Source organism: Exiguobacterium sp. s157 (assembly GCF_018618205.1).
GTDB classification, from domain to species: domain Bacteria; phylum Bacillota; class Bacilli; order Exiguobacteriales; family Exiguobacteriaceae; genus Exiguobacterium; species Exiguobacterium chiriqhucha.
In genome coordinates this window covers 540,142-642,266 of sequence record NZ_JACSLQ010000002.1, presented here as the reverse complement: position 1 = coordinate 642,266, position 102,125 = coordinate 540,142, and the positions used below count along the sequence as shown (strand labels likewise).

The 102,125-nt window shown below is 53.0% G+C and carries 114 protein-coding genes, 1 pseudogene and 1 riboswitch (1 of these 116 running past the window's edge); of the genes and pseudogenes, 27 read left to right on the top strand and 88 right to left on the bottom strand.

Annotated features, from left to right (window positions below):
* Positions 1-191 precede the first annotated feature (191 nt).
* A complete protein-coding gene (locus tag KNP67_RS07110; protein ID WP_029595024.1) occupies positions 192-377 on the bottom strand; it encodes a hypothetical protein in 186 nt (61 codons plus the stop codon).
* A 164-nt stretch (positions 378-541) separates the two neighbouring features.
* On the opposite strand from KNP67_RS07110, the gene KNP67_RS07105 reads away from it, so the two are divergent.
* Entirely contained in the window at positions 542-748 is a 207-nt protein-coding gene (locus tag KNP67_RS07105; protein WP_214756341.1) for a DUF3021 family protein, read from the top strand.
* The gene (locus KNP67_RS07100) at positions 715-909 is read left to right on the top strand and encodes a hypothetical protein (RefSeq protein WP_214756340.1); all 195 of its coding nucleotides are present in this window, start codon (positions 715-717) and stop codon (positions 907-909) included. The genes KNP67_RS07105 and KNP67_RS07100 overlap by 34 nt, the downstream gene beginning before the upstream one ends.
* 59 nt (positions 910-968) lie before the next feature.
* On the opposite strand, the gene KNP67_RS15380 is transcribed toward KNP67_RS07100, so the two are convergent.
* The 5 genes from KNP67_RS15380 to KNP67_RS07070 all read right to left on the bottom strand — a co-directional run bounded on the left by KNP67_RS15380 (position 969) and on the right by KNP67_RS07070 (position 5,479).
* Positions 969-2,558: a flagellin N-terminal helical domain-containing protein gene (locus tag KNP67_RS15380; RefSeq protein WP_251130802.1), complete on the bottom strand. Its 1,590-nt coding sequence runs from the start codon at positions 2,556-2,558 to the stop codon at positions 969-971.
* A gap of 139 nt (positions 2,559-2,697) precedes the next feature.
* Positions 2,698-3,051: a flagellar protein FliT gene (locus tag KNP67_RS07085; RefSeq protein ID WP_214756339.1), complete on the bottom strand. Its 354-nt coding sequence runs from the start codon at positions 3,049-3,051 to the stop codon at positions 2,698-2,700.
* Entirely contained in the window at positions 3,048-3,422 is a 375-nt protein-coding gene (gene fliS, locus KNP67_RS07080) for a flagellar export chaperone FliS (protein ID WP_214756338.1), read from the bottom strand. The genes KNP67_RS07085 and fliS overlap by 4 nt, the downstream gene beginning before the upstream one ends.
* 14 nt (positions 3,423-3,436) lie before the next feature.
* Entirely contained in the window at positions 3,437-5,110 is a 1,674-nt protein-coding gene (fliD, locus tag KNP67_RS07075) for a flagellar filament capping protein FliD (RefSeq protein ID WP_214756337.1), read from the bottom strand.
* A 12-nt stretch (positions 5,111-5,122) separates the two neighbouring features.
* Positions 5,123-5,479 carry a flagellar protein FlaG gene (locus KNP67_RS07070; RefSeq protein ID WP_070328657.1) on the bottom strand — a complete coding sequence of 119 codons (357 nt, stop codon included), beginning with the start codon at positions 5,477-5,479 and terminating at the stop codon, positions 5,123-5,125.
* 177 nt (positions 5,480-5,656) lie between these two features.
* Between KNP67_RS07070 and KNP67_RS07065 the strand changes: the two genes are divergently transcribed.
* A complete protein-coding gene (locus KNP67_RS07065; RefSeq protein WP_214756336.1) occupies positions 5,657-6,529 on the top strand; it encodes an endonuclease in 873 nt (290 codons plus the stop codon).
* Positions 6,530-6,586: 57 nt separating this feature from the next.
* On the opposite strand, the gene hag is transcribed toward KNP67_RS07065, so the two are convergent.
* The 5 genes from hag to KNP67_RS07040 all read right to left on the bottom strand — a co-directional run bounded on the left by hag (position 6,587) and on the right by KNP67_RS07040 (position 10,850).
* Positions 6,587-7,495, bottom strand: a complete 909-nt coding sequence (gene hag, locus KNP67_RS07060; RefSeq protein WP_214756334.1) for a flagellin Hag — start codon at positions 7,493-7,495, stop codon at positions 6,587-6,589.
* Positions 7,496-7,728: 233 nt separating this feature from the next.
* Entirely contained in the window at positions 7,729-9,021 is a 1,293-nt protein-coding gene (locus KNP67_RS07055; protein ID WP_214756333.1) for a methyl-accepting chemotaxis protein, read from the bottom strand.
* 123 nt (positions 9,022-9,144) lie between these two features.
* Entirely contained in the window at positions 9,145-9,468 is a 324-nt protein-coding gene (locus tag KNP67_RS07050; RefSeq protein WP_214756332.1) for a hypothetical protein, read from the bottom strand.
* A gap of 10 nt (positions 9,469-9,478) precedes the next feature.
* Positions 9,479-10,306 (bottom strand): GNAT family N-acetyltransferase, encoded by an 828-nt coding sequence (locus KNP67_RS07045; protein ID WP_214756331.1) that lies wholly within the window; start codon positions 10,304-10,306, stop codon positions 9,479-9,481.
* 58 nt (positions 10,307-10,364) lie between these two features.
* Positions 10,365-10,850 (bottom strand): hypothetical protein, encoded by a 486-nt coding sequence (locus KNP67_RS07040; protein ID WP_021066569.1) that lies wholly within the window; start codon positions 10,848-10,850, stop codon positions 10,365-10,367.
* Positions 10,851-11,006: 156 nt separating this feature from the next.
* On the opposite strand from KNP67_RS07040, the gene KNP67_RS07035 reads away from it, so the two are divergent.
* Positions 11,007-11,504 (top strand): hypothetical protein, encoded by a 498-nt coding sequence (locus KNP67_RS07035; protein ID WP_021066568.1) that lies wholly within the window; start codon positions 11,007-11,009, stop codon positions 11,502-11,504.
* A 32-nt stretch (positions 11,505-11,536) separates the two neighbouring features.
* Here the strand turns inward: KNP67_RS07035 and KNP67_RS07030 are convergent, their stop codons facing one another.
* From KNP67_RS07030 to KNP67_RS07020, 3 genes are all read right to left on the bottom strand, one after another.
* Positions 11,537-11,830: a putative quinol monooxygenase gene (locus tag KNP67_RS07030; RefSeq protein ID WP_131472889.1), complete on the bottom strand. Its 294-nt coding sequence runs from the start codon at positions 11,828-11,830 to the stop codon at positions 11,537-11,539.
* Positions 11,831-11,832: 2 nt separating this feature from the next.
* Positions 11,833-12,786 carry a DMT family transporter gene (locus KNP67_RS07025; protein ID WP_131472890.1) on the bottom strand — a complete coding sequence of 318 codons (954 nt, stop codon included), beginning with the start codon at positions 12,784-12,786 and terminating at the stop codon, positions 11,833-11,835.
* A 98-nt stretch (positions 12,787-12,884) separates the two neighbouring features.
* Positions 12,885-13,745 (bottom strand): YitT family protein, encoded by an 861-nt coding sequence (locus KNP67_RS07020; protein ID WP_214756330.1) that lies wholly within the window; start codon positions 13,743-13,745, stop codon positions 12,885-12,887.
* Between the two features lie 162 nt (positions 13,746-13,907).
* On the opposite strand from KNP67_RS07020, the gene KNP67_RS07015 reads away from it, so the two are divergent.
* Entirely contained in the window at positions 13,908-14,822 is a 915-nt protein-coding gene (locus KNP67_RS07015) for a YitT family protein (RefSeq protein WP_214756329.1), read from the top strand.
* Between the two features lie 31 nt (positions 14,823-14,853).
* On the opposite strand, the gene KNP67_RS07010 is transcribed toward KNP67_RS07015, so the two are convergent.
* From KNP67_RS07010 to KNP67_RS06960, 11 genes are all read right to left on the bottom strand, one after another.
* Complete coding sequence (locus KNP67_RS07010) at positions 14,854-15,909, bottom strand: GGDEF domain-containing protein (protein ID WP_251130800.1); 1,056 nt, start codon at positions 15,907-15,909, stop codon at positions 14,854-14,856.
* Positions 15,910-16,008: 99 nt separating this feature from the next.
* Positions 16,009-16,236 (bottom strand): carbon storage regulator CsrA, encoded by a 228-nt coding sequence (gene csrA / locus KNP67_RS07005; RefSeq protein WP_021066562.1) that lies wholly within the window; start codon positions 16,234-16,236, stop codon positions 16,009-16,011.
* Positions 16,236-16,673, bottom strand: a complete 438-nt coding sequence (fliW, locus tag KNP67_RS07000; RefSeq protein WP_214756328.1) for a flagellar assembly protein FliW — start codon at positions 16,671-16,673, stop codon at positions 16,236-16,238. Before fliW ends, csrA begins: the two co-directional genes overlap by 1 nt.
* A gap of 15 nt (positions 16,674-16,688) precedes the next feature.
* Positions 16,689-17,264 carry a DUF6470 family protein gene (locus KNP67_RS06995; RefSeq protein ID WP_214756327.1) on the bottom strand — a complete coding sequence of 192 codons (576 nt, stop codon included), beginning with the start codon at positions 17,262-17,264 and terminating at the stop codon, positions 16,689-16,691.
* Between the two features lie 3 nt (positions 17,265-17,267).
* Positions 17,268-18,197 (bottom strand): flagellar hook-associated protein FlgL, encoded by a 930-nt coding sequence (gene flgL, locus KNP67_RS06990; RefSeq protein ID WP_058764211.1) that lies wholly within the window; start codon positions 18,195-18,197, stop codon positions 17,268-17,270.
* Positions 18,198-18,203: 6 nt separating this feature from the next.
* On the bottom strand, positions 18,204-19,697 hold the full coding sequence (gene flgK / locus KNP67_RS06985) for a flagellar hook-associated protein FlgK (protein ID WP_214756325.1): 1,494 nt from the start codon (positions 19,695-19,697) through the stop codon (positions 18,204-18,206).
* 12 nt (positions 19,698-19,709) lie between these two features.
* Positions 19,710-20,066, bottom strand: coding sequence for a flagellar export chaperone FlgN (gene flgN, locus KNP67_RS06980; protein ID WP_029595003.1), 357 nt, complete (start codon positions 20,064-20,066; stop codon positions 19,710-19,712).
* A gap of 112 nt (positions 20,067-20,178) precedes the next feature.
* Positions 20,179-20,430, bottom strand: coding sequence for a flagellar biosynthesis anti-sigma factor FlgM (locus KNP67_RS06975; RefSeq protein ID WP_021066556.1), 252 nt, complete (start codon positions 20,428-20,430; stop codon positions 20,179-20,181).
* A gap of 24 nt (positions 20,431-20,454) precedes the next feature.
* Positions 20,455-20,799, bottom strand: coding sequence for a flagellar protein (locus KNP67_RS06970; protein ID WP_051627695.1), 345 nt, complete (start codon positions 20,797-20,799; stop codon positions 20,455-20,457).
* Between the two features lie 58 nt (positions 20,800-20,857).
* Positions 20,858-21,526, bottom strand: coding sequence for a ComFC family protein (locus KNP67_RS06965; protein WP_214756323.1), 669 nt, complete (start codon positions 21,524-21,526; stop codon positions 20,858-20,860).
* Entirely contained in the window at positions 21,523-22,680 is a 1,158-nt protein-coding gene (locus KNP67_RS06960; RefSeq protein WP_214756320.1) for a helicase-related protein, read from the bottom strand. Before KNP67_RS06960 ends, KNP67_RS06965 begins: the two co-directional genes overlap by 4 nt.
* 182 nt (positions 22,681-22,862) lie before the next feature.
* Here KNP67_RS06960 and KNP67_RS06955 point away from each other — a divergent pair, with 182 nt between their 5' ends.
* On the top strand, positions 22,863-23,216 hold the full coding sequence (locus KNP67_RS06955; RefSeq protein ID WP_131472897.1) for a hypothetical protein: 354 nt from the start codon (positions 22,863-22,865) through the stop codon (positions 23,214-23,216).
* Positions 23,217-23,270: 54 nt separating this feature from the next.
* Here the strand turns inward: KNP67_RS06955 and treC are convergent, their stop codons facing one another.
* The 6 genes from treC to KNP67_RS15560 form a co-directional block, all read right to left on the bottom strand.
* On the bottom strand, positions 23,271-24,908 hold the full coding sequence (gene treC, locus KNP67_RS06950; RefSeq protein WP_214756318.1) for an alpha,alpha-phosphotrehalase: 1,638 nt from the start codon (positions 24,906-24,908) through the stop codon (positions 23,271-23,273).
* An 83-nt stretch (positions 24,909-24,991) separates the two neighbouring features.
* Positions 24,992-26,440, bottom strand: coding sequence for a PTS system trehalose-specific EIIBC component (gene treP / locus KNP67_RS06945; RefSeq protein WP_214756316.1), 1,449 nt, complete (start codon positions 26,438-26,440; stop codon positions 24,992-24,994).
* A 202-nt stretch (positions 26,441-26,642) separates the two neighbouring features.
* Positions 26,643-27,308 (bottom strand): trehalose operon repressor, encoded by a 666-nt coding sequence (gene treR, locus KNP67_RS06940; RefSeq protein WP_251130829.1) that lies wholly within the window; start codon positions 27,306-27,308, stop codon positions 26,643-26,645.
* 91 nt (positions 27,309-27,399) lie between these two features.
* Positions 27,400-28,248, bottom strand: a complete 849-nt coding sequence (locus tag KNP67_RS06935) for a DegV family protein (RefSeq protein ID WP_058764224.1) — start codon at positions 28,246-28,248, stop codon at positions 27,400-27,402.
* Between the two features lie 94 nt (positions 28,249-28,342).
* Positions 28,343-29,035 (bottom strand): response regulator transcription factor, encoded by a 693-nt coding sequence (locus KNP67_RS06930; RefSeq protein ID WP_214756313.1) that lies wholly within the window; start codon positions 29,033-29,035, stop codon positions 28,343-28,345.
* A 25-nt stretch (positions 29,036-29,060) separates the two neighbouring features.
* Positions 29,061-30,185 carry a sensor histidine kinase gene (locus KNP67_RS15560; RefSeq protein WP_201455031.1) on the bottom strand — a complete coding sequence of 375 codons (1,125 nt, stop codon included), beginning with the start codon at positions 30,183-30,185 and terminating at the stop codon, positions 29,061-29,063.
* A gap of 174 nt (positions 30,186-30,359) precedes the next feature.
* Here KNP67_RS15560 and KNP67_RS06920 point away from each other — a divergent pair, with 174 nt between their 5' ends.
* Positions 30,360-31,001: a YigZ family protein gene (locus tag KNP67_RS06920; protein ID WP_214756312.1), complete on the top strand. Its 642-nt coding sequence runs from the start codon at positions 30,360-30,362 to the stop codon at positions 30,999-31,001.
* Between the two features lie 41 nt (positions 31,002-31,042).
* Positions 31,043-32,065: an LCP family protein gene (locus KNP67_RS06915; RefSeq protein WP_214756311.1), complete on the top strand. Its 1,023-nt coding sequence runs from the start codon at positions 31,043-31,045 to the stop codon at positions 32,063-32,065.
* 48 nt (positions 32,066-32,113) lie between these two features.
* Here KNP67_RS06915 and KNP67_RS06910 read toward each other — a convergent pair whose 3' ends face one another.
* The 5 genes from KNP67_RS06910 to KNP67_RS06890 form a co-directional block, all read right to left on the bottom strand.
* Entirely contained in the window at positions 32,114-33,166 is a 1,053-nt protein-coding gene (locus KNP67_RS06910) for a glycosyltransferase family 4 protein (RefSeq protein WP_214756310.1), read from the bottom strand.
* A 126-nt stretch (positions 33,167-33,292) separates the two neighbouring features.
* Positions 33,293-33,706, bottom strand: coding sequence for a Rok-like winged helix domain-containing protein (locus tag KNP67_RS06905; protein ID WP_029594989.1), 414 nt, complete (start codon positions 33,704-33,706; stop codon positions 33,293-33,295).
* Between the two features lie 218 nt (positions 33,707-33,924).
* Positions 33,925-34,590, bottom strand: a complete 666-nt coding sequence (gene pgmB, locus KNP67_RS06900) for a beta-phosphoglucomutase (RefSeq protein ID WP_021066537.1) — start codon at positions 34,588-34,590, stop codon at positions 33,925-33,927.
* Between the two features lie 200 nt (positions 34,591-34,790).
* Positions 34,791-35,126, bottom strand: coding sequence for an Asp23/Gls24 family envelope stress response protein (locus KNP67_RS06895; RefSeq protein WP_029594988.1), 336 nt, complete (start codon positions 35,124-35,126; stop codon positions 34,791-34,793).
* Positions 35,127-35,199: 73 nt separating this feature from the next.
* On the bottom strand, positions 35,200-36,255 hold the full coding sequence (locus KNP67_RS06890; protein ID WP_029594987.1) for an acyltransferase family protein: 1,056 nt from the start codon (positions 36,253-36,255) through the stop codon (positions 35,200-35,202).
* A gap of 277 nt (positions 36,256-36,532) precedes the next feature.
* On the opposite strand from KNP67_RS06890, the gene KNP67_RS06885 reads away from it, so the two are divergent.
* The gene (locus tag KNP67_RS06885; protein WP_029594986.1) at positions 36,533-37,021 is read left to right on the top strand and encodes a hypothetical protein; all 489 of its coding nucleotides are present in this window, start codon (positions 36,533-36,535) and stop codon (positions 37,019-37,021) included.
* Here the strand turns inward: KNP67_RS06885 and KNP67_RS06880 are convergent.
* Together KNP67_RS06880 and KNP67_RS06875 are read right to left on the bottom strand one after the other, a co-directional pair.
* Positions 37,018-37,617 (bottom strand): alpha/beta hydrolase, encoded by a 600-nt coding sequence (locus tag KNP67_RS06880; RefSeq protein ID WP_021066533.1) that lies wholly within the window; start codon positions 37,615-37,617, stop codon positions 37,018-37,020. The genes KNP67_RS06885 and KNP67_RS06880 overlap by 4 nt on opposite strands.
* The gene (locus KNP67_RS06875) at positions 37,614-38,558 is read right to left on the bottom strand and encodes a ring-cleaving dioxygenase (protein ID WP_214756309.1); all 945 of its coding nucleotides are present in this window, start codon (positions 38,556-38,558) and stop codon (positions 37,614-37,616) included. Before KNP67_RS06875 ends, KNP67_RS06880 begins: the two co-directional genes overlap by 4 nt.
* A gap of 117 nt (positions 38,559-38,675) precedes the next feature.
* On the opposite strand from KNP67_RS06875, the gene KNP67_RS06870 reads away from it, so the two are divergent.
* From KNP67_RS06870 to KNP67_RS06860, 3 genes are all read left to right on the top strand, one after another.
* The gene (locus KNP67_RS06870; protein WP_214714112.1) at positions 38,676-39,566 is read left to right on the top strand and encodes an ABC transporter ATP-binding protein; all 891 of its coding nucleotides are present in this window, start codon (positions 38,676-38,678) and stop codon (positions 39,564-39,566) included.
* Entirely contained in the window at positions 39,556-40,749 is a 1,194-nt protein-coding gene (locus KNP67_RS06865; RefSeq protein ID WP_214714114.1) for an ABC transporter permease, read from the top strand. The genes KNP67_RS06870 and KNP67_RS06865 overlap by 11 nt, the downstream gene beginning before the upstream one ends.
* Positions 40,750-40,812: 63 nt before the next feature.
* On the top strand, positions 40,813-41,238 hold the full coding sequence (locus tag KNP67_RS06860) for a hypothetical protein (RefSeq protein ID WP_029594984.1): 426 nt from the start codon (positions 40,813-40,815) through the stop codon (positions 41,236-41,238).
* A 64-nt stretch (positions 41,239-41,302) separates the two neighbouring features.
* Here the strand turns inward: KNP67_RS06860 and KNP67_RS06855 are convergent, their stop codons facing one another.
* Positions 41,303-41,902 (bottom strand): helix-turn-helix domain-containing protein, encoded by a 600-nt coding sequence (locus KNP67_RS06855; protein ID WP_029594983.1) that lies wholly within the window; start codon positions 41,900-41,902, stop codon positions 41,303-41,305.
* Between the two features lie 86 nt (positions 41,903-41,988).
* Positions 41,989-42,489: a PTS sugar transporter subunit IIA gene (locus KNP67_RS06850; protein WP_029594982.1), complete on the bottom strand. Its 501-nt coding sequence runs from the start codon at positions 42,487-42,489 to the stop codon at positions 41,989-41,991.
* 206 nt (positions 42,490-42,695) lie between these two features.
* On the opposite strand from KNP67_RS06850, the gene KNP67_RS06845 reads away from it, so the two are divergent.
* Complete coding sequence (locus tag KNP67_RS06845; RefSeq protein ID WP_214756307.1) at positions 42,696-44,390, top strand: M3 family oligoendopeptidase; 1,695 nt, start codon at positions 42,696-42,698, stop codon at positions 44,388-44,390.
* 106 nt (positions 44,391-44,496) lie between these two features.
* Here the strand turns inward: KNP67_RS06845 and KNP67_RS06840 are convergent, their stop codons facing one another.
* Together KNP67_RS06840 and KNP67_RS06835 are read right to left on the bottom strand one after the other, a co-directional pair.
* Positions 44,497-45,387, bottom strand: a complete 891-nt coding sequence (locus tag KNP67_RS06840) for an aldo/keto reductase (protein ID WP_214756306.1) — start codon at positions 45,385-45,387, stop codon at positions 44,497-44,499.
* The gene (locus tag KNP67_RS06835; protein WP_214756305.1) at positions 45,384-45,887 is read right to left on the bottom strand and encodes a cupin domain-containing protein; all 504 of its coding nucleotides are present in this window, start codon (positions 45,885-45,887) and stop codon (positions 45,384-45,386) included. Before KNP67_RS06835 ends, KNP67_RS06840 begins: the two co-directional genes overlap by 4 nt.
* A gap of 182 nt (positions 45,888-46,069) precedes the next feature.
* Between KNP67_RS06835 and xylA the strand changes: the two genes are divergently transcribed.
* From xylA to KNP67_RS06820, 3 genes are all read left to right on the top strand, one after another.
* Positions 46,070-47,413 carry a xylose isomerase gene (gene xylA, locus KNP67_RS06830; RefSeq protein ID WP_214756304.1) on the top strand — a complete coding sequence of 448 codons (1,344 nt, stop codon included), beginning with the start codon at positions 46,070-46,072 and terminating at the stop codon, positions 47,411-47,413.
* A 64-nt stretch (positions 47,414-47,477) separates the two neighbouring features.
* Positions 47,478-48,977, top strand: coding sequence for a xylulokinase (xylB, locus tag KNP67_RS06825; protein WP_214756303.1), 1,500 nt, complete (start codon positions 47,478-47,480; stop codon positions 48,975-48,977).
* Between the two features lie 7 nt (positions 48,978-48,984).
* Positions 48,985-49,971, top strand: a complete 987-nt coding sequence (locus KNP67_RS06820; protein ID WP_214756302.1) for an aldose epimerase family protein — start codon at positions 48,985-48,987, stop codon at positions 49,969-49,971.
* A 35-nt stretch (positions 49,972-50,006) separates the two neighbouring features.
* Here the strand turns inward: KNP67_RS06820 and KNP67_RS06815 are convergent, their stop codons facing one another.
* Entirely contained in the window at positions 50,007-51,119 is a 1,113-nt protein-coding gene (locus KNP67_RS06815) for an ROK family transcriptional regulator (protein WP_214756365.1), read from the bottom strand.
* A 269-nt stretch (positions 51,120-51,388) separates the two neighbouring features.
* On the opposite strand from KNP67_RS06815, the gene xylE reads away from it, so the two are divergent.
* Positions 51,389-52,804 (top strand): D-xylose transporter XylE, encoded by a 1,416-nt coding sequence (gene xylE / locus KNP67_RS06810; RefSeq protein WP_214718350.1) that lies wholly within the window; start codon positions 51,389-51,391, stop codon positions 52,802-52,804.
* A 53-nt stretch (positions 52,805-52,857) separates the two neighbouring features.
* On the opposite strand, the gene KNP67_RS06805 is transcribed toward xylE, so the two are convergent.
* Complete coding sequence (locus tag KNP67_RS06805) at positions 52,858-53,187, bottom strand: winged helix-turn-helix transcriptional regulator (protein WP_353048253.1); 330 nt, start codon at positions 53,185-53,187, stop codon at positions 52,858-52,860.
* A gap of 257 nt (positions 53,188-53,444) precedes the next feature.
* Here KNP67_RS06805 and KNP67_RS06800 point away from each other — a divergent pair, with 257 nt between their 5' ends.
* Positions 53,445-54,647 (top strand): MFS transporter, encoded by a 1,203-nt coding sequence (locus KNP67_RS06800; RefSeq protein ID WP_214756299.1) that lies wholly within the window; start codon positions 53,445-53,447, stop codon positions 54,645-54,647.
* A gap of 10 nt (positions 54,648-54,657) precedes the next feature.
* On the top strand, positions 54,658-55,605 hold the full coding sequence (locus KNP67_RS06795; RefSeq protein ID WP_214756298.1) for an LLM class oxidoreductase: 948 nt from the start codon (positions 54,658-54,660) through the stop codon (positions 55,603-55,605).
* Between the two features lie 52 nt (positions 55,606-55,657).
* Here the strand turns inward: KNP67_RS06795 and KNP67_RS06790 are convergent, their stop codons facing one another.
* The 14 genes from KNP67_RS06790 to KNP67_RS06725 form a co-directional block, all read right to left on the bottom strand.
* Complete coding sequence (locus tag KNP67_RS06790; protein ID WP_051627693.1) at positions 55,658-56,503, bottom strand: pentapeptide repeat-containing protein; 846 nt, start codon at positions 56,501-56,503, stop codon at positions 55,658-55,660.
* Between the two features lie 84 nt (positions 56,504-56,587).
* Positions 56,588-57,259, bottom strand: coding sequence for a hypothetical protein (locus tag KNP67_RS06785; RefSeq protein ID WP_214756297.1), 672 nt, complete (start codon positions 57,257-57,259; stop codon positions 56,588-56,590).
* A 204-nt stretch (positions 57,260-57,463) separates the two neighbouring features.
* Positions 57,464-57,841: a hypothetical protein gene (locus KNP67_RS06780; RefSeq protein WP_214756296.1), complete on the bottom strand. Its 378-nt coding sequence runs from the start codon at positions 57,839-57,841 to the stop codon at positions 57,464-57,466.
* 76 nt (positions 57,842-57,917) lie between these two features.
* Positions 57,918-58,346: a CBS domain-containing protein gene (locus KNP67_RS06775; protein WP_128123335.1), complete on the bottom strand. Its 429-nt coding sequence runs from the start codon at positions 58,344-58,346 to the stop codon at positions 57,918-57,920.
* 387 nt (positions 58,347-58,733) lie between these two features.
* Complete coding sequence (locus KNP67_RS06770) at positions 58,734-59,534, bottom strand: alpha/beta fold hydrolase (protein ID WP_214756295.1); 801 nt, start codon at positions 59,532-59,534, stop codon at positions 58,734-58,736.
* A gap of 86 nt (positions 59,535-59,620) precedes the next feature.
* Positions 59,621-60,733 (bottom strand): M14 family metallopeptidase, encoded by a 1,113-nt coding sequence (locus tag KNP67_RS06765; protein WP_214756294.1) that lies wholly within the window; start codon positions 60,731-60,733, stop codon positions 59,621-59,623.
* 88 nt (positions 60,734-60,821) lie between these two features.
* Positions 60,822-61,223, bottom strand: coding sequence for a hypothetical protein (locus KNP67_RS06760; RefSeq protein WP_214756292.1), 402 nt, complete (start codon positions 61,221-61,223; stop codon positions 60,822-60,824).
* A 110-nt stretch (positions 61,224-61,333) separates the two neighbouring features.
* Positions 61,334-61,804: a flavodoxin family protein gene (locus KNP67_RS06755; protein ID WP_058764267.1), complete on the bottom strand. Its 471-nt coding sequence runs from the start codon at positions 61,802-61,804 to the stop codon at positions 61,334-61,336.
* 83 nt (positions 61,805-61,887) lie between these two features.
* Positions 61,888-62,316 carry a hypothetical protein gene (locus KNP67_RS06750; protein ID WP_214756290.1) on the bottom strand — a complete coding sequence of 143 codons (429 nt, stop codon included), beginning with the start codon at positions 62,314-62,316 and terminating at the stop codon, positions 61,888-61,890.
* Positions 62,313-62,963 (bottom strand): SIMPL domain-containing protein, encoded by a 651-nt coding sequence (locus KNP67_RS06745; RefSeq protein ID WP_021066510.1) that lies wholly within the window; start codon positions 62,961-62,963, stop codon positions 62,313-62,315. The genes KNP67_RS06750 and KNP67_RS06745 overlap by 4 nt, the downstream gene beginning before the upstream one ends.
* 19 nt (positions 62,964-62,982) lie before the next feature.
* A complete protein-coding gene (locus tag KNP67_RS06740; protein ID WP_214756289.1) occupies positions 62,983-63,405 on the bottom strand; it encodes a hypothetical protein in 423 nt (140 codons plus the stop codon).
* A gap of 22 nt (positions 63,406-63,427) precedes the next feature.
* Positions 63,428-63,601, bottom strand: a complete 174-nt coding sequence (locus tag KNP67_RS06735) for a hypothetical protein (protein ID WP_021066508.1) — start codon at positions 63,599-63,601, stop codon at positions 63,428-63,430.
* A gap of 33 nt (positions 63,602-63,634) precedes the next feature.
* The gene (locus KNP67_RS06730) at positions 63,635-64,378 is read right to left on the bottom strand and encodes a hypothetical protein (RefSeq protein WP_214756288.1); all 744 of its coding nucleotides are present in this window, start codon (positions 64,376-64,378) and stop codon (positions 63,635-63,637) included.
* A complete protein-coding gene (locus KNP67_RS06725; protein WP_214756287.1) occupies positions 64,375-64,512 on the bottom strand; it encodes a hypothetical protein in 138 nt (45 codons plus the stop codon). Before KNP67_RS06725 ends, KNP67_RS06730 begins: the two co-directional genes overlap by 4 nt.
* 185 nt (positions 64,513-64,697) lie before the next feature.
* Between KNP67_RS06725 and KNP67_RS06720 the strand changes: the two genes are divergently transcribed.
* Entirely contained in the window at positions 64,698-65,831 is a 1,134-nt protein-coding gene (locus KNP67_RS06720; protein WP_214756286.1) for an RNA-guided endonuclease TnpB family protein, read from the top strand.
* Here the strand turns inward: KNP67_RS06720 and KNP67_RS06715 are convergent.
* The 12 genes and pseudogenes from KNP67_RS06715 to KNP67_RS06655 form a co-directional block, all read right to left on the bottom strand.
* The gene (locus KNP67_RS06715; RefSeq protein WP_214756285.1) at positions 65,764-66,342 is read right to left on the bottom strand and encodes an RNA polymerase sigma factor; all 579 of its coding nucleotides are present in this window, start codon (positions 66,340-66,342) and stop codon (positions 65,764-65,766) included. The genes KNP67_RS06720 and KNP67_RS06715 overlap by 68 nt on opposite strands.
* Positions 66,343-66,399: 57 nt before the next feature.
* Entirely contained in the window at positions 66,400-66,909 is a 510-nt protein-coding gene (locus KNP67_RS06710) for a HEAT repeat domain-containing protein (RefSeq protein ID WP_214756284.1), read from the bottom strand.
* 82 nt (positions 66,910-66,991) lie between these two features.
* Positions 66,992-68,077, bottom strand: a pseudogene (locus KNP67_RS15375) (glycoside hydrolase family 5 protein).
* Between the two features lie 148 nt (positions 68,078-68,225).
* The gene (locus tag KNP67_RS06695; RefSeq protein WP_214756282.1) at positions 68,226-70,796 is read right to left on the bottom strand and encodes an ABC transporter permease; all 2,571 of its coding nucleotides are present in this window, start codon (positions 70,794-70,796) and stop codon (positions 68,226-68,228) included.
* The gene (locus KNP67_RS06690; protein WP_131485136.1) at positions 70,793-71,476 is read right to left on the bottom strand and encodes an ABC transporter ATP-binding protein; all 684 of its coding nucleotides are present in this window, start codon (positions 71,474-71,476) and stop codon (positions 70,793-70,795) included. The genes KNP67_RS06695 and KNP67_RS06690 overlap by 4 nt, the downstream gene beginning before the upstream one ends.
* Before the next feature lie 85 nt (positions 71,477-71,561).
* Entirely contained in the window at positions 71,562-72,566 is a 1,005-nt protein-coding gene (locus KNP67_RS06685) for a sensor histidine kinase (RefSeq protein ID WP_214756281.1), read from the bottom strand.
* Between the two features lies 1 nt (position 72,567).
* Positions 72,568-73,248, bottom strand: a complete 681-nt coding sequence (locus KNP67_RS06680; protein WP_214756280.1) for a response regulator transcription factor — start codon at positions 73,246-73,248, stop codon at positions 72,568-72,570.
* A gap of 96 nt (positions 73,249-73,344) precedes the next feature.
* The gene (locus tag KNP67_RS06675) at positions 73,345-73,836 is read right to left on the bottom strand and encodes a hypothetical protein (protein WP_214756279.1); all 492 of its coding nucleotides are present in this window, start codon (positions 73,834-73,836) and stop codon (positions 73,345-73,347) included.
* A gap of 24 nt (positions 73,837-73,860) precedes the next feature.
* Positions 73,861-74,391 carry a DUF2812 domain-containing protein gene (locus tag KNP67_RS06670; RefSeq protein WP_214756277.1) on the bottom strand — a complete coding sequence of 177 codons (531 nt, stop codon included), beginning with the start codon at positions 74,389-74,391 and terminating at the stop codon, positions 73,861-73,863.
* Entirely contained in the window at positions 74,388-74,714 is a 327-nt protein-coding gene (locus KNP67_RS06665) for a PadR family transcriptional regulator (RefSeq protein WP_021066498.1), read from the bottom strand. The genes KNP67_RS06670 and KNP67_RS06665 overlap by 4 nt, the downstream gene beginning before the upstream one ends.
* A 122-nt stretch (positions 74,715-74,836) precedes the next feature.
* Entirely contained in the window at positions 74,837-75,844 is a 1,008-nt protein-coding gene (locus KNP67_RS06660) for a tRNA dihydrouridine synthase (protein ID WP_214717982.1), read from the bottom strand.
* A 95-nt stretch (positions 75,845-75,939) separates the two neighbouring features.
* Complete coding sequence (locus tag KNP67_RS06655; RefSeq protein WP_131471916.1) at positions 75,940-76,542, bottom strand: TetR/AcrR family transcriptional regulator; 603 nt, start codon at positions 76,540-76,542, stop codon at positions 75,940-75,942.
* Positions 76,543-76,759: 217 nt separating this feature from the next.
* On the opposite strand from KNP67_RS06655, the gene KNP67_RS06650 reads away from it, so the two are divergent.
* From KNP67_RS06650 to KNP67_RS06640, 3 genes are all read left to right on the top strand, one after another.
* Complete coding sequence (locus KNP67_RS06650) at positions 76,760-77,719, top strand: DUF5692 family protein (protein ID WP_131471914.1); 960 nt, start codon at positions 76,760-76,762, stop codon at positions 77,717-77,719.
* 147 nt (positions 77,720-77,866) lie between these two features.
* On the top strand, positions 77,867-78,055 hold the full coding sequence (locus tag KNP67_RS15480) for an antitoxin VbhA family protein (RefSeq protein WP_029594959.1): 189 nt from the start codon (positions 77,867-77,869) through the stop codon (positions 78,053-78,055).
* Complete coding sequence (locus tag KNP67_RS06640) at positions 78,055-78,774, top strand: Fic/DOC family protein (protein WP_029594958.1); 720 nt, start codon at positions 78,055-78,057, stop codon at positions 78,772-78,774. The genes KNP67_RS15480 and KNP67_RS06640 overlap by 1 nt, the downstream gene beginning before the upstream one ends.
* A 104-nt stretch (positions 78,775-78,878) precedes the next feature.
* Here KNP67_RS06640 and KNP67_RS06635 read toward each other — a convergent pair whose 3' ends face one another.
* The 7 genes from KNP67_RS06635 to gatC all read right to left on the bottom strand — a co-directional run bounded on the left by KNP67_RS06635 (position 78,879) and on the right by gatC (position 85,767).
* Entirely contained in the window at positions 78,879-79,409 is a 531-nt protein-coding gene (locus KNP67_RS06635; protein ID WP_029594957.1) for a DM13 domain-containing protein, read from the bottom strand.
* A 36-nt stretch (positions 79,410-79,445) separates the two neighbouring features.
* Positions 79,446-79,982 carry a GNAT family N-acetyltransferase gene (locus KNP67_RS06630; RefSeq protein WP_029594956.1) on the bottom strand — a complete coding sequence of 179 codons (537 nt, stop codon included), beginning with the start codon at positions 79,980-79,982 and terminating at the stop codon, positions 79,446-79,448.
* 76 nt (positions 79,983-80,058) lie between these two features.
* Positions 80,059-81,420: a 23S rRNA (uracil(1939)-C(5))-methyltransferase RlmD gene (rlmD, locus tag KNP67_RS06625; RefSeq protein ID WP_214756275.1), complete on the bottom strand. Its 1,362-nt coding sequence runs from the start codon at positions 81,418-81,420 to the stop codon at positions 80,059-80,061.
* Between the two features lie 96 nt (positions 81,421-81,516).
* The gene (locus KNP67_RS06620; RefSeq protein WP_214756274.1) at positions 81,517-82,518 is read right to left on the bottom strand and encodes a diacylglycerol kinase; all 1,002 of its coding nucleotides are present in this window, start codon (positions 82,516-82,518) and stop codon (positions 81,517-81,519) included.
* Between the two features lie 61 nt (positions 82,519-82,579).
* Positions 82,580-84,010, bottom strand: coding sequence for an Asp-tRNA(Asn)/Glu-tRNA(Gln) amidotransferase subunit GatB (gene gatB / locus KNP67_RS06615; RefSeq protein WP_021066489.1), 1,431 nt, complete (start codon positions 84,008-84,010; stop codon positions 82,580-82,582).
* Between the two features lie 12 nt (positions 84,011-84,022).
* The gene (gene gatA, locus KNP67_RS06610) at positions 84,023-85,465 is read right to left on the bottom strand and encodes an Asp-tRNA(Asn)/Glu-tRNA(Gln) amidotransferase subunit GatA (protein WP_029594953.1); all 1,443 of its coding nucleotides are present in this window, start codon (positions 85,463-85,465) and stop codon (positions 84,023-84,025) included.
* A gap of 11 nt (positions 85,466-85,476) precedes the next feature.
* On the bottom strand, positions 85,477-85,767 hold the full coding sequence (gatC, locus tag KNP67_RS06605; RefSeq protein WP_021066487.1) for an Asp-tRNA(Asn)/Glu-tRNA(Gln) amidotransferase subunit GatC: 291 nt from the start codon (positions 85,765-85,767) through the stop codon (positions 85,477-85,479).
* A gap of 217 nt (positions 85,768-85,984) precedes the next feature.
* Between gatC and KNP67_RS06600 the strand changes: the two genes are divergently transcribed.
* A complete protein-coding gene (locus tag KNP67_RS06600; RefSeq protein ID WP_214756273.1) occupies positions 85,985-87,688 on the top strand; it encodes a methyl-accepting chemotaxis protein in 1,704 nt (567 codons plus the stop codon).
* A 39-nt stretch (positions 87,689-87,727) separates the two neighbouring features.
* Here KNP67_RS06600 and KNP67_RS06595 read toward each other — a convergent pair whose 3' ends face one another.
* From KNP67_RS06595 to KNP67_RS06585, 3 genes are all read right to left on the bottom strand, one after another.
* Complete coding sequence (locus tag KNP67_RS06595) at positions 87,728-89,104, bottom strand: alanine/glycine:cation symporter family protein (RefSeq protein WP_029594951.1); 1,377 nt, start codon at positions 89,102-89,104, stop codon at positions 87,728-87,730.
* Positions 89,105-89,335: 231 nt separating this feature from the next.
* The gene (gene bcp / locus KNP67_RS06590) at positions 89,336-89,773 is read right to left on the bottom strand and encodes a thioredoxin-dependent thiol peroxidase (RefSeq protein WP_021066484.1); all 438 of its coding nucleotides are present in this window, start codon (positions 89,771-89,773) and stop codon (positions 89,336-89,338) included.
* Between the two features lie 12 nt (positions 89,774-89,785).
* Positions 89,786-90,601, bottom strand: a complete 816-nt coding sequence (locus KNP67_RS06585; protein WP_131471908.1) for a nuclear transport factor 2 family protein — start codon at positions 90,599-90,601, stop codon at positions 89,786-89,788.
* Positions 90,602-90,772: 171 nt separating this feature from the next.
* Between KNP67_RS06585 and pruA the strand changes: the two genes are divergently transcribed.
* Both pruA and KNP67_RS06575 read left to right on the top strand, forming a co-directional pair.
* Positions 90,773-92,317: an L-glutamate gamma-semialdehyde dehydrogenase gene (gene pruA, locus KNP67_RS06580; RefSeq protein ID WP_021066482.1), complete on the top strand. Its 1,545-nt coding sequence runs from the start codon at positions 90,773-90,775 to the stop codon at positions 92,315-92,317.
* 54 nt (positions 92,318-92,371) lie between these two features.
* Positions 92,372-92,740 (top strand): iron chaperone, encoded by a 369-nt coding sequence (locus KNP67_RS06575; RefSeq protein ID WP_131471906.1) that lies wholly within the window; start codon positions 92,372-92,374, stop codon positions 92,738-92,740.
* 49 nt (positions 92,741-92,789) lie between these two features.
* Here the strand turns inward: KNP67_RS06575 and KNP67_RS06570 are convergent, their stop codons facing one another.
* The 6 genes from KNP67_RS06570 to KNP67_RS06545 all read right to left on the bottom strand — a co-directional run bounded on the left by KNP67_RS06570 (position 92,790) and on the right by KNP67_RS06545 (position 98,247).
* Positions 92,790-93,605, bottom strand: a complete 816-nt coding sequence (locus tag KNP67_RS06570; RefSeq protein WP_131471904.1) for a ZIP family metal transporter — start codon at positions 93,603-93,605, stop codon at positions 92,790-92,792.
* Between the two features lie 93 nt (positions 93,606-93,698).
* Positions 93,699-94,163, bottom strand: a complete 465-nt coding sequence (gene ribH, locus KNP67_RS06565) for a 6,7-dimethyl-8-ribityllumazine synthase (protein WP_021066479.1) — start codon at positions 94,161-94,163, stop codon at positions 93,699-93,701.
* A complete protein-coding gene (locus KNP67_RS06560) occupies positions 94,160-95,344 on the bottom strand; it encodes a bifunctional 3,4-dihydroxy-2-butanone-4-phosphate synthase/GTP cyclohydrolase II (protein WP_029594946.1) in 1,185 nt (394 codons plus the stop codon). Before KNP67_RS06560 ends, ribH begins: the two co-directional genes overlap by 4 nt.
* Positions 95,344-95,985 (bottom strand): riboflavin synthase, encoded by a 642-nt coding sequence (gene ribE, locus KNP67_RS06555; RefSeq protein ID WP_131471900.1) that lies wholly within the window; start codon positions 95,983-95,985, stop codon positions 95,344-95,346. The genes KNP67_RS06560 and ribE overlap by 1 nt, the downstream gene beginning before the upstream one ends.
* Complete coding sequence (ribD, locus tag KNP67_RS06550) at positions 95,966-97,045, bottom strand: bifunctional diaminohydroxyphosphoribosylaminopyrimidine deaminase/5-amino-6-(5-phosphoribosylamino)uracil reductase RibD (RefSeq protein WP_131471898.1); 1,080 nt, start codon at positions 97,043-97,045, stop codon at positions 95,966-95,968. The genes ribE and ribD overlap by 20 nt, the downstream gene beginning before the upstream one ends.
* A gap of 152 nt (positions 97,046-97,197) precedes the next feature.
* Positions 97,198-97,340, bottom strand: a riboswitch (FMN riboswitch).
* Positions 97,341-97,434: 94 nt separating this feature from the next.
* Entirely contained in the window at positions 97,435-98,247 is an 813-nt protein-coding gene (locus KNP67_RS06545; RefSeq protein ID WP_029594943.1) for an undecaprenyl-diphosphate phosphatase, read from the bottom strand.
* A gap of 453 nt (positions 98,248-98,700) precedes the next feature.
* Here KNP67_RS06545 and KNP67_RS06540 point away from each other — a divergent pair, with 453 nt between their 5' ends.
* Positions 98,701-99,342 (top strand): homing endonuclease associated repeat-containing protein, encoded by a 642-nt coding sequence (locus KNP67_RS06540; RefSeq protein WP_235045171.1) that lies wholly within the window; start codon positions 98,701-98,703, stop codon positions 99,340-99,342.
* A 424-nt stretch (positions 99,343-99,766) separates the two neighbouring features.
* Here the strand turns inward: KNP67_RS06540 and KNP67_RS06535 are convergent, their stop codons facing one another.
* The gene (locus KNP67_RS06535; RefSeq protein WP_214756272.1) at positions 99,767-101,449 is read right to left on the bottom strand and encodes a GGDEF domain-containing protein; all 1,683 of its coding nucleotides are present in this window, start codon (positions 101,447-101,449) and stop codon (positions 99,767-99,769) included.
* Between the two features lie 128 nt (positions 101,450-101,577).
* On the bottom strand, positions 101,578-102,125 hold the 3' portion of the coding sequence (locus KNP67_RS06530; RefSeq protein ID WP_021066472.1) for a DegV family protein. Its footprint extends 283 nt past the window's final position; only the last 548 of its 831 coding nucleotides appear in the window; its start codon lies beyond the right edge, outside the window; the stop codon is at positions 101,578-101,580.

The window sequence follows — 102,125 nt, the reverse complement described above, 5'->3', positions numbered from 1 at the left end:
ACTACTCTATCGGAGTTCTGTTCTGATTTTTCGGCAATAGTGTAAAATCGTATCGAGCAAAAACTGTCAATTTTATTTTAGCGTTCACATTTCTATCCCGCATAAGGTTAATTAATGAATTTAGTACCATAAATCCCAAATTTAATGCAAAAAAATAAGGTCTGCATGCACAGACCTTAACTATAAAATATTTATCCTCGTGATTTGAGCTCTTCTTCTTCATACGGATCGGGCCCGTCCTCGATTGGCGCATCGTCTTCGATGTACGCTTCAAGTTTAGGGTCACGTTCCACATACTCATCGTACGCCCCTTCTGGACCGTAGACGAAGTAACGACGATCTTTCGATGACTTAGGCTTTACCTTTTTCTCACTCATCTCGTTTCCCTCCCCTTTCCAGAACAGAAGCAACGGTTACAGTGGTATTTACCCGATTTTATACGAAAACAGGCGTCTTTGCATCCTTACATCCATATTAAAACTTTTTCCAAATCGAATCGTATACTATACAAAGACAATACGTGAATGAGGAGACGAGATAGATGAGTTTATTGAAAACAGGATTCGTTCGTGGCGTGAAGTGGTTCGCGCTATTCGGATTACTTGCAACGTATCAGTGGTGGAGCGGAAATATGGAAGGTGTACATAATATGCTCGTCTATGGCGGGATGTCATTTTTCCTTGGTCTGACGAGTGTCATCTATGAAGTGAGACGGTGGTCGTTCCCAAAACAGATTTTGATCCATTAGGCTACGATGCATGTAACGATTCTGCCGCTCGTCATATTCAGTGGCTTTCTGCCGGTGATGTCGATGCAAGAAGCTTTACTTACGTATTTAAAGTTCAATATAAGTGGGCTGGTTTTATTCACGCTATCCAAAGTGCTTTTGAAAGTGCGGCAACAAATTAAAACTTCATAAATCAAAACAGCTCGAAGGCGCGCCTTTGAGCTGTTTGAAGTACCTATATTTAGCGAAGCAGTTGAAGGATAGCCTCTGGCTGTTTATTGGCTTGGGCAATCATTGCCTGAGAAGCTTGGCCTAAAATGTTTGATTTCGTAAATGCCATCATTTCTTTTGCCATATCGACATCTCGGATTCGGGATTCGGCAGCCTGCAAGTTCGCAGCCGATACCGAAACATTTGCCACTACATGATCTAAGCGATTTTGCCATGACCCCATCTTTGATCGTTCAGAGGACACGAGTTGGGTAGCTTGGTCAATTTTGCTAATTGCCTGACTGGCACCAGACTGGGTAGTAATGTCTAATGCATACTCAGCGTTTCGATTTCCTTCACGATTTTTAACGACACGTTCAGATGTGAAACCCTCTTCGCCCTTTACCGTAGAGGTCAACCCAATTCGTGCGGCCCTCATATCATTAAGGTCTAACTGCATAGATTGACCAGAATTCGCGCCAATTTGAAGGGTTATTTCTTTACCTCCTCGCGTCAATTTCAACTGATGATATGTACCTTCGTAAGTATAATTTTCTTCAAATTTTATAGGGTTTGACGACAAATTATGTGTCATATGTGGTGATGCAGCACCACTAACTTCACTCATTAGTTCTGCCAAACTTCTCACATTCCCACCTGATTGAACAGGTGCATCTGGAACAAACGTCAATTCTATTTCACGATTGTTGAACGGTGACTTCCCAATCCATTCTACCTTAATCGTCTCTCCTGGTTTCAATGGCACAATATCTTGTTCATAAACTTCGAACTCCCCTGGAATAGGTTGACTCCCCCCTCTTCCGGGTCTAACTGTATTTATTGGGGAGCTGATATATGGATCAGGTGATTTGGTAGTACCGATATTAGGTTGAGACCAAGACTCTTCCCCTGTTTTATGCTCGAACCGTAGTCCGTTCGGAGTAGGAGTACCTATCACCTGTACCGTGTATCGAGTGTTCAAATCAGGTACAGCACGTATCGCAGTGACTAATGTCGATAAATCGTTGAATTCACCCGATAACAATGGGTCATTTGAAGATTTTAAAAACGTATGTCCATCAACTTGAATCGTATCATTGATATTCAATGATGTCGTATTGATACCAACTGTATAGATTCCCCGAATCGCACCAGGGGTTCCAGGAATACTATGGGTGACTAATGCCTCTCCTTCTTTACCATTTAATCCGTTCAAAACAGTTTTAGTATTGAAAGAAGTTTGATTCCCGATTCGATTTAACTCTGTTGTCATCTCATTAAACTCTTTTTGAATCGCTCCGCGGTCAGCTAAGCTATTTGTGTCGTTAGCAGACTGAACAGCGAGTTCACGCATACGTTGTAGAATTGAATGAGATTCGTTCAATCCACCTTCTCCAGTTTGAATTAAACTGATTCCATCCACAGCATTTTGAGCGGCTTGATCTAGGCCACGAATCTGAGCTCTCATCTTCTCAGAGATGGCTAATCCTGCCGCATCATCAGCAGCTTGATTGATTCGTAATCCAGAAGACAGTTTCTGCATCGCTTTACCGGCTTGACCTGTATTTATTTGTGATTGACGTAACGCTTGATTTGCATTGCTGTTATTTTTGATAATCATAAGAAATTCCTCCACAACATCCCATTCAGAATAATTTATATCCAAATCATCCCATTGATATTATCGGCTGGAAGTTCCTTTTTTTAATGATACATCAATATTTTATTAAAATAAAAAACGCTGATATATTCAGCGCTTTTTATGTCTGTTGATCGAACAATCCTGAGAAGTTCGAATCGACGTCTTCGTATGGATCGACGTACGACTTGACCGTCTTCCGTTCTTGTCGCGCCGTGCCGAGCGTCATCCCAAGACGTTGATGTTCGGCCTCAATCAAACGCGCGATTTGTTGACTGTCATCGACGAGTTGACGAATCACTGTCTGGTCAGCGTCTTTCAAGTCAGGCCCGTGCGCCGAGAGCAATTGCTCACGGTCGTCAAGCAACTCATGGATTTGGTCCATCCATGTATCGTAAGTCGGCTCTTCGGGTACTTTAGCTAACAGGTCTTTTAATCGTTGTGTTTTGAAGATAATCTCATCGATAGGTCTCATGCTTGCTTCGCGAGTTTCATCGCTTCCTTCCACGTGTCGCGGAGCTCTGTCGTGAAGTTGAGCACTTCGTCGAGGATGGTCGTGTCGTTTTTGACGTTCGCATCGATGAGGCGACGCCACATGTATTCGTACAGCGAGTCTAAGTTCGCCGAGATGGCAACATCCTTGTTCAAAGTCAGGCGCATCTCTTGAAAGATCGCTTGTGTCTTTTGAATATTCGTATTCTTTAAATCTACATTCCCTTGCTCGATGGCGAGTTTGGCGAGGCGCATGAACTTGAGCGCCCCGTCGTACAGCATGAGCGTCAATTCCTGTGGGTTCGCGGTCGTGACCGCATTGTTTTGATATGCTGCATATGGGTTGGCTACCATTTAAATTCCTCCTCTTACATGCCTCCGCCTAAGAACTGTTGCAGTGAGGCGGCTTGCGAGTTCGCCTGGTTCATTGCCGTCTCCATCGCTGCGAAGCGACGGTAGTAGGCATTTTCTTTATCGATTAACAAATCATTTAACCGTCTAATTCGAGTATCGATTTCTGTCATTTCGCGCCCCATCGAATACGTCGGTGCACCAGAGCCTTCCGCGCCGGCAATCCGAGTAATCGACGAACGTGAGCTAGTTGCAGCATCACGAACTTGTGTGAGTAACCCACTCTCCGTATTGGCGAATAACTGATACACTTGGTCCGGATCTTTTTCGATAGCGGCTTTGAGCTTTTCTTCGTTCAACTCAATTTTCCCACCGTTTGTGAAGTCTGCCCCCGTCGAAAGACCAATTTGGAATAATTGTTTCATCTCGTCATCATTCGTACTCGATGTCGCACTTGACCACTTACCGCGCATCGTGTCCATCGCACTACGAACAATCGTATCACCACGAAGCATTCCACTCATCGCTTTTTCTTCCCACTTTTTAATTTCATCGTCAGAAAGTTCGTCACGTTGTGCTTGCGTAAGTGGCGCAAACGAGCGAAAGCGCTCTTCTCGGACATTTTTATTCATGAGATCAATCGTCTCGTTATATTTATCGACAAAACCTTTGATGTTATCGAAAACTTTTTGGGTGTCGGTAGCAGCAGAGAGTGTTACCGCGCCAGACGCAAACTCTGATTTTAACGTGACTGTCATATTATCAATCGTGACCGTGTTCGAGCTCTGCGTCATCGGAATGCCATTCACTGTAAAACTAGCATCTGTTCCTGATTTCGGAAGATCTGCGGGAGCGATTCCAAAAGCAGCCTTCGTCATTGCATCAAATTCTATGATTGCATTTTCACCGGTCTGTTTTTGAGTGATTGATAGTTTACCGGAAATCGGTTCGAAAAATGCAGAAACACCTGATTCTTTTCCATTCAAAGCGGTAACTAGGTTCTCCATTGTGGCCTCTTCGGCTACTTTGATAGTCTGAAACTCCCCACCCTCAACAGAACGAATTTGAATCTGGTACCCCGATGTATAACTGGCCGTCAAGCCTGCTGGTACGTCCGAACCGTCATTCATCGTCACTTTCCCAGTTGCTCCATCATAAGTATAACTTGATGGATCAATAGGAGCGTTTGTTGCATCTTTTAAAGCAACTGTTGCTCCCACTCTTGGTTTTGGAGAGAGTGTCCATTCTTTTGTTGCCGTCGATAGTGTTACTTCTTGAGTGGTTGATTGTAAGTTCATATCTGCGACTTTTGTTGTCTTCGTCACTGCAACTCCATTTTTATCTTTCGGCTCAACGACTTGAGTAGCAGCCGTTGCCAATTGACTCACAGATTCTATGCGAATCGCTGTATTTCCACTTGATGGTCCCGCAACGACCGATACTCTCGATTCATCGGAAGAGCTTGACGTTTTCGCATAGAAATTTCGACTGAACATAAGATCGACAGCACTATTTCGAAGTGTCATGAGTGAGCGGTTAATCTCGCGATAAGCATCACGCTTCCATTCAGTCGTTTGTTTTTTTTGTTCAAGCTTATCGACAGGCATACGCTCAGCCTGCATCAATTGTTTGATGATTGAATCGGTATCAATTCCACTGGCAAGTCCGCCAAATCGGATAGGTGATGTCATAGTTAGCCTCCTTTAGACACGTTCATCGAACAGTTGATTGAACTCCATGAACGCCGCGAAGAAGTCGAGTGACTTCTTGCTTGGAATCTCGCGGATGACTTCGTTGTTCGTATCCACGATTTGAATATAGTAATCGTTCAATTTTTCGTGCTTCATAAATTTAAGCCCAGTACGTTGTTGATCTAATACAAGATTCGCCTTCTCGACGGCCGTCTCTAACTTCGTGACGTGTTGGGGCGTCGGTAGAATGACGATGCCTTCATCAGCGAGACGAGCATGATTCGCTTCGACGAACACGTTTTTCGTTTGTTCATACGGCAAGACAGAAGAAGGTAGGTGAAGCCGGACTTCAGAGATGGTCGGGTTCATAAGCTTCTGCTCCTCTTTTTTTATTTCTTCTTTCTTTATATCGGCATGTCTATCGTAATCTTCAATCCAAATTTGTTCACGAATTTGTCCAATCTACAATTCGTACAATTGAAAATAATTAAATTAGACGGGTATATTATATACGAACGTATATTCTTATTCAGGGGAGGTGTTTGTATGCAATGGGAATATTTAACAACTTATGAAAAGAGCCTGTTGATGGGAACTTTATTAGGCGATGGTCATATCAGTATTCATAAAAAGAAATATCCGAACGCAAATTTTCGCTATGGTGAGCATTTTTCGATGAAGCAATTGGAATATCGTGAATGGAAACTAAAACAGGCACCCAGAATTTTTTCGAACATCGTCAAAAATCATAACGGAACGAGTGCATCTCTTACTTCTAGATACGATGAACTGTTTACGTGGCTTCGTGACCAGCTTTATATTGCCGGGAAAAAAAGTATTCCTTTGCATTTGCTTTCGGAATGTACCGACTCAGTATTTTTACTCGCGCTCTACCTAGATGACGGTAGTCTTTGTTTAACCAGATCTAGTCATTCAAAAAAGAATCAAATTATTTTGACGCCACATATCGCCTTATACCTACAAGCGTTCCATCCTTCAGAATTGAACTATTTGAGTCAATTCATTAACGAGACGTTCGGTCATCAATTTGTATTAAGCAGACGAAATGACGGGCACAACTATATTCTTAGAATACAGAAAACTCAAGAAGCTCTTAATTTTCTGGAATTCACCAAATCATATGCAACTGAAATCCCTTCAATGACTTGGAAATTAGATTGGGAGTATCGGTTGTCTCTAGAAAAAGACGCAAATCCGGATAAATCTGTTATTACATCAAAACCTAAAAATGACTACACAGAGGAGGAGATTGAGTTTATCGTTACTTCAAAATTAAAAGGGAGAACCGATAAAGAAATTGCCGAGGCGTTAGATCGAACATATTGGTCTGTCGTTTACAAGTGGCAGGATATAAAAAACAATAGATTGCTCGAAGAAAATGCTGTGTATGTAAGTTAAAAAACTCCCCCGGCTCTTGTCGAGTCGAGGGAGTCATAAAACTTGTTATAGAGCCAATTAACGAAGCAATTGAAGAACTGCTTGCGGTTGCTGGTTCGATTGCGCCATCATAGCTTGCGCAGCTTGGTTAAGGATGTTGTTCTTCGTGAAGTTCATCATCTCTTTCGCCATGTCTACGTCCCGGATACGTGATTCAGCAGCTTGAAGGTTTTCAGCTCCAACGTTCAAGTTGTTGATTGTATGCTCGAGACGGTTTTGGTACGACCCGAGTTTTGAACGTTCTGAAGAAACATTTTCAATTGCAGTGTTAATTACTGTGACGGCTGCATCAGCAGCTACTTGAGTTGATACATCAATACCACCAGCAGCTGTAGCTGCTGTGATAGTAGTACCGTCAGAAATAGCTGCAGTTGCTGTCGTATCACCTACACCTAGAGATTTTGCATCCATCGCTTTAATATCCAAAGTGATGTTTTGACCTGCGTTGGCACCAATATGGAATGTAAGCGCGGCAGCATCTGTGTAACCAGTAGTGTTAGCGCTATCTACAGAACCATTAATCAATTTCTTCGTGTTGAACTCTGTATTGTTAGAAATTCGAGTAATTTCTTTCGCTAACTCGTCGACTTCTTTTTGGATTTCTCCACGGTCTGCATCTGTGTTCGTGTCTGTCGAAGATTGAACCGCAAGTTCACGCATACGTTGAAGGATTGAGTGAGTTTCGTTCAATGCACCTTCAGCAGTTTGGATGAGTGAAATTCCATCTTGTGCGTTTTTCGAAGCCATATCGAGACCGCGAATTTGTCCACGCATTTTTTCAGAGATGGCAAGACCAGCTGCATCGTCACCAGCACGGTTGATGCGAAGACCTGAAGATAATTTCTCCATCGCTTTACCAGTTTGTGCTGTGTTGAATGACATGTTGCGGTGTGCGTTCATCGAGTTAAGGTTGTGGTTGATAATCATTGTAATTTCCCTCCATAGGTTTAAGTTTTTTACGCTCTTCCAAATCCATTTGTCCGAGCATACAAGGCTTAGGCCGGCCCCTCACCTTGTATTAGTTGGTAACGTTTTTGCGTTTCCATACTCTATATCGGAGTCATCTTCATTCTGTTTAGTCTTTTTCGAAAAAAGTTACTCATTTCGAGTAGTTTCTTAATTTCGAATAAAAAAACGACCCATCACTGGGCCGCTCCTCCTTACGCTTCTACCTTCACTTGCTCCGTCTCGTTCTGCAAACTCTCCGCGACACGGACGAGCTCCGTCATCGCGCCGTTCACTTCACCGAGACTGGCCGCCTGTTGGCTTGCCGCTGACGTGACTTCTGTCGCGTAGCGTGACGCCTCTTCGACCATGCCGACGATGCCGGCCGAGTTCGTGACGACCGAGTCGATCTGTCCGCGCGACTCATCCAAAAGCACATCGACCGAATGGACGTGGCTGTACACTTCGTTCGCCGAGTTGTGAATCGATGCGAACGCACCGCCCGCCTTCTCGACGAGACCGACGCCCGTCTCGACTTCTGCTTTCACGTTCGCCATCGATGACGACGTGTCGCCAACCAAACGTTTGACGTCAACAATCAAATCCGTGATTTCTTGCGTCGAGTTCGCCGTCTGTTCGGCGAGCTTCTTGACCTCGGCCGCGACGACCGCGAAGCCGCGTCCATGTTCGCCAGCCCGGGCCGCTTCAATCGATGCGTTCAAGGCGAGCAAGTTCGTCTGCGCCGAGATGTCGCTGATGACGTCCGTGATGCGCGAGATTTCGCCCGTCATCTCCGTCAACTTGCTGTTAAGCGTCGATGACTGTTCGACTTTGCCGGCAATCGCATGCATCGCATCGACCGACGACGAGGCGAGGCCTTTGCCGCTCTCCGCCTCTTGTTGCATCTCACTCGCTGATTCGAGCGCAGAACCCATCTCTTGACGGATGTTCTCCATCGTCCGGGCGACGGCACCGAGCAAGTCCATAGAGCTATACGTCGCGTTGACGTTATCTTCGAGCATCTTGTTCAAGGCGTCCATCGCTTGGCGGATATTCTCGCCGGCGATATTGCCTTCTTGGACCGCTGCCGCGATCTCTTGCGCCGAACCGGTAAGCTGGTCCGCCGTGTAGCGCATGTTCGTCCCTTGTTCCCGAAGGTGTCCGACCATGTTGTCCATCGAGAGGAGCAGACGTCCCATCTCCGAACGGTCTGTCGTCGTCTCGCTTGCGAACACAACCGTCAAATCGCCATTGCCGACCTCGACCGCCTTGTCCGACGCGGATTCGATCGCCTTGAGCGGGCGACGGGCGATCAAGTAGATGACAGCTCCACCTAAACCTGAAATGAGCAACGCCACGGCCGTCCCGACGAGCATGACCTGACCTTTCGCCATCTCAAGCTCCGTGAGCAATAAGAGCGTGATCCAGCCGACCGCTCCGCCCGTGATAAAGGATGTGACCAAAATCCAAGCGAGCAGTTGGGTCGTAAAGTTTTTGAATAGCTTCACTATGAGTTCCTCCTCTGTGTAATTCATCACCTACTATATCGTCCGATTGCCAGCTTTTGTATAGCGTTTTCAGTTGAAGTTTTGGTCAATGAAAAAACGCCCCCGTCTCCGAGAGCGTTCAATTCAAAATCGGTCGTCTTCTTTTGTCATGTGCACTTGTTCGCGCGGTGTCAAAAGCGCGTCGATTGCGAGTGCGAGCGCGGCCGCCCAGTGCAGCATCATGCCGAGGAACGGGATGAACCCGAGCACCGACGCTGTGATGCCTACGATCGGTCCAACCGAAATCCGCTTCAGCCGCGTGATCGACAAGACGAGCACCACGATGTGGAACACGAGCATGAATCCGAGCGGCGTGTAGCCCATGCTGATGATGAACAGTCCACCGAGCGCCGGGATGCCGAGCAACGCCTCGAAGGCGGCACCCATCCATTTCAAATTTCGAACCATTTGTCTCACCTCACAGTTCTAACAAATAGAACTCATAGCCGCCGTTTTCAGCGAACCCGGCCCGCTTGTAAATCTCGAGCGCGGCCTTGTTTTCCGTCTCGACGTCGAGTTCGAGCTTCGTCCGTCCCATGCGGAACAGTTGCTGGACCATCTGTTTCAACATCTTCGTACCATAGCCCTTTCCTTGCTCGTCCGCCTTGACGCCGAACGCGTGGATGCTGCCGGCATCTTCACCCGAAAGAAGAGCACGAATGATTCCGACAGGACGACCGTCGACCTCGCCGATGTACGTGACCCGGTCCGGCGTGTCAATCTGTTGATAGATGTTCTCCGTCACGTCGAGCGGGTCGCCGAACGCCTCACTGAGCGTCTCGATGATGAGCGAACGGTCCGCTTCCGTCGCCTCGCGGAGCGATACCTCAGTTGGTTTCAAGAACAGCTCGGCTTTTTTCAGCACCAAGTTGTACTCTGAAAACTGGTACACCGCACCGATGTGATCGATGACCGCCTTGCCGTCCTTCGACTTTCGGTCGATGACGAACGTGAACGCTTCACAACCGTTCTCTTTCGCATCGTGTTTCGCCGCCTCGAAGAGCGCCTTGAAGACGCCTTGTTTGCGATAGTTCGGATGGACGAGCGCGTTCACTTCATACTCGTTCGGGAGATATGGGAAAAGCACCATATAGCCGACGAGCGTATCATTGTCATAGATGGCATAGTCGTTCTGACCGACCGTCACGTGACCGATTTTCACATCGATTTTGTCAAACGTGTTGACCGCTGCTTCGAGCGCCGCCACCTGTTCTGCATGTCTCACTTCTTCTACTATCCAATTCATGAAATCACCTCACGTCATATTGTAGCACAATCGAAAAAGCCCGCCGTAGCGGGCGGACTCATAACGTCCGGAATTCAAGCTCCGGTAATGTCTCGAGCAGTTCGGCAATCTCATCCGTGTGCGCCTCGGCACCTGGGACGGCCTCGGTCGGTTCGACCCAGAAGAACGTCTTGTCGCTCGCACCGAGGTAGTTGCCGTAGCCGACTTCCTGGGCGAACGCCTCTTCCGATAGTTCACGGTCAATCAAGTCCAAATGGAACAACAATTGGTCGTCGCCGTCCTCGACGTTATAGTAGAGGTCGAACGTGCCGTAGCTGTTCTTGTCGCCGACATCGACGACGTCCTGCGCCTTCTCGATATAGACGTCCCCGCGCTCAATCGCCTCGACAATTTTCGACGGGAGAATGATCTCGTACCCGAGCTCACGGTCACGGATCGTCTGCGTCGTGTCGTCAGTCCGCCCTCTGGACGAAACGACACCGACCGTTGCGACGAGGGCACCCGTCACGCCGAGCGCGACCGCCCACTTCATTGTTTTGTTCATATGGATTCACTCCTCTTTGGTCTAGCCATGAGACGATTATCGCACAAAATGACCGTAAATCATTAAATATTCTGAAAAAATGTTTAGGGATGCGTTGACGCACGTTCCGCAATCCCATACGATAAAAGTATCGCATTATAGAAAAGAGGAACTGACATGTCAAACGAACAACAATTGTCACGCGCACAGCTCGACGCGCTCTTAAAGAACGTCTTCGCCCTTCAAATCCCGGTCATTGAGAAGTTCATGACCGACCTGTTCAGAAAGTACGTCTCGACTGCGTCCACGTTCAAACAGGACATGGACACGATGAAAGCGACAGAATGGCATAAGCAGTTCTTCGGTCAGAAAGTGATGCCGCACTTGTTCATCGAGAACCTTGGCTTCGGCGCGTCGTTCCGTCATCAGGAGCAAGACAAAGTCGTCAAAATCCCGGACAATATGACAGTCGTCAAACCGGACTCGGACGACCAGATCGAAGAGATTCTCCAAAACCTCGACAAGACGATGGCGTCGATGGACAACATCAAAAACAAAGGACTCGTCAAAAAGTTCTATAAAGAGACGCTCGAACTCATCTGCCAGCTCGGTAGCCGGACTGGAATGATGGACGAGTTTTATGAGCAAGTAAAAGGCAGCTTAACGAAAGCTTGACCACCTATCCACGTCCTCGGACGTGGATTTTTTTAATGTCCGTTCCTTGTCTCGAACACCGCCAAGCGCTCGATATTGGCCAAAATCGGTTTCGCCTTCCCAATCAACGTCTGCGTCGTCTCAAGCGACAGCGATTGTTGATGCGCCTCCATACTTGCCCACACCTCATAGACGACGATCGACTCATCGTCGAGCGAGACGTTCACCCGGTACGCCGCGCACGTCGGCTCTCGTTCCATCGCCGTAGCCGCCTCGAGCAAAATCGCGAGTAGCGTCTCGCGCTCACCTGGTACGGCCGTCAGTTTCCCAATCAATCCATAGGACATATTCATCCCTCCTTGTCATATCGATTCGCCGCCGGCACCAGACTCTCCTTTACGTTGAATTGGCTACGGCTATGCAGCACGACCCCGACCATGACGAGCGAGATGCCGACGAGCGACAGTCCGGACGGCAGATGCGCCTGGAGGAAAATCAGCTCGCCGATGAGCGCGAACAACACCTCGAGTGCCTGCGTCGCCTCGACCGTGGCCAGTTTCCCCATATCGTGTTTGACGAGGTCGGTCGCTTTGAAGAAGAGCACTGTCGCGACGACGCCCGATAACAGTGCGACGAGAAGCGTCTGCGTCAGTTGCAAGCTCGTTGGCGCCCCCGTCGTCAGCCCGTAGCCGAACAAGAGGAGCCAGACCGGGAGCGAGCCGATGCACATGCCGAGGATGCGCTCGAACACGTCGAGGTCGGTGTGGGCCATCATCTTCCGGTTGCCGAGCGGATAGGCGAACGCGGCAATCAACACCGGTACCACCCCAATCCACAGGAAGCGCGGCTCGAAGTCGGCGAGGAACTCGAGTTGCATCAAGACGACGCCGAACAAGATGAGTCCCGAGAAGCGGAGCGCCGTCCACGGAATCCGCTCCCGCGTCCCGTCACTCCGACGGAACAGCGGCGACAACAGCGCCCCGGCGATAATCGTCACTTGCCACGTGCCGGCGATGAGCCAAGGCGGGGCGACCTCGGCGGCGAGACAGATTGGGACGTAAAACAGACCGAAGCCGACCGTCCCCCAGACGAGCCACGGCCACGGCTCATCGACGATGGCGCGGCGTACCCGCGTCATGCCACCCCGGACGGCCACGACGAGCATGAGCAGTGGAATCATGAACAGGAAGCGGAGCGAGGCGCTATACGCCCAACTCCCCCCGCCGACCTGCATCGATTCATTCAAGACGAACGTGCTCGCAAAGAACAAGGCGGCGAGCACACCTAATAACAATGGACGCATACGTTCTCTCCTTTCTGAATCCCCACTTGTTCCCTATCCGTCCCGCATTTCCCTGCCTCCACCAAAAAAATCAAGCAGCGCCGGCTGCTTGATTCGTCTCAATGAATATCGCGTTTTCGGAAATTCCCACCTTTGACCTCGGACACCTCGTACACGACGTCGAACGCCTCGGGGTCGACTTGGTTGATGATCTCCTTCATCTTCCGCTCCTCGAGCCGGTTGATGACGCATGTGATCTCGTAGTAGCACTCTTTTGAGTACGCGCCTTGAATCTGGTTGAGCGTGGCGCTCCGGCCGAGCCGGTCCCGTACCGTCTCGACCATGACGTCCGGTACGCTCGTAATGATTTTGAACGTCTTCGCACCGCTCAGTCCTTCCTCGACGATATGAATCACTTTCGAGGCGATGAAGTAGGCGATAGCGGACAGGACCGCCCCTTGCAGGCCGAACACCGTCGAGACAACGATGAAGACGAACACGTTCAAGAAGAGAATCAAGTCGCTCGTCCCGAACGGCAACTTCCTCGATAACAAGACGGCCAGCATGTCAATGCCGTCGAGCGCGCCCCCGTTCCGGAGCGACAGCCCCATCCCGAGCCCGAGAATGATTCCGCCGACGACCGTGACGAGGAGCGTATCCCCATCGATGATCGTCGGGACGCGGTGCATGATGAGCGTCCCGACCGAGAGCGAGGCGATGCCGGTGACCGATAGGATGGCAAAGCTCTTCCCGATCTGCTTATAGCCGAGATAGACGAACGGGAGATTGAGAATCCCGAGGAACACGCCGAGCGGAATACCCGTCAGTTGGGAACCGACGATGCTGATTCCGGTGATGCCCCCGTCCGATACGCTGTTCGGGATCAACACCGACTCGAGGCCATACGCCGCAATCATTCCGCCGATGATGTTCATGATGATTTGAAAGCCCATGAGCCAGGCTCGATTGTCACGTTTCATGAGTAACGTCCTCCTTTTGATGTCAACTTTCCTAGTCTAGCATAAAAAAATAGTAGAATAACATCTTCGGTGTCGATGAAAAACTTGTGTCAGATTCTCTGTCGCTTCTGCTTCATCCCGTGTGAGGTTTGCTATACTGAAAAGAAAAAGGAGTGACCCCCGATGCAGCGTCCACCGATGCCTTCCCCGTCTCCGGAGGAAGTGCTCCGTTTGAAACGTGTCCATAATCCCATCAAACCGACCGAACTCCTCGCCAAGGGGCTACTCCTGTTGATTGGGTCGTTCATCTTCGCCATCGGTCTCGAGGCGTTCCTCGTCCCGAACCAAATCATCGACGGCGGCATCATCGGCGTCTCGATCATCACGTCGTATTTGACGGAAACGAAGCTCGCCATCTGGCTCGTCTTGTTCAACTTGCCGTTCATCTTCTTCGGCTATCGCCAAATCGGAAAGACGTTCGCCGTCGTCACGTTGTTGGCAATCACGCTCATGTCCGGCTTCACGATCTTGCTCCATTCGGTCGAGCCGTTCACTGACGATTTGCTGTTGTCGACCGTGTTCGGCGGCTTCTTGCTCGGCGCCGGGGTCGGGCTCGTCATCCGGGCCGGTGGGTCGCTCGACGGGACCGAGATTTTGGCCGTATCGTTCACGGACCGGTTGCCGTTCTCCGTCGGTGAGATCGTCATGTTCTTCAACATCTTCATCCTCGGAATGGCCGGGTTCGTCTTCAGCTGGGACCGGGCCATGTACTCGCTCCTCACGTATTTCATCGCCTTCAAGACGATCGATATCGTGCTCGAAGGAATCGATCAGTCGAAGGCCGCGTGGATCATCACCACCTCACCCGATGACGTCGGTCAAGCCATCATGGACCGACTCGGCCGGGGCGTGACGTATTTGCACGGGGAAGGCGCCTACACGGGCGACGGCAAGAAGGTCGTCTTCACCGTCATCAGCCGACTTGAAGAGACGAAACTGAAAGACATCCTCGACGACTATGACGAGAAGGCGTTCCTCGCCATCGGCAATATCCATGACGTCCGGGGCGGCCAGTTCAAAAAGAAAAATATCCACTAAAAAAATCGGCCCCGCGGGACCGATTTTTTGTTTATCCGATTTTCGCTTGATCGCGCCCGCTCGTCTTCGCCGCGTAAAGGGCGGCGTCGGCCCGCTCGAACACGACCGTGCCCTGTTCAGCACCGGCGAGCGAGGCCCCGAGCGACACCGTCATCGGGATAGCAGTCCCTTCGAACGAGAACGGCGTGTCGCGGATGACCGTGACAATCTCGTCCGCCATCAACCGGACGTCGCCCGCGTCTTCGAGCACCATCAGAAACTCTTCCCCGCCGTAGCGCCCGACGAAGCCGTCCGGCGGACAGTTCGCCTGTAACGTTTGACCGATGTGATGAAGCGCCGCGTCACCGGCCCGATGGCCATATGTATCGTTCAACTGCTTGAACCGGTCGACATCGATGACGAACAGCGCCCAAGGGAGACCCGACATCTCGACCTCGTTCAATCGTTCGAGCGTCATATAGCGGTTCGGGAGACCCGTCAGCTCGTCAATCGTCGCCCGCTGCGCGTGCAGCCGGAACATGCGTAGGTGCGTCTCAATCTGTTTCGCGACCCAGTAACACATCCAGCCACCGAGGAACGTCATGACGAAATACGGCAAGAACACGGTCGTGAACGCTTGGATCGGGACATTACCAGCAATTCGAAACAAGACGAGCACGGCCCCGAACACGAGATAGGCCGAATACAAGTGACCGCGTCGCATCACCAGTCGATTTAACACGAGCGACAACACGAAGAACAAGCCGAGCGTGCCGAACGAGCGGATGAATTGGTCGGTCATGCCGTCGAGACCGAAGCGACCGAGAAGAGTCAACCCCATCGTGACGGCGACTCCGACCGGTCCGGCATAGGCGCCTGAGAGCGCGAGCGGGATAATCCGGAGGTCGACTCTTGCCTCTCCGACTTGAAACGAGTTGACCGTCAACAGTACGGCCGCGAGCCCCATGGCGAGACCGAACCACATGCGGACCGCATAAGGAGAACCTGCCTGAATCGGCAACAGCTGGCGCATGAGATACAGGGCCAGCGATAAAACGAGATAGATGATACTGACATTGATGAAAAAGATGTTGATGACTTGACCCAAGCCTTGTCCTCTCCCGCCATTTCTTTCCTCCTATCCTATCGTACAAAAGTGACGCATGTCACCCTATCCAAATTTTAGGACAGCTAAAAAGCCGGAAGCTCACGCTTCCGACTTATTTTGCATCATCTGTTTCATCAAGTTGGCGCTGTCGCGGGCCGATTCGTTCTCGGCCTGCATCTGGACGTACACCTCATGGCGATGAATATCGATATGGCGCGGGGCATCGATGCCGAGCTTGACCTGGTCGCCTTCGATGGCGAGCACGGTGAGCGTCACATCGTCCCCGATATGGATGGCCTCGCCTTGTTTTCGTTTCAATACGAGCATCAGCGCACCTCTTCTTTCTGACCGCCGAGCGGGAACCGAGCCGGGTAGACGTCATCCAAGATGACCTGCTTCCCACGCCGCTCTTTCGTCTCGATGACGATCGGGGCCTTCAAGTTGAGCGTCGAGGCGTCGAACGGATCGCGGAGCGTCACGATGGCATACACCGAGACGTGTTCCGCCTCATCGATGCCGAGCTGCTCTTTCGCGCCGTCGGTCAACTCGAACGCATAGTCCGACTTGTGCCAGAACGGGTTCGTCACGACGAAGGCGCAGGCCGGATCCTCGAGCGACTGGAGCGACCAGAACGGGAGCTCGTCGCCGTACGGGATGAGGGTGAACGTCTTCGATTCCGGGAACCCGGGAATCTCGCTGACGAACGAGATCGTCTCGTCTTCATTTACTTCGATTTTGCCAAAATAGTCTGTCTCAATGAACATGGGTTGTCCTCACTTTCAACGCGTCTCATCATACATGCCACCGACCGGCCACATCTCGAGCGATGCCTGTTGACGGAGCGAGATGTCCGTCGTCCATGGCGTGAACGAGATGTCGGCCGGGGTGAGTGATACATCAATCTGTGCCGGCGTCAGGTTCCACTCGATTTTGACATCCGCCGGCGTATACGTCAACTTCACGCGGTCGAGCGACTTCGGCATGAAATCCATGTCGACAACCGGGTATGGGGCACTCGTCTTCTCGGCGGCCATCGCGGCAATCGGATTGCCGTTCTCGATGCGCATGAGCCGGTCCCCGTCGCGGGCCGTGGTCGACGTCGCTTCCCGGGCCGCCTGTTCCCCGAGCTGACCGAAGTGGCGGCCGAGCTCGAGTGCGGCTTTCAAGTTGCTTTCACTGCGCGCGACCGACGAGTCGATCTCGAGCGTGCCGCCTGTCGTCTGTTGGGTCATCTCGACCTTGCCTTGCGTCATCGACACATCGGCCCGCCCTTGCCGCATCTCGAGGTGGGGCCGGTTCGACGTGATTTGGATGGCGGCCTGCGTCTGCCGCATCTCAAGCCGGGCGATATTCATCGCTTACCGGAGGAAGTCGAGGAGCGTCGGTTGGATGATCCGGGCTCCGGCCGATAGTGCGGCCCGGTGCACCGTCTCGTGAGACTTGAGCTCCATGATGACTTTTTCGATGTCGATGTCCTCGTTATCGGACATGATCGTCTTGGCGATAATCTCATGTTCTTGCAGGCGGTTGTCGACGAGTTCTAACCGGTTGGCGCGGGCGCCGAGCTCGGCCCGCTCCGTAATCAAGTTTTGGGCAATGACATCGAGGTCAGCGAGCTCGTTCGAGAGCACTTCACCAGACGTGTTCGGGTCGGCCAATTTCGAGACGAGGTCGTGGAGTCCGGCGAACACGTCGCTGCCGAACACTGTCTCCGGCTGCATGTTCACTTGAACGGTGATGCCTTTCGATACTTCGAAGGCGACTTTCCCGCTCGCGGCAGGTGCCCCGCCTGGGTAGATGCTGTTGACGTCCCCGTTCGGGTCGGCAAGGAACGCTTTCAAGGCGTCCATGTCGACGAGCGGCTGGTCCGTCTTCGTGCCGTTGTAAATATATTTCTCGCCCGACTTCGCGTTCGCGAGCGAGCCGATGTGTTCAATCAACTGATTGACCTCACTCTGGATGATTTGACGCTGTGACGACTCGTATGTGTCGTTTGCCGCCTGTGTCGTCAATTCACGAATCCGTTTGACGGCTTCCGTCACTTCGTTCAATGTCGAATCGGTCAAGTCCATCCAGCTCGTCGCTTCACTGACGTTGCGGCGGAACTGGTCGACCTCGCGCACCTCGGTCCGGTAGCGCATGCCCTGCATGGCGACGACCGGGTCCTCGGACGCCTTCTGAATCCGTTTCCCGCTGATGAGCTGTTCTTGGACTTGGGCGAGCTTGTTATAACTGCTCGATAAATGTTTCAAGTTCGTCTGTGTGAGCATCGTCTGTGTGACTCGCATCAAGCATTACCTCCCTACGACACCCATGCCGTTGATGATTTTGTCGAGCATCTCGTCGACAGCCGTGATGTTGCGGGCCGCCGCATTATAGGCGTGTTGATATTGGATCATCATCGTCATCTCTTCGTCGAGCGACACGGCGCTCACCGCTTGGCGGCGCTGGTCCGAGCTCGCCATGAGTGCGAATGTGCTCTGGGCGAGGCGTCCGCTCTGGTCGGCGGCGACGGCCATGTTGCCGATGACGTTCTGATAGTATTTGCCGATCGACGTGTCCGTCTGGACCGACCCGTCGAAGCTGAGCGTGGCCGACTTCAAGTTTGCCAAAGCGAGGGCCCCGCTGCCGTCCCCGATATTGCCATCTTGAGAAGCGGCGATCAAGTCGAGGTTGTTCATGATAGCGTCGCTCACTTTGATTGTCGCAGCGCTCGCCGTCCCTTCGAAGAAGTTCGCCGTTCCGGCGTTGCCTTTGGCGTCCATGTTTGTGCTATGGGCGGTGTTGAACGCCGAAGCGAACTTGCCGGCCATCTCGTCCAAGTCTTTCAACATCGTCGCGTAGACGCCGTTCACGCTGCCTGATTCTGGCGTGTCCGTGCCGTACATCTCGACGAGCGCTTTCCATTTGCCGTTCGGCATCGTGGCGTGCGTGAGTGCCACGTCCGCTCCACTTGCATCGGTCATATCGAGACCGTCGAACGATCCGACCGTGCCGTTGATGCCGTCGACGAGTTTGTGGTCGACGCCATTGATCGAGACGACGATGTCGATGCGGCCCTCAGCGACTTTTTGTGAGTTACCGCGCGACTCCCCGTTCGTATAGTCGACCGGGACGCGTGTGAAGTCCATGTATTGGGCGAGCTCGTCCATATAGCGGTCACGTTCGTCATACAGTTCATTCGGAAGCACGCCGAGCGGCTCCGCATCCCCGATTTGACGGTTGACCTGACTGATTTTTGTCATCAAGTCGTTCACTTTCTTGACGACGACGTCACCTTCTGAGGCGAGGTCGGCCTGCACTTTTTGGAGCGAGGACGACATGTAGTTGAACGTCTCAGCGAGCGTCATCGCCCGTTGGCGCACGACACTGCGCGCGCCGGCGTCATCCGGGTTGACCGACAAGTCTTGGAGCGAGGCCCAGAACAAGTCGAGCGATTTGGCGAGCCCTGTCTCGGAAGGCTCGTTGACGATATCCTCCATCCGACCGAACGCCGCCTCTTTCGTCGCGTAGTAGGCGTTCTTCACCGACTCGTCGCGGTATTGCTGGTCGATCATCAAATCGCGGATTCGGGCGAGCGTCTCGCCGCGGACACCAGTCCCGAACTGCCCGGCCTTCGTTCCCCCGAAGTTGACGCTGAGTTGTTCGGTCATGCCGAGTGACAAGCGTTGGCGCGAGTAACCCGGATTCGAGGCGTTGGCGACGTTATTCCCCGTCGCCTGGAGCGCCCATTGGTGCGTCGTTAAACTGCGTCGCGCCGTTTCTAATCCCATAAATGTTGAGCCCATCAAACTTCCTCCTTATACATCCCGGCTGAACGAGCGCGTCTCGAGCGCCTGTTGACCGTACGTGAAATCATCTGCCTCTGGCATGAGCATGTCCAAATGCCATTCGATATACCGGAGCGACTGTTCGAGCAGGACGGCGTTCAGTTCATTCTGCCGTTTCAGCTCGAGGACGACCGGTCGTAACGCTTCCTTCTCTTCATCGTCCAAAACGAGCGTTCCTTGAAGTCGTTCCGCTTCTTTTTGTTTGATTTGTCGGAGAATCGTCGCCTCTTCCTTGACGAGTGCGCTAAAAGCGGGCATGTCTCCGTTGACGAGCAGTCGTTCTTTGTCATAAGCCAGTTCGAGTAAACGTGTATGTAATGTGAGCATAAGTCTCTCCTTTGTCCAAAAAAAGAGCCGACTAAAGAAAGGGTGTCCCTTGTTTAGTCAGCTTCCGTGCCATCTTATTTATGCGAAGGTCTCCCTCGGACCCCGCTTTCATTCATCCTTGTAGAAAGCGTTTGGCGATGTCGCGCGCGTCCCGTGAATACGTCCCGGCGTTAATCTCCGCCTTCAAGGCGTTGATTTTTTCCAGACGCTCCGGGTGTTTCACCGGTTCTTCAAACCGGGCGCGGGCTTCGGCCGATATCGATAATTGGTCCGTTTGGCGTGTCAGCTCGGGCTTCGTCTCAGGTTGCGTTTTCTTCTCGTAAGTGTTCGGTAAGTGTACCCACTTTGCAGAATCGATGCGCATACGTGTCCCCCCTCTTCTCAGTTGTTAATCCAAACGATAAGCGCGAACGCTCTGTTTCGTGACGCTGGCTTGTAGCCCTTTCAGTTCTTGCTGCATGTCGGTCTGACAGTCCGCGCATACCTTTCCTTGGTTCGTCGGATTGCCGCAACGCACGCAGGCGATGTTCAGTGACGGATTGTCCTTGATGATCAGGCGTCCTTCATGGATGTATCGCGTGATATCAAGTTCGGAGACGCCTGTCGCTTCGACGAGGGCTCCGATCGTCGTCTGTTTGTTGGCGGGTTCGCGGATGAAGTCCCGGACTTTCAAGAAGTTTTGGAAATCGACTTCCGCGCAGGATGGGCAGTATGGCGAGCGGCTTTGTTTCATGAACAGCCGTCCGCACGTTTGACAAGTTGTTGCTTCCACAGTCATTCACCTCTGCCCTTTATATCGGACGCATTTTTAATTTGTTTAGCGTCCGGAACAGGCAAACGGCAGAAACTTGTTCCACCCCGGCCCAGCGCAAGGTGAGCGCCGCCTGATGGAGCGTCGTCCCCGTCGTATAGACGTCGTCGACGAGGACAATTTTGCCACAGCGTGGCAACTGCTGTACAGCGAACGGATTCGTACGGTGCCGCCTTTCTTCTTTCCCAAGTTCACGCTGACTCGAAACCTCGGATTTGACGAGCACCTGCTCCGTCGGTCCAATCATCCTTGCGAGCAGCTCCGCCTGATTGAAACGCCGTGTCCGCATCCGCTCCTCACTGAGCGGAATCGGGACGTAGACGACCCCTGGTTCTCGCGTCGCTCGCAGCACATTGCGTAGCTGTCGCGCCAGAACGACGTCGCCGCCGAACTTATAACGGTGGAGCCAATTCGCGCCCGACTCGTCATAAGCGAAGAGCGAACGGACGGTCAAGTCGAGACCAAGGGCGAGCCAACGGATACAGTCAGGACACGTCGCCCCGTCCGTGGTCGGGTGACCGCAGCGCGGGCAGCCCGAGATGATCGGGGTCAATCTCCCCTCGCAGTCCGGGCAGACCCAGTCCCGTTTTAAGAGCGTCGCCGGGCTCCACGGAATAGCGAACGGTTTTCGGCAGACGAGACAGTTCATCGCCGGTTCGCCTCCTCGATCTCGCGGATGGCCCGGTCTTGCCGGAACGTGCGCTCGTGGTAGAAGAAGACGACATCCCCGGTCGGCGCGGTCGGTTTCCGACCGGCCCGCCCTGCCATCTGGACGAGGGCGCGGGACGAGAACAAGGCGTGGCTGCTGTCGAGGACGGCGACGTTGACCCCGGTCACGGTCATGCCCCGCTCCCAAATCGACGTCGCGAGCACGATCCCGTTCGTCGCCTCGAGCCATTCGAGTGTATCCGTCCGCTCATTGGTATCTGCCGAGACGGCCTGGTAGCCGAACCCGTTCGCCGCGAGCAGTTCCCCATAACGGACGAGGTCCGGCTTCGTCGGGACGAACAGCAAACGTGGGGACCCCTCGTATTGCCCGCTGAAGTCGAGGATGGCTTGCCCCGTCTCACGGACGAGTCGCGGCACCGGCAAGTCGTGGCCGTGATAGCGACGCGATAGCTGCACGGTCGGAAACTGGCGCTGCCAGACGGTCGGCGTCGCCGTCACGAACAAGAATAGGCCTTTCCCGGCTCGGCGGAGCGTCCACCAAAGTGCCAAATCGAAGGCGAACGGGAAGGCATCAGACTCATCGACGAGGACGTAATCGAAGACATGTCGTAAGTTCACGAGCAGCGGCGCCGTCGCGACAGTGATCATCCCAATCGTGTCCTTGTCCCCGCCCCCGTAGCGCCGGGTGACCGGGACGGAGAAGGCGGCCTCGAGCCGGTCGACCCATTCGATGGCGACGTCACGGCGCGGCGAGACGATGAGGACACGCTTCCCTTCATTGACGACGCGCGCGATGACCGGGAATGTCATCTCCGTCTTCCCGGCTCCGCAGACGGCATGGACGAGCCCGCTCGTCCGAGATTCCCACCAGGTGAGCAACTGCCGGCTGATGTGTTGCTGGTCGGTCGACAGCTCGAACGGCATGACGAGTTCCGTCGGTTCGACCGGTGTCGTGATGTCTTCTTCCCCGAGACGGTCGCACTGACAGATACGGCCGAGATGGAGGCAATTCCGGCAATAGCGGCACGCACCGTGGTGGCACGTGAACGAGCGGGTGTCCGCGCTCAGACAGCGTTGACAGATGCCGAAGCGGATGGCGGGCGTGCCGGTCGGAGCGATGATGAGTTGTCCCAATACAATCAGTCCTTTTTGAATGAGGATATCATATGAGAAGCCGTCGGACATGAGGCGTTGTCAGCATGTAGCGGCACCATTCCCGTACGGAACCTGAGCCATTTGCGACTTACGACCGAGGCGAACGGTGCAACATCTCTTTTATACTAAGCGTAGTCCAATAATTGGAAAGCAGGTGTCCGATGCACAAACGACCGCTTCATAACGTCTTGACCGTACTCGGAATGATGGCCGTGTTCTGTCTCGGTTGGTGGGTGTGGTATGTGCTGAACGGCAGTGAGGCGGCCGAACAACGAGCCGTCCGAGCAGCCGAAACGTATGTCGACACGACGTATCCCGAGATGGAACTCGTCGTGACCGACGTGACGTACTTATCCCTGTACGATGCGAAGTATTACGTCTTGTTCGCGTCCCCGTCCCATGTCGAAGCTGAGTTGTGGGTTCGCGTCACTCGAGCCGGAGACGTCGTGGACGACAATATCGGGGATGTCGCGAACGTCTCACGGTCATTGGACAGACGCGACGCCTTCGACTAACACCTATAATCAAAAAACTCGCCAGACGATTTTTCGTCTGGCGAGTTTTTCTCGTTATGCGTTCCGCTTGTAGAACATGATCGCCTCATACGCCCGGAGCGACAACGTCGTCCCGTCGAGCTGCGGCACGTCATAGTTGTGGCTGACGACCTCGGCCTGCGAGAAACCTGCCGGGATCTCATACGTCGTCTCAGGGCCGTAGAAGTTGGCGACGACGAGCACTTCCTCGTCTTCCGTCTTCCGCGTGTACGCCCAGACGTCGAGCGCGTCCGGTGTGAGGAGCGTATAGTCCCCGTCCGTCAACACGTCGAACTCTTTGCGGAGCGAGATCAAGTTCTTGTAGTGGTAGAACACCGAGTTCGGGTCGTCGAGCGCCGTCTCGACGTTGACATCGGTATAGTTCGGCGCCACGTTGATCCACGGCGTCCCGCTCGTGAAGCCGGCGTGCGGCGTCGCGTCCCACTGCATCGGCGTCCGCGAGTTGTCGCGCGACTTCTGTTTGATGGCGGCCATCATGTCCTCGTGCGACACGCCCTGTTCGCGTTTCAAGTTATAGGCGTTGAGCGTCTCGATGTCACGATACTCGTCGAGCGAGTCGAAGCCTGGGTTCGTCATGCCGATCTCCTCGCCTTGATAGATGTACGGTGTCCCTTGGAGGCCATGGAGCACGGTCGCGAGCATCTTCGCGCTCTCGACGCGATGGTCGGTGTCGTTGCCGAACCGGCTGACGACGCGCGGCTGGTCATGGTTGCACCAGAAGATGGCGTTCCAGCCCTTGCCGTGCATCCCTTCCTGCCACGTCGACATGATGTCTTTCAGTTGGATGAAGTCGAACGGGGCGGCGACGAACTTCTCGCCGTTCGGATAGTCGACTTTCAAGTGATGGAAGCTGAACGTCATGCTGAGCTCGCGCTCGTCCGGGCTCGAGTAGCGGACGCAGTGGTCGAGCGTCGTCGATGACATCTCGCCGACCGTGATGACGTCGTGGCCGTCGAACACCTCGCGGTTCATCTCTTTCAAATATTCATGGATACGCGGCCCGTCCGTATAGAATTTGCGGCCGTCCGAGTCGTCTTGCGGAAAGTCCTGCTGCTTCGAGATCAAGTTGATGACGTCGAGGCGGAACCCTTTGATGCCTTTGTCGCGCCAGAAGCGCATCATCTCATAGACGTCCTCGCGCATCTGCTCGTTCTCCCAGTTCAAGTCGGCCTGGGTCACGTCGAACAAGTGAAGGTAGTACTGACCGCTCGCTTCGTCATATTTCCAGGCGTTGCCGCCGAACTTCGACTCCCAGTTCGTCGGTTCGTCGCGCCAGATGTAGTAGTCGCGATACCGTTCGTCCCCGGCGAGCGACTTCTGGAACCATTCATGCTCGGTCGAGGAGTGGTTGACGACGATATCCATCATGAGCCCGATGCCACGCGCCTCGGCCTCGCGGACGAGCTCGTCGAGATCGTCCATCGTCCCGTATGATGGATCGATCGCGTAATAGTCGCTGACGTCATAGCCGTTGTCGTTTTGCGGCGACTTGTACACCGGGGTCATCCAAATGTATTCGATGCCGAGCTCGGCCAAGTAATCGAGCTTCGCCGTCACCCCTTTGATCGAGCCGGTGGCATTGCCTTCCGGGCTATAGAAGCTTTTCGGATAGATTTGATAGACGACGGATTTGCGCCAGTTTGGTTGTGTCATAGATGTAGTCTCCTTTTGTAAGAGTTTTCATTTCGATAGGAAAAGGGGAAGAACCTCCGTCCCTCCCCTTGTCAGTAATCTTCTTATGCGACTTTGTTTTTCTCGATCTCGCCTTTTTTCATGTAACGTTTCGACAGGGCGAGCGTCAACACGAACGGAATGACGAGGGCGATGACCATCCCGACGATGAAGATAAGAATCTTATCGGTGAAGATTGACAGGAATCCAGGAAGACCCCCGACCCCGACAGCGAACGCCTGGACGTCGTTCAATGTGATGAACACCGCCGCGACGGCCGACCCGATCATCGCCGAGTAGAATGGGAACTTGTTCGGCAAGTTCACCCCGAACATGGCCGGCTCGGTAATCCCGAAGAATGCCGAGATCGATGACGTCGAAGCCATACTCTTTTGTTTGGCGTCGTGTTTGAACACGAGGAACATCGCGAGTGCGGCTGCACCTTGGGCGATGTTCGACAAAGCGAGCATCGGCCAGAGGAACGTCCCGTTCGTCTCCGCGATGAGCTGCAAGTCGATGGCGAGGAACAAGTGGTGCATCCCGGTAACGACGAGCGGTGCGTAGAGCAGACCGAACAGGAGTGCCCCGACGACCGGTACCGCTTCGAACACGTTGACGATTCCAGTTGCGATCACGTTACCGAGGCCGCGTGTGAGCGGTCCGACGATCGAGAGGGCGAGGAAACCGGTGATGACGATCGTCGTAATCGGCACGACGAGCAATTGAATCGCGTTCGGTACATGTTTTTTCAAGAAGATCTCAATGTGGCTCAAAATGAAGGCCGCGGCCAAAATCGGAAGAATCTGACCTTGGTAGCCGACTTTCTCAATCTCGAACAAGCCGAGAATGTTGAACGTCGGAACATCGCCTTCAAGCGCCGCTTGTCCGTAACCCCAAGCGTTCAAGAGGTCTGGGTGGACGAGCAAGAGACCCATGACGATCCCGAGCACTTCGCTGCCGCCGAACCGTTTCGTCGCCGACCAACCGACGAGTGCCGGGAGGAAGACGAACGCCGTATTCGCCATCATGTTGACGAGATCCCATAACCCTTGCAGGTTCGGATATTCCTCAATCAACGTCGCGCCTTCGACGAACAGTCCTTCTGAGGCGAGCAAGTTGTTAATCCCCATCAATAGACCGGCAACGATGATGGCCGGGATGATCGGCATGAACACGTCCGAGAACACTTTGACGAGCTTCTGGAGCGGGTTCATCTTCTTACCGCCCGACGATTTGACCTCGGCGACCGTCGCCGCTTCAAGCCCAGCGAGTTTGATGAACTCGGCGTAGACACGCTCGACGTCCCCGGCCCCGATGACGACCTGATACACACCCGAGTTTTCGAATGCGCCTTTGACGAGATCGGCTTCTTTCACTTTCGCTTCATTGACGAGCGACTGGTCTTTCAACGAAAGACGGAGCCGCGTGACACAGTGTGCCGCTTTGTCGACGTTATCCTTGCCCCCGATGGCTTCAAGGATATCCGCGGCTATTTGACGATAATCTGCCTTCATATTGTAGGCCTCCTTTGTTTGAAAACGTTTGTTGAAAACGGTTACTTATGAGTACAAACAAAGTTTAACTTATATAGATAAGTCATGTCAACAACTTATCTATATAAGTTAGGTGTGACAACTATGTGACAGGCGTTCAGTATTTTTGTTCCCTCTTGCCTTGATTCAAAACGAAAAAAAGACTCCTTTCGAAAAAGGAGCCTTACCGGCGCGCCACATCGCTGAACTGGAACTTGTCGAGCCGGTGGCGGGACTCGGTATATTCGAACTGTCTGCCCTCATAGAGGAACGTGTCGTTCGTGATGACGATGACGTATTCATAATCGTGCAGGTCGAGCCGCAACCGGTCGAGCTCGGTCACGTCCTCGGCCGCAATCTTCCGTTTGGCGTAACTGATTTGCATCCCGAGCTCGTGCTCGACATAGGCGTAAATCGATTGCGCGGCGATTTCTTCTGTCAGGCCGGGCACGAGGTCTTTGACGAAATAGTTCACGTCTAAGATGACGTTCTCACCATCGAAGTTGCGGATCCGTTCAATCCGGAACATGCGTGTCCCCGGCGTCAAATTCATCCGGTCGGCGAGCCACGCCGGCGCCTCGATGTCCTCGAACGAGGCGACCGATGTCTGAATCGAGCGACCGAGCATGCTGGCGTACACTTCGGAGAAACTGACGATGCCGTTGAACTGGAATTCGATTTGATCGCGCCGCAGCACGAACACGCCTTTCCCGTGATGCTTCCGGACGTAGCCGTGCTCTTGGAGCAAATCGAGCGCTTTCCGGACCGTCCCTCGACTCGCCTCGTACTCGTGCATGAGTTCGGTCTCGGACGGCAGTTTCGATTCCGCCGCATACTCGCCCGTCTTCATCCGCTCGGCGAGACGATCATAGATTTGACGATATTTGGCCACAGGCTCACTCCTCTCTATCGAAAAAGACGACCAGATGGCCGTCTTTTGTTTACCATTCGCGGCGATACCACGTGATGCCGATTGCGCCTGGCCCAAGGTGTGTCCCGATGACCGGTCCGAAATGACCGCCCGTGACATGCGCCTGCGGAAACTTCTGTTTCATCGAGGCGATTTCCTCGGCCTGACGTTCCGGGCAGTTGGCGTGGATGATGCCGATACAGTAGCCTGTCCCGTCGCCTTGAATCGACTGTTCCATCATCTCTTCGATGCGACGGACCGCCTTCTTGTACGTCCGAATCTTCTCGAACGGGACGATCATCCGGTCTTGGAAATGAAGCACCGGTTTGATTTGAAGGAACGACCCGACGAGCGCTTGCGCCGCGCTGAGTCGGCCGCCTCGTTGGAGGTGGTCGAGGTCATCGACGACGAAGTACGCCCGAATCAACTCGCGCATCTTTTCAAGGTGAGCCATGATTTCTTGCGCCGACGCGCCTGCATCGCGTAAATGAATCGCTTCCTCGACGAGGAACGCTTGAGGCATACATGAGATCTCCGAATCGAATGCGTGAACGTTGACGTCGACCATGTCGTTCAAGGCGATCATCGATTGATACGTCCCGCTGATGCCGCTCGAGAGCGTGATTGCGATCACGTCCGTCACCTCGTTCGGGAGACGCTCAATCAGTTCAATCGTTTCTCCGATGCTCGGCTGGGACGTCGTCGGCAAGTTCCCTGCCTCGATCCGGTCATAAAAAGCCTCGGTCGTGATATCGACGGCTTCGCGGAATGACTCCCCGTCAAAAATCACGCTGAGCGGTGCGACGTGGACGTCGTGGCGCTCACAAAATTCGGCCGGCAAATAGGCGGTACTGTCGGTCAAAATGGCTATGTTTCCCATGCTATATCCTCACTTTACATCGTTTCATTTTCCAATTGAATGTGGATTCCATTCCATATTGTAGCATAAAAACGATGTATTGCATCGGAAGAGGTCAAATCTCAACCCATCCGCGACGGATGGCGTCGACGACGGCTTGTGTCCGGTCGTTCACTTCCATCTTGCGGAGCACCGACGAGACGTGGTTCTTGACCGTCTTCTCACTGATGAACAGCATGTCGCTGATATCACGGTTCGAGCGGCCTTCGGCGAGCAAGTGCAACACTTCAACTTCACGGCGTGAGAGTAATTGGTAGACCGGGTCATCGGTACGGCTCTCGACGTTACGGCCGGCCTGTTCGCCTTTGAATTGGAGCAAGCGACGGTACTCTTTCAAGACGTTCGTCGTCACTTTCGGGTGCAAGTATGCCCCGTCCTTCGCGACCGAGCGCACGGCCGAGATCAGCTCGGTCGATGCGACTTCTTTGAGTAAGAACCCAGATGCTCCGGCTTCGAGTGCATGCGTGATGTACGACTCATCGTCGTGAATCGACAAGATGAGGACACGCGTCTCCGGTGACAGCACCGACAACTGTTTCGTCGCCTCGATTCCGTTCAGTTCAGGCATGTTGATATCGAGAATCAAGATTTCCGGCTTGTGCTCCGCGGCGATGCGAATCGCCTCCGTCCCGGTCCGTCCTTCGGCGACGACCGTGAACTCGTCCTCTAAATCAAAAATCCGTTTCAAGCCTTCTCGAAACAGCTCATGGTCATCCACAATCGCGATGCGTGTTTGTAATTGTTCCATCTGGATACTCCCCCTTGTTCTTGTCTTACGTGATCGGAATCGACATGCGGACGACCGTCCCTTTGCCGACTTCCGAATCAATGGTCATGCTTCCGTTCACAAGCTCGATCCGTTCTCGCATCCCAACGATCCCGAATGACTCTTCGCCAATCGAACTCGGCACGAATCCGACCCCATGGTCGCGTACATGAATATGTATCGCATCATGCGCTTGCTCGACGTTGACGATAATCTCCGCCGTCTTCGAATGTTTGATCGCGTTTTGGACTGCCTCTTGGACGAGCCGGAACACGTTGATCTCCAATTTCTCAGGCAGTCGGGCCCGCGAGCCCCGGTAGTTGAGCCGGGTCTTGATGGCCGTGTATTCCTCAGTCTGATGGAGATACCGTTCGAGCGTCGGCAAGAAACCGAGGTCGTCAAGCGACATCGGACGAAGGTCGTAGATGAGACGCCGGACGTCGACGAGCGCGCCGCGGATGAGGCGTTTCAGCTCGTGCAGTTCGGCGAACGCCTCGTCTTTCCCCCGCTTGTCGAACGTCTTCTCGATCAAGTCGGCCCGAATCAAGATGTGGGCAAGCGATTGCGCTGGTCCGTCGTGCATTTCACGGGCGAGGTGACGACGTTCACGTTCGGCCGCCTCAAAGACGCTGATTGCCATCTCTTGCTTCTTCATCATGTCCGAGTACTCTTGTTGCAGGTCGTCCCGCAGGAAGTTCAGCACGACGGAGACGCGGCTGACGAGCTTATCGGCCCGCTCAATCGTGTCCTCGAGAATGAGCAGGCGGCGTTCAAGGTCGTTGCGACGCTGTTGGCCGGCCATCTCTTCTTTTTGGATGAGAAAACGCTCGAGCTGCATTTGGTTGGCGCGTTCGTATGCCTCCCGAATCTCTTGCTCGCTATGTATATGAAACTTCTTGCTCACTTGGACGAGTTTGTTCTTCGCCGCTTTCACGAGCAGGTCGAGCCGTTCCGACTCCTCGATGTAAAACTCAATCTTTTGCGTCAACTCTTTCAGTTCGTTCTGAATCAACGAATATTCGTTGGCCGAACTCTCGGTAATCCGGACGATCTCCTCTTTACTTTCCGTCACCGTATCAATCATATTTGTTATGATATGTTCTAAAGCTGTACGATCGGTAATATGATTCACGATGCCATCCCCTAATAATTCGGTAGTAAGTCCTCATCTATTCCTATTATCGTCTGCGGAACGTTCGTTTACAGTAAAACTTGGAGGCTCTCCTTCCCTTTCGCCGCAACTGGCGTTGACGCCTACTTGAATTTTAAAAAAAATATTCAAAAATAGAAAGGAGAATTTTCAGAAATGTCTGCTGAACAAAATTATACTATAAAACAAGACGGAGAATACGAGGTCGTCATTCAAAAGTCAAAATTTATCGCCCACTTCAAACGGGTCACGTCCGAAGAGGAGGCGCAGGCGTTCATCCAAGCCATCAAGAAGGCGCATTGGAATGCCAATCATAACTGTTCGGCCTATATCATCGGCGAACGGAACGAGTTCCAAAAAGCGAACGATGACGGGGAACCGAGCGGGACGGCCGGGTTGCCGATGCTCGAGGTGCTCCGTAAACGCGAATTGAAGGATACGGTCGTCGTCGTCACCCGCTACTTCGGCGGCATCAAGCTCGGCGGCGGCGGACTCATCCGCGCTTACGGCGGCACGGTGAGCGAAGGGCTCGACGCGGTCGGCATCGTCGAACGCATCACGATGCAACGTTTGACGCTCACGGTCGATTACGGCTGGATTGGCAAGGTCGAGAACGAGCTGCGGCAATCGTCGTACCTCCTCGACGACATCGTCTACGCGGACACCGTCACGTTCCACATCTCGGTACCGGTCGAAGAGACCGATGCCGCCCTCGCCTGGCTCGTCGATTTGACGAACGGCCAAGGAGGACTCGAGACCCAGGACCAGCGCATCATCGAACGTGATTTTGTGCGGTAGGTCACGTATACTAAAGGAAACGAATGAAATGAGGAGACGACATGGAACAAGACTCCCGCAAGAAACGCCCCGTGTGGAAAATCGTCCTGCTCGTGCTCGGCCTCGTCCTGTTGATTGGCGGGTCGGCCTTCGGCTACTTCGTCTTTAAGGCGAACGAGACGGCGGAGAACACGAACAGCGAGCTGACACGCGGGGACAAGTCGGACCGTCGAGAAGAGACGGTCGATTTGACGAAAGATCACTTCTCCGTCTTACTCGCCGGCGTCGATGGCGGCGCCTCGCTCGAAGAAGGACGGACCGACTCGCTCATGGTGGCGACGTTCAACAAGGAATCGCGCCAAGTGACGCTCGTCAGCATCCCGCGCGACTCGTACGTCGATATCGTCACGACTGACGGTGAGTTCAAAGACAAAATCAACCATGCCTACGCCTACGGTGGCATCGACACGACGATCGCGACGGTCGAGAAACTGTTCGACATCCCGATCGACTACTATGCGACGATCAACTTTGATGGCATCGAGGATCTCGTTGATGCGGTCGGCGGCGTCGAGGTCGATGTGCTCGTCCCAATTTCCGGGCGGGCGACCGGCAACGTCGAACTCGAACCAGGTGTCCAGACGCTAGACGGCAAGGAAGCGCTCGCCTACGCGCGCATGCGCAAAGACGACCCTGAAGGCGACGTCGGACGGGCGAAGCGTCAACAGCAAGTGCTCGAGGCCATCATCAATGAGGCGACGACGATCAATTCGTTCACGAAGCTAAACCGGATTATGAATGCGGTCGGCGATAACATCCGAACGAACATGTCCCTCTCCGAGGCGTCCCAGTTGCAGCCGTATACGAAGTCGCTCCGCTCGTTCAACCAGGAGACGCTCGCAGGCGGCGACTTGACGCTCGGCGGCGTCTACTATTACGAGCTCGACCCGGCCGACTTGAGTGAGAAGCGCTCGCTCTTGAAGACCGAGCTCGGCCTCCCGCTCACGGCGGAAGATCGTGACAACGGGACCGGCGACGGTTTGAATGAAACAGAAGACGGTTTCAGCGAAACGACGACCTACTGACCAAACAAAAGCCCAAGGACACGATGTCCTTGGGCTTTTGTTGATGCTTCATGTCTTCGGTCGTCCGAGCAGACGCCGGGACGTCTGGATAATCGGCTTATAGTTCGGGTGAATCAACTCGGTCGACTCGACGATCAGCTCGATGACGATCAGGACGATGACGAACGTGATGATGGCTCCGAGCATCGTCGTCTTCGCGAACAGAATCGAGGCGATGCCGAAGAAGAACGTCATCCCATACATGAGCAGGACGGCTTGCCGCGTCGTGAAGCCCATATCGATTAACTGGTGATGCATATGCGACTTATCAGGCGACATCGGCGGACGCCCTTGCACGAGCCGACGGACGATCGCAAAAATCGTGTCCGAGATCGGCAGACCGAGCAAGAGGACCGGGACGACGAGCGAGAACAGCGTCACGTTCTTGAATCCGATCAAGGAGAAGACGGCGAGCATATAACCGAGGAAGAGCGCCCCGGTGTCTCCCATGAATATCTTCGCCGGATAGAAATTATGGACGAGAAAACCGAGCGTGCTCGCCAGGAGCAACAAGGCCATCATCGTCAAATAGACGTTGCCTTGGATGATGGCGAGCAGGGAAATCGTCCCGAGGGCGATGCTTGAGACGCCTGCGGCGAGCCCGTCGAGCCCATCGATCAAGTTGATCGCGTTCGTGATCCCAATCAGCCAGAGCACCGTCACCGGGATGCTCCATGAACCGAGATAGAGCTGCTGGTCGAACGGGAGGTTAATCAATTCGATGCGCATACCGGCGTTCAAGACGATGACCGTCGCGATCATCTGCCCCATCAGCTTGACGCGGGCCGTCAACTGGAACCGGTCGTCGATGAAGCCGGTCAAGATGATGACGACCGCCCCGATCAAGATGGCATCGTTATATCGACTCGTCGGCAGCAACAAGGCGTAGCCGATGAAAAAAGCGATGAAGATGGCGAGGCCGCCGATCCGTGGCATCGTCCGTAAATGTACTTTTCGGGCGTTCGGGTGATCGACCGCTCCGATCAGAAAAGCAAATCGGCGAACGAGCGGCGTGATCAAGATGGCCATCACAAAACTGACCAACATGGCAATCCATAACATGGGCCAACGTTCCTCTCTCATAAAAAAATAGACTCTGGCGAATTATAGCATATTTCCCGTGAGGCGAGACGTATCAGAAATGTTACAACGAAAAAATCCCGACGAGGTCGTCTCGTCGGGTCACGTTCAGGCGTGGGCCGGATGCGTCGTCACTTCATCCGTGGCCTCGTATGTATACAAGCCGCGGCCAATCTTTTTGATGTCAGGATTGACCGATTCGATTTTCACCATCAATTGGTAAATATTGCTAATGTGATGCCGATAGCGCAATTCGAGCTCCATTTGGATGTCCCGCACGCTCATCGTCTTCCGTTCTTTCAACAGGTCTGTTACCTGATGGACGTAGACCTCGAGCGGATAACGTTGATTGACGCGACGTGGGCGCATTCGTTTTGACGGATCGAGTAACGATTCTTCTTCCCGCTTGTTCCGGTTCAGTTCCGAAATCAAATACTCGGCCCTGCGTTGCAGCTGGCGATACGACTCTTCGATCTCCATCAGTTCCCGATAAATATTTTCATTCACGTTTGTAGATTCCATGCACAAATCCTCCTCTACACCTAATTGATGTTCCCCATCACCCAAATTCATCAATTATTACCAGTTATTACTTGTTCCCATATAAAAGTGTAACGGTTTTGTAATGTACTTGTCATCTATTTTTAGGCATTTCTATCTATTTTAGGTCTTTTGGACCAACACAAAAAGATGACGACTGTTCGGGGCAGTCGTCATCTCACGGAAGATGATCGTAGTCTTTACGCGCCGACGCGTTCGAGGATGCGTGCGAGCGAGAGTTCATCGGTCGAAGAAACGATGAGGTCTGCATGACCGAGCATCGACTCTTCCCCGACGGCGACAGCAAACATGTTTGCCGCTTTGATTGCAGTTACGCCTGCAGCTGCGTCTTCAACGCCGATGGCATGTTCGGGTTTCACGCCAAGGGCAGAGGCAGCCTTCAAAAACACTTCGGGATGTGGTTTTGATTCGGCGACAGTTGCTGCATCGACAATGTGATCGAAGTAATGACGGACACCAAGTGCGTCTACGACCGCGAATGCGTTTTTAGAAGCCGAAGCCATTCCGATTTTGAGACCAGCCTCTTTAATTTCATCGAGGAATGAAATGATGCCCGGCAACAAGTCGGCTGAAGAGATGTGTTGAATGAGTTCAACGTAATGCTCGTTCTTCTTCTGTGCGAGTTCCGCTTTTTCATCCGGTGTGAAATCGTCCTGTCTTCCACCGAGCGCGAGGATGCGCTCGAGCGAGTCCGTCCGACTCACGCCTTTTAGCGTCTCATTGAACTCGCGGTCAAACGGAATATCGAGCTCTTCTCCAAGTTGTTTCCAAGCGAGGTAATGGTACTCCGCGGTGTCAGTGATGACACCGTCCAAATCAAAAATGACTGCTTCAATCGTCGACATACATGCTTTCCGCCTTTCCTTCTAATGCTTCTGTCGTCAGACTACATTAAGGGAACTTGACAAGTACCCGTTGCACGATTGGTCATTGATGCAAACGGTTGCACTTGTTCGATTTCTATTATAAATGAAAAAGCCATCATCATGCAACCGCTTTCGCAAAAAAATAAAAAAGCAGGAGAAGCAGGTGCTTCTCCCACGACTTATAATTGGATTCCGACGACTTTCACGTTCACCGATAACGGTGTCATGGCAAGCATCGTGTCCATGTCTTGCGTGATGCGTTCTTGCACGGCCGTCACCGTCTTGACGATCGATTGACCGTACGCGATGTAAAGTGACAAGTTGATTGTGACGCCTTCTGACGACTCGTCGACTTTGACGTGCTTCATGAGCGCGCGCTCTGACAATTTCGTATCTTCTTGTGTGAACGACACGTATTTCGTCTCTTTGACCACGACAGCGGCGATCATTTCCACGACGTGGCGTGAGACGTTGACGTCTCCTTCAGTGCTGTGCATTCCATTTTCGTATGGCATGGTGTCACTTCCTTAACTCTAGTTTCGCTTCCCATCTTAAAGTGTAGCGGAAAACCGCCATTTAGAAAAGGGTTTACGATTTCACGTCCTTCATATCTTGGGCACGGCGAACGTCAATCTCGACGAGCGGCTTCAACAGCTTGACGACCGGCGGGCTGATAATGACCAGGACGATCAAGAAGGCGACGCCGAACAAGACGAGCAATTGGAGCCACGACGTCGGCATGAAACCGGCTGGGATGAACGCCTTCCAGGCGACGACGAGGAAGACGTGCACCAAATAGACGTAGAGGCTATACTTCCCGGCCCGGGTGAACACCGGCAGTTCACGCCCTGGAATCATCAAGGCGAAGCTGATCGCCATAAGAATCGACACCGTGTAGACGATCAAGAAAGCGAACGGCCCGCTCCAAATCGCCTCCGGCACCGCCGACTCATAGGCGAACCGGAATTTGAACAAGTTACCGATATGATAGAACGTACCCTCCTGTTGGAAACTCATCGAGGCGAGTAGCCCGAGCGTGAGCGTCGTGAAGACGGCAAAACCGCCAATCCGGTAACGGTTGCGCTGCTCGGCCCGCTTCGGCAATTCAAAGAAGTTCAACGTGTTCCGTTCGCTCATCCAGTTCCCGATCAAGAAGAACGGGTAGAACATGATGACTTTCCGGAGCGCGAAGAACCCGGTCGACTCAGCTTGGAAGCCGAACAGGAGCGCGAACAAGAGCGCGAACAGCACGTATCCTTTCAATTGTGTCACGTACGGGGTGATGACGTACCAGATGATAATCGCCATCAAATACCAGAGCGCCCAATACGGCGTCAAGATGTTCAGTGCAGGGTTCTCGAGTGATAAGAGCGGGATGCCCTCGGTGAAGGCGAACCACGAGCCGAGAATCACTTGCCAGATGACGTAGACGACGAACAACTGGATGACGCGCAAATAACGGTTCTCCCGGAAGAAGTAACCGCTCAACATGATGAACAACGGCATGTGGAACGTGTATAAAAATAAATAGACCCATTTCGGCAGGATGTCATCATACGCGCCGCGTACGTCGGTCAACAAGTGACCGAACACGACGAGCAAGACGAGCACGCCTTTAATATTATCGTACCAATGATTTCGCATGTCTTTCCCTCTAGTTCTTTATTAGTTTTCTGATGTTCTCTCTTTTTTGCCTCATCCATCATAGCCGATTTTTTGAGCTGATGAAATTACGATTCCACAAAAAAATGATGACTTCACTGTCATCATTCCCCGGATTTGCCCTCTGCAAGCCGAAACGTCAAGAAATCTTCAAGCTAGAGCACGTTTCGCGCGTATTCAAATAGACGAGAGTGGGTACAGTATAGTATAGTAGTCTTACTAAATAATCAGAATATTCTAATAAAAGGAGGTGTGGAGAATGGCTTCCGTCATCCGTAACCGTCATCATATGGTGCATGACCCGAAACGTTCATTCTCTAACTTCGGATTTTGGTGGTTCACCGGCGCCTTTTCCGTCGGACTGCTCATCGTCGCCTTCGAACCCATCCGGGAACGATTTACCGCCATCCATCCGATTCTGTCTGCCCTGTCGTTCGTGTTCATCTCGTTCTTCATCGGTGTCGCCATGAAGCTCGCCCGGGACGTCTGGTGGCTTAATTATCTGCTTGAGCGCACATCGAACCGGTATATGTACATCGGCGCGGATACGCTCCGCGGTTGGCAGTACACGCTTGACTCCATCTGGTTATTGACCCGCACGTCACAAAAAAAGCTCGGCCGATTGTATATCCAAATCGACCGAACCGTTCGTTCTGAAGAGGCGAAACGTCTGTTCGCCGCCTATTTGATTGATCGAGGTGTGCTCGTCGTCTATTCGAGACCACCGAAACCGAAGAAGATGGCTTAACCGAGGAACGGTTCTAGCCATGCCCGAGCTGCCTCGACTTCTTCCATGCGCAGCTCGTGTCCACCTCCGTGATAGAAGAGTTCGACGTCCGCTCCGGCACCCCGTAGCGTCGACGTGAGCTCTTCTGTTTCTGTTTTCGGGCAAATCGGGTCACGTTCTCCGGCCGAGATAAACACGTTCGCACCAGCGAGGTCCGGCAGCGTGAGCGAGCGGTCCGGGACCATCGGGTGGAATAAGAGCGACGCGTGGAATGCGTTTTGTCGGTACAGCGCCGAGCCGATCAAGTTGGCGCCGTTCGAATAACCGAGCGGAATCATCTTGTCCCGGTCGATGCCGTACTCTGTCGTGGCGTCATCCAAGAACGTCAAGAACCGTTCCGTCTGTTTCTTCAAGTCCTCGAGGTCGAGTACGCCTTCCGCGTGACGGCGGAAGAAACGGGACATGCCGTTCTCGAGGACGTCACCGCGCAGCGTCAAAATGTTTGCCTCCGGGGCGAGGATTCGAGCGAGCGGAATCAAGTCCTGTTCTGTCCCTCCTGTTCCGTGCAATAAAACGAGTGTCGTCTCGGTCGTGCCTTTGATGAATTGATGAATCATGTCATGTCTCCTCTCGGGATTGTAATCGTCGGTAACGTGCGAGTGATCGCCTCGCGGTCTTGTTCGAACCAAGCCGGGAGTTTGAGTGTCGAGCCGAGGCCCTCCAAGCTCTCATCGATCAAAAAGCCAGGAGCGTCGGTCGCCAGTTCGTGAAGAATCCGGCCGCCGTCATGGAAGTAGACCGAGCGGAAATAGTGACGCTCTTTCACTTCGGTCGGGCGTAGCCCGAGCTCGAAGATGGCGTCTTGCCATGAGGCATAGTCTTCCCCATCATTGATGCGCCAGGCGATATGATGGACTGTCCCCGAACCAGGAACCCCGTTCGGCAGGATGGTCTTTTTCACGTCGATGACGTTGCCGTAGTCGGCCGTCGCCTCAAGGCGAATCCATTCTGAATCTTCCCCTACCGTCTCAAAGCCAAACAGCCCCGTCAACAGGCGAACCGTCGCCTCCGGGTCTTTCGACAACAGCGTCGCCCCGGCAAAACCAACAATCGCCTCGCGTGATGTCAGGCCCGGCACGACCCAACTTGTCTGTTTCGTACTGGTCCGGGCGACAAGCTCGACGACGAGTCCGTCCGGGTCTTCAAACAAGAGTGACGGTTCACCGAATCGTTCGGTCGCGACCGTTCCAACGCCATGGTCGTTCAATCGTTTCTCCCAGAACAAGAGGCTGCCTGCTGGCACGAGATAGGCCGTGACACCGACCTGTCCGCTGCCGACGCTGCCCTTGCCGATCCCTGGGATCGGGAAGAACGTGATGACCGTCCCTGGTGAGCCTTGCTCGTCCCCGAAATAGAGGTGGTATGTGCCCGGGTCGTCGAAGTTGACCGTCTGTTTAACGAATCGAAGTCCGAGGACATTCCCGTAAAAATCGATGGTGCGTTGTGGGTCTTTCACCATCGCTGAAATGTGATGGATGCCCGCTGATTGCTTTGTCATGTCATGTCCTCCTTATTATTATCTTGATTTCAAGATAAATCATTTTCGAAGAAATGTGAAACTTTTTGCTCAACATGGCGTACGCTAATAGTAGACACTTATAAGGAGGTACATTCTATGACGTTACAAATCGATCGTGTCTCGAAACAATTCGGCGACTTCACGGCCGTCGATGACTTGAGCTTCCACGTCCCGAAAGGTGAGATGTTCGGCCTGCTCGGGGCGAACGGCGCCGGGAAGACGACGACGTTCCGCATGATTCTCGATATCCTCAAACCGAGTGCCGGAACGATTACGTGGGATGGCCGCAACGTCGACCATCGCATCGTCGGCTATCTGCCGGAAGAACGAGGCCTGTATCCAAAGTCACCCGTTCGTGACCAGCTCGTCTTCTTAGCAAGCTTGAAAGGCATGCGGCAGGCCGAGGCGAAACGAGCCGTCAAGACGTGGCTCGAACGGCTCGAAATCCCGCAGTATGAAACGATGCGCGTCGAACAACTGTCCAAAGGGAACCAACAAAAGATTCAACTCGTGGCCGCCCTGCTCCACAACCCGGAGCTGCTCATTCTCGATGAACCGTTCAGCGGACTCGACCCGGTCAACGTCGAGATTTTAAAGCGTGAAGTGCTCGCCCTCCGTGACGCCGGGACGACAATCGTCTTCTCGAGCCATCGGATGGAGCACGTCGAGGAGTTGTGCCAACATATCGGCATCTTGAAAGGTGGACGTGCCGTCGTCAGCGGCGACGTACCTACAATCAAGACACGCTATGAGGAGCCGGTACTGTTCATTGAAACCGATCGACCGGACCTGCTGCAAGCCCTCCCGGTCGTCCGGGCGGTCGAGCCATATAAAGATGGCCACTTCGTCCGCCTCGACTCGTTCGACGACAGCGACGCGGTGCTCGGTGCCCTCGTGGTGAACGGGGCCGCCATCAAGACGTTCATGCGCCAGCCCGTTTCATTAAACGACATCTTCATCAAGGAGGTCGGCCAACATGTTTCATAACTTCGGACCACTCTACTCGTTCACGTTACGCTCGAAACTGCGCTCGAAGGCGTTCCTCATCTCGACGCTGTTGACAATCCTGTTCATCTTCGGTTTTACGAACATCGACCGCTTGCTCGCGAACTTCGAGGACACTGACCAGGCGCAAGCCATCCTCGTCACCGACAATAACGAACTGACGACGCTCATGCAGTCTCTCGGCTATGAAGATATCGAGTCGGCGTCCATCAGCGAGTCCGAGGCACGTGCCGGGCTCGATAACGGGGACTATGAGATCGTCGCCTTCATCGAAGAGGACTCGGCCCGCGTCCTCTCGGAACGGCCGGAACCGGATTTCACGACGGTACTACAGACGGCGCTGCGGGAAGTCCGGAACGCCGAGCTGATTGAGGCGTCGAACATCGACCCAACCGTCCTCGCGGCGTTGAATGAACCCGTGACGGTCGAGGAATCGTATCTCGGCCGCGGCGGAGAAAACTCGGACGAGCTGTTCTCGTCGTTCGCCTTCGTCTATGTCATGCTCATGTTGCTCTACATCTCAATCATCACGTACGGGTCGATGATTTCGACCGAGGTCACGACCGAGAAATCGTCGCGTGTCATGGAGCTCATCATCTCGACGACACATCCGGTGACGCACATGCTCGCTAAAATCTCGGCTATCGGGACGCTCGCCCTGCTCCAAATCGCCATCTTCCTCGGCTTCGGTTACTTCAGCGCTCGTAGCAACGAGATGGCCCAGTCCGTCATCGACAACGCCGGCAACGTCCGCGCCGTCGTCTATCTGTTGACTTTCTTCACGCTCGGCTACCTGCTCTATGCGGCCATGTTCGCCGTGCTCGGATCGCTCGTCAGCCGGGTCGAGGAGTCGCAACAGATGACGATGCCAGTTATCATGCTGCTCGTCGCCGGGTTCCTCGCCGCTATGTTCGGCTTGAACAATCCGGAGGCTCCGATCGTCACAATCCTGTCGTACGTGCCGTTCTTCACGCCGATGCTCATGTTCCTTCGCGTCATGCTCGTCGACGTGCCTGTGTGGGAAGTCGCGTTATCGATTGGCATCATGATCGCCACGATCGGTGTGATTTTGTGGGTCGGCTCGAAATTTTATCGCGGCGGTGTCTTGTTCTACGGCAACAATGCGATTAAACAATGGCGACAAATATTACAGAATCGACAATAACGTTTACAGCATTTTCGTTTTCGTATACTCTAAAGAATGTGCAAAATGAGGAGGAAACGAACTATGCGATCACGATTACTCGCAGCTTTAATCTTTACTTTCATGACGACGCTCACGACGTTCATCTGTTATACCGTCTTCTTGGACGCCGATGCGCTGTGGCAAATCTTGCTCGCATACGCAGGAAGCACGTTCCTCGGGACGCTCGCTTTTTGGTATCCGGTCAGCCGTCGTCCGGAGACGTCCCGTTTCGGCGGCGCGTGGATCGGCATCTTGATCACGGCGACGACGCTCATCGGATTCACCGCGATCCGCTTCAGCGTTCGTGGTGACGCCGCGTCCTTACTCGACTGGCAGACGATGCTCGCGAGCCTCGCCTACACGTTCGGTTACGTCGGTTGGGTGCTCACGATTCTCAATATCGTGCTCGGCTTCCTACTTGCCGGGACACGACCGAAAGTACGCTACGACGCGCGCATGGCGCGTTAACAGAAAACAGCCGTTCCTCGGAGCGGCTGTTTTTGTATGCAAAAACCGTGGTCTCCCACGGCTGTCACTGCAATTTATACGATTTAGCGATGACCCCGAACTCCGTGTATTGGAACGAGTTGTCGACGAACTGGTCCGGTACGAGCTGCTCGATATAGCGAGCGAACGGAACAATCCGTTGCGTCGGTTCGTGCGAGCGGCCTAGGTCGAGCACAGCATCGACGAGCGCCTCGAGCGCTTGATGTGACGTCGGTTCCTCGTCTTCGGCAAAGATGCGACGGAGTTCTTCCTCGTGCATCAAGTCGAAGATGCGCATGCGCGCCTCGAGCTGACGTTGCATGTCCTCGGTCGACTTGCCGTGCATCGCCTCATCGTAGGCGAGCTTCATCTGTTCGAGCTCCGGGACCGTTCCTTTCATGAGCACTTTGAGCGACTCACCCGTCCAAATATGGCGGGCCAAATAGTTCGCGTCGATCTTGAGCGCCTCGGCGAGCGCCTCTATGTAAGGCATCGTCGGGTAGACTTCACTCAGCTCGGTCCGGCGAATAAAGTACGGGGCGACGCCGATGCGGTCGGCGAGTGCCTCGACCGAGATGCCGGCCCGCTCACGTAAAATTCGAATCCGATCCCCATACCCCCGATACGGTGCGTTCTTTCCATCCATGTGTCTCTCCCCCTCTCTTCTTAGTATAGTTCCCGAATCCATAAAAAAATACTCGGAAGCGTATGCCTCCGAGTAAAATGTGCAACTTATTTTTTCGTCAATTCGACGACTTCTGAAGAACCGGCTGTGACCGTGTCGCCTTCAGCAACGAGTTTGTTGACGCCAAAGCTGTCGTGGTTCGTGATGATCACTGGTGTGATCGTCGACGGCGCGTTCGCTTTGATGAAGTCGAGGTCGAATGTGACGAGCGTGTCGCCAGCTTTAACCGCTTGACCTTCTGTCACGTGCGTTTCGAAGCCTTCACCTTTAAGGTTGACCGTGTCGAGACCGATGTGAATCAAGTACTCGGCACCGTTGTCAGCGTTGATCCCAATCGCGTGTTTTGTCGGGAAGACAGTCGCGATTGTACCGTTGACCGGCGAAACGACTTTACCATCTGTCGGTTCGACGGCGATACCGTCACCCATCATTTTTTGCGAGAACACTTGGTCAGGAACGTTTGTGATGTCAATGACCTTCCCTGTAAGCGGTGAAACCGCGTTAAGTTGTTCTTCTTTACCACCGAATAGTTTTTTAAAGAATCCCATAGCTTAATCCCTCCAACATGTTCTGTTAATCAAAGTCTTAGCTTTTATACCCGAAAAGCTTCCTCTTCAATCCCTACCCTAGAAACGGTATAGTTGTAATAAGGTAGTGCGAATTCGTTTACACATCGTAAGAATACGAGTGTGCAACCGCTTTTGCAAGCCCTTTTTACACTTTATAAAAATTTCACACGATGGAGGCGCTTACAATGACGACTTTCACAAAATTGTCATATGAACGGCCCAATTTGGAGGCTCTAAACAGCCGATTGTCGGACTATTCAGTCGAATTGCAACAAGCCAGCACACTCGAGGAGGCGAACGAATTGATTCGCCAAATCAACCAGGAACGGAACGAATTCGAGACGCAAAGTCAGCTCGTCTCGATCCGCCACTCGATCGACACGCGCGATGCGTTCTACGAGGCCGAGCAGACGTTTTTTGACGATGCCTTGCCGGTGTACGAGAAAGAAGTGCAAGCGTATTATCGGGTCTTGACCGAGCACGACCTTCGCAACCAACTCGAACAGGAATGGGGCAGCCAGTTGTTCGAACTTGCCGAGCGCGCCCTCAAGACGTTCGAAGAGTCGCTCATCCCGAAACTTCAAGAAGAGAACCGATTGGCGACCGCTTATCAGAAGGTCATGTCGGCGGCCCAAATCGAATTCGACGGCAAGACGCTCAACTTGTCCCAGTTCGGCCCGTATCTGCAATCTCCTGACCGTTCAGTTCGAAAAGCGGCGTCCGAGGCCCGTTATACATATCTCGCCGACAACGGCGACGAACTCGACCGCATTTATGGTGAACTCGTACGCGTCCGGACCGACATCGCTCACACGCTCGGCTTCCCGTCGTTCGTTGAGCTCGGTTACGCCCGGATGCAACGTGTCGGCTATGACGAGTCAAACGTCGACAACTTCCGCAAGCAAGTGCGCGACGTCATCGTCCCGCTCGCGACGACGTTAAAAGAGAAGCAGGCGAAACGGATCGGTGTCGACACGCTCACGTACTACGACGAGTCGTTCGTCTTCCCGGACGGCAACGCGACACCGAAAGGCGACGAGGCGTTTATCATCGAGGGTGGGAACACGATGTACCGCGAACTCTCGAAAGAGACGGACGAGTTCTTCCAGTTCATGCAACAGCGCGGCGCTCTCGATCTTACGGCGAAACCGGGCAAGTCCGGTGGCGGGTACTGCACGTACCTCCCGTCAGAAGGTCTCCCGTTCATCTTCTCGAACTTCAACGGGACGGCCGGCGACATCGACGTGCTCACACATGAGGTCGGTCACGCCTTCCAAGTGTACGAGAGCCGTCATTTGACGACGCCAGAATACGCGTTCCCGACATACGAGGCGTGCGAGATTCACTCGATGTCGATGGAATTCTTCTGCTGGCCGTGGATGGAGCTATTCTTCGGCGACCAAGTCGACAAGTACAAGTTCAATCACTTGGCCGGAAGCATCACATTCTTGCCATACGGCGTCCTCGTCGATGAGTTCCAGCACGTCGTCTACCGCAACCCAGAAATGACGGCCGCTGAGCGTCGCCAGGCATGGCGTGACCTTGAAAAAGTGTACCTCCCGCACCGTGACTATGAGACGAACGGTTATCTCGAGTCAGGAGCTTGGTGGCACCAACAAGGGCACATCTTCCAAAGCCCGTTCTACTATATCGACTACACGCTCGCGCAAGTGTGTGCCTTCCAGTTCTGGGTGCGCATGCATGAAGACCGTGAAGCAGCGTGGAGCGATTACCTCACGCTCTGCCAAGCCGGCGGCAGCCGCTCGTTCCTCGAGCTCGTCGAGTTGGCCGGACTCAAGTCGCCGTTTGAGGACGGCGTGTTGAAACAGACGATTGGACAGATTGAAGACTACCTGTTGAAGCATCCGTTAGCGAACTAAAACGAACCCACTCACGTCAGTGTGAGTGGGTTTTCTCGTGCTTGCTTAGGAATACATTCAGATGAATGCGCAACAACAGTTGAGCCAGTGAGCTCGCCTGTGGTCTTCAAATCACATCTAACGGTTCTTTCCCACTCGGTGGCGGGAACGCCTCGTCGAGCGCATTGAAGTCATCCTCGCTCAGGTTGAGAAGCATCGCCGCGCCGTTCTCTTCGACGTGGGCTTTCTGCCCTGCTTTCGGGATGGCGATGACGTTGCCACTCCGCACCGTCCACGCGAGCAAAATTTGGGCCGGTGTCGCACTGTACGCCTCGGCGATCCGGTTCACCGTTTCATTCTCGAAGATGTCCGCCTTCACGTCGCTTCCTTCGGCGAGCGGGGCGTAAGCCATCATCGGGATGCCCTGTTCCTGTAAGAACGGCAACAAGTCGTACTCGACACCACGGCTGCCGAGATGATAGAGCACTTGGTTGACGCCGCAATGTTTCCCCTTCGGCAAGGCGAGCAGTTCTTTCATGTCGTCGACGTCGAAGTTCGAGACACCCCACGCCCGAATCTTGCCATCCGCCTTCAATTGCTCGAGCCCATCGACGGTCTCCTCGAGCGGGATGTTCCCGCGCCAATGAAGCAGATACAAGTCGAGGTAATCGGTGCCAAGACGTTCGAGCGTGGCGTCACACGCTTGGACGAGCTTGTCGCCTCCGGCGTTATGCGGATACACTTTCGAGACGAGAAACACGTCTTCTCGCCGGTCTCGAATCGCTTCACCGACGAGCGACTCCGATTTCCCTTCCCCGTACATCTCCGCCGTATCGATGACGTGCAACCCGCAGTCGAGTCCCGTCCGGAGTGCCTCGATCTCGGCTTCCCGTTTCGATTCGTCTTCTCCCATGCGCCATGTGCCTTGCCCGAGGGCCCTCATCTCACGCCCGTCTGGCAGTTCAGCCACGTGTTGTTTCAATGCCGCCAAAATTAATGTATGTGGAATGCGGTTCATGCCATCTCCTCCTTCGTCCATTGTTCGTGTAATGGTCCAGTCGTCCCGAAGACTGGATCGGTCGCCGGCTTGTCGACTCGTTCGATGCGCAACACACTGTCCGGTCGCTCTTCCGGTTTCCCCGTCAACGTGTCGTAGTCGCGTCCTTCCGGATACGCACCGACGATGGCGAAATCTTCACTCGCCTCGAGACGGCGATGTCCCGTCCCGGCCGGTAAAATCAAGACGTCCCCCGCTTGAAGCGAGACGAGGTCCCCGGTCGCACCCCCGAGTTGAACCGTCGCCCGGCCCGATTTCACGCCGAGCACTTCATGTGTGTTGCTGTGGTAGTGGTGGTAATCGAACACCCCGTTGACCCAGCTGTTCCCCCAGCCGTTATGTTCGAACGTCTCTTGCATGCCGTCCGGCTCGTCGAACACGCCTCGGTATAAAAGCACCGGAAAATTTGGATTGTTCGGAATCGAACCGTCGTCTTCAAATCGATATGTCTTCATATCCATTGTCATCCCCTCCTTGTCTCTGTCTTTGTACCCGAGTTGACTCACGATTAACCTGTGAGCCAAATCACGGTGAAAAGTTCAAAAAGATAATTCAAAAAACTTAGTTTGTTCGATAGACAAACTAAAAAGTTTGATGTATTCTATTCCTGAAAACGATTACAGAAATGAGGAGGATGATTCGCATGTCACAAACTCAAACGAAAAAGGAATACTATGAAGGTGTCGGACAAATCAAATTTGAAGGAGCTTCTTCTACCAATCCATTCGCCTTCAAACACTACAATCCAGAAGAAAAAATTGGTGGGAAGTCGATGGAAGAACTGCTCCGCTTCGCCGTCTCGTACTGGCATACGTTCACAGCCGATGGAAGCGACCCGTTCGGCAAGGCCACGATGATCCGACCGTATGACCGCCTTTCAGGAATGGACCTCACCAAAGCCCGCGTCGAAGCGGCGTTCGAGTTCTTTGACAAGTTGAACGTGCCTTACTTCTGCTTCCATGATTTCGATATCGCTCCTGAAGGAAGCACGCTCGCTGAGACAAACCGAAACATCGACGTCATCGTCTCGATGATGAAAGAATATATGAAAACAAGTAAGACAAAATTACTTTGGAACACAGCGAACATGTTCTCACATCCACGCTGGATTCATGGAGCCGCGACTGCGCCGAATGCAGATGTGTACGCATACGCAGCAGCTAAAGTGAAAAAAGGACTCGAAGTCGGGAAAGAGCTCGGGGCCGAGAACTATGTGTTCTGGGGAGGTCGTGAAGGGTATGAAACGTTGCTCAACACCGATATGGGACTTGAGCTTGATAACTTGGCCCGCTTCTTCCACATGGCCGATAGCTATGCCAAAGAGATCGGCTTTGATGCCCAGTTCTTGATCGAACCGAAACCAAAAGAGCCGACGAAACACCAATACGACTTCGACGTGGCGACGGGTCTCGCCTTCTTACAGAAATATGACTTGGCGGACCGCTTCAAATTCAACATCGAAGCCAACCATGCGACGCTCGCCGGACACACGTTCGAACATGAGCTTCGCGTCGCCCGTGTGAATGGGATGCTCGGATCCGTCGACGCGAACCAAGGTGACCCGCTCCTCGGCTGGGATACGGATGAATTCCCGACCGACCTGTATTCAACGACGCTCGCCATGTATGAGATCTTGTTGAATGGTGGGCTTGGAAGCGGTGGGCTCAACTTCGATGCAAAAGTCCGCCGCGGTTCATTCGAACCTGAGGACTTGTTCTATGCCCACATCGCAGGCATGGACAGCTTCGCCGTCGGTGCGAAAGTCGCTCAACGCTTGATTGATGATCGTGTGTTCGAAAACATCATCCAAGATCGCTACGCAAGCTACAAAGAAGGAATCGGAAAAGACATCGTCTCCGGTCAAACCGACTTCCACAAACTTGAGGCCCACGCGTTCACGCTTACCGACATCCAAAATAAATCGGGACGTCAAGAACAGCTCCGTCACATCCTCAACCAATACTTGTTGGATGTACAACGCCCTTAATCGCGAAGCCCAGACTCCATGATGGGGTCTGGGCTTTTCCATCAAACTAGAAAGGATGAACCTAATGAAATATGTCATCGGAATCGATTTAGGGACGAGTGCGGTCAAAGCCATCCTCGTCGACCAAAACGGGCAAATCTGCGGGGAAGCGAGTCGCGCCTACCCTCTCATCCAAGAACGAGAAGGCTATAGCGAACAAGATCCATCAGCCTGGGTCGAACAGACGGTCAACGCCTTGACCGAGCTCGTTCAAAAGTTTGAAGGACGTCCTGAAGACATCGAAGGCATCAGCTTCTCAGGACAAATGCACGGGCTCGTCTTACTCGATGCGCAACATCAGTTGCTTCGTAATGCGATTCTTTGGAACGATACGCGGACGACGGCTGAATGCGAGGAAATCAAGGATCGACTTGGACCACTACTCCTCGATCTTACTAAAAACCCTGCGCTCGAGGGCTTTACGCTTCCGAAACTACTATGGGTGAAGCGGTATGAGCCTGACTTGTTCCGTCAAGCGGCCGTCTTCCTGCTCCCAAAAGACTACGTCCGCTATGCGTTGACAGGTCAACTGCATATGGATTATTCCGATGCGGCCGGAACGCTTCTCCTCGATATCGCTAAAAAGGAATGGAGCGACGAAATCTGTGAACGGGTTGGTGTGCCGAAATCCCTTTGTCCCCCACTCGTCGAGTCGTCTGATCAAATCGGGACGCTCAGTTCTTACTACGCGACGCGCACCGGCCTTTCTTCGAACGTCAACGTGTTCGCCGGAGGTGCGGACAATGCCTGTGGTGCCATCGGGGCAGGTATTTTGAACGATCAACAAACGATGTGCAGCATCGGTACATCGGGTGTCGTCTTGGCCTATGAACCAACCGCCCTGCTTGATTTCAAAGGGAAAGTCCATTATTTCAATCATGCTAAGCCAGGTGCCTATTATACGATGGGTGTCACCTTGGCAGCAGGACATAGCTTATCCTGGTTCAAGGATACGTTCGCACCGGACCAATCATTCGAGACGTTGCTCGCCGAAGTGAAAGACGTACCGATCGGGGCGAACGGGTTGTTGTTCACTCCTTATCTCGTCGGCGAACGGACTCCTCACGCGGATGCAATGGTGCGAGGAAGCTTTATCGGAATGGACTCCACCCATCGACTCGCCGATTTTTCACGGGCCGTGTTAGAAGGAATCACGTTCTCCTTAAAAGAGTCCCTCGAGCTGTTCCGTGCGGAAGGCAAAGTGATCACGTCGATCGTTTCGATTGGAGGGGGCGCCAAAAACGAGGCATGGCTGCAAATGCAGGCAGACATCTTCGACGCTACCATCATCAAACTTTCCAACGAGCAAGGCTGTGCGCTCGGTGCCGCCATGTTGGCTGCGTACGGCTGTGGGTGGTTTAACAGTCTCGAGGCCTGCAGTAAGGCGTTCATTCAGGAAGCGAAGCGATACGAACCGATTCCAGAAAACGTCACACGCTACCACGCCTTGTTCGCACTCTACCAACAAGTCTATCCGGCCACGAAACAGCTCTCTCATGGTCTGTCCGCATTTCGGAGAAAGTGAGACGACGATGAACTATACATCTGACCATTACGGGACCGTAGACGGTATCCCCGTCTCGCGTCACCGCGTATCGACAGACTCGTTCAGCTTTTCTTGTATCGATTATGGATGTACCATCACGGAAATTGCCGTCCCCGATCAACTGGAGAACATGGAGAACGTCGTATTAGCGCTTGATTCGCTTGAGGATTACGTCCGTCACGATTATTATCTGGGTTGCGTGGTCGGACGGGTGGCCGGAAGGATACAGAATGGTCAGTTCACACTCGACGGTCAGACCGTTCAACTGTCTTTGAACGACGGTCCCAACCACCTTCACGGTGATTACTTCCATAAGGTCGTCTGGATCCCATCCATCGAACAAACGGATGATGGCGTGACCATTCGATTTGAACGGTCGTTTCCTCATGGACATCACGGATACCCTGGGAATATTGACGTCTCGGTCGAATACACGATTACCCCCCACGCCGTGGCCATCCGCTATGAGGCGAAGACCGACGCGCCGACCGTCATGAACATGACAAATCACACATACTTCAATTTATCAGGGACGTCCATGCCGATTTCTGACCATACGCTTCAGCTTATGAGTGACTCGTTCTACGAGCTAGACAAGACCCTTATTCCGCACCGCGTGAAATCCGTCATGACCTCCCCGGCGTTCGATTTTAGAGAGGCGAAACGAATCGAAGATGGTCTAAATGATTCAGATGCGCAACTTGACCTCGCCGGAGGCTTCGATCACCCGTTTTGCCTGCCCCAAACGGAACGTCCTCAAATCAATCTTCGTCATGCTTCCGGCCGCAGGCTTTCCGTCCATACGACCGAGCCGTGTGTCGTCTTCTATTCGGGCAATATGCTTCCGAACGAGCTGAGACGGAAAGGCCTTTGTTTCGAGACGCAACAGGCACCGAACCTGCTGGACCCTCGTAGTGTGTTACGTCCCGGCGAGACGTACGTCGCCGAGACGACGTGGACGTTTGCCCCATAACAATAGCCCGCCATCTGAAGGTGACGGGCTATTTGTCATTGCATCATTCGACGCTGTAAAAACTGCTCGATGGCAAGCGAGGCCATCCCGATCGCTGAAGCATGATCGCTCAATTTCGACGGGATGAGCTCGAACGAATGATCGGCTTGCGCATACACCCGCGATGAGATCGCCGTACGAATCATGTTGAGAACCATCGGATGTGACTCGATGACCCGACTTTGAATGACGATTACTTTCGGATTATAGACGTTCAGTACCGTGTTCAACCCGACCCCGACATAAAAGCACCATTTTTGTAATTCATTTAACACAGATGCCTCATTGGCCTGTAAACTTCGTTGTAGCGTCTCGACCGTATGACCTGGCAAATACTTGTCCCATAGTACTTTTTCTGAGGCATACAATTCCCAACACCCGCGATTGCCACACGTACATTTCGGTCCATTGTATTCAATGGACATATGCCCGAACTCGCCAGCGAACCCATCCTCGCCTCGATACAATTCCCCGTGTAAGATGATGCCCGTACCAACACCTGTCCCGAGACTAACGAAGACCATCTCCCCATGGTCTTTCCCTGCCCCGAATCGTCGTTCTCCGTAAGCCCCCGCATTGGCCTCATTCTCTAAATTAACGGGTACATCATAACGGTTCTCTAAATCGTGCTTCAAACCCGTCACGTCAGGACGGAGGTTCGGGACAAAAATGACTTGTTGCTCGCGATTAATGAGTCCAGGCACCGAGACGCCGATTCCAATGAGCCCATATGGCGAGGACGGCATTTTCCCAAGCAACGCATCGATGGCAGCTCTCACCTTCGGTTCCGCCTCTTGGTCCGCCTCGGCCCACTCGGTCGTCAAAGACTCCACGACGTTACCTTTTAAATCAGTCAATACCGCATTGATCGCTTTCACGCCTAAATCGACTCCGATGGTGAATCCTGCCTGCTGGTTGAACACGAGCATGACCGGGCGACGCCCCCCGCTTGAATCGCCTTGTCCGATTTCAAAGATGAGTTCTTCGTTCAATAGAGCGCCAATTTGCGCAGATACCGTCGATTTGTTCAATCCCGTTACTTCTGACAGTTTTGCGCGTGAAATTGGGTAACTACGAATAATTTCATTCAACAATACGGTTTTATTCATTTTTTTCACAAGCTGTTGATCAGCGGTCACATCTAATTTTGCCAATGACTTTGTCTCCCCTTTATACGAAGTGATGTCTCATCCATCGTTTAACTTTCGTTCCATTCCGTTTTACTCTCAAATTCATTATACAAAAACCACAAAAATATAGTTGAGAATTCGAGTCTCATTTTGTATGATAAGGATAGTTAGTTTATCCGTCAAACAAACTAACTTATTTTTTAACTCGATATTGTAAGCGTTACCAATTCCAAGGAGGGCAAAACGTGATGAAACAAAATCAGAACACGCTATACCTCATGACCATCACACTCGTCGCGACATTAGGTGGCCTGTTGTTCGGTTATGATACTGCTGTCATCTCAGGCGCAGAGAAATCATTGGAGAAGTATTTTATTGACGGGCTGAACTTAAGTTCGCTCGTACACGGGGCGACCACTTCCTCGGCATTGATTGGCTGTATCATCGGAGGAATCATCTCTGGTATATTCGCAAGCCGATTTGGTCGTAAAAAATCATTGATTTTCGCGGCCGTTCTTTTCTTATTGTCTGCATTGGGTTCGGCTTATCCCGAAGTCCTCTTCTTTACGAAAGGCGAACCGACGATTGCCCTTCTACTTACGTTCAACTTGTATCGCATCATCGGCGGGATCGGCGTCGGACTTGCCTCGGCCATCACGCCGATGTATATCAGTGAGGTCGCGCCAGCTGCGATTCGAGGACGGCTCGTGTCGCTAAACCAATTTGCCATCATCCTTGGGATGCTCGTCGTCTACTTCGTCAACTGGTCGATCACAAGTGGACAAACGGTCGCCTGGATCGATGACATCGGTTGGCGGTATATGTTTGCCTCTGAAGCCATTCCGGCCCTCCTTTTCGGTTCGCTCTTATTGATTGTTCCGGAAACACCACGGTATTTGGCGCTCCAAGGCGAGGAAGAAAAGGCTCTCCACATCCTCAGTCGAATCAATGGCAAAGAACGCGCCGAAGCGATCATGCAAGACATCAAATCGTCTGTCAGTCATTCTTCAGCCAAGCTGTTCACTTACGGAAAACTGGTCATCACCATCGGGATTCTCTTATCGGTGTTCCAACAATTTGTCGGAATCAACGTCGCATTGTACTATGCCCCACGAATCTTTGAAAGTATGGGTGCCGCTAAAGACGCTTCCATGATGCAAACCGTCGTCATGGGGCTCGTCAACGTCGTCTTCACCATCGTCGCCATCTTGTTTGTCGATAAAGTCGGCCGAAAACCATTGCTCATCATCGGTTCGATCGGCATGGCAATCGGGATGTTCGGTGTCGCTTCGATGGCCTACACGAATGCAATCGGGATTGGTACACTCATCTTCATCATCATCTACACAGCCTCATTCATGATGTCATGGGGACCGATTTGTTGGGTACTCATCTCGGAAATTTTCCCAAATAAAATCCGAGGGCAAGCGGTCGCGATCGCTGTTGCCGCTCAATGGACAGCCAACTACTTCATTTCATCGACCTATCCGATGATGATGGAATTTAGTGGCACGATGACATACGGATTTTACGGGGTGATGAGCGTACTGTCCGCCTTGTTCGTCTGGAAGCTCGTACCGGAGACGAAAGGCAAAACGCTCGAAGAGATGGAAACATTATGGAGTGACAAGCAAGCTGACTCAAAAGACGTATCCGCCTCGTAACGATAAAAAGACAGCGATTCTCTCATTGAAGAGTCGCTGTCTTTTCGCTTGATTTAGGAAATGACGCCTTCCCCGGTTTGTTCAATATGTCCTTCTCCCCAGGCACACATCGCGTCCAAAATCGGTTGGAGCGACCAGCCGTAGTCGGACAGGGAATAGACGACTTTCGGTGGGACTTGTTCATACACCGTGCGGATGATGACACCGTCCGCCTCGAGTTCGCGCAACTGTTGCGTGAGCATTTTTTGCGTGATGTTCGGCATGAGCTTTTTCAATTCACTCGTGCGGCGTTCTCCTTTAATCAAATGACACATGATGACGACTTTCCACTTGCCGCCGATGACGTCAAGCGTCGCCTCGACCGGGATGTTGTATGGCATGATGGTTCCTCCTTATGGACCGGGATAGGTACTTTTCGGTGCCTATCGTACTTGAAAGTGCGTACTTCCCAATTAAATTCGATGGACTTATGATAGCAACTGTAGCTCAGTTATACAAGTTCATCTCACCAGTAACCTCTTCTTGAGACAGTAAGGATCTTTTTCGACCGTACTGGACAATAAAGAAGATGGGAGATGCTCGAGCTGCCTCGAGATGAAGGGCCCTCATCTCAACAAACATTCTTTAGGAGGAATTACTCATGAATCAACCGTACACCCAACCTGTCGACGAACAGGCACCGAAAAACGGAGGGCTGGCACTGCTCGCCCTCGCCATTAGCGCCTTCGGCATCGGGACGACCGAGTTTGTCCCGGTCGGCCTGCTCGCATCAATCGCCAGCGACTTGAACATCGGCATCACGCTCGCCGGTCTCATCATCTCCGGTTATGCCATCGGCGTCGCCGTCGGTGCGCCGATCTTGACGGCACTCACGAACCGGATGGATCGCAAGACGTTGCTCATGGCACTCATGGTCGTCTTTATCGGCGGGAATTTGGTCTCTGCCCTGTCGACCAGTTTTGAACTACTGATTGCCGCCCGATTTATCACTGCGTTCGCACACGGTGTCTTCTTCTCGATTGGGGCAACGATCGCCGTACAGCTCGTGCCACCGCATAAAAAAGCGAGTGCCATCGCACTCATGTTCACCGGCTTGACGGTCGCGACCGTTACCGGCGTCCCGCTCGGCACGTTCATCGGTCAAGCGTTCGGATGGCGCGCCACGTTCTTCGCCGTCGCCGCACTTGGGATCGTATCAATCATCGCCAGCTTCTTCTTGATCCCGAAAGATTTGAAACAGTCGCCGCCAGCGAAGTTCTCCGATATGAAGAAATTGCTCACGAACGGCCGAATCATGCTCGGCTTCTTGATCACAGCACTCGGTTACGGCGGAACGTTCGTCGCCTTCACGTACTTGACGCCAATCATGCAGGACGTGACGAACATCAGTCCGAGCTTGATTAGTATCGTCCTACTCGTCTACGGGATCGCCGTCGCCATCGGCAACTGGGCAGGCGGAAAACTCGCCAATGAAGACCCGGCCAAGGCGTTGTTCTATATGTTCATCGTCCACGCCGCTGTCATGCTCGTCATGTCGTTCATGATTCCGTTCAAAGTCGCGGGACTCATCGCCATCGTTTTGATGGGACTGCTCGCCTTCATGAACGTACCTGGCCTTCAACTATATATCGTGCAGTTGGCAGAGAAGTATGTACCGGCTGCGGTCGATGTCGCGTCGGCGCTCAACATCGCCGCCTTCAATATCGGTATCGCACTCGGTGCGACCATCGGTGGGTTTGTCGCGGACTCAATCGGTCTCGTGCATACGCCTTGGGTCGGTGGCATCATGGTCATCATCGCTGTCATCTTGACCGCCGTCTCACGTCGTTTGGAAGCGAAATAAGGAGGACACCATGTTCAACAATCATGTCAGCTACAATCGGATGTATCGGGAGGGCGAGCTCACGCTCGGCCTCCACATCCCGTTAGAAAATTTCAAGATGCGCACCCCGACGCTTGAACGTCAAGTCGAGCTCGCCCAACAAGCAGACGACTATGGCTTCACGGCGCTCTGGCTCCGAGATGTCTTGCTGAAAGATCCGAACTTCCTAGACCCGGCAGTCGGACAGATTTACGACATGCTCATCTATGGGACACACTTGCTCGGTCAGACGAAACGCATCGCCCTCGGCACGTCCGCCCTCGTCTTGCCGCTCCGCCATCCGCTCCGTTCGGCGAAAGAAGTCGCGACGATTGAAGCGTTGTTCCCAGAACGTTTGATTCTCGGCATCTCGTCCGGTGACCGTCGAGCCGACTTCAAAGGACTCGGGGTCGACCATGCGACAAGGGGCGAGCAGTTCAAAGAGTCGCTCCGTGTCATGGAGCAGGCGCTCTACCACAACTATCCGACCATCGATTCGTCGTACGGCGAGGTCCATGAGGCGACGCTCGTTCCCCGTCCGAAAAAACGCATCCCGACGATGATCACCGGGTTCGCGCAGCAGGACATGGACTGGCTTGGGCAACACGGGGACGGGTGGATGTATTATCCGCAGGCCCCGTTCGCCCAACAGCAAGTACTCAACGATTGGCGCGAATCAGGTCGGACGCATGGAAAAGGGTTCCGTCCGTTCTCGATGCCGATGCATCTCGATTTGGCGCATGACCCGGACGAACTGCCGACTCCAATCCGGCTCGGCTTCCGTGTCGGTCGCAATCAGTTAATCAAACTGCTCGAGGCGTATCGGGCCATCGGCGTCAATCATCTGTTCTTCGCCTTGTTCGACGGAGAGCGTCCGGCCGACGAGGTCATCGAGGAGCTTGGTGAATATGTGCTCCCCCATTTCCCACCGCTTTCGTAATACTCATGTACTCAAAAAAGACGACTTTCCTACATGGAAGTCGTCTCTTGCGTTACAGCCAGTGGCTCGGTCGCGTGTAAACGGGTGCCAGTCTTGTCTGCCGGTCCCCTTTCATCGCGTTCACTTGCATCTGTGTCAAAAACAGACTATCAGTCAACGTTGCTCCTCGCACGTCCAAATCTCGCACGTCTGCCCCCATGAAATCGACATAGGACAGGTCTTTCCCACGTAAGTTAGCACCAATCAACAAGGCGCCTCGATAACACGTGCCTCTCACGTCACGCTGACTCACGTTTCGTCCAATCAAATCGGCCCGATCTTGCTCGTGTCGTGACGTCAACGTCAGGCCGTCCTGTTTCAATCCTTCCGCACGTATGTGCTGACTGAGTCGGACGAACAACGGGCGGACTTGTTGTCGGAATGCCATCAGCGCCGTCCCGGTCAACTGTTCAGGCGGCAACTCACGGAAAGCCAGTAGCTCTTCCAATAACGTCTCGAGTAACCGAGCATCGTGCTCAGGGATCTCCCGGGTCAGGATGTCAGTGATGTAGAGCAACAGCTCATGGACTTGGCTCATGATTGGCACCGTCGCGAACATGCGCGTCCCATCGACCTCCCCCTCCCGCCAGCTTCGTCCGTGAAACGTCACTTGTGACACGAACTGCCCGGCCCCGAGACAGTCGTACACCGTACATCCTTTGAAGCCCCGCTCACGCAGTTCGGAATGGATGTTGCAGGCATACGAATCTGCCAAATGGACACACGGCTGTCCTGCGGGTTTATCCATGGGGAAATCCTCAGATTTCAAGTAGTGGAACGCCACACAACAGAGACCGAAACAATTCGCACAATCCGGTTTGAGCGATTCACGCAGCATATGCAGATCGGGCATCGCCATTCATTGTCACTCCTTCATTGTATGTCTTGACTCTATACGTACAAGTATAAGGAATGTCCCTATTTTTCCAAAGCCTTTATTCAATCAATCAAGTTTGCCTTCATCCTTTTCCCCATAAAGCAGTTGCTCCCTCGTTCGCCTTTTCTGCTCTGCCTCGGATATTTCTTCGTAAAGCGCAATCACAGCATCGAACGAACTTTCGACGTCGATGCGTTGTTCCAATAGGTGATCAACATAGAATCCGTGACGCAAATTTTCGAGATGGAGTTCCGCTGTTTGATGGAACATCATCTCAAACTGTTCTTTTGCTCTTTGAATCTCGTCATGCGGTTTCCGATCCGTTAAAAGCCGCTGGTCAAAAGGGTCTGTTGAATGAATGAGCTCGTCCCACGCTTCCGGTGACAGTCTGGCTTTCCAATAATCATAGCCCGATTCAAAGCGTTGCAACGGTCGACCTGATGGAAACGATTTTTCGGCATAAGCTTCGTACAGTTTTCGCCAATGCTCGAAAAACCAATTGATCAACGCCATGTCCCAATCCATGAACATTTCTGATTTGTCATGCTCGACGAATTGGACCCTTCCGCCTTGATACGTCACCTCATAACGAATCGTCCCTTGAATGGACTCGTCGCGATAAAACATGTCATGGCGATACCTCATATCATCTAAATCGAGATCTGCCGGTTTCTCATACGCTTCGAGTGCACTCGCAAGTGATTGGACCGCTCCTGTCGTCACATCGGTGAACGTCACTTCAATCCGCTCAATGGTTCGGGGTGTCTCCAGAATCCCTTTGTTGTAACAGAAGGCCAAGACGAGCGGTCGTAGGCTGTCCGTCGACTCGGGAATGACAATCCATTCATGTAGCAGCGGGTCATTGTAATACCCCTCTTTGATTAACGCTTTTGTGTTGAGGCCGCCATTTCCAATAATTGTATATAGCAGAATATCAAGGTCTTAAACTTCACCGTATGGGATCATCCCATAGAAGTTCTCTTCTATCTCGTCACCCGTCCGGAAGTCCCGTCCGCTCCACCACTCCACGACAAAACGCCATCGCTCGACGAGCCACCATACCCACTCACCGCCGCTCATACCGGTTTGCCATTCATTCCGTTCATGGGCGACCCACTCGTCTTTATCGTACGAGACAGACTGAGAGGTCCCGTCTTGGTAGCGGATCTGATAGGTGAAGATACCATGTAACGTGTCTCGGTGAAGCAACGAATACGCCGATTCATTCAAATACAGCATGAAATCGATGAAGTTCACTGCTTCCTCAGACCCTGCCTCTTGAAACCATAGCTCAATCGATTCAATGACTCGTGGTTCCATCTATAGTTCGCCTCCCCATTACTTGTATTCGCACATACAAAAACCAACCCGCTTTCACACAGGTTGGTCCGTTCGCTCAGTTCACTTTATTCTCGAGCTGTTTCAACTTCGTCGAGTAGTACTCGATGATGTCGCGGCGCCGGATGATGCCGATGAAATACTTCCCGTCATCGACGACCGGCACGAAGTTTTGGTCGGTGATCGCATCGACGAGCTCCTCGATTTGCGCCGTGATGGCGACCGGCTTATACCGTACGCGTTGCTTGATATCTTTCAACCGTGTCCGGAGCACTTTTTCGTAATCTTCTTCCCCGCGAAGCTGCTCGGCGAGTGCCCAGAGTAAATCCCCTTCTGTCATCGTCCCGGCGTAAAAGCCGTTCTCGGATACGAGCGGCACCGAGGTGAAGCGATGATGCTTCATCTTCTCGAGCGCTTGCCGTACCGTCGACTCCGGGTCTAGATATTTGACGTCTTCTTTCGGATATAAAAAGAAAGCGATATTCATGTACAATCTCTCCTCAATCTAAAAATCCACCTCTTCATTGTACCATGTATTAGGGTCTAGTCAGCACAAAATGACCATCTAATCTGCATCTGTTCTGTCACAAGGAGGCTCATTCTCTCTATTTCGTAAAGCGTTTCCAAACAATCCGTCTGAAGTTGTTGCGACCACACAAACAGGCACGGCCCCGAACAGCTTCTCCAAAGCCAATCTTGACCGTGAATCAAACATCTTGTCTCACCTATATCATTGACCAATCTAAACGGAATCACCCGAAACGGCTTCACTGTTGCTATACCCGAGTGAAGGTCATTCTAGCCTTAAAAACCGTAACAAACATGCTACAGATGGCCATCAAAAAAGCCTAGGAACGTCCTAGGCTTGTCTCACTCAAATAAATTCGAGCAACGTCTTGTTGAATTTGTCCATCTCGTCGAGGACGGTACCGTGACCGCTCTCCTCAAACCGTTCGATGCGCGAGTTCGGAATCCCTTTTTCCATCTCGAGCGCAAACTCGAACGGGCAAATTTTGTCGTGCACCCCATGGATGATGAGCGTCTCGACGTTCACTTTTGACAAATCTTCACGCAAATCTTCGTCGCGGAGTGCTTTCGCCGAAGCGATTGTCCCGTGACTCGAGGCGACGAGCGACAGATGATGGAACCAGTTTTGCGTCGGTTTCGAATGTTCTTTCTCGAAGAAAATCTCACCGAAGCCTTCGAGCATCTTCGGCCGGTCTTTCTTTGTGTCCTCAATCAACGCATCGACCTCGGCTTGCGTCATCCCGTACGGATAGTCCGGACGTTGCGTGAACACCGGTGCTGCGGCGCCGGAGAGGACAAGCTTCTTCAAACCGTCATCCGGGAAATCAACCGCGTAACGGATGGCGATGGCCCCGCCCATCGAAAAGCCAACGAGCGTGAAGTCTTTGACACCGAGACCGTTGACGACCATGTGCACGTCAGACGCCATCGTCGCATAGTCATAGCCCGTCGCCGGTGCATCCGACTTACCGTAGCCGCGATAGTCGATCCCGACGTAGCGATAGCCTGCGTCAAGCAGCGCATTCTTTTGATACTCGAACATGTTGTTGTTCGCCGGCCAGCCGTGCAGGAAGACGACGGCGTCGCCTGTCCCGACGTCCTCTACAAAAATATTCGTTCCATCATGTGCCGTAATATAGTTCCCCATTGGTCAAAACCCCCAGTTGGATTGTTGAGCGGCGTGCGTATTTGCCCACAACCCAACTTTTCCCGTTTGACCAAAGTGGAAACCTGTCAACTGTCACGCCAGAGCGATTCAGCTTTCAAGACGTGCTCGATTGCTCCCGCTCCTTCACGTAATACAGACGTCCGCCACGACTCGTCTTCCGGATAGAACATGGCCATGAATTCTTTGCGAATGCCGTTCCGGGCTTCCGGGTCTTTCGTCCCTTCAAAGTAAAGCCGGTTCTCGAGGATGATCGTCAAAAACTCGCGAATCGTTGCTTTCGTCGACGTCCCGAACGTCCCGAACTCGAACAACGCCGAGACGAGTTTCTTATCGGGATGATGCGTGTCTCGCACATAATAGAAATGGTTCGTCGAGTCCCCGAGCACGTCGGTCGGGTCATACGTCTGGATATTTTTCAATCCGTACGTCCGCTTCAGTTCATCCACGTCACGCCCGTCCCGTTCACTGATGACCATCGTCACCTCGTTCGTCGGGCCGAGCGCCGTGTGCCAGTCCATATGGACGACGCGGTCGTAGCGATCAAGCAAATCGTGTTGCACCTCTTTCAAGAAGATGGCGGACGGCTCATCCGACTCACCGCCGTAGTACACACCTTTAGGGAACTGGTATTGGCCCATCCCTTTCGCCTCTGTCATCGCAGCGAACCCGTCGAGTTTAATGCCAGAACCGAGGAACGAGTAGATATGTTCACGGGCCTCGTGATAGTCATCGATGACGCCGTCTGGGACGAACAAGTGACGCATGATTTCATATTCTTTATTGACGTTACGCGGGAGCGACTCTCGGTCGATGACATAGTTTCGATTCAAGTCGGCGTTATGTTCATTGACGCGGCGGAAGTGTTTCATCCCCCACGGATTGACGGCATGAATGAGACAGATGCCGGTCGATTCGTGCCGGACGTGTTGAAGTTGCGTCTCGACGAACTGGTGTGTCACAGCGGCTCCGGCATATCCTTCGATGCCGTGTTCGCCAATCGTCATGAAGAGCACCGCCTCGCGTGACCCCGCCGGTTCACCGATGATGACATCGATTGTGTCTTCCCCAATCGAGTGGGACATCACGCGTGCGGTCGGATAATAAGGTTTGACGCGGTCGAGCAGGGCGAGAAACTTCTCGCGTGACTCCTCGTATGATGATGAAAAATACTGACTCATAGTGACTCCCTCCATTCTAATCTTCTGTATCCCATTCCCATTCCTGACCCGACTAAAAACGCCTCCTTCCGGAGACATCTTCTGACACCTAATGGGCCCCGGCCTTCGTACCCCGGTTTTGACGGCGGAACTCAAACAAATAGACGAGCGGGGCGAACAGCACGGCACCAAACAACCAGTACGCACCCGGACTCACGAACAGCGTCTCGAACGCCCGGAAAAACCAGGCCATGAGCGAGAAGCCAACGATGAGTTCGGCTGTCCAGATGACTCCACGGCGGACAGCCAGCGTGAGCGTGTTTTTTTTTTGAAAGAGGGCTGCGAGAAAAGCGATTAAAAAGGCCGGAAAACTACTGAACCAAAGCATCCGATTGAGCGTCGATTCGGCAAAATACGTGTTGCCGAGCGACACCGTGATGACATAATGCGCAACAAGCACCAACAAGACGACAATCCAACCCATGAGGACGTCACGTTCCCATTTTTTCATCATTCTCCCTCCGTTCCATACAAAAGAGCTACCCTTATATTTACCCGTTTTGCGAACGCTTCGGACAATACTGCGCCAAAAAAGACGCGTCCCGTAAGGAACACGCCAGATTATTTGTCCATCAAGTGACGAGCCCATTCGGTCGCCCGCTCGAGCTCTCCGTCTTTGAGTGGACCTTCTTTATCAAGGACGATGAACGATTCTTTCAACACCGGTTCTGCTCCTTTGTCCAACAAGAGCTGCTCGATCCGGGTCGAGGCGTGGCCGAACCATTTGACGATTTTACCGACGAAAAAGCCTTGGTCTTCTTCAGCCATGCTCGTATCAAACGCCGCAGCACGGATGCCTCGGAGCGCATGATCCGACAGGCCGTCTAAAAAGGTTTTCACGTCCTCAGTCTCGCGCCCGCCATGCGTCGGCGAACCAACGATGAACAAATCAAGGTTGGCGAGGTCGCCGTATCCGACGTGGCTGATCTGCATGATGTCGACGCGGTGTAAGTCGCTGAATCCGTCCTTGATGGCATATGCGACTTTTTCGGTACACCCGTACATCGAGTCAAAGATGATGAGGATTTTCATACAATATCCCTCCATTGAGTGAAATCTCTACGTATCTACATATGACTCTTCCCTTAATGAACGATACCTCATCACGGAATCATTTATTTTTTGTATCTTTTCTTTACTCGTGTGGACACAAAAAGGACAGCGCCGATCCCAAGTACCGCATATGCGACTGTATCGAGATGGTCACGCATGCTGAACGGGGCGTCATGCCGATATTCGGCCCGCTTCCATCCCAACTCGTCCTCGACCGCGAGCACATCCTGCATCGCTTCCCCGTTCACTTCTCGATAGGTCGTCCCAATCGGATACATGTTCGAGGCATCCCCATAATAGCTGCCATCCATATCGTCGGCCATCGTCTTCACCTCGCCGACGACTTCTCCCAAGTCAGCCTCCAATACGGCAACATCCATCACTTCATACACCCGTCCATCCAACACGACGAACGCATACGCCCACGACAACGCTTGAGCCGACAGAGAGACAGACAGAAGGAGCAATACTAATCCGATGACACGCCTCATCGAATCGCCCACACGAACGTCGCCGAGTCACTCAAGTCAATCTCGTCCGGTTCGAGTTCCGGCATCGCGGCCTCTGAGAAGAGCACCTCGTCATGGAGCGTGAGACGTGTCGGGGAGTAAAGATGGAGCTCGCCCCACGTGTAATCGATTTGAAGCAAGTCACCGAGCGTCGCCCCGGCCCCTTTCGCCAACAGTTCGGCCCGATGACGCGCGTTCGCCGCCGCGCTCGCGAGCAGTTCATCTTGAATCGTATCCGCATCCTTGATCGTGAACGAGATGGACAGTTTCGGTTCGGCTAGCGAGTTGCTGACGTGTTCGATGACCGAGGACAATTGTTTCGTATCGAGCGGAAACTCGAGTTTCGTCTTCTGCTGACAGACATAACCCCGGAAACGAGATTTATAGTTGCCTTGCTTATCACGATAACTCTCATAGTCCGTGTCGATCGAGAAGTCGGTCGTCTTGAGCGCTGCTTTCTCGAATCCGGCCTGCTCGACTGCCTTTTGTAGACGCGTGACGGCCATCGCCGCCCCGTTCATCGTCTCCTCATAACGGACGGCTCTTGACGTCAAATCCATTCTCACGACAATCAAATCGGGCGTAGCCGATACTTTTCCTGTTCCTTTCACAGTGATTGTGCGATCCATATGATTTCCTCCTTTTGATTCAAGAAATGCCGAACAGTGCCGTGACGTCCTTCCAGTTATCCGGATAAGCGTTGCTGCCGTCATGCGTCCGTGTGGTTCCGTCCGGTTGTGTAATGATCAAGCACCATTGTGTTCCGTCGAATGTTTCGTACTTCTTTTCTTCAAACGTAGATGGCCACTCCTCCGTCTCGAGCGCTAGAAATGTTCCGTACAGAGTTTTTGTTTGCGCTTCATCGTAAAAAATGAATGATTTGATTGATTTAGAACAATCATCCTCTCGCCGAATAATCTGTCGTCTAGCTGTCCCATCTGAAAAGAATGTCAGTTTGGATTCATTCGAAATCCCGAACCCACCTACCCGAAACCTGATTTCGAGCAAGTTTTCCTTAACCCCAAGACTTCCTTGCTTCTTCACCCACTGCATGATTTTCTTTGCGATCATTTTGAGTTAGCCTTCCCTTCAATCATGTCTTTCCTGTCAATGACACCACGAGTCCGATGAGATAGCCGAATGCTGCACCTGCCGCAATCCCATACACTAATTCAAATCCGAGTAGGAGCGAACTGATGATGCCAATCCCGGCTCCGAACACCAGTCCGAGTCCTACCCCTGACGCTCGCCAATTCTGCTCTGTCATCGTAGCCCTCCTCTCTTCCATATCCCCTTCCCGTTAACGGAACCGTTCCGTCATGAACGCCTCTATGTCATCAAGTGTTTCAGCGCCACGTAGCGACGGATAGGCATCTCGACTGAAGACGAGACCTTCGTCCGTGTTCAAGAACATGTACCGCTCACCGTCTGGAAATCCGTAATCACTCACGTCCATCACTTGAAGCGTGGCCCCGTTTTGTGACCAGACGTGGGAAGCATCATGCCGTCTCGGCATAAAAATCCCTTCCATGCCGAGACGAAGTTCAGAGATGACATCCGCATCCGACTGAAGCACTTCAGAACCGACACCGGCAACCGTGAGGACTTGAATCGTGCTGCCTGGCTCGATCTCGCCCCGATAGACGTCTGTCACGGCAATCGTCACAATCGATTGATATTCCTCTTGTCCGTTGAAGTCGAGCTCGATGTGGTCAATCCGCTTCACGACGCCCCGTACCACCGCAGGATCCCATTTCGAGAACAGCTCGTCCTCACTCATCTCGGCAAGGTTTGCCGACGACATCCCGACGTCGATGTCCTCTTCATCGATATATGCGACCGACATATTGCTCGAGCTGTCCGACAGCGGAATCAATTCTTTGAAGCCGTCCCATGTCACGGCGAAGAGTGTGACAGCCGCGGCTGCGATGAGCCCGCCAATCCAACGCCAATGTCTTCTTTTCTTATCCTCGACTTCCATCGATTCCTCGACGAAACGGTCATCGACGTCCCCCATCAAACGTGTGAGCCGATCTCCGCTCATAGCGCCACCCCTTCCGCTTCGAGCACTTGCTTCAAGTCGTTCCGAGTCCGAAGCAGCACCATTTTCACCTTGCTCTCGCTCACGTGGCGCATCTTCGCGATATCTTTAACTGATTTAGGCGAGAATTCTCCCACCTCCAAGCGTCTCGGGGCATGGCCCAGTGTAGGTGTGAGATGAATCGCCCGTCCCCGACGCCCTCGGTCACCGCTGTGACGGAACGACGAACAAAAGTTCGTGATTCCGTCAGATTTCCTCGCCCCCTCCGCGGGTATCGGAATGGGACGAGGATGATCCTGAGACCGGCGGAGGAGGGACGGACATGCTGAAAGGATATAAATACCGGCTCCACCCGACGGCGGCACAGGCCGAGTTCCTGATCCGGACGATCGGCTGCGCCCGCTTCATCTACAACAAGCTGCTCGAGGACCGCATCGCCATCCACGAGGAGGCGAAGGTGAGCGGCGGGCCGAAGCGAAAGCCGCCGACACCGGCCTCCTACAAGCCGCTGTTCCCGTTCCTCTGTGAGGCGGACAGCCTCGCGCTCGCGAACGCGAAGCTGCACCTCGACACAGCGTTCGCAAAATTCTTCGCCGGGACGGCCGGCTTCCCGGTGTTCAAGTCGAGACGGAAGGCGCGCGCCTCTTACACGACGAACAACCAGCACGGCACGATCCGTATCGAGGAAGACCGCGTACGGCTCCCGAAGGTCGGGTTCATCCGGTTCACACAGCACCGCAGTTTCGACGGCGAGATCCGCTCCGCGACCGTGTCGATGACACGGTCGGGCACGTTCTTCGTGTCGCTCCTCGTCGAGCAGGACGACGAGCCGTGGGTCCCGGCCGAGCACAAGGTCGGAATCGACCTCGGTCTCGGCTATTTCGCCGTCATGACGAACGACGCGTTCGTCACAGAGAAGATTCCGAACCCGCGCAATCTGCGAAAGGCAGAGGGACGGTTGAAACAAGCGCAGCGAGCGCTCTCCCGCAAGAAGCCCGGCAGCCGGAACCGCGAGAAAACCCGGCTCCTCCTCGCGAAGAAGCATGAGCAGGTCAAGAACCGCCGACATGACTTCCTCCACAAGCTGTCGCGACACATCGTCGACGAGAACCAAGTCGTCGTGGTCGAGACGCTCCGAACGAGGGAGATGATGCAAGACCGCCGCCTGGCGAAATCGATCGGGGACGCCGGATGGGGCGAGTTCGTCCGGCAGCTCGAATATAAATGTAGGTCCCACGGACGAACGCTGATCAAGGCCGACCCGTGGTTCGCCTCGACCCAGGTCTGTTCGAGCTGTGGCGAGAACGGCGGCAAGAAGGGGCTGGACATCCGCGAGTGGACGTGTGTCGCGTGCGGCGCACACCACGACCGCGACGTCAACGCGAGCCTCAACCTGTTGCGCCTCGCCGACCGAAACACCTCAGGGCAGGGACTGCCCGACGAGCTTGGCCCATAACCGTGGCTGGTCGAAGCACGGTCTTCCCAAGAAGCTCCCACTTCAGGTCGCGAAGCAAATAAGTGGTGAGTAGTTCACTCGACTGAAAGTGAAAGTAACGCCCCATAAAGATTTGTCGGGCCTCTTGCGACAACCGGGCCAAAAATTCGTTCAGCAACTCGACGATTTCCGAGTCGGTCACGACAGAGGAGGCGAGACAGTGCTCGAGCTCACTGACGATGAGCGGGACTTGTCCGGCTCCTCGCTTCTTGGCGTTCGCCTTCTCATACATATTTAACGAGACGTTCCGGACCAGCTTCGCCAAATAGCCAGCGAGCCGTGCTGGACGTGTCGGCGGAATCGCTTGCCACGCTTTCATGTACGTGTCATTGACGCACTCGTCCGCGTCCTCTCGGCTATGCAAAATGTTATAGGCAATCGTATGACAGCAGCCCCCGTACTTTTGTGCCGTCGCCTCAATCGCCCACTCCCAACGCCCCCAATACAAATCGATGATTGCTTGATCGTCCAATCGAACCCCCCTCTCGATGTACTTACATCTTTATAGACCGGAAATGTAGTTCATCGGTCACAACTTCTGTAAAAGTTTTTTGGAGCGGCTCTTCACAGCCGGACTGCCCGTCTCAAATTGTGACTCGAGCAAGGCTTTCAGTTCGTCACGGAACCGGGGATGCACGGCGCTCAAGTCGAATATCGCCTGCAGAGCGTTGACGATGACGATGTTGCTCGTCTCCGTGTCAATCCAATCGCTGAGCACATGAGCGATGTCAGCCGCCTCTTCCTCCGTCCACGTCATCCGTGGCATGAGTTGGGCCAAGTGCCACCTCACTTCTTGTTGGGTGGCAATCTGTAGTTGCTGGAATAAGGACGACTGATGCGCTTGCAGCAGTTCCGGATGATGACGCGTCACTTTCTCCATCGCGTCTGCGCTCCGCATCCGAACGACGGGACGGTCATCGGTCGAACAGGTCATCAATTCGCTGAATCGGTCCGGGTCGTTTCCGACAAATTCGACGACCGCATCAACATGTCCGACTGAGCGCAAATCCCCACCACTCAATACTTCTCGGATGTCCATCCTCCCACCTCTTTCTTCTCTCTCATTTTACAAAAAACGGGACTTAGCACATACTGAATCCCGCATTCTACTTCAATTGTCATTATTTATGCTCGACTGGAAACAGCAACGAAGCCAAACCTGGTTGCTCCCGCTTCGCTCGCATCGGTTCACGCGCATCACTTAAATACACACCCATGACAGGTGACTGAAAATCCCAATACGTGTAGCCAATCTCATGTTGACGAAGCAACTGCACGACGTCACGCACATATGCTAATCCACCCCGCTCATTCTCAAAACAATGATGAATCAACCCGAACTCACTGACGAGGATGGGAACGTCATGTTGCTCTCGAAACCGGATCAAGTGCTCGAGACGGCTTGCCAAATACGTGATATCCCGCGGATACTCCGTGCCGTCGACGGCATACTCGGCCATGTCCGAATCCGGATAACGTCCTCCTTCCCCATGCACACCGACCCAGTCCGCGTATTGATGCGTATATAGGAACGGTGCGTAAAAATGGGCATCATAGATCAGATTCGGCGCATCGAGTTGGATGAAGGTCTCGAGTTCTTTGTCGTGATTGATGCCGTTCGTCCCCTACAGTTTCCCGATGATGAACAGACGGTCGGCATCGATTCGGCGAAGTCGTTCGACCGTTCGTACAGCCAAGGCACGGTAAGCTTGTCCAGAGCCATCATTTGTCGCCGGAGCGTTGAACAAATCAAACGCCGCAATCGCTTCACCCAAGTTGGTGCCTCGATAACGCTTCGTCAGCATCTCCCATAGACGGATGAATCGCTCTTGCTTCGTCGCGTCTTCCCATAACGAGAAATCAAGTTCCGGTTTCTCATCCATCCAGTCACCCCCGGGCGGTAAAATCAAACAAAGGATGACGTAAAGTCCGTGAGAAGCGGCAAATTGAATTTGACGATCGAGCCACACCAATCCGTCTTGTTTGTATTGAAATGGCGCGGCGTCGTCTTCAAACAATCGATAATGCACCGTCAATCGGACCGTGTTCGCGCCCATCTCGGACATGCTCCGGTAGATATCGTCTGTGGGATACAATGATGTCACGACTTCAGGATTCTCCCAATACAGAGCAGTCAATGTGAACCCACGGAAGTGCACTTGATTGTTGTCTTCGTCTACAATATGGCGTCCATTTACGTGTAACATGATTCGGCCTCCTTGTACTCGCTTCGCTCATAACGTGTTCGATGATTCGTCGTCGATATCCTCTAAAAGCACATATAGCAGGGACTCAGTCTGAAAGATAAACTGAGTCCCTGCTGATTGATTGTTTCAGACATACACATAATTCGATTCAATTGTTCTCTTGCTTCAACCGATCGATGATATTATCCGACTTCACTTTCGAAATCGCGTACACCATCGAAGAACCAACGATTAGAAAGATTACGACCGTGACGAACAAAATATCGCCCCACGGCAACGTGAACGCTGCTTCGAACGTGTTGATTTGTGCCCGGTAAATCAGATACATAATCAGAACACTGACCGGCACCCCATACGCCAATGCTTTCATGCCGTAGAAAATACTCTCATAATAAACCATCTTGTTGAACCCTTTCGGTGTCATCCCGACCGACCGCAGCATCGCGAATTCGCGGCGGCGGAGTGAAACGCTCGTCGAAATTGTGTTGAAAATGTTCGCCACCGAGATGAGCGAGATCAAGACGATGAACCCATAGACGAAAATCGATAACAGCAACAACACTTGCTCTTGCTGTTCACGTTGCTCCGACACGTTGAAGATATATTGGTCCATATTTTGTTCCGCTTCAATCACTTGTTGCGTCGCTTCGGGATTACTCGTGTTCAAAGCGATTGATGGACTCGATTGCTTCATCAACTTTCCGATCGCATCCTCTTCGAACGTCCCTTCCCGGACAATCACATCGAGCCATCCGAGTGAACTCGTCATCACACCGGTCGGGGCGACGTCGGTCATGGCGCCGATTTTAATTGTTTTGAGCGGTGCCGTCTCGTCCGTTGCGTTCTCGTCCCGGAGTTCAAGCGTATCACCAATTTCGGTCTCAATCGTCTTCGAGTTCACAAATTTCTTCTTGTCGACGTCTTGATACGATACTTCATCAATCAAGACGGCACCCGGCATCTCTCCGTCTTCAAAATTGCTGGCGGATGCACCAATCTGCTTCAAGTACGCATCGAAACTTTCATCATCTAATTGATAAAGAGAAACGTAGTACACAAATTTCCCATCGACGAACGTGGACACCAAGTCTTCGTTCTCGGTGACCGCGCTCGGTAACCGTGCTTCGTCGACCATTGTCTGGACGGTCGTGTTCTCGAAGTACGTCCCACTCGTCACATTATCCAACGTCTCATAGCGACGTAAGTCATCTTTACTGAGATTCGACCCGTTCACGAGAATGTCGAACTCGTACGTGCCTTGTGACATCTCGAGTGACTGTTCGAGTCGATCCGTGAAGTAACTGACGACTAAAAACAGCACGATACTGATGACGAGCGAGAACACCGTCGCCAAATACCGTTTCCGGTTGCGTTTTGTGTTTTTCAGCCCAATCTCCGCTTCCAATCCGAAGATCCGTCGCACGAGTTTCGACGTCTTCACGTTCTTCGACGTCAGTCGCACGTCCTGGGTCTGACGAATCGCGTCAATCGCAGAAATCTTCGAAGCGCGGCGCGCCGGCAGATAACACGAGATGAAAATCGTCACGCTCGAAATGAAGATCGTCAACAGGAGTGTGAGCGGGGTGACGACGACTTCAAACTTCTCCGTCACGTTGAGCGCCTTCTCCGCAAAAGCGTTGATGAACAAGAACGTGACCCCGATTCCGGTCACCCCGGCGATGATACCGATTGGGATGCTAATCCCTCCGATGATCAGTCCTTCAAAGAAGACCGAGTTTCGTTTTTGCCGTTTCGTCGCCCCGACACTCGCGAGCATCCCGAGATAACGCGAGCGCTCAGATACGCTGATGGCAAAAGCGTTATAAATGAGCGAAATCGAGCCGATGACGATAACCGCCATGATGATGCCACCGAACCCGTACAGCGTCTTGCGCAAGCCGTCATCATCCGTCACCCCATAATAGCGGAGCAACGATGAGTTATAAGCGACCCCTTCAATCTTCTGTTCGTTCATCACTTGTTTCGTATCCTCATAGATCGAGCCGTTCACGTCGTTCAAGGCGACGAACGTATCGACGATCGCACCGTTCAACGCTTTGTCGTCAATGTATCCGACGACCGTATAGCCCGGCGACCAAGTCGGCTCCCAGGCTGGGCGCGTCATCGTGCCGACGACGGTCAACGTCACCGTATCCTCGATTTTCAACTGTTCAAGCATCGTCTCCCCGTCACGGATCAAGCCATCGTTTTGGGTTAATACGCGACCTGATGATTCGTCCATGCGCTCACCGATCTCAATCGTCAATTCATCCCCGATATTGTACGTGACTTGCGCATTTTGACGGATGGCCTCAGAAATAACGACTTCGCCTTCTTTGTTTGGCAAGCGTCCCTCCGTCAAGTCGACGGGAAAGTTCTTGAGCCCTGACGTGTTATAGTTCCGGACGTATAAGTACGGTTTATAGGCATTTTGTGAATTCTTTAATTCTGCATAGCCGTCACTTGAAAGGATGACGTCCTTCGTCGATGCATCATTTCGAATTGCCTCGACCTGCTCCTCATTCGTGTTGATGTATTGGACGTGCCATTCCCCGTTGTCCGCGATGTCTTGACGAATCATCAAGTCTAAGAACGATGAACCGAGTGTCGTCACAGCCGTGATCATCGCCACCGAGATGATGACCCCGATGATGGTGACGAGCGAACGCCGCTTGTTTTCACGCAAGTGGCGAAGCGTCATTTTATTGATGATGTTCATGAGCGGACGACCTCGTTCTTCGCAATCTTCCCATCCTCAATCGAGATGATCCGGTCGGCCTGCAAGGCGATCCGTTCGTCATGCGTGATGATGATGAGCGTCTGATTGAACTTTTTGTTGAACAGTTTCAAGAGGCTCATGATTTCTTCACTGTTTTGACTGTCCAAGTTTCCCGTTGGCTCATCCGCCAAGATGATGGCCGGGTTGCTGATGAGTGCCCGGCCGATGGAGACGCGTTGTTGCTGCCCGCCAGACAGTTGGTTCGGCAGGTGCGTCATCCGGTTCGACAGCCCAAGGATGCCAATGATGCGCTCTAAATGGGCGGCGTCGACTTTTTGTTCGTCCAACAACATCGGTAGTGTGATGTTCTCCTCGACCGTCAAAATCGGGATTAAGTTGTAAAACTGATAAATCAAACCGATTTGACGGCGGCGGAAGATGGCGAGCTGTGTCTCGTCTAACTTGTAAATATCCGTGTTGTCAATCAACACTTGTCCACTCGTCGGGACATCGACGCCGCCGAGCAAATGTAACAACGTCGACTTCCCCGAGCCCGACGGTCCGACGATACAGACGAACTCGCCTTTTTTGACGGTGAACGACACGTCATCGAGCGCCCGCACTTCCATCTCGTCTTTTCCGTATACTTTCGATAAGTGTTGCACTTCTAATATGTTCATGTTTGCACCCTCCAGTACTTGATCTACTTTGAGTGTACCGAGCGAGTGTGACACGTCCGTGACTCGAAAGTGACTGTTTCGTCACTTAGACGATTGCTTTGTAGAATCGAATTTGAAACGCGGTCCCGGCTCCACGTTCACTGCGGACGGTCAGTTCACCTTGTTGGCTTGTGATGATGCTGTGGGCCATGGCAAGCCCGATGCCGACGCTGTCGTCACTCGCATTCATACCCTTATAAAAACGTTGGAAAATATACGGGATGTCTTGTTTGGCGATGCCGCTCCCCGTGTCGCGAATGACGATTTCCGTGTACAGTGTGTTCTCGCTAAATTTGATGAACAGCTCCCCTTCTTCCGGTGTATGTTCGACGCAATTTTTCAAGATGTTGATGAGCGCCTCGGTCGTCCACTTCAAGTCGCCTTCGAACGTGACATCACGCTCACCCGTAATCTGAAGCCGCTGCATTTTAATATCGATTGGCACAAGCATCGGTTCCGTCACGGCTTGAACGAGCACGGGGACGGACACCGGTTCCCGTTTGAAATGAATCGTCCCGGCATCGATTTTAGACAGCTTGAGCAGTGACGAGACGAGCCATTCCATCCGCTCGAGCTGCACTTGTACGTTATGCGTGAACTCTTGACGCTTGTCATCTGACAGCCGTGGGTCACTGAGCAAGTCCGCCATGACGGTCATCGAGGTGAGCGGGGTTTTCAGCTGATGGGAGATGTCGGAGATGGCATCCGTCAACTTCTGCTTGTCCTCTTCGAGATGCGTCCCTTGCTCGGACAGCATCTTCGTCACTTTATAGATTTGGCTCTTCAATAGACTGAGCTCGCCTTCACGGTTGTCGCGGACATCGAGTTTATAATTGCCGTTGCTGATCTCTTGCAGGTAACTCGACAGCTGATTGATTTCCCGATAGCGCCACGTCGTGAACCGATATGTCACGATCAAGAACGCGACCGACAAAAGGAGGACGAGAATGACGGCCTCCATCGATAGGAACAAAGATGCGATGATAGAAGCCACCCCAATCAGCAGCAACAGACTGACTAAATAGATACGGATTTCTCGATTGCGCAACATGTCAGCGTTCCACCTTATAGCCAATCCCGCGAACCGTCTTAATCAACGTCGGCCGTTGCGGGTCGTCTTCGAGCTTCTCGCGTAACCGTTTGATGTAGACGGTCAACGTATTGTCATTCACGAAGTCCCCACCCATGTCCCAAATCTGGTCGAGCAGCTGGGCTCGGGACAACACTTGTCCTGTATGTCTGCCGAAGATGAGCAATAAGCGGTATTCAAGCGCCGTCAATAAAATCTCGCTCCCATCCTTTGTGACTTTGGCGTCCTGCGTGTTGATTTCGACCGACCCGATCGTCAGAATTGGCGAACTCGCCTGTTTATTGTAGCGGCGCAATACCGAGTGAATCCGTGAGATGAGTTCACGGACCCGGAATGGTTTCGTGATGTAGTCGTCCGCCCCCATATCGAGTCCCATGACGACGTTCACTTCATCATCGAACGCTGTCAAAAAGATGACAGGTATGTCCTGTTTTTGTTTTACGAGCCGACACAAGTCATAGCCGCTCCCGTCCGGCAACGACAAGTCGAATAGACACAGATCGATCGTATGTAACTGTTGCTCGATCAAACGTGTGGCGTCGGCCACGTTCTGGCACAACGTCGTCGTGAATTGTTCTTGTTCGAGCGAATATTGGAGACCGGAGGCGATTGTCCGGTCGTCTTCCACGATTAAAATGTGCATCTGATTCCCTCCTGACTCTTCTCCTCATAATATAGCAGTCTTTTTCAAGTGAGGAGACAAAACAAAAAACCGAACGAGACATCTCGTTCGGTCAGGTTATGCTTTTGTCACGCGAAGGCATTTCGGCCGATCGAACCCGACTGCACCTAAAAATCGCAGCGCATCAGTCGTCAACTCGTCGAGCGTGATGGATTGAACGTTTGGTGCCGTCTGTTCATCGATCCATACTTTCCAGATTTCGACTTCACCCGCTGTCTTCAAGTGGTCGGTTATATACTCAACGAGCTGTTCGGCTCTCGCATCGGAATAGCGCCAACGCAACTCCACGACGTGCGGTTTTTCCGAGTACGCCTCAACGTTCTCCACGTCATAGTACAAGTCTCGCTTGATCTCGATCTCGTCGAGCTGCTCTTCCGACTCGACGTTCATCAATATCTTTTCGTCACGATCGAGGTCTTCGTCGTCTGTGAGCATGTCAGGTAAGATGACACCTTTTTTGATGGCCTCGTTGATGGATAAGAACTTGATGTACGGATTTTCGACTTCTTTCAGCGGCCGGTCGCTCGTTATAAATTGGAATTCACTCATGTAAAAACCTCCTCATGTTTTAATTTATACATCACGCTCGACCAGCTGTCGTTTTTCTTTCAACTTTACTAGTTTTCGATATTGTTTCACCACGAATACAATAAACAGTACACTTACAGTGAAATTCAAAATCCATATGAACGGGACGGCATCGTTCGCTATATTAAGAAATGTCACAAATAAGTTGAGATACAGCACAAAACTATATAGTTGATAGATACGTTTTTCATGACGAATTTTCGAATCAATATCCGAATAGAGCTGGAACGGACCTTCCTCAGTTCGTTTTTTTAAGTAAATCCAACGATACGAGGTCGCCACAATCGTAATTCCCATCTCCTCTAATAACTCAAAGTAAGCATCTGACTTCGGGCTGTTAGGCAATTCTTCAAGTAACTCAATCCGATACGTGTACTCATTCGGATTCCCCTGCCTAAACTCATAACGACCTAACTTAAATTGTTCGAGAAACCATCCTTGTGCCGCCATTTTATTCAACCATAGCTCTTCTTTTTCATAATCGACATATACACGATAAACTGTTTTTGTTTTCATGATCGGTTTGCTCCAATCCACTGTTTCCCGTTTGCGACGAGCTCTTCAAGTCGAAGGAGTTCGGCTTCGAGCACTGATTGTCCATCTATGGTGATGACATACTCCTTCTTTCGTCCGCTTGCTCCTTCGACCGCCTCAATCCATCCCTTTTCTACCAGGCTGCTGAGTGCCCCATACAAGGTCCCCGCCGCCAATTGAACGCGATCGTGGCTCAATTCTTGTACAAACTGCATGATGCCGTATCCGTGTCTAGGAATTTGTAGCGACAGTAAAATGTAATAAACCGCTTCCGTCAAGGCGATGCTTCCAGCTGATTGTGCCATAGTTGTCCCCTTTACTTCGTCTAACGATATATCGGCTTCCGATACAATTAGTATATCCTAAAAATTGGTGGATGACTACAAGAAAAAAAGGGACCCAGTATACACTGAATCCCGGTAAAACATTATTCGACTGTCGATGCTGCCTCGGCAAGCGCCGCTTCTTCTCTATGATAGTTCTCAACGAACGCATCGAGATGTGCCCGCACTTCGTCTGTCGATTTTGTGTCCATGAGCTTCACACGGAGGTCACTCGCCCCGCGGAACCCTTTCACGTAAATCTTGAAGAAGCGGTGCAAGTTCGAGATTGAACGCGGCACCTCTTCTTGGAACTTGTCTTGCAGGTCGAGTTGGAGACGAAGCAAGTCGAGGTACTCTTCCATCGAGTGCTCACGCGGCTCTTTCTCGAACGCGAACGGGTTCTTGAAAATCCCGCGGCCGATCATGACGCCGTCGACACCGTACTTCTCGACGAGTTCGAGACCCATCTGACGGTCGAGGATGTCGCCGTTGATCGTGATGAGCGTATCCGGTGCGATCTCATCACGCAGTTTGACGATATCCGGGATCATCTCCCAGTGCGCATCGACTTTACTCATCTCGTTACGTGTGCGCAAGTGAATCGACAAGTTGGCGATGTCTTGCTTCAAGAGATGCGTCAACCAGTCGCGCCACTCGTCGAGCTTCGCAAAACCGAGACGCGTCTTGACGCTGACCGGGATTCCGCCGGCTTTCGCCGCTTGGATGAGTTCCGCCGCGACGTCAGGACGGAGGATGAGTCCGCTCCCTTTCCCGCGTTTGGCCACGTTCGGGACCGGGCAACCCATGTTGATGTCGAGGCCTTTATAGCCCATCTCGGCCATGCCGATGCTCATCTCGCGGAAGTAGTCCGGGTTGTCGCCCCAAATGTGGGCGACCATCGGCTGCTCGTCCTCAGTAAACGTCAAGCGTCCACGCAAGCTGCCTTTCCCTTCTGGATGGCAATAGCTGTCCGAGTTCGCGAACTCGGTGAAAAAGACGTCAGGTCGGCCGGCATGGGCGACGACATGGCGGAAGACGACATCGGTCACGTCTTCCATCGGGGCAAGTATAAAGAATGGACGCGGCAGATCGCGCCAGAAGTTTTCTTTCATAAAAATCATTCCCTTTCGTAGTCAATCCAATAAAATCACTTCATCTATCTTATTATGGACGCGGGAATGTATCAACTGACAATACTTTAAAAAGCTCAGCCTTGTTCATTTTCGATGATTTTAAAGAAGTGAGCAAATCCGTCCTGCAGCAAATACTCTAATATACGATTCGTGTGCTCAGATTCGACAACTTGAACATTCAACAGCGTTTGGAGCACCATCCCATCGATTGCAGCCATCGTCCACGCGGCGACCGCTCTCGTCGAGGGTCCGCGTTCAACGCCGTACGCTCTCACAAAGATAGCTTCGACGCGATTGATCCAATCCTCGTATTTTTCTTTAAACTTATTTTGTAACTCCACATTCCCGAGCATCGCCTCATGAGCCAAATAAAACTGCAAACGGCTTTCCGCATCTTTTTTGAGTCGGTCTTGCATCCCATCAAAGATTTCTTGAATGATTTCGCGGGCCTCTTTCTTATCTTCAATCGAGATGGTCGCGATTCGTCGAATCTCACCTAATCCTTCGTCCATCACGTCATACAGAATAGCCTCTTTCGAACTGTAATAATGATAGATCGCGCCCGTGCTAAAGCCTGCTTTTTTTGCGATTCCTCGAAGCGTCGTACCTTGAATCCCGTTTTCGATAATCGTCGCTCGCGCCGCTTCTAATATCTTTTGTTTTCCTTCGTTCATCATATGCCCGACGCTCCTCACGTAATAATGGCTAATTATATCATAATGATTTGTCTGATTTATGACATGTCCCTGTGACGTACCAAACCGTATTGACATCGCTCTCATTAGTTTGTTACACTTTTCACATAAACATAACGAACGTTCGGTATGTTTAAAGACATCATCTTTTCGTCGTTGCTTCATCACTATCCTTTAGAAATGAAAGGGGCGTTATCGTATGTTCTTCTTTGAGTCTATCCCTTGGTACAATGTCGTGATGTGGTTCGTCGTCTTCGGTCTATTGATCGGGTTGAATGAAATCGTCCGATCTAGCAAAAAAGCAAGTATCTTCATGTTCATGGCCGTACCGATCGCCTTAACCCCGATTTGGTTTTTCACCGCCGATCCTGAAATCACCTCATGGTTCCATTGGGTGAAAGTGTATTCAGCATTGGCCGGAAGCTTGATTTACATGGTCATCCGCTTCACCGATTACCATAAGAAGCATCCATGGTATTTGATGCTTGTCCCAGGTATTTTGGCACTTAACATCGCCGAGGCCGTCGTTCGAGAGTTCCAAGTCGGGATCATGGGATTCGAAGGGATGGTCGATGGAATGTACTACATCTCGGGCGGTTGGAACTATGTGAACGCCGTCGCGGGAATTTTGAACTTGCTCCTCATCTGCGGCTGGGTCGGGATCTTCGCGACATCTGGTAAAAAGAAAGACATGCTCTGGCCCGACCAGACGAAGCTATGGATTATCGCCTATGGTGTTTGGAACATCGCCTACGTCTATTCATGTGCACCGGGTAACGCTTTTTACTCAGGCTTCGCTTTGAACATCGCTGCGACAGTGCCCGTACTCTTATGGGCAAAAGGTACATGGATGCAAAACCGTGCCCAGACGCTTTCGTTTTGGATGATGTGGGTCATGACGTTCCCTTACTTCTTTGCTGTCGGTAGCACGTTCAATGTGAGTGTGTCATACAACCCGGCAGCGAACTGGACGATCGCCCTGCTCAGTTTGGCACTGAACGTCGTCCTCGCCGTCTGGCAAGTGATACGGATTGTCAAATACAAACTCAATCCGTTGAAAGATGAGTTGTGGAAAGATACGAACGAATATAAAGAAATTGATGCGATGCGCGAAGACACTGCTCCTGAACGGGAAGCTGTCATCGGTAAAGCATTGTAAACAAAAGACGGGCCTCAATGCCCGTCTTTTGTTACGTGCATTTAGATAGCTTTGAGAGCAGCTGAAAATAAGTTGCCTCTTCAAAAAAGATTTTCCGTGTATGATATAATTGTAAATAATTTGATCAAAGTGAAAAGGGTGAGAAAAGTGGATAAGAATTCATATATCGAACGTCAAAAACAAGTGAAATTTGCAGTTGGTATGGCTGCAATCGATGGGGGAAAACCAAGTCCTTTCACACAAAAATTGCTAAGTCGATATGAAAATGGCGAGATCACTTCAGCTCAGTTTAAACAAGCCATTATGGAGCAGTATGCGAAAGCACAGCAATCCTAATGGATCCTTACGTTTACCCCAATACAAGTGTGCTTATAAATAAGCTTGGGATAACTGACGAGCAACAACTGATTACTGTTGAAGCGCAACTTATCATTGCAAACTTATTAGAAATCGAATCGCTCATTTCGAAAGTAGACTTCGATAGTTATCATTCTCTACAACAAATCCATCGACATCTATTCAACGAACTATATGAATGGGCCGGCGATTTTCGCTCAATCAATATCTATAAAAATGAGCGAATTTTGGGCGGTATATCTGTGATTTACAGTGATTCTTTGCAGATTCAAACGGACTTAGCATCTATCTTTGATTGGAAACAAAAAATCACATGGACCCATCAAAATATACGACTGCCCATCTATTTCGCTAAGCTAATGACAGATTTGTGGCGGGTTCATCCTTTTCGCGAAGGGAATACCCGTACCGTTTCTGTTTTCATGAAACTTTTCGCTCAACATCATAATTTGTCTTTTAATGCAGAATTGCTTTCTAATAACGCTGGTTACCTTAGAAATGCCCTCGTCATGGCTGCCATCAATGAAGTGCCAGATCCGACCTATTTATACAAAATCATAAATGATGCTTTATCTATTGATGTCTCTAATAGCTTGTCAGATAGTGACGCTTCTTCTGAAAAGTATCGCACAATTGGTTCATATAACGTTTCTAGTTACGAAGAGAATCCGTTCTCTACAGACCCTCATGAATCATAATTCAAAAAAACAGACAACCTTAGAGAAACCGTTCATCGGTCACACTAAGGTTGTTGTTTTTCTTATGTCATTAGATGAAGGCCTTAACTTTTAATGTATTCGCGTTATTGTGGACTTAACTCTCCCGTACCAAACGTTGCATCGAACGCCCGACACCAGATCACGACGGTCGTGTATTGCGTGAAATCAACATCTTCAGGAATCAAATAATTTTGGTTCCCGGTATTGCCCTTTAATGCGCCTAGACGAATTCCTTCTGTCGTCTCCATCTCCGGCTGAATCAAATAGACGAACAAGTCGGGCCCATTTGTCGTTTGGAAATCTTCGAAGCGCAGGTACACGCCGTCTTCTGCACGGATCGTTTGAATGTTCCCTGACGTTTCATAGTTCTTTTCTCCATCCATGAACACTCCTGCCAAGTCGGCAAACTCCTTAGCGGTGCCGTCATCCTCAGACGACGGGGGTTCCGTCGCTTCCTCGGCTTCGCCCTCCTCGTCTACAGTTGCGTCAATTGACGTCGGCGGAAGTCCCTCATCAACCGTCTCGTCCAAGAAAATAGGAGAAATGAGCCACCACCCAATCAACAGGACGGCTACTCCCACTATACCTAGGATCACTTTTGTCACGTTTCGCATCCTCTTCACTCCTTTTCATGAGAAAATCTTCAGTTCTCAGTACAAGTAACCTACTAAATCCAAATGACCGTCCGACCATGCTTTATTCCCTACAGGCCGAATCATCAACTCATCAAAGGATGCTTCCCCAATTCCACGTGTCATCTGCCGTTCATCGTCGATTTTGAGCCACGTACACGTGTTGTTGACATGGTTGAATCCCGCTCGTAAATAAAGATCAGGTCGGTCCGCAAACAATAAGAGGAAATCGACTTGATTCGTCTCTCCTACACCAATGACCTCATCCAATAACGCCTTACCAATACCGTCGCCCTGCATCTCTTTTTTGACGCATAAATCAATCACACCAAGAACTTGAATCGGTTCCCCGTTCAAATTCATCACTCGATAGTCTAGTCCGACATGACCAACGACTTGACCTTCGTCCCCAAAAGCGAGAAGACGGAGGTGAGGCAATTGCTTGAAATATCGACGATTCGGATAGAGCGGTTCAAATGACACCACCAACAACTCACTGATTTCATTACTCAATGTCTCATCAAGTTCTAACTCTACATAACGCTGAATCTTCATCCACACGCTCCTTATCGTCTTGATCCTAAAAAAACCTCCGATTTCAAACAAAATCGAAGGTTCATCTGTATTCATCTTATTCCACTTTCTCTAACCACGCCACCGTCTCCACATGCGCCGTATGCGGGAACATGTCGACCGGTGTGACTTCAACGAGTCGGTAGCCACGGTCGGCGAGGTAACGTATATCGCGCGCCTGCGTCGCGACGTTACACGACACGTAGACAATCCGCTTCGGTGCCATCTCGACCATCGTCTCGAGGAACGACTCGGCACAACCTTTACGTGGTGGATCGACGACGATGACGTCCGGATTGATGCCATCCTGCTTCCACTTTGGAAGCACATCTTCGGCCGCGCCGCACGCGTACGTCACGTTGTCGATTTCGTTGACGAGCGCGTTCTGTTTCGCGTCCTCAATCGCTTCCGGTACGACTTCGACGCCGTATACGTGCGCCGCTTTCCGGGCAAGGAACAGACTGATCGTCCCGATGCCGCAATAGGCGTCGACGACTTGCTCGGTCCCGGTGAGTTGCGCGTATTCGAGCGCCTTGCCGTATAGCTTCTCCGTCTGGACCGGGTTGACTTGGAAGAACGAGTGCGGGGAAATCGTGAACGTCAGTCCACCGATCTTGTCCTCAATCGTCTCATGGCCATATAACAATTTATTCGTCGACCCTAAGATGACGTTCGTCTTGTCCGGGTTGACGTTTTGCATGATCGACGTCACGTCCGGGAGACGCTTCAAGATGTCGGCGACGATCTCGTTCACACCTTTGATTTTCGTCGTCTTCGTGATGAGGACGATCATCAATTCACCCGAATGATACCCGTAACGGGCCATGACGTGGCGGATGACGCCGCGCCCGGTCTTCTCATCGTACGCCGGCACACCGTGCGTTGCGAGCACGTCACGGACGACTTGGACGGCCTCATCGTTGCGCTCGTCTTGGATGAGACATTCCTTCATCTCAACGATATCGTGCGAACGTGGACGATAGAAACCGGCGACGAGGCGACCCGCCTCGTTTTTGAACGGCACTTGCGCCTTGTTGCGATAACGCCATGGCTCCGGCATGCCGACCGTCTCGTGGACAGGCACATCGAATTGGCCAAGTCTCTTCAATGCATCGACGACACGATCCCGCTTTTGGCGGAGTTGGCCGTCATAGCTGAAGTGTTGGAGCTGACAGCCCCCGCACTGATAGAAAATCGGGCACGGTGGCTCAACGCGGTCCGCACTCGCTTCTTTCACATCGAGCAAGCGGGCGAACCCGTACTGTTTATTCGTCTTCGTCACGACGATCTCCACGGTCTCTCCCGGAAGTGCGTTCGGGACGAACAACGTATAACCGTCGACGCGTGCCACGCCCGCGCCTTCGTGTGTGAGGTCGTGGATGTGGACGTCGAGACGGTCATTTTTTTGGACTGGTAACATGAGTCTCTCCTTTCCCGATTCAAAAAATAGTGTGTATTGGTTCATACCCGTTCCAAGCGAACGAAAAGCTCGGCGTGTGCGCCACGCCGAGCCGAATCATTCTGCTTTCTCGTTTGACACGTTGAACAGCTGTTTGATCATCTGTTCGCGTTCATACTGGGCGTTCAAGTCTTCCATCTCACGGATGCGCGCGTTCGGTGCGAGCACCGTCAAGTGACGGAACAAGTTCCGCATCTCGCCCGTGCATTCGCCGCCGTATTCGCCATCGATATTGAGGCTCATCCGTTCCGTCGTCGTCTTCATCTTGACGCGTCCCGTCTTGACGTGCTCGACGAGCGGACTCGACAAATGCTCACCACGGAGCAACAAACCGACGACGTGGATGAACTCGAACAAGTTACACTTGCGCAAGATGAACAAGTCGAATAGACCATCGTTCAGTGAGGCGTGTGGTGAAATCTTCTCAAAGCCACCGACCGAGTTCGAATTCGACGTGAGAAAGATCATGACTTCGCCGCTGAACGTGCCCTCGTCGTGCTCGAGCTCGATATACGTCGGCTTGATGAGTGGAAGCTTCTCCATCCCTTTGACGTAATAGGCGAGCTGACCGAGTGCCGTCTTCAGTTTCGACGGCACCTCGTACGACAGCTCCGTCATGATGCCGCCCCCGGCGATATTGATGAAGTAATGGATGTCGCCTTTCTCCCCTTCAATCTCACCGAGGTCGACCGGCATCTCGAAGCCGTCACAGATGACGTCGAGGGCACCGACGACGTTGAGCGGAATCCGCATCGCCCGGGCAAAGTCGTTCGTCGTTCCGACCGGGATGAGCCCGATTGTCGGACGCGTGTCGAGCGGGGCGAGTCCCGAGATAACCTCGTTCAGCGTCCCGTCCCCACCCGCCGCGATAATCAAGTCGAAATCGGCCTCCGCGGCTCGAACGGCCTCGAGCGTCGCGTCGCCGATCGCTTTCGTCGCGTACGTCGACGTCTCATAACCCGCATCCTCGAGGCGGTTCAAAATGTACGGGAGTTCCCGTTTGATCACTTCTTTTCCAGATGTCGGGTTATAGATGACCCGTGCGCGTTTTCGTTGCATACTATTCTCTCCCCATGCTCAAGTCGAGCGAAAAGCGAGACACAAGTGCCTCGCCGCTTGTTTAGCGTTTGGCGATCTCTTCGTGGAACAAGCCATCGAGGAGTGCCGGGTTCGCCATCCCTTTCGTCTGCTTCATGATCTGCCCGATGATAAAGCCTTTGGCACGGTCTTTCCCGTTCTTAAAGTCTTCAATCATCTGCGGATGCGCTTCGAACAAGTCGAGGATGTAGCCGCGGAGCAAGTTCTCGTCCGAGATTTGGGCGAGACCGTTCGCTTCGACGTACGCCTTCGGTTCGGCGCCTTCTTCGATCATGGCTGTGAACACGCGTTTGGCGATCTTCGAAGAAATTGTACCTTCTCCAATCAAACGAATCAACTCCGCGAGCGAGCTCGGCGTCAATTTCATCGTCTCGATCGTGTCGTCCGACTTGTTCAAGTGACCGAGCACTTCGCCCATGAGCCAGTTCGCGGCCGCTTTCGGTTCGGCACCGGCCGCAGTCGTCGCTTCGAAGAAGTCCGAGAACTCCCGCGTCGACGTGAGCGCCTTGGCGTCGTACGCCGACAAGCCGTAGTTGTTCATATAACGTTCGCGACGTGCGACCGGAAGTTCCGGAAGCGTGGCACGGATGCGCTCTTTCCATTCCTCATCGATTTCGAGACGGACGAGGTCCGGCTCCGGGAAGTAACGGTAATCGGCCGCTCCTTCTTTGACACGCATGAGGATCGTCTTCTTCGCCGCCTCGTCAAAACGGAGCGTCTCTTGACGCATGACGCCGCCCGTGATGAGCAGTTTGCGGTGACGGTCTTCCTCATACTCGAGCGCCTTCAAGACGTTCGAGAACGAGTTCAAGTTTTTGAGCTCCGTCTTCGTGCCGAACGGCTCTTGACCGAACGGACGGACCGAGATGTTACAGTCGCAACGGAGCGACCCTTCTTCCATCTTGACGTCCGAGACGCCCGCGAACGAGAGCACTTCTTTCAAGCGCTCAAGATAAGCGACGGCGTCTTTCGGTGAACGCATGTCAGCCTCACTGACGATTTCGATGAGGGGTGACCCGGTCCGGTTGAAGTCGACGACCGAGTGTTTCTCGCCCGTGTGGTTCATCTTCCCGGCATCTTCTTCGAGATGGACGCGTTCGATGCGGAACCGTTTCATCTCACCGTCGACTTCGACGTCGACGTGGCCGTTGAAACCGATCGGCTGGTCGAACTGCGAGATTTGGTACGCTTTCGGCGTATCCGGATAGAAGTAGTTCTTGCGGTCAAATTTCGTATCGGTCGCGATTTCGCAGTTGAGTGCCATCGCGGCCTTGATGGCGAGATTGACCGCCTCTTCGTTCAATTTAGGCAAGACGCCCGGGTGTCCGAGACAAATCGGACACGTCTGTGTATTCGTTTCGGCACCGTATGTGCGCGAGCAGCCACACCAAATCTTCGACTTCGTGCTCAGCTCGGCGTGCACCTCGATCCCGATGATCGTTTCAAAGTTCATCGTACGTCCTCCTTAGAGCTGTGGCATCTTGAAACCGCCGTTTGCTTGTTCAAAAGCATGGGCCACGCGGTAGAGTGTTGGTTCACTGAAATGGTTCCCGATGATCTGTAAACCGACCGGGAGGCCTTCTGACAAGCCAGCCGGTACCGAGATGGCCGGGATGCCCGCCAAGTTGACCGGAATCGTCATAATATCGTTGGCATACATCGTGAGCGGATCTTCGAGCTGGTCACCGAGTTTGAACGCGACCGTCGGCGCAGTCGGTCCGATAATCGCGTCGTAGTCGGCGAACACGTTCGCGAAGTCTTGCTTCATGAGCGTGCGGACCTGTTGCGATTTCTTGTAGAACGCATCGTAATAACCCGAGCTGAGTGCGTACGTCCCGAGCATGATGCGGCGTTTCACTTCTTCCCCGAAACCTTGTTCGCGCGAATACGTGAACACTTCTTCGAGCGCATCGGCCTCGGCGCGACGTCCGTAACGGATGCCGTCAAACCGGGCGAGGTTCGAAGATGCTTCTGATGACGCGAGCAAGTAGTATGTCGGGAGCGCGTATTTCACTGTCGGGAGCGAGACCTCCTCGACCGTCGCACCGAGCGATTTGAGCGTCTCGACCGCTTCTTCAATTTGTTTGCGGACACCGTCTGACACGCCTTCGGCCATGAACTCTTTTGGAAGTGCGAGCTTCATGCCTTTGATGTCGCCGTGAAGCGATTTCGTGTAATCCGGAAGGTCGACCGTTGCTGACGTCGAGTCCATGTCGCAATGACCGGCAATCGCGTTCAACAAGTAGGCGTTATCTTCGACCGTACGTGTGAGCGGACCGATTTGGTCGAGCGACGAGGCGAATGCGACGAGGCCGTAACGTGAGACGAGACCGTACGTCGGTTTCATCCCGACGACGCCACAATAGGCTGCCGGCTGACGAATCGAGCCACCCGTATCCGAGCCGAGGCTGAACAGGACTTGTCCGGCCGCGACCGTTGCTGCTGAACCGCCTGACGAACCGCCTGGTACGCGCGTCGGGTCCCACGGGTTGCGGACGACTTTGAACGCCGAGTTCTCGTTCGATGAACCCATCGCGAACTCGTCCATGTTCAACTTCCCGATTGTGACGGCACCGGCGTCATGGAGACGCTCGACGACCGTCGCGTCATGTGCCGGGACAAAGTTCTCGAGGAACTTCGAGGCACACGTCGTGCGTGTCCCTTTCGTGACGATGTTGTCTTTGACGCCGATTGGTAAACCGAAGAGCGGGTTGTCCGAGGTCTTGGCGAGCTCGTCCATCCGTTTCGCCTGTTCGAACGCGTCTTCGTTGAGCGTCAAGAAGGCACCGATTTTCTCGTCGGTCGCCTCGATGCGGTCAAATGATTCTTTGACGAGGTCGGATACCGTGACTTCGCCTTCTTTTATAAGCGTATGCAGCTTGGCTACACCGTGATCAAATAAACTCATGAAGGGCCTCCTTATTCAAAGACCGCTGGGACACGGACTTGGCCGTTCTCCCAATCAGGTGCCATCCGTTCGACTTCCTCGCGTGGAAGTGAAGGACGAACCTCGTCTTTGCGTAGTACGTTTTTCAAATCTAGGGCATGGGTCGTCGGGATGACGCCCGTCGTATCGAGTTCATCGAGTTGCTCGGCGAACTCGAGGATTTTTGTCAATTGCTCCGTGAAGTGCGTCACTTCATCTTCTGTGATCGCAAGTCGGGCGAGTCCGGCGACGTGCCGAACTTCAGCTTCTGTGATTCGAGCCAAAGGTTCCACCTCCAACAGTTTTCAATACATCGTCCATTATCATACCACTTTTTTATAAGACAAAAAAGAAAATCCCATCTCGCCAATCTTGATGTCTTTTTTGAAAACTTAGGGAATGTCCTCGTAATATTGACTCGTTTCCAAAAACGCCTATTCGGTCCGTCCCCTAATCTCATTATGCTTAGAAAGAAGCATTATTTTTTCGAGGGGGATTCCTATGTCAATTCGTAATAAACTGATCGTCGCGTTCACCGTCTTGCTCGTGTTGTTGCTCGGGGTGAGCGGCTACTCGTTTTATGCGTTGAATGCATCCAAGGCCGCCCAACAAGATATGACCGTCTCGTGGGTACCGGGGATGGACCAAATTCATCTCGTCGATAAACAGCTGCTTGAGATTCGTCAACAGATGATGCGTCACGCCTTGATCGAGGACGAGGTGACGAAGCAAAATGTCGAAACGAACCTCAACACGGGCATCACGATTCTCGAACAACAAATGAGCGGTTATTCATCGACCATCATCACGAAAGCCGATCAAGAGCTGTTCGATCAAGCGACGGATCAATGGGCGACATTTAAAACGAACATCGAGGAGCTCGTCCGCATCTCGAACGAGGACGGTCAAGCCGCGGCCGACGCCTATATCCGGGACACGGCGACACCGGCCGCCGACGCCCTCTCGAACACGCTCGGTCTGCTCGTCAACTTGAACCGCGATGAGATTCGGTCTGACACGGAATCCGGTGCGGCGCTGTTCGAACAAGTCCAGCTCACGCTCATCGTCATCATGGCCGCGGCCGTCATCTTCACCGTGCTTATGATGGTGTTCATCTTCCGCTCGATTTTCGAGCCGCTCAAGGAGTTCAAAGTGAAGATGCGGGAGTTGGCCACGAGCGAAGGTGATTTGACGACGGCCATCCCGGTGAAGCGCCGCGACGAGTTCTCGGGACTCGCCCGCGACTTCAACCAGTTCCTCGCCAATCTGCGGCAATTGATTTTGCAAGTGAACGGTGTGTCTCACGGGGTGACCGAACAGTCGGCACACATGTATGACGAGTTGCGCGAGCTCGACACGTATATGACGACGACGGCCGCCACGACCGAGGACTTGACGGCCGGGATGCAACAGACGGCCGCGAGCGCCCAAGAAATGAACGCGTCCGCCTCTGATATGGAACGGACGCTGCACAACATCGTGACGATGGCCGCCGAGCGAAAAGCCGAGGCCGAGCAAGTCGATACCCGCGCCGTCGCCTTGCGCGACCATGCCGTCGAGGCGAAAGCGTCCGCGCTCCACGTCCTGTCGTCGACGCGCGTCAACTTGGAGCAGGCAATGCAAGACGCCAAAGCCGTCCGCGAGATTGCGACGCTCACGAACGACATTTTGGACATCGCTGCCCAGACGAACCTGTTGTCATTGAACGCCTCGATTGAAGCCGCTCGGGCCGGTGAAGCGGGACGCGGGTTCGCCGTCGTCGCCGATGAGATTCGGAAACTGGCCGAGACGAGCCGGACGACCGTCGAACGGATTCAAGCCATCTCGACGACCGTGCTCCACTCCGTCGACCATTTGAACGACACGTCGAGCGAGATGCTCAGTTTCCTCGACACGAACGTGTTGAAAGACTATGACCAACTCGAGGAAGCGGCCGAGCATTACAGCGAAGACGCCGGCCGGTTCGAAGCGACCGCCTCCGAGTTCGCCGAGGCCGCCATCGAACTCGAACAGTTGACGTCGAACATGATCAGGGTCATCCAAGACGTGGCCGTCACGGTCAACAACGGTGCGCTCGGCACGCAGGAAATCGCTGAGAAAGTGACGATGTCTGTCGACCGCTTCAGCGAGTTGAACCGTGTCACCGAGATCTCGCAACAGAAGATGGACGAATTGAACACGTTGATCGGTCAATTCAAAGTATGACAAAAGGAAGCGTCCTCATGCGAGGGCGCTTCCTTTTGGTTAAGCGGCCGCTTGCCGCAGTTCTTTTTTCCGTTCGAGCTCGAAACGCTTCGTCTCGGCGACGACGACACCTGACAAGAACAAGAGACCAATCAAGTTTGGAATCGCCATCAGGCCGTTGAAGACGTCCGAGATGGCCCAAATCAAGTTCAAGTTCGTCGTCATCGCACCAAGTCCGGCGACGACGATATACATCATCCGATACGGCATGATGGCTTTCTCCCCGAGCAAGTAATAGACCGACCGTTCCCCATAATAACACCAGCCGATCACTGTCGAAAACGCGAAGAAGACGAGCGAGATTGTGACGATCAGTTCCCCAATCGGACCGAGGAAGTACGCGAATGACGCTTGCGTCAACTCGATGCCTTGCAGACCGCTCGTATACTGACCACTCATGACAATCGTCAACCCGGTGATCGAACAGACGATGAGCGTATCGATCAACACTTGCGTCATCGAGACGAGCGCCTGTCGTCCCGGGAAATCGGTCTTCGCGGCTGCCGCTGCGATTGGCGCCGAGCCGAGGCCCGCCTCATTCGAGAACACGCCGCGTGCGACCCCGTATCGAATCGCGGCACCGAGCGCCCCACCGCCGATAGCTTCCGCACTGAACGTGCTCGAGAAGATGGTCGCGAACGCCGACGGAATCAACTCGAAGTTCATGACGAGGATGACGAGACCCCCACCGACATAGCCGATGATCATAACGGGCACGAACACGCCGACGACTTTCCCAATCGATTTGACGCCCCCGAGGATAACGAATCCAGTCAGCACCATGAGCCCGATGCCCGTCACGAGCATCGGGATCCCGAATGACGTGTTGAGTGCCATACTGATTGAGTTCGTCTGGACGCCGTTGCCGATGCCGAACGCGGCAATCGCAGCGAACAAGGCGAACGTCATGCCGAGCCACTTCTTCTTCAAGCCGTGCTCCAAGTAATACATCGGTCCGCCGGCAATCTCGCCCCGCTCATCGACGACACGATATTTGACGGCGAGAATCGCCTCGGCGTACTTCGTCGCCATCCCGATGAAACCGGAGAGCCACATCCAGACGATGGCGCCCGGTCCCCCGAGGACGACCGCCGTCGCAACGCCGACCATGTTCCCGGTCCCGACCGTGGCCGCGAGCGCTGTCATGAGCGCTTGGAAGTGAGAGATGTCACCGCGTTGCTTTTTCTGTTTCTCTGCTTCCGCTCCCGTTTTCTGTTTCGGGAGGAACGCCTCTTTCAAACCGTATCCGAGCCGCGTCACTTGGATAAAGCCGAGCCGGAACGTCAAATAGACGCCTGTCCCAATCAATAGAATCAATAAGTGTGGCCCCCAGACGAGGTTCGATAAACTCGTCAGGACCGCTTCAAACTTTTCCATGCTAATATGCCCCCTATGTAAATCTGGTGTTCACCGTTCCTTCATATTTTTCAGAACATTCTCAACTTCGTCAAGTTGACAAGGCATTAATCCGGTCCGATGTCGTGTAATATTTTTGTAATATACCACTTTTGCGCTTTATCTTAACCTGATTCTGAATTTAGTATTTGAAATAAAATTGTAATGCGAGGCGCACAAAAAAACGGCCCCCGTTTCGGAAGCCGTCTCGTTTCATGTCGTGAGCGCCGCGACGACCTCGTCGACGTGCCCGTTCACTTTCACACTGCGCCATTCCTGTTCGATATAGCCGTCCTCGTTGATGAGGAACGTCGAACGGACGATGCCGTAGTACTCTTTCCCGTAATTCTTTTTCAATTGCCAGACGCCGTATAGCTCCGATACCTCATGCGTGTCGTCAACGAGCAAATCGAACGGCAGCTCATGTTTGGCGATGAAGTTTTGGTGCTTCTTCTGGCTATCGGCCGAGATACCGAGGACGACGGCCCCGTTCAATCGCGGTGTCGCATCGCGGAAGTCACATGCCTCGGTCGTACAACCCGGTGTCGCGTCCTTCGGGTAGAAATAAAGCACGACTTTCTGGCCCCGGTAGTCCTCGAGCGAGATCATGTCCCCATTTTGGTTCGGTAATGTGAATGTCGGTGCTAACATGTTATTTCCTCCTTATCCGAACGATGGGTCGACGAGATTCTCGTCATAACCGTCGATCGCTTGTTCTAATTTTTGTTTGAGCGGTTCGAGCGCTTCGAGATACTCGACCGGGTCTTCTGTTGCAGCGGCCTTTTTAAGTGCCGCCTCATTGTCGGTATACCACGTCCGGTACGCCTCGAAGTAGTCGGCCATCGTGTCTTGGTTCTCCGGTACGGTGAGCGTCTCGGCCATGAGCAAGAAGACGTTATTGTCGGCCTCGAGCGCGACGTAGTCGGTCTGGGCGTTCACTTGGTCATAAATCGGGCCAGCCTCGTCTTCTGGCACTTCGGCGAGACGAGCGTTCGCTTCCGGGTTCACCCCGTACTCGTTCGCCTCGATTCCCGTCAACATGTCGCCGACTTCCCCAATCACGTCGGCCGGGATGAGAGCCGGGGTGACGACGAGTTTCCAGTCCTCCCCTTCTTTGATAGCGACTTTCGAGAGTCGGTTCGGCAGTTCATTGCCGTCCGCGTCCTCCATCTCATGGACGATGAACGCGACGTCCCCGTCCTCATTCACCCAGCTCTCGTACATATCGCCCGGCGTGAGGCCACGCATCTCGGCACCGGTCGCCGGGATGTCGGTCAACTCGCCCGCATAGTCGATGGCTTTGAGCGCCGCCGCATCCCCGTTTTCGAGCGCTTGTTGGTATGACGTATACAAGGTCTCGACCGCTTCCGGGAGCGGCGCTTTCGTCTCTTCGGTCGCCTCTTCCGTCGGCGTTTCGTCCGCCGTTCCGCATCCCACGAGCAACACGGTCAGCACGAGCGGCATCATCCACTTGTTCATTCAATCATTCCCTTCGCAAGTCGTCCTGTACTCTCATCCTACCACGACTCGATTTCGAGCGAAAACGACACGCTTTTCTGGAAAATTGTTTCACTAGGATTTCACCACGATTTTCGATACAATACAGACGTAAGCGCTTCAATATACGATCACTTTTAAGGGGGAACGAGAATGATTCCATACAAACATGAACCATTCACAGACTTTACAAACAAAGAGAACGCCGCAGCCATCCAAGCGGCGATCGAGAAAGTCAACGGTGAGCTCGGAAAAGACTATCCGCTCGTAATCGGTGGGGAGAAAGTTACGACGGAAGGCAAAATCACGTCTTACAACCCGGCCAATAAAGAAGAAGTCATCGGTCACGTCTCGAAAGCGAACCAAGAGCTCGCTGAGCGTGCGATGCAAGAAGCGCTCACAGCGTTCGACTCATGGCGCCATGTCGATCCGGCCGTCCGTGCCGACGTCTTGTTCAAAGCGGCGAACATCGTCCGCAAGCGCAAGCACGAGTTCTCAGCTTACCTCGTCAAGGAGGCAGGCAAGCCGTGGAACGAAGCGGACGCGGATACAGCAGAAGCGATCGACTTCATGGAATACTATGCACGTCAAATGCTCGAGCTCAAACCAGGTAAAAAAGTCGAGAGCCGTCCGGGCGAATACAACCGCTATGACTACATCCCACTCGGGGTCGGGATCGTCATCAGCCCTTGGAACTTCCCGTTCGCAATCATGGCAGGGACGGCCGTCGCGGCTATCGTTGCCGGTAACACGATCCTCTTGAAACCAGCATCGACGACACCGATCGTCGCTGCGAAATTCGTCGAGGTCATGGAAGAAGCAGGCCTTCCGAAAGGCGTCCTCAACTTCATCCCAGGACCAGGTGCAGAAGTCGGTGACTATCTCGTCGACCATCCGAAGACACGCTTCATCAGCTTCACAGGTTCACGTGATGTCGGCTTGCGCATCAACGAGCGTGCGTCGAAATTGAACGACGGCCAAATCTGGCTCAAACGCGTCATCGCAGAGATGGGCGGAAAAGATACGATCGTCGTCGACGAATCAGCGGATCTCGAACTCGCGGCCCAGTCAATCGTCAAATCGGCGTTCGGCTTCTCTGGTCAAAAATGTTCGGCTTGTTCTCGTGCCGTCATCGTCGACAGCGTGTATGACACGGTGCTCGACCGCGTCGTCGAATTGACGAACGAACTCTCGGTCGGCAACACGGAGCAAAACGAACACTTCATGGGACCGGTCATCGATGCGGCCGCGTTCAAAAAAATCACATCATACTTCGACGTCGCCAAAGAAGAAGGCAAAATCGTCGCCGGTGGTAAAGCCGACGACTCGACAGGCTACTTCATCGAGCCGACGGTCGTCGCTGACGTCGCGCCGAAAGCACGTCTCATGCAAGAAGAAATCTTTGGACCGATCGTCGCCTTCACGAAAGCGAAAGACTTCAAAGAAGCGATCGACATCGCCAACAACACGGAATACGGCTTGACGGGTGCTGTCCTCACGCGTGACCGCTCGAACCAAGAGTACGCGCGTCAGAACTTCCACGTCGGGAACTTGTATTTCAACCGTGGTTGCACAGGCGCCATCGTCGGCTATCAGCCGTTCGGCGGGTTCAACATGTCAGGTACAGACTCAAAAGCAGGCGGACCGGATTACATCCAGCTCCACATGCAAGCAAAAACGACGTCTGAGACGTTTTAATCAATCAGCCCGGCTCATCTGAGTCGGGCTTTCTTTCACCAAAGGAGGTTTCTCATGGAGACGTTTGACGATTTTTTAGCAACGATTGACGACCTGGAACACCGTGCCAAACTGGACGACATATTCGTGTGGGTCCGGGAGACATTCCCGCACCTCGAGGAACGCATCGCCTGGAATCAGCCGATGTTCACCGATCACGGGACGTTCATCATCGCCTTCAGTGTGGCCAAAGCACACTTTGCCGTCGCGCCGGAGGCCGTCCCGCTCGAGGTGTTCCAGATGCAAATCCGGGAGGCGGGCTATACGCAGACGAAACAGCTGTTCCGTATCAAGTGGAGCCAAACCGTCGACTACGATTTGCTTCGTGACATCATCGCGTTCAATATCGAAGATAAGGCCGGTCACACGTCGTTTTGGCGTTGATCTGAAAGAAGGAGCGATGACGCACATGTCACCGCTCCTTTTCTGTGGCTTATCCTAACGCCACGTCCAAAATCATCATGATGGTGAAGCCGAGCATCAACGCCATCGACGCCATATCTTTATGCCCATTCTCTTGCGACCCCGGGATCACTTCTTCGACGACGACAAAAATCATCGCCCCGGCGGCAAAGCTGAGCGCGAACGGCAAGAGCGGCTCCATGACGAGCACGGCCCAGACGCCGACCAGTGCGGCCGCCGGTTCGACCATGCCCGATAACTGACCGTAGAAAAAACTTCGGCGCCGGGAGAGCCCGTCCCGTCTGAGCGGGAGCGATACGGCGGCACCTTCCGGAAAGTTTTGAATACCGATGCCGATGGCCAAGGCGATGGCACCCGTTAGCGATGCGGACGGGAAATCGGCCGCGACCGCCCCGAAGGCGACGCCGACGGCCAGTCCTTCCGGGATGTTATGCAGCGTGATCGCCAAGACGAGCAACGTGCTACGCTTCCGTTTTTGCGGACGGATGCCCTCCACTTCTTTGAGGGAAGACGTCGGATGCACGTGCGGAATCAGTTTGTCGACGACTGCCAAAAACAGACCACCCACTAAAAAACCGACGGTGGCCGGAAACCAAGCCGGCATCGCGTCTTGTTCCGCCATTTCGATGGCCGGGGCGAGGAGTGACCAAAAACTGGCCGCTATCATGACACCGCCGGCAAACCCGAGCATGCTGTCCATCAACCGCTCGTTAATCGACTTCGTCATGAAGACGATGGCCGCCCCGAGCGCGGTCATCCCCCATGTGAACATCGTCCCGAGCAACGCCTGCATGGCCGGGCTCAGTTGAGCCACCCATTCCCACATCACCATCGCCTCCTTCCACCCTATCCTTTTCCCGGGACGCATGCGTCGCTAACGACAAAAAAGAGGAGAGCTGGTTCGCTCTCCCCCGTCCAATTAAAACGCGCGCATCAAGTTCGCCATCTCGATGGCCGACGTTGCCGCTTCCCAACCTTTGTTCCCGGCTTTCGTTCCAGCTCGCTCGATCGCTTGCTCAATCGTCTCGGTCGTCAAGACACCGAAAATGACCGGTACTTCTGACTGATAACTCGCCTGGGCGATGCCTTTCGCCGCCTCGTTACAGACGTAGTCGAAGTGTGGTGTCGCCCCACGGATGACGGCCCCGAGTGTGATGACGGCATCATATTTCTTGCTCATCGCCATCTTCTTCGCGACAAGTGGGAGTTCGAACGCCCCAGGGACGAATGCGATCTCGACGTCGTCTTGTTCGACGCCGTGGCGCTTCAACGCATCCTTCGCCCCGTCTAGCAAGCGCATCGTGATGAGATCGTTGAACCGTCCGACGACGATTCCGACTTTCAAGCCTTTTCCGACCAAGTTTCCTTCAAATGTATGCATCATGATTCTTCTCCTCCAAAGTGATTCATTTTTTGTTGTTTCGTCATTCGGTACTTCTCGTTCGCCGCATGGGCGCCGACGAGAATCGGGACACGTTCGATGACCGTGATGCCGCACGCTTCTAACGCATCGACTTTTTCCGGGTTGTTCGTCATGAGCCGGACGTTCGTGACGCCGAGGTCACGAAGCATGGCCGCGCTGACCCGGTAATCGCGCAAATCGGCATGAAGTCCGAGCGCAACGTTCGCCTCGACCGTATCAAGCCCTTGTTCTTGTAGTTCGTACGCCTTCAATTTATTGAGCAGACCGATGCCACGCCCTTCTTGTCTCATATACAAGATGACACCGCCTTCGGCTTCCACTTTCGCCATCGCTGTGTCCAGTTGTGGCCCGCAATCGCAACGATGGGACCCGAAGACGTCACCGGTCAGACATTCGGAATGAATCCGGACGAGCGGTGCGTGTTCGATCTCACCTTTGACGAGCGCGACGTGTTCTTCCCGGTCGAGGACGTTCCGATAACCGATCAATCGGAAGTCCCCTTTCACCGAGGGGAGCGAGACGTCCGCCTCTCGTTCGACGAGGTCCGTCTCCATATAGCGAACTAATTCCTCAATCGTGATGAATTTTAAATCATGCGCTTGTGCGACACGTTCAAGGTCCGGCAACCGGGCCATCTCGCCGTCCGGACGGATAATCTCACAGATGACGGCGACTGGTTCACTTCCGGCAAGTCGCGCCAAATCGACCGACGCTTCCGTATGCCCGCGCCGGACGGAGACGCCACCTTTTTTGGCGATGAGCGGGAAGATATGACCAGGACGTTGGAAATCGGCCGGACGGGCGTTGCTATTCGCGAGTTCGCGCACCGTATGGGCCCGCTCGCTCGCCGAGATGCCCGTCGTCGAATCGACGTGGTCGACACTGACCGTGAACGCCGTGCCGTGCGGGTCGGTACTGTTCGCGACCATCGGCTGCAAGTCGAGCCGGACGGCCACTTCTTCAGCGAGAGAAGCGCAGACGAGCCCTTTGCCTTCCGTGATGAGGAAATTCATCGTCTCTGCTGTCATTTTATCCGCGAGGACGACGAAGTCCCCTTCGTTCTCCCGGTCCTCATCGTCGACGACGATGATGGGACGTCCCATCTTCAACTCTTCGACTGCTTCTTTAATCGAGTGAAACATTACCATCCCGCCTTTCCATACCCTTGTGACGCCAGCGATTCGAGCGTCATCGGTTTTTGACTTACGAGTTTTTCCATATACTTAGCCAACATGTCACATTCCAAATTGACCGCATCCCCAGCCTGTTTCATCCCGAGCACTGTCTCACTGTACGTGTGCGGGATGAGCGACAACGTGAAGCCGCGTTCCGTCACATCAAACACCGTCAAGCTCGTCCCGTCGACCGAAATCGAACCTTTCGGGACGATATAACGGAGGAGAGATGGCTCACAGCTGATGTCGACATAGACCGCGTTCGCGAGCGATTGTTTTTTGACGATGCGCCCGACCCCGTCGACGTGACCCGATACGAAGTGACCACCGAAGCGTCCGTTCGCGGGCATAGCCCGCTCCAAGTTAACGTTCGTGCCGGGGCGGACCCCGTCGAGACTCGACGCCTTCAGCGTTTCCGGCATGACATCGACCGAGAAGCTGTCACGATCGAACGTCGTCACGGTGAGACAGATGCCGTTGACGGAGATACTGTCACCGAGCTTCACGTCCTCGAGGACGATTTTTCCGGCGAGCGTGAGCCGGAGGGACGGACCGTTGCGTTTCACTGCCTTGACACTGCCGATTTCTTCAACGATTCCCGTGAACATCGGACTCCCCCTCTCGCATGATGAGTTTGATGTCGGCGCCGACCGTCTCGACCGATTGCACGTCATATCGATTGATTGCATCGAGCGGACCGTCATGATGCGAACGGTAAAATCCGCCCTTGCCGCCGAACACGCGCGGTGACTGGTACATGACCCACTCGTCGACGAACCGTCCGTCCAAGAGTGATGTGACGAGCGTCGGTCCCGCTTCGACGAGCAGACGACCGATGCCGCGTGCGTAGACGTCTTGCAGCACAGCGTCGAGCGACGTGTACGCCGCGAGTTCGACGCCGCGCTCGATGAACGCGTCCCGCTTCGTTTGATCGTCGGACGTCGTGTAGAGTAGCACCGGCACATCGTTCGCCGTCCGGACGAGCTGACTTGACAGCGGCGTGCGTAACTCTCGGTCTAGCACGACCCGGAGCGGTTCCGTCGTCTCGCGGTCGAGCCGGACGGTGAGGGCCGGGTCATCAGCGAGGACAGTGCCGACACCGGTCAAAATCGCATCGACCGACGCCCGCAGTTCATGGACGTCCCGTCTCGCTTCGGTTCCGGTCACCCACTTGCTGTCACCGGTATCGAGGGCGACTTTGCCGTCAAGGCTCGTCGCCGTCTTTAAGATGACATACGGCCGTTTCGTCTCGAGCGAGCGCAAGAACGCCACGTTGAGCGTTCGTGCCTCACTCTCGAGCAGACCGACTTCGACATCAATCCCGGCCGCTTTCAATCGAGCGATGCCTTGCCCTGACACGAGCGGATTCGGGTCGGTCATCGCGATGACGACCCGTTTGATGCCCGACTCTACGACTAAATCGGCACACGGCGGTGTCTTGCCATAATGCGAGCACGGTTCGAGCGTGACATACATCGTGGCGCCATAGGCGGCAGCACCGGCCATGCGGATGGCGTGCACTTCGGCGTGCGCTTCCCCCGCCTTCAAGTGGGCGCCGAACCCGACGACTCGACCGTCCTTGACGACGACGGCCCCGACGCGCGGATTGACGCCGGTCGAAGAGGCGGATTTGGCCAATTGGATGGCTTGTTGCATGTACTGTTGCATAATCTCCCTCCTTGTTTCGTACAAACAAAAAGACCTCAAGGAATGATCCTCAAGGTCTCGGTGGGAGTCGTCCGTCGTCATTTGGGCAAGCCAAATAAGCGTTTTCTTTACAGAAAAACGTACGACGAACTACAGGTCGCGTGGACCTGTCATGTTTCCTTCTCCCATCCAGACTATACTGTCGGCTCTAGAATCGCACTAGATCCACCGTTCGCACACGTGCGACCGGGTCACGGACTTAAGGCTCGCGCCCATCACCGCCGGTTGGGACTTTCACCCGACCCCGAAGGAATATTTGTTTGTACGTCTCCACTTTAGCGCAAAAATAAATGGATGGCAAAACGAAATGCGCAAAAAAAGCGCCGCTCGTGTGAGCAACGCTTTGTAAATCAAGCCAAGAATAAAACGACGAGGAGTCCGACAACCCAGCAATAGAAGGAGAAGTATTTGAGCTCGCCTTTCGCCATGATGTGCTGGAACCATTTGAGCGAGATGGCCGTGAGCGCATACGAGGCGATGAACGCCAAGATGAGCGGTCCGAACAAATCACGTGTTTCTGGATTCGTGAACAACTCCGGTCCCTCTAAAATCGTCACCCCGAGACTGATCGGGATGAACAGGAAGAACGAGAAGCGAAGCGCCGACTCTTGTTTGATGCCGAGCAACATCGCCATGACGATTGTCGCCCCGGAGCGACTGATCCCTGGGATGAGCGCGACCGCTTGAGCGAGACCGATTAAGATGGCGTCGCGGAGCGTGATGCCGCCGTCTCCTTTATTCCCTCGCATATTCCGGATGAACCAGAGCGCGACCCCGGTCAGGATAAGCGTATAACCGACCGTGGCGACGCCGCTGAGCTTCTCGCCAATCCAATCGCCGAACAGGACGCCGAGCACACCGGCTGGGACCGTGGCGACGAGCAAGAGACCAATGAACTTGACGTCGACCATCGTCTCGTCACTGCGGTCCTTTTTAAACAAGAACGTCCACAGACTGACGACGAGACGGACGACGTCCTGCCGATAAATCGTTAACACGGCGAGCAACGAGGCAAAGTTCACGAAAATCTCGAAGGAGAGCCCCGGTAACTCGATATCAAACAGCTCTTGGAAGATGACCAAGTGACCGCTTGATGAGATTGGAATCGGCTCGGTGAACCCTTGAATCAAGCCGAGTAGGAGATAAAATAACCATATTGTCATATCGTAACATCCTCTTTTCTTATTTACATCAATTCCATTATTTTAGCAGACCGTTCGTTTCACTGACCACCCTTTCAAAAAAAAATCGTTATTTTCAAAACTTTCATTTGATTAGTCTGAAAATTAAATTTATTATAGAAGAGTACTCAACTGGTGCGACGGTGATGACCCCATTGGCCAGTTGGGTACTTTTTCGTACAGATTATTACATATTAGCCACGATAAAACTTTTTGTTTACAATTGAACCCATTTAATATTAAATTTGTAATAGAACTGTTACCATTTTTTCAAAGTATAAACAGGACTTTAGACCTACCCGTTCATAAAATCGGTTTAAAAAAACTTGAACAATGCACTTATAAATTGTAAAAACTGGCCGATAGTATGATTGTAGAAGCAACTTCGTCATCTTTGTCGGTTCAGATATGAGTCCATGGAAGGAGGAACCATCATTGAGTCAAACGCTATCCACTAAATCCCACCACTTGTCCACCGAACAGCAGAGGATGATTCACTGTATTCGACTGCTCGGCGACTTGTTGAAGGAACGTCCACGACGCTCTGTGTATCGTCGCTTCGCGATGGAACAAAGCTGGCCATCTCCCGAGTCGATTATCCGACAGTTCGGGTCATGGGCCGAGGCGCTTGCAATCGCCGGCTATGAATGGCACGGAGAGGCGACTGTCGATCTCCCGGACAAAATGCCAAAGTACACGCGTGAAGATATCATCGAGACACTCGCCCTCTACTCGCGCGACATGGGATCGATTATCACGCTCAAAAAGTATCAGGAATGGCGCAAGCTCCATCCGAAAGCACCGAGCCATTACCATATCGTCAAGACGTTCGGTTCGTGGCATGACGCCTGCGCCGAAGCCGGACTTGAAGCGAGTGTGACGTACTCGAAATCAGAGCTCTCCACCGCACTCCGTGAAGCGATTCACGAGATGGGCTTCTCTCTTTCCTTCGAAGCGTATCGCGAATGGGCAAAACGGAACAACAAACCATCCACGAAAGCAATTCTTCATCGTTACGGTTCATGGTCGGCTGCGATTCACGCGGTCGAGTCAGAAATTTTCAATCAGAAATTATAATCTTTCATTCATAAGGAGGACGCCGGGTATCCGGTGTCCTCCTTTATTTTGTAGATGTTGCGTCATCGTCCTTTCGGCGCCCACGCTTTCTGCAGGCAATCCCGGAGCCGCATCGCTTACGCTGCTGGGTCTCCGTCGGATTGCTATCCTGCAAGAGTCGGGGCGCCGACGGACGAGCGCATCGAAAGCGCCACGGTACATCAATATCCCGTGTCAGACATGGAAGTTCGTTCAATATTTGTTGAACGATGCCTTGGCCGGTGCCCGAACTCCTAGGGGAGAGCGATGCAAGGATGACTCCGTAAAGCGCGGCACGCGCTGCGGAGGCATCCGCATCGCCCCAGGAACGGAGGGCGTCGGCCGAACATCGTTCATGTTGATTAGACGAAAAAGAAGAACACCGGCTTATTCGTGTTCTCTTTCATCATTGAATCCGTTCCGTCGACGTGTCGCGATAATGGGCGACACGGTCCCGCCCGTTGAATTTTGCACCGACGTACATGGCTCGGTCGGCGTGGCGGAGTAGCGTGTCGAGGTCGTCATACTCGTGGATCGTCTCGATGCCGATGCTCGCCGTCACTTGGACGCGGATCCCTTCGGAGCCGAACGGATGGGCGCGGAGCGCTTGGCGGATCTTCTCTCCCGTCACGAGCGCGGCCGCCTCATCCATGCGCGGGAAGACGAACACGAACTCTTCGCCGCCGTAACGCGTGACGAGGTCACCGCTTCGGACGAGACGACTGAACAGCGCCCCGGCCTCGATTAACACTTCATCCCCGAACGCATGGCCATACGTATCGTTAATCGCCTTGAAATGATCCAAGTCGACCAAGAACACGGACAACGGATACGAGGCAATGTCGTTCAACCGCTCCTTCGTCCAACGTTTGAGCGCCCGCTGGTTCGGCAGCCCTGTCATCGGGTCGGTCAGACTCTCATGCTGGAGCCGGTTGCGCTCGTCAATCCGTTCGAGTGACCAGGACAAGGTTTTCAACAGTCGATGAATCTCGACGGCGATCGCCCCTTCATACGCGCCGTTCGCTGTCGTCGAAATCATGCAACTGACCGCGTTCGTCGTGCTCGAAACGGGCTGGATGACGAGGGCCGAATGATGTAACTCGGTCTGTTGTGCCTGCAGGTCGGGATGCCACTCATGGAGCGAATCGTACACGAAGTACGGCTCTTCCGCATCCCGATGCCGTTCGAGCGTAAAGGCGTCGGCAATCGGTTTTGACTTTCGTCCGCTGACGTCATAGAACGTGCGGTCGCCGGTTCGATTGACTTGTAACCAGCCACGTTCGAGTTCGACGACTTCTCTTAACCCGTTCCAAAACTTCTCGATGAGCAGTTGTTCGTTGTCGACTCGGTAGAGCTGTTCTTTCAAACGCTCGACTTGGTCGATTTTCGACTGCGTCTCCTCGGTCTCCGTCGCTTTGGACAGCCCCATCTTGAGGAGCGACAGAATGAGGAACGTCGCCATCAGGCCGGTATAGCCGAACAACTGGAACGCCTCGATTGCGACCATCGTGAACAATAGCTCGAGCGAGATGACGAGCCAGTCGAATCGGAGCAGACGCCACATGATCGGGAGCGGAATCCGTTCCCCGATCAAGAACCGCGACATGAGGAAACTGAATCCGAGGACGAGGAACAAGATCGCGAAGAAACCGAGTAGCGCCGTACCTTGCTCGAGCAGATGGACGTTCGGACCAATTTGTCCGCCGAGCCGCAAGTAGACGAGTCCTGGTAAGACGAGCAACATCGCCTCAATCAACGTATTGAGCGGATAGAAATGTAAAAATCGTCGCCGCCCGACTTTGTTGGCGAACGTCCGGGCCTGGAATGTGAGCAGCAGGAGCTGTCCCATCAATAAGGCCGGGAGCAGACCGTACAAGAAGAACGTCATAAAGACAAACATCTCATGGAACGTGAAGTGCAAGTGCCGCCGCTTGAGCGGATTCATCACGAACAGGGCACCGAGCGTAAAGATGAACCAAAACAACGACCAATCAAACGTCCCGATACCGAGCCACATATAGGAGAGAATCCCCATGAAGACGATCGACCACGAGAACCAGCTCCTGACGAGGTACTTCCGAAATCGCATCGTCTCCCCCCTTTCCTTATCCGTTATCATTCTTACACAGTATGAAGGTTCTTGGTTGAAGATTCCAGCCGTTGTTTGAAAGTTTTGACAATGAAAAAAAGACCGTGACTCTCGTCACGATCTTGTCATCACTTCGCTTTTAAAAACGAGATGCCGATTGAGCCTGACCCCGTGTGTGCTCCGAGGAGCGGTGCGAGCGTGTCGACCCGAATCTTGGCTTTATCGCCGAGCTCACGTTTCCACGACTCGGCCAGCTCTGGCACGTTTCCGTGGAAAATTGAGACGTCCGTGCACTCGCCCGAATCGATGGCTTGACGGAGTGCTTCGAACAGCTGGGCTTGCGCTTTTTTATACGTCCGGACCGTCTGATATGGAACGATGAGCCCGTCTTCGAAACGGAGCACCGGTTTCAACTGCAACATGTTGCCGATGAGCGCTTTCGACTTCGAGATACGTCCGCCCTTTTGCATCTGCGTCAAGTTTTGCAAAATCAACTCGATGCGGACATCCTCGACACGTTGTTTCATATACGCTTCGACGTCCTCGAGCGCGTCACCGCGTTCGACACGTTCAATCAACTCTTCGAGCATGAGTCCCATCGTATAGATCCCGGCCCGCGAGTCAATCGCGAGCAATTTGAACTCAGCGATCTCTGCGCCTTGGACCGATGCCGAAT

What these genes read in the sequence shown, in the direction of transcription:
- ribD (WP_131471898.1), bottom strand. Translation starts at nt 97,045, where the DNA reads ATGCAACAGTACATGCAACAAGCCATCCAATTGGCCAAATCCGCCTCT.
- KNP67_RS07070 (WP_070328657.1), bottom strand. Translation starts at nt 5,479, where the DNA reads ATGAACCCGACCATCTCTGAAGTCCGGCTTCACCTACCTTCTTCTGTC.
- KNP67_RS06740 (WP_214756289.1), bottom strand. Translation starts at nt 63,405, where the DNA reads ATGATCGCAAAGAAAATCATGCAGTGGGTGAAGAAGCAAGGAAGTCTT.
- bcp (WP_021066484.1), bottom strand. Translation starts at nt 89,773, where the DNA reads ATGTTAGCACCGACATTCACATTACCGAACCAAAATGGGGACATGATC.
- KNP67_RS06800 (WP_214756299.1), top strand. Translation starts at nt 53,445, where the DNA reads ATGAATCAACCGTACACCCAACCTGTCGACGAACAGGCACCGAAAAAC.
- KNP67_RS06585 (WP_131471908.1), bottom strand. Translation starts at nt 90,601, where the DNA reads ATGAACAAGTGGATGATGCCGCTCGTGCTGACCGTGTTGCTCGTGGGA.
- KNP67_RS15380 (WP_251130802.1), bottom strand. Translation starts at nt 2,558, where the DNA reads ATGATTATCAAAAATAACAGCAATGCAAATCAAGCGTTACGTCAATCA.
- KNP67_RS06910 (WP_214756310.1), bottom strand. Translation starts at nt 33,166, where the DNA reads ATGTTATGGATTGCCATGTTGGTCAGTTTTGTGATGGCCATCTTGATC.
- xylB (WP_214756303.1), top strand. Translation starts at nt 47,478, where the DNA reads ATGAAATATGTCATCGGAATCGATTTAGGGACGAGTGCGGTCAAAGCC.
- treP (WP_214756316.1), bottom strand. Translation starts at nt 26,440, where the DNA reads ATGAAGGCAGATTATCGTCAAATAGCCGCGGATATCCTTGAAGCCATC.
- KNP67_RS06735 (WP_021066508.1), bottom strand. Translation starts at nt 63,601, where the DNA reads ATGACAGAGCAGAATTGGCGAGCGTCAGGGGTAGGACTCGGACTGGTG.
- KNP67_RS07105 (WP_214756341.1), top strand. Translation starts at nt 542, where the DNA reads ATGAGTTTATTGAAAACAGGATTCGTTCGTGGCGTGAAGTGGTTCGCG.
- KNP67_RS06905 (WP_029594989.1), bottom strand. Translation starts at nt 33,706, where the DNA reads ATGGAATCTACAAACGTGAATGAAAATATTTATCGGGAACTGATGGAG.
- xylA (WP_214756304.1), top strand. Translation starts at nt 46,070, where the DNA reads ATGTCACAAACTCAAACGAAAAAGGAATACTATGAAGGTGTCGGACAA.
- KNP67_RS06770 (WP_214756295.1), bottom strand. Translation starts at nt 59,534, where the DNA reads ATGGGGAACTATATTACGGCACATGATGGAACGAATATTTTTGTAGAG.
- KNP67_RS07025 (WP_131472890.1), bottom strand. Translation starts at nt 12,786, where the DNA reads ATGCGTCCATTGTTATTAGGTGTGCTCGCCGCCTTGTTCTTTGCGAGC.
- KNP67_RS06780 (WP_214756296.1), bottom strand. Translation starts at nt 57,841, where the DNA reads ATGGAACCACGAGTCATTGAATCGATTGAGCTATGGTTTCAAGAGGCA.
- KNP67_RS06755 (WP_058764267.1), bottom strand. Translation starts at nt 61,804, where the DNA reads ATGAAAATCCTCATCATCTTTGACTCGATGTACGGGTGTACCGAAAAA.
- pgmB (WP_021066537.1), bottom strand. Translation starts at nt 34,590, where the DNA reads ATGTCGACGATTGAAGCAGTCATTTTTGATTTGGACGGTGTCATCACT.
- KNP67_RS06790 (WP_051627693.1), bottom strand. Translation starts at nt 56,503, where the DNA reads ATGGCGATGCCCGATCTGCATATGCTGCGTGAATCGCTCAAACCGGAT.
- KNP67_RS06965 (WP_214756323.1), bottom strand. Translation starts at nt 21,526, where the DNA reads ATGAACTGTCTCGTCTGCCGAAAACCGTTCGCTATTCCGTGGAGCCCG.
- KNP67_RS06835 (WP_214756305.1), bottom strand. Translation starts at nt 45,887, where the DNA reads ATGGATATGAAGACATATCGATTTGAAGACGACGGTTCGATTCCGAAC.
- xylE (WP_214718350.1), top strand. Translation starts at nt 51,389, where the DNA reads ATGAAACAAAATCAGAACACGCTATACCTCATGACCATCACACTCGTC.
- csrA (WP_021066562.1), bottom strand. Translation starts at nt 16,236, where the DNA reads ATGCTCGTATTGAAACGAAAACAAGGCGAGGCCATCCATATCGGGGAC.
- KNP67_RS06730 (WP_214756288.1), bottom strand. Translation starts at nt 64,378, where the DNA reads ATGAGCGGAGATCGGCTCACACGTTTGATGGGGGACGTCGATGACCGT.
- KNP67_RS06865 (WP_214714114.1), top strand. Translation starts at nt 39,556, where the DNA reads ATGTTTCATAACTTCGGACCACTCTACTCGTTCACGTTACGCTCGAAA.
- KNP67_RS06630 (WP_029594956.1), bottom strand. Translation starts at nt 79,982, where the DNA reads ATGAAGATTCAGCGTTATGTAGAGTTAGAACTTGATGAGACATTGAGT.
- flgK (WP_214756325.1), bottom strand. Translation starts at nt 19,697, where the DNA reads ATGGGCTCAACATTTATGGGATTAGAAACGGCGCGACGCAGTTTAACG.
- KNP67_RS06690 (WP_131485136.1), bottom strand. Translation starts at nt 71,476, where the DNA reads ATGAACATATTAGAAGTGCAACACTTATCGAAAGTATACGGAAAAGAC.
- KNP67_RS06685 (WP_214756281.1), bottom strand. Translation starts at nt 72,566, where the DNA reads ATGTTGCGCAATCGAGAAATCCGTATCTATTTAGTCAGTCTGTTGCTG.
- KNP67_RS06915 (WP_214756311.1), top strand. Translation starts at nt 31,043, where the DNA reads ATGGAACAAGACTCCCGCAAGAAACGCCCCGTGTGGAAAATCGTCCTG.
- gatB (WP_021066489.1), bottom strand. Translation starts at nt 84,010, where the DNA reads ATGAACTTTGAAACGATCATCGGGATCGAGGTGCACGCCGAGCTGAGC.
- KNP67_RS06955 (WP_131472897.1), top strand. Translation starts at nt 22,863, where the DNA reads ATGCACAAACGACCGCTTCATAACGTCTTGACCGTACTCGGAATGATG.
- KNP67_RS06815 (WP_214756365.1), bottom strand. Translation starts at nt 51,119, where the DNA reads ATGAATAAAACCGTATTGTTGAATGAAATTATTCGTAGTTACCCAATT.
- KNP67_RS06575 (WP_131471906.1), top strand. Translation starts at nt 92,372, where the DNA reads ATGGAGACGTTTGACGATTTTTTAGCAACGATTGACGACCTGGAACAC.
- KNP67_RS06845 (WP_214756307.1), top strand. Translation starts at nt 42,696, where the DNA reads ATGACGACTTTCACAAAATTGTCATATGAACGGCCCAATTTGGAGGCT.
- KNP67_RS07065 (WP_214756336.1), top strand. Translation starts at nt 5,657, where the DNA reads ATGCAATGGGAATATTTAACAACTTATGAAAAGAGCCTGTTGATGGGA.
- KNP67_RS07085 (WP_214756339.1), bottom strand. Translation starts at nt 3,051, where the DNA reads ATGAGACCTATCGATGAGATTATCTTCAAAACACAACGATTAAAAGAC.
- KNP67_RS06930 (WP_214756313.1), bottom strand. Translation starts at nt 29,035, where the DNA reads ATGGAACAATTACAAACACGCATCGCGATTGTGGATGACCATGAGCTG.
- KNP67_RS06635 (WP_029594957.1), bottom strand. Translation starts at nt 79,409, where the DNA reads ATGCGAAACGTGACAAAAGTGATCCTAGGTATAGTGGGAGTAGCCGTC.
- KNP67_RS06745 (WP_021066510.1), bottom strand. Translation starts at nt 62,963, where the DNA reads ATGGATCGCACAATCACTGTGAAAGGAACAGGAAAAGTATCGGCTACG.
- KNP67_RS06860 (WP_029594984.1), top strand. Translation starts at nt 40,813, where the DNA reads ATGCGATCACGATTACTCGCAGCTTTAATCTTTACTTTCATGACGACG.
- rlmD (WP_214756275.1), bottom strand. Translation starts at nt 81,420, where the DNA reads ATGTTACCAGTCCAAAAAAATGACCGTCTCGACGTCCACATCCACGAC.
- KNP67_RS06535 (WP_214756272.1), bottom strand. Translation starts at nt 101,449, where the DNA reads ATGCGATTTCGGAAGTACCTCGTCAGGAGCTGGTTCTCGTGGTCGATC.
- ribE (WP_131471900.1), bottom strand. Translation starts at nt 95,985, where the DNA reads ATGTTCACGGGAATCGTTGAAGAAATCGGCAGTGTCAAGGCAGTGAAA.
- KNP67_RS07015 (WP_214756329.1), top strand. Translation starts at nt 13,908, where the DNA reads ATGCAGCGTCCACCGATGCCTTCCCCGTCTCCGGAGGAAGTGCTCCGT.
- KNP67_RS06975 (WP_021066556.1), bottom strand. Translation starts at nt 20,430, where the DNA reads ATGCGCATCGATTCTGCAAAGTGGGTACACTTACCGAACACTTACGAG.
- KNP67_RS06885 (WP_029594986.1), top strand. Translation starts at nt 36,533, where the DNA reads ATGGCTTCCGTCATCCGTAACCGTCATCATATGGTGCATGACCCGAAA.
- KNP67_RS07030 (WP_131472889.1), bottom strand. Translation starts at nt 11,830, where the DNA reads ATGTCCTATGGATTGATTGGGAAACTGACGGCCGTACCAGGTGAGCGC.
- KNP67_RS06820 (WP_214756302.1), top strand. Translation starts at nt 48,985, where the DNA reads ATGAACTATACATCTGACCATTACGGGACCGTAGACGGTATCCCCGTC.
- KNP67_RS07050 (WP_214756332.1), bottom strand. Translation starts at nt 9,468, where the DNA reads ATGGTTCGAAATTTGAAATGGATGGGTGCCGCCTTCGAGGCGTTGCTC.
- KNP67_RS06665 (WP_021066498.1), bottom strand. Translation starts at nt 74,714, where the DNA reads ATGGCACAATCAGCTGGAAGCATCGCCTTGACGGAAGCGGTTTATTAC.
- KNP67_RS06795 (WP_214756298.1), top strand. Translation starts at nt 54,658, where the DNA reads ATGTTCAACAATCATGTCAGCTACAATCGGATGTATCGGGAGGGCGAG.
- gatA (WP_029594953.1), bottom strand. Translation starts at nt 85,465, where the DNA reads ATGAGTTTATTTGATCACGGTGTAGCCAAGCTGCATACGCTTATAAAA.
- pruA (WP_021066482.1), top strand. Translation starts at nt 90,773, where the DNA reads ATGATTCCATACAAACATGAACCATTCACAGACTTTACAAACAAAGAG.
- flgN (WP_029595003.1), bottom strand. Translation starts at nt 20,066, where the DNA reads ATGCTCACATTACATACACGTTTACTCGAACTGGCTTATGACAAAGAA.
- KNP67_RS06970 (WP_051627695.1), bottom strand. Translation starts at nt 20,799, where the DNA reads ATGAAACAAAGCCGCTCGCCATACTGCCCATCCTGCGCGGAAGTCGAT.
- KNP67_RS06995 (WP_214756327.1), bottom strand. Translation starts at nt 17,264, where the DNA reads ATGAATATCGCCCGGCTTGAGATGCGGCAGACGCAGGCCGCCATCCAA.
- fliW (WP_214756328.1), bottom strand. Translation starts at nt 16,673, where the DNA reads ATGTTCATTGAGACAGACTATTTTGGCAAAATCGAAGTAAATGAAGAC.
- KNP67_RS06670 (WP_214756277.1), bottom strand. Translation starts at nt 74,391, where the DNA reads ATGAAAACAAAAACAGTTTATCGTGTATATGTCGATTATGAAAAAGAA.
- KNP67_RS06775 (WP_128123335.1), bottom strand. Translation starts at nt 58,346, where the DNA reads ATGAATATCGCTTTCTTTTTATATCCGAAAGAAGACGTCAAATATCTA.
- KNP67_RS06620 (WP_214756274.1), bottom strand. Translation starts at nt 82,518, where the DNA reads ATGCAACGAAAACGCGCACGGGTCATCTATAACCCGACATCTGGAAAA.
- treC (WP_214756318.1), bottom strand. Translation starts at nt 24,908, where the DNA reads ATGACACAACCAAACTGGCGCAAATCCGTCGTCTATCAAATCTATCCG.
- KNP67_RS06650 (WP_131471914.1), top strand. Translation starts at nt 76,760, where the DNA reads ATGTTCTTCTTTGAGTCTATCCCTTGGTACAATGTCGTGATGTGGTTC.
- KNP67_RS07020 (WP_214756330.1), bottom strand. Translation starts at nt 13,745, where the DNA reads ATGAAACGTGACAATCGAGCCTGGCTCATGGGCTTTCAAATCATCATG.
- KNP67_RS07045 (WP_214756331.1), bottom strand. Translation starts at nt 10,306, where the DNA reads ATGAATTGGATAGTAGAAGAAGTGAGACATGCAGAACAGGTGGCGGCG.
- KNP67_RS06545 (WP_029594943.1), bottom strand. Translation starts at nt 98,247, where the DNA reads ATGACAATATGGTTATTTTATCTCCTACTCGGCTTGATTCAAGGGTTC.
- KNP67_RS07110 (WP_029595024.1), bottom strand. Translation starts at nt 377, where the DNA reads ATGAGTGAGAAAAAGGTAAAGCCTAAGTCATCGAAAGATCGTCGTTAC.
- KNP67_RS06870 (WP_214714112.1), top strand. Translation starts at nt 38,676, where the DNA reads ATGACGTTACAAATCGATCGTGTCTCGAAACAATTCGGCGACTTCACG.
- hag (WP_214756334.1), bottom strand. Translation starts at nt 7,495, where the DNA reads ATGATTATCAACCACAACCTTAACTCGATGAACGCACACCGCAACATG.
- treR (WP_251130829.1), bottom strand. Translation starts at nt 27,308, where the DNA reads ATGAAGACGGGCGAGTATGCGGCGGAATCGAAACTGCCGTCCGAGACC.
- flgL (WP_058764211.1), bottom strand. Translation starts at nt 18,197, where the DNA reads ATGCGAGTCACACAGACGATGCTCACACAGACGAACTTGAAACATTTA.
- KNP67_RS06570 (WP_131471904.1), bottom strand. Translation starts at nt 93,605, where the DNA reads ATGTGGGAATGGGTGGCTCAACTGAGCCCGGCCATGCAGGCGTTGCTC.
- KNP67_RS06640 (WP_029594958.1), top strand. Translation starts at nt 78,055, where the DNA reads ATGGATCCTTACGTTTACCCCAATACAAGTGTGCTTATAAATAAGCTT.
- KNP67_RS06560 (WP_029594946.1), bottom strand. Translation starts at nt 95,344, where the DNA reads ATGTTTCACTCGATTAAAGAAGCAGTCGAAGAGTTGAAGATGGGACGT.
- KNP67_RS06855 (WP_029594983.1), bottom strand. Translation starts at nt 41,902, where the DNA reads ATGGATGGAAAGAACGCACCGTATCGGGGGTATGGGGATCGGATTCGA.
- fliD (WP_214756337.1), bottom strand. Translation starts at nt 5,110, where the DNA reads ATGACATCACCTATCCGATTTGGCGGACTTGCCAGTGGAATTGATACC.
- KNP67_RS06935 (WP_058764224.1), bottom strand. Translation starts at nt 28,248, where the DNA reads ATGGGAAACATAGCCATTTTGACCGACAGTACCGCCTATTTGCCGGCC.
- KNP67_RS06695 (WP_214756282.1), bottom strand. Translation starts at nt 70,796, where the DNA reads ATGAACATCATCAATAAAATGACGCTTCGCCACTTGCGTGAAAACAAG.
- KNP67_RS06890 (WP_029594987.1), bottom strand. Translation starts at nt 36,255, where the DNA reads ATGCGAAATCATTGGTACGATAATATTAAAGGCGTGCTCGTCTTGCTC.
- KNP67_RS06675 (WP_214756279.1), bottom strand. Translation starts at nt 73,836, where the DNA reads ATGAGTGAATTCCAATTTATAACGAGCGACCGGCCGCTGAAAGAAGTC.
- ribH (WP_021066479.1), bottom strand. Translation starts at nt 94,163, where the DNA reads ATGATGCATACATTTGAAGGAAACTTGGTCGGAAAAGGCTTGAAAGTC.
- KNP67_RS06920 (WP_214756312.1), top strand. Translation starts at nt 30,360, where the DNA reads ATGTCTGCTGAACAAAATTATACTATAAAACAAGACGGAGAATACGAG.
- KNP67_RS06680 (WP_214756280.1), bottom strand. Translation starts at nt 73,248, where the DNA reads ATGCACATTTTAATCGTGGAAGACGACCGGACAATCGCCTCCGGTCTC.
- KNP67_RS06875 (WP_214756309.1), bottom strand. Translation starts at nt 38,558, where the DNA reads ATGACAAAGCAATCAGCGGGCATCCATCACATTTCAGCGATGGTGAAA.
- KNP67_RS06710 (WP_214756284.1), bottom strand. Translation starts at nt 66,909, where the DNA reads ATGGACATCCGAGAAGTATTGAGTGGTGGGGATTTGCGCTCAGTCGGA.
- KNP67_RS06850 (WP_029594982.1), bottom strand. Translation starts at nt 42,489, where the DNA reads ATGGGATTCTTTAAAAAACTATTCGGTGGTAAAGAAGAACAACTTAAC.
- KNP67_RS06760 (WP_214756292.1), bottom strand. Translation starts at nt 61,223, where the DNA reads ATGAAAAAATGGGAACGTGACGTCCTCATGGGTTGGATTGTCGTCTTG.
- KNP67_RS06765 (WP_214756294.1), bottom strand. Translation starts at nt 60,733, where the DNA reads ATGAGTCAGTATTTTTCATCATCATACGAGGAGTCACGCGAGAAGTTT.
- KNP67_RS06660 (WP_214717982.1), bottom strand. Translation starts at nt 75,844, where the DNA reads ATGAAAGAAAACTTCTGGCGCGATCTGCCGCGTCCATTCTTTATACTT.
- KNP67_RS06895 (WP_029594988.1), bottom strand. Translation starts at nt 35,126, where the DNA reads ATGCCATACGAAAATGGAATGCACAGCACTGAAGGAGACGTCAACGTC.
- KNP67_RS06600 (WP_214756273.1), top strand. Translation starts at nt 85,985, where the DNA reads ATGTCAATTCGTAATAAACTGATCGTCGCGTTCACCGTCTTGCTCGTG.
- KNP67_RS06880 (WP_021066533.1), bottom strand. Translation starts at nt 37,617, where the DNA reads ATGATTCATCAATTCATCAAAGGCACGACCGAGACGACACTCGTTTTA.
- KNP67_RS07035 (WP_021066568.1), top strand. Translation starts at nt 11,007, where the DNA reads ATGTCAAACGAACAACAATTGTCACGCGCACAGCTCGACGCGCTCTTA.
- KNP67_RS07040 (WP_021066569.1), bottom strand. Translation starts at nt 10,850, where the DNA reads ATGAACAAAACAATGAAGTGGGCGGTCGCGCTCGGCGTGACGGGTGCC.
- KNP67_RS06720 (WP_214756286.1), top strand. Translation starts at nt 64,698, where the DNA reads ATGCTGAAAGGATATAAATACCGGCTCCACCCGACGGCGGCACAGGCC.
- KNP67_RS06840 (WP_214756306.1), bottom strand. Translation starts at nt 45,387, where the DNA reads ATGAACCGCATTCCACATACATTAATTTTGGCGGCATTGAAACAACAC.
- fliS (WP_214756338.1), bottom strand. Translation starts at nt 3,422, where the DNA reads ATGGTAGCCAACCCATATGCAGCATATCAAAACAATGCGGTCACGACC.
- KNP67_RS06595 (WP_029594951.1), bottom strand. Translation starts at nt 89,104, where the DNA reads ATGGAAAAGTTTGAAGCGGTCCTGACGAGTTTATCGAACCTCGTCTGG.
- KNP67_RS06750 (WP_214756290.1), bottom strand. Translation starts at nt 62,316, where the DNA reads ATGAGGCGTGTCATCGGATTAGTATTGCTCCTTCTGTCTGTCTCTCTG.
- KNP67_RS06655 (WP_131471916.1), bottom strand. Translation starts at nt 76,542, where the DNA reads ATGATGAACGAAGGAAAACAAAAGATATTAGAAGCGGCGCGAGCGACG.